The 114381-nt window shown below is 63.9% G+C and carries 101 protein-coding genes, 1 tRNA gene and 1 other RNA gene (2 of these 103 only partly in view); 56 read left to right on the top strand and 47 right to left on the bottom strand.

All coding sequences use genetic code 11. The features are described 5' to 3' along the window. Window positions 1-1567, top strand: the 3' portion of a protein-coding gene (locus tag AC06DU_RS07160) for a DHA2 family efflux MFS transporter permease subunit (protein WP_024938907.1). The gene continues 14 nt to the left of window position 1, outside the view; 1567 of the gene's 1581 nt are visible here — the last part of the coding sequence; the start codon falls outside the window, past its left edge; it ends in the stop codon at window positions 1565-1567. A 478-nt stretch (window positions 1568-2045) separates the two neighbouring features. Here the strand turns inward: AC06DU_RS07160 and AC06DU_RS07165 are convergent, their stop codons facing one another. The 4 genes from AC06DU_RS07165 to AC06DU_RS07180 all read right to left on the bottom strand — a co-directional run bounded on the left by AC06DU_RS07165 (window position 2046) and on the right by AC06DU_RS07180 (window position 7480). Then, a complete protein-coding gene (locus AC06DU_RS07165) occupies window positions 2046-2951 on the bottom strand; it encodes a DUF2884 family protein (RefSeq protein ID WP_478203901.1) in 906 nt (301 codons plus the stop codon). A 170-nt stretch (window positions 2952-3121) separates the two neighbouring features. Beyond that, window positions 3122-3208: transfer RNA gene (locus tag AC06DU_RS07170), tRNA-Leu, on the bottom strand. A gap of 142 nt (window positions 3209-3350) precedes the next feature. Further along, window positions 3351-5588 carry a beta-glucosidase gene (locus AC06DU_RS07175; RefSeq protein ID WP_478203902.1) on the bottom strand — a complete coding sequence of 746 codons (2238 nt, stop codon included), beginning with the start codon at window positions 5586-5588 and terminating at the stop codon, window positions 3351-3353. A gap of 122 nt (window positions 5589-5710) precedes the next feature. After that, window positions 5711-7480, bottom strand: a complete 1770-nt coding sequence (locus AC06DU_RS07180) for a M14 family metallopeptidase (RefSeq protein WP_478203904.1) — start codon at window positions 7478-7480, stop codon at window positions 5711-5713. A gap of 294 nt (window positions 7481-7774) precedes the next feature. On the opposite strand from AC06DU_RS07180, the gene AC06DU_RS07185 reads away from it, so the two are divergent. Together AC06DU_RS07185 and AC06DU_RS07190 are read left to right on the top strand one after the other, a co-directional pair. Next, window positions 7775-9340, top strand: coding sequence for a POT-type proton-dependent oligopeptide transporter (locus AC06DU_RS07185; protein ID WP_065050423.1), 1566 nt, complete (start codon window positions 7775-7777; stop codon window positions 9338-9340). Window positions 9341-9347: 7 nt separating this feature from the next. Further along, window positions 9348-9956 (top strand): rhomboid family intramembrane serine protease, encoded by a 609-nt coding sequence (locus AC06DU_RS07190; RefSeq protein WP_016902690.1) that lies wholly within the window; start codon window positions 9348-9350, stop codon window positions 9954-9956. A gap of 140 nt (window positions 9957-10096) precedes the next feature. Here the strand turns inward: AC06DU_RS07190 and AC06DU_RS07195 are convergent, their stop codons facing one another. After that, on the bottom strand, window positions 10097-10297 hold the full coding sequence (locus AC06DU_RS07195) for a hypothetical protein (RefSeq protein ID WP_104538085.1): 201 nt from the start codon (window positions 10295-10297) through the stop codon (window positions 10097-10099). A gap of 216 nt (window positions 10298-10513) precedes the next feature. Between AC06DU_RS07195 and AC06DU_RS07200 the strand changes: the two genes are divergently transcribed. The 3 genes from AC06DU_RS07200 (at window position 10514) to AC06DU_RS07210 (ending at window position 12259) form a co-directional block, all read left to right on the top strand. After that, window positions 10514-10798 (top strand): GNAT family N-acetyltransferase, encoded by a 285-nt coding sequence (locus tag AC06DU_RS07200; RefSeq protein ID WP_478203906.1) that lies wholly within the window; start codon window positions 10514-10516, stop codon window positions 10796-10798. A 48-nt stretch (window positions 10799-10846) separates the two neighbouring features. Then, window positions 10847-11692: a DUF3298 and DUF4163 domain-containing protein gene (locus AC06DU_RS07205; protein WP_478203907.1), complete on the top strand. Its 846-nt coding sequence runs from the start codon at window positions 10847-10849 to the stop codon at window positions 11690-11692. A 66-nt stretch (window positions 11693-11758) separates the two neighbouring features. Continuing rightward, on the top strand, window positions 11759-12259 hold the full coding sequence (locus AC06DU_RS07210; RefSeq protein WP_024938916.1) for a MarR family winged helix-turn-helix transcriptional regulator: 501 nt from the start codon (window positions 11759-11761) through the stop codon (window positions 12257-12259). A 97-nt stretch (window positions 12260-12356) separates the two neighbouring features. Here AC06DU_RS07210 and AC06DU_RS07215 read toward each other — a convergent pair whose 3' ends face one another. Further along, window positions 12357-14555, bottom strand: a complete 2199-nt coding sequence (locus tag AC06DU_RS07215) for a M3 family metallopeptidase (RefSeq protein ID WP_024938917.1) — start codon at window positions 14553-14555, stop codon at window positions 12357-12359. Window positions 14556-14985: 430 nt separating this feature from the next. On the opposite strand from AC06DU_RS07215, the gene AC06DU_RS07220 reads away from it, so the two are divergent. Then, a complete protein-coding gene (locus tag AC06DU_RS07220; RefSeq protein ID WP_024938918.1) occupies window positions 14986-15474 on the top strand; it encodes a glutathione peroxidase in 489 nt (162 codons plus the stop codon). Window positions 15475-15605: 131 nt separating this feature from the next. On the opposite strand, the gene AC06DU_RS07225 is transcribed toward AC06DU_RS07220, so the two are convergent. Both AC06DU_RS07225 and AC06DU_RS07230 read right to left on the bottom strand, forming a co-directional pair. Further along, window positions 15606-16385 carry a ferredoxin--NADP reductase gene (locus AC06DU_RS07225; protein ID WP_024938919.1) on the bottom strand — a complete coding sequence of 260 codons (780 nt, stop codon included), beginning with the start codon at window positions 16383-16385 and terminating at the stop codon, window positions 15606-15608. A 217-nt stretch (window positions 16386-16602) separates the two neighbouring features. Then, window positions 16603-18483: an ABC transporter ATP-binding protein gene (locus AC06DU_RS07230; protein ID WP_478203908.1), complete on the bottom strand. Its 1881-nt coding sequence runs from the start codon at window positions 18481-18483 to the stop codon at window positions 16603-16605. A gap of 251 nt (window positions 18484-18734) precedes the next feature. On the opposite strand from AC06DU_RS07230, the gene AC06DU_RS07235 reads away from it, so the two are divergent. The 3 genes from AC06DU_RS07235 to AC06DU_RS07245 all read left to right on the top strand — a co-directional run bounded on the left by AC06DU_RS07235 (window position 18735) and on the right by AC06DU_RS07245 (window position 21975). Continuing rightward, complete coding sequence (locus AC06DU_RS07235) at window positions 18735-20252, top strand: fumarate hydratase (RefSeq protein WP_039528185.1); 1518 nt, start codon at window positions 18735-18737, stop codon at window positions 20250-20252. 261 nt (window positions 20253-20513) lie between these two features. Further along, window positions 20514-21149, top strand: a complete 636-nt coding sequence (locus AC06DU_RS07240; protein ID WP_024938922.1) for a glutathione S-transferase family protein — start codon at window positions 20514-20516, stop codon at window positions 21147-21149. A gap of 187 nt (window positions 21150-21336) precedes the next feature. Then, window positions 21337-21975, top strand: coding sequence for a carbonic anhydrase (locus AC06DU_RS07245; protein ID WP_180969661.1), 639 nt, complete (start codon window positions 21337-21339; stop codon window positions 21973-21975). Between the two features lie 328 nt (window positions 21976-22303). Here the strand turns inward: AC06DU_RS07245 and AC06DU_RS07250 are convergent, their stop codons facing one another. Next, window positions 22304-23437: a phospholipase A gene (locus AC06DU_RS07250; protein WP_016902704.1), complete on the bottom strand. Its 1134-nt coding sequence runs from the start codon at window positions 23435-23437 to the stop codon at window positions 22304-22306. Between the two features lie 206 nt (window positions 23438-23643). Next, window positions 23644-24129, bottom strand: coding sequence for a DUF456 domain-containing protein (locus AC06DU_RS07255; protein ID WP_065032456.1), 486 nt, complete (start codon window positions 24127-24129; stop codon window positions 23644-23646). A 227-nt stretch (window positions 24130-24356) separates the two neighbouring features. On the opposite strand from AC06DU_RS07255, the gene AC06DU_RS07260 reads away from it, so the two are divergent. Then, on the top strand, window positions 24357-24572 hold the full coding sequence (locus tag AC06DU_RS07260; protein WP_003483561.1) for a cold-shock protein: 216 nt from the start codon (window positions 24357-24359) through the stop codon (window positions 24570-24572). 221 nt (window positions 24573-24793) lie between these two features. Here the strand turns inward: AC06DU_RS07260 and AC06DU_RS07265 are convergent, their stop codons facing one another. After that, the gene (locus AC06DU_RS07265; protein ID WP_016902706.1) at window positions 24794-25276 is read right to left on the bottom strand and encodes a glycine zipper 2TM domain-containing protein; all 483 of its coding nucleotides are present in this window, start codon (window positions 25274-25276) and stop codon (window positions 24794-24796) included. Window positions 25277-25443: 167 nt separating this feature from the next. Beyond that, window positions 25444-25872 carry a hypothetical protein gene (locus tag AC06DU_RS07270; protein ID WP_478203910.1) on the bottom strand — a complete coding sequence of 143 codons (429 nt, stop codon included), beginning with the start codon at window positions 25870-25872 and terminating at the stop codon, window positions 25444-25446. 73 nt (window positions 25873-25945) lie between these two features. Between AC06DU_RS07270 and AC06DU_RS07275 the strand changes: the two genes are divergently transcribed. Continuing rightward, window positions 25946-26776 (top strand): tRNA threonylcarbamoyladenosine dehydratase, encoded by an 831-nt coding sequence (locus tag AC06DU_RS07275; RefSeq protein ID WP_478203911.1) that lies wholly within the window; start codon window positions 25946-25948, stop codon window positions 26774-26776. A 38-nt stretch (window positions 26777-26814) separates the two neighbouring features. Here the strand turns inward: AC06DU_RS07275 and AC06DU_RS07280 are convergent, their stop codons facing one another. Both AC06DU_RS07280 and AC06DU_RS07285 read right to left on the bottom strand, forming a co-directional pair. After that, window positions 26815-27582, bottom strand: coding sequence for a TatD family hydrolase (locus AC06DU_RS07280; protein WP_478203913.1), 768 nt, complete (start codon window positions 27580-27582; stop codon window positions 26815-26817). After that, entirely contained in the window at window positions 27582-27797 is a 216-nt protein-coding gene (locus AC06DU_RS07285; protein WP_478203914.1) for a DUF6116 family protein, read from the bottom strand. The genes AC06DU_RS07280 and AC06DU_RS07285 overlap by 1 nt, the downstream gene beginning before the upstream one ends. Before the next feature lie 145 nt (window positions 27798-27942). On the opposite strand from AC06DU_RS07285, the gene AC06DU_RS07290 reads away from it, so the two are divergent. The 9 genes from AC06DU_RS07290 (at window position 27943) to AC06DU_RS07330 (ending at window position 40262) form a co-directional block, all read left to right on the top strand. Further along, window positions 27943-28734: a glycine zipper 2TM domain-containing protein gene (locus AC06DU_RS07290; protein WP_006451921.1), complete on the top strand. Its 792-nt coding sequence runs from the start codon at window positions 27943-27945 to the stop codon at window positions 28732-28734. 159 nt (window positions 28735-28893) lie between these two features. Next, window positions 28894-30069 carry an acyl-CoA dehydrogenase family protein gene (locus AC06DU_RS07295; RefSeq protein WP_016902712.1) on the top strand — a complete coding sequence of 392 codons (1176 nt, stop codon included), beginning with the start codon at window positions 28894-28896 and terminating at the stop codon, window positions 30067-30069. Between the two features lie 58 nt (window positions 30070-30127). Beyond that, a complete protein-coding gene (locus tag AC06DU_RS07300; RefSeq protein ID WP_478204378.1) occupies window positions 30128-32698 on the top strand; it encodes a DUF3857 domain-containing protein in 2571 nt (856 codons plus the stop codon). 124 nt (window positions 32699-32822) lie between these two features. After that, window positions 32823-33467: a glutathione S-transferase family protein gene (locus tag AC06DU_RS07305; protein ID WP_054591584.1), complete on the top strand. Its 645-nt coding sequence runs from the start codon at window positions 32823-32825 to the stop codon at window positions 33465-33467. Between the two features lie 31 nt (window positions 33468-33498). After that, entirely contained in the window at window positions 33499-35439 is a 1941-nt protein-coding gene (gene asnB, locus AC06DU_RS07310) for an asparagine synthase (glutamine-hydrolyzing) (protein ID WP_478203915.1), read from the top strand. A 76-nt stretch (window positions 35440-35515) separates the two neighbouring features. After that, complete coding sequence (locus tag AC06DU_RS07315; protein WP_054591582.1) at window positions 35516-36070, top strand: NADPH-dependent FMN reductase; 555 nt, start codon at window positions 35516-35518, stop codon at window positions 36068-36070. Window positions 36071-36292: 222 nt separating this feature from the next. Further along, on the top strand, window positions 36293-37723 hold the full coding sequence (locus AC06DU_RS07320; protein WP_047130779.1) for a replicative DNA helicase: 1431 nt from the start codon (window positions 36293-36295) through the stop codon (window positions 37721-37723). A gap of 102 nt (window positions 37724-37825) precedes the next feature. Then, window positions 37826-39244: a cryptochrome/photolyase family protein gene (locus AC06DU_RS07325; protein WP_102252168.1), complete on the top strand. Its 1419-nt coding sequence runs from the start codon at window positions 37826-37828 to the stop codon at window positions 39242-39244. Between the two features lie 292 nt (window positions 39245-39536). Beyond that, complete coding sequence (locus AC06DU_RS07330; protein ID WP_016902719.1) at window positions 39537-40262, top strand: YiaD family glycine zipper/OmpA-like lipoprotein; 726 nt, start codon at window positions 39537-39539, stop codon at window positions 40260-40262. 887 nt (window positions 40263-41149) lie between these two features. Here AC06DU_RS07330 and AC06DU_RS07335 read toward each other — a convergent pair. Then, window positions 41150-42184: an XC_2801 family transcriptional regulator gene (locus AC06DU_RS07335; protein WP_054592674.1), complete on the bottom strand. Its 1035-nt coding sequence runs from the start codon at window positions 42182-42184 to the stop codon at window positions 41150-41152. Window positions 42185-42313: 129 nt separating this feature from the next. Here AC06DU_RS07335 and AC06DU_RS07340 point away from each other — a divergent pair, with 129 nt between their 5' ends. From AC06DU_RS07340 to AC06DU_RS07365, 6 genes are all read left to right on the top strand, one after another. Beyond that, a complete protein-coding gene (locus tag AC06DU_RS07340; protein WP_081008617.1) occupies window positions 42314-42541 on the top strand; it encodes a hypothetical protein in 228 nt (75 codons plus the stop codon). Then, window positions 42538-43311, top strand: a complete 774-nt coding sequence (locus AC06DU_RS07345; RefSeq protein WP_046342206.1) for an SDR family NAD(P)-dependent oxidoreductase — start codon at window positions 42538-42540, stop codon at window positions 43309-43311. Before AC06DU_RS07340 ends, AC06DU_RS07345 begins: the two co-directional genes overlap by 4 nt. Next, on the top strand, window positions 43308-44498 hold the full coding sequence (locus tag AC06DU_RS07350) for an efflux RND transporter periplasmic adaptor subunit (RefSeq protein ID WP_039514498.1): 1191 nt from the start codon (window positions 43308-43310) through the stop codon (window positions 44496-44498). Before AC06DU_RS07345 ends, AC06DU_RS07350 begins: the two co-directional genes overlap by 4 nt. Window positions 44499-44603: 105 nt before the next feature. Continuing rightward, the gene (locus AC06DU_RS07355; protein WP_478203917.1) at window positions 44604-47774 is read left to right on the top strand and encodes an efflux RND transporter permease subunit; all 3171 of its coding nucleotides are present in this window, start codon (window positions 44604-44606) and stop codon (window positions 47772-47774) included. A gap of 43 nt (window positions 47775-47817) precedes the next feature. Continuing rightward, a complete protein-coding gene (locus tag AC06DU_RS07360; protein ID WP_478203919.1) occupies window positions 47818-48549 on the top strand; it encodes an SDR family oxidoreductase in 732 nt (243 codons plus the stop codon). After that, window positions 48543-49967 carry an efflux transporter outer membrane subunit gene (locus AC06DU_RS07365; protein WP_046342208.1) on the top strand — a complete coding sequence of 475 codons (1425 nt, stop codon included), beginning with the start codon at window positions 48543-48545 and terminating at the stop codon, window positions 49965-49967. The genes AC06DU_RS07360 and AC06DU_RS07365 overlap by 7 nt, the downstream gene beginning before the upstream one ends. 136 nt (window positions 49968-50103) lie before the next feature. Here AC06DU_RS07365 and AC06DU_RS07370 read toward each other — a convergent pair whose 3' ends face one another. Beyond that, a complete protein-coding gene (locus tag AC06DU_RS07370) occupies window positions 50104-51078 on the bottom strand; it encodes a GGDEF domain-containing protein (RefSeq protein WP_065032447.1) in 975 nt (324 codons plus the stop codon). Between the two features lie 94 nt (window positions 51079-51172). Between AC06DU_RS07370 and AC06DU_RS07375 the strand changes: the two genes are divergently transcribed. Then, window positions 51173-51478, top strand: a complete 306-nt coding sequence (locus AC06DU_RS07375) for a hypothetical protein (protein WP_478203921.1) — start codon at window positions 51173-51175, stop codon at window positions 51476-51478. 97 nt (window positions 51479-51575) lie between these two features. Here the strand turns inward: AC06DU_RS07375 and AC06DU_RS07380 are convergent, their stop codons facing one another. Continuing rightward, the gene (locus AC06DU_RS07380) at window positions 51576-53273 is read right to left on the bottom strand and encodes a sensor domain-containing diguanylate cyclase (RefSeq protein WP_046342211.1); all 1698 of its coding nucleotides are present in this window, start codon (window positions 53271-53273) and stop codon (window positions 51576-51578) included. Between the two features lie 155 nt (window positions 53274-53428). Here AC06DU_RS07380 and AC06DU_RS07385 point away from each other — a divergent pair, with 155 nt between their 5' ends. The 3 genes from AC06DU_RS07385 (at window position 53429) to AC06DU_RS07395 (ending at window position 56058) form a co-directional block, all read left to right on the top strand. Beyond that, a complete protein-coding gene (locus AC06DU_RS07385) occupies window positions 53429-53677 on the top strand; it encodes a hypothetical protein (RefSeq protein WP_065032450.1) in 249 nt (82 codons plus the stop codon). 107 nt (window positions 53678-53784) lie between these two features. Beyond that, window positions 53785-53955, top strand: a complete 171-nt coding sequence (locus AC06DU_RS07390; protein ID WP_167762803.1) for a hypothetical protein — start codon at window positions 53785-53787, stop codon at window positions 53953-53955. Between the two features lie 651 nt (window positions 53956-54606). Further along, the gene (locus tag AC06DU_RS07395) at window positions 54607-56058 is read left to right on the top strand and encodes a DUF6538 domain-containing protein (protein WP_478203923.1); all 1452 of its coding nucleotides are present in this window, start codon (window positions 54607-54609) and stop codon (window positions 56056-56058) included. A 290-nt stretch (window positions 56059-56348) separates the two neighbouring features. Here AC06DU_RS07395 and AC06DU_RS07400 read toward each other — a convergent pair whose 3' ends face one another. Continuing rightward, window positions 56349-57299 carry a hypothetical protein gene (locus AC06DU_RS07400; RefSeq protein ID WP_277569728.1) on the bottom strand — a complete coding sequence of 317 codons (951 nt, stop codon included), beginning with the start codon at window positions 57297-57299 and terminating at the stop codon, window positions 56349-56351. 136 nt (window positions 57300-57435) lie between these two features. After that, entirely contained in the window at window positions 57436-57780 is a 345-nt protein-coding gene (locus AC06DU_RS07405; RefSeq protein ID WP_478203924.1) for a hypothetical protein, read from the bottom strand. Window positions 57781-58529: 749 nt separating this feature from the next. Between AC06DU_RS07405 and AC06DU_RS07410 the strand changes: the two genes are divergently transcribed. Continuing rightward, window positions 58530-58925: an H-NS histone family protein gene (locus tag AC06DU_RS07410; protein WP_478203925.1), complete on the top strand. Its 396-nt coding sequence runs from the start codon at window positions 58530-58532 to the stop codon at window positions 58923-58925. Window positions 58926-59001: 76 nt separating this feature from the next. Here the strand turns inward: AC06DU_RS07410 and AC06DU_RS07415 are convergent, their stop codons facing one another. Then, window positions 59002-59739 carry a DNA/RNA non-specific endonuclease gene (locus AC06DU_RS07415; protein ID WP_478203927.1) on the bottom strand — a complete coding sequence of 246 codons (738 nt, stop codon included), beginning with the start codon at window positions 59737-59739 and terminating at the stop codon, window positions 59002-59004. 99 nt (window positions 59740-59838) lie between these two features. Here AC06DU_RS07415 and AC06DU_RS07420 point away from each other — a divergent pair, with 99 nt between their 5' ends. Next, on the top strand, window positions 59839-60120 hold the full coding sequence (locus AC06DU_RS07420; protein WP_478203928.1) for a putative toxin: 282 nt from the start codon (window positions 59839-59841) through the stop codon (window positions 60118-60120). Window positions 60121-60166: 46 nt separating this feature from the next. Then, window positions 60167-60769 (top strand): hypothetical protein, encoded by a 603-nt coding sequence (locus tag AC06DU_RS07425; RefSeq protein ID WP_478203930.1) that lies wholly within the window; start codon window positions 60167-60169, stop codon window positions 60767-60769. A gap of 603 nt (window positions 60770-61372) precedes the next feature. On the opposite strand, the gene AC06DU_RS07430 is transcribed toward AC06DU_RS07425, so the two are convergent. Beyond that, the gene (locus tag AC06DU_RS07430) at window positions 61373-62341 is read right to left on the bottom strand and encodes a GAF domain-containing protein (protein WP_416204010.1); all 969 of its coding nucleotides are present in this window, start codon (window positions 62339-62341) and stop codon (window positions 61373-61375) included. A gap of 516 nt (window positions 62342-62857) precedes the next feature. After that, complete coding sequence (locus tag AC06DU_RS07435; RefSeq protein WP_029820106.1) at window positions 62858-63310, bottom strand: winged helix-turn-helix transcriptional regulator; 453 nt, start codon at window positions 63308-63310, stop codon at window positions 62858-62860. A gap of 215 nt (window positions 63311-63525) precedes the next feature. Between AC06DU_RS07435 and AC06DU_RS07440 the strand changes: the two genes are divergently transcribed. The 10 genes from AC06DU_RS07440 (at window position 63526) to AC06DU_RS07485 (ending at window position 72941) form a co-directional block, all read left to right on the top strand. Continuing rightward, a complete protein-coding gene (locus AC06DU_RS07440; RefSeq protein ID WP_234934346.1) occupies window positions 63526-64659 on the top strand; it encodes an MFS transporter in 1134 nt (377 codons plus the stop codon). 150 nt (window positions 64660-64809) lie between these two features. Then, on the top strand, window positions 64810-65928 hold the full coding sequence (locus AC06DU_RS07445) for a sensor histidine kinase (protein ID WP_029820104.1): 1119 nt from the start codon (window positions 64810-64812) through the stop codon (window positions 65926-65928). Then, the gene (locus AC06DU_RS07450; protein WP_029820103.1) at window positions 65925-66629 is read left to right on the top strand and encodes a LytR/AlgR family response regulator transcription factor; all 705 of its coding nucleotides are present in this window, start codon (window positions 65925-65927) and stop codon (window positions 66627-66629) included. The genes AC06DU_RS07445 and AC06DU_RS07450 overlap by 4 nt, the downstream gene beginning before the upstream one ends. 105 nt (window positions 66630-66734) lie before the next feature. Next, window positions 66735-68060 carry an acyl-CoA thioesterase/bile acid-CoA:amino acid N-acyltransferase family protein gene (locus AC06DU_RS07455; protein ID WP_478203931.1) on the top strand — a complete coding sequence of 442 codons (1326 nt, stop codon included), beginning with the start codon at window positions 66735-66737 and terminating at the stop codon, window positions 68058-68060. Between the two features lie 595 nt (window positions 68061-68655). Continuing rightward, window positions 68656-68880, top strand: a complete 225-nt coding sequence (locus AC06DU_RS07460) for a hypothetical protein (RefSeq protein WP_055026815.1) — start codon at window positions 68656-68658, stop codon at window positions 68878-68880. A gap of 400 nt (window positions 68881-69280) precedes the next feature. Further along, window positions 69281-69760 carry a JAB domain-containing protein gene (locus AC06DU_RS07465; protein ID WP_055026816.1) on the top strand — a complete coding sequence of 160 codons (480 nt, stop codon included), beginning with the start codon at window positions 69281-69283 and terminating at the stop codon, window positions 69758-69760. Between the two features lie 236 nt (window positions 69761-69996). After that, window positions 69997-70635 carry a DUF6988 family protein gene (locus tag AC06DU_RS07470; protein ID WP_055026824.1) on the top strand — a complete coding sequence of 213 codons (639 nt, stop codon included), beginning with the start codon at window positions 69997-69999 and terminating at the stop codon, window positions 70633-70635. A 102-nt stretch (window positions 70636-70737) separates the two neighbouring features. Beyond that, on the top strand, window positions 70738-71388 hold the full coding sequence (locus tag AC06DU_RS07475; RefSeq protein ID WP_478203933.1) for a hypothetical protein: 651 nt from the start codon (window positions 70738-70740) through the stop codon (window positions 71386-71388). Between the two features lie 159 nt (window positions 71389-71547). Then, a complete protein-coding gene (locus AC06DU_RS07480) occupies window positions 71548-71781 on the top strand; it encodes a hypothetical protein (protein ID WP_029996120.1) in 234 nt (77 codons plus the stop codon). 92 nt (window positions 71782-71873) lie between these two features. After that, window positions 71874-72941: an ankyrin repeat domain-containing protein gene (locus tag AC06DU_RS07485; protein ID WP_478203934.1), complete on the top strand. Its 1068-nt coding sequence runs from the start codon at window positions 71874-71876 to the stop codon at window positions 72939-72941. A 96-nt stretch (window positions 72942-73037) separates the two neighbouring features. On the opposite strand, the gene AC06DU_RS07490 is transcribed toward AC06DU_RS07485, so the two are convergent. From AC06DU_RS07490 to AC06DU_RS07500, 3 genes are read right to left on the bottom strand one after another with little or no spacing between them, the layout of a single operon-like run. After that, window positions 73038-73484 carry a ubiquitination-like system serine protease family protein gene (locus AC06DU_RS07490; RefSeq protein ID WP_416204024.1) on the bottom strand — a complete coding sequence of 149 codons (447 nt, stop codon included), beginning with the start codon at window positions 73482-73484 and terminating at the stop codon, window positions 73038-73040. Further along, the gene (locus AC06DU_RS07495) at window positions 73481-74683 is read right to left on the bottom strand and encodes a ThiF family adenylyltransferase (RefSeq protein WP_055026819.1); all 1203 of its coding nucleotides are present in this window, start codon (window positions 74681-74683) and stop codon (window positions 73481-73483) included. Before AC06DU_RS07495 ends, AC06DU_RS07490 begins: the two co-directional genes overlap by 4 nt. Further along, a complete protein-coding gene (locus AC06DU_RS07500; RefSeq protein ID WP_055026820.1) occupies window positions 74658-75404 on the bottom strand; it encodes a multiubiquitin domain-containing protein in 747 nt (248 codons plus the stop codon). The genes AC06DU_RS07495 and AC06DU_RS07500 overlap by 26 nt, the downstream gene beginning before the upstream one ends. A gap of 192 nt (window positions 75405-75596) precedes the next feature. Between AC06DU_RS07500 and AC06DU_RS07505 the strand changes: the two genes are divergently transcribed. Together AC06DU_RS07505 and AC06DU_RS07510 are read left to right on the top strand one after the other, a co-directional pair. Beyond that, on the top strand, window positions 75597-75899 hold the full coding sequence (locus AC06DU_RS07505) for a helix-turn-helix domain-containing protein (protein ID WP_478203936.1): 303 nt from the start codon (window positions 75597-75599) through the stop codon (window positions 75897-75899). Beyond that, window positions 75896-76810 carry an ImmA/IrrE family metallo-endopeptidase gene (locus AC06DU_RS07510; RefSeq protein ID WP_478203937.1) on the top strand — a complete coding sequence of 305 codons (915 nt, stop codon included), beginning with the start codon at window positions 75896-75898 and terminating at the stop codon, window positions 76808-76810. Before AC06DU_RS07505 ends, AC06DU_RS07510 begins: the two co-directional genes overlap by 4 nt. A gap of 289 nt (window positions 76811-77099) precedes the next feature. Here the strand turns inward: AC06DU_RS07510 and AC06DU_RS07515 are convergent, their stop codons facing one another. The 4 genes from AC06DU_RS07515 to ssrA all read right to left on the bottom strand — a co-directional run bounded on the left by AC06DU_RS07515 (window position 77100) and on the right by ssrA (window position 80531). Next, window positions 77100-77447 carry a cold-shock protein gene (locus tag AC06DU_RS07515; protein WP_478203939.1) on the bottom strand — a complete coding sequence of 116 codons (348 nt, stop codon included), beginning with the start codon at window positions 77445-77447 and terminating at the stop codon, window positions 77100-77102. After that, a complete protein-coding gene (locus AC06DU_RS07520; RefSeq protein ID WP_478203940.1) occupies window positions 77444-78370 on the bottom strand; it encodes a bacteriophage abortive infection AbiH family protein in 927 nt (308 codons plus the stop codon). Before AC06DU_RS07520 ends, AC06DU_RS07515 begins: the two co-directional genes overlap by 4 nt. 130 nt (window positions 78371-78500) lie before the next feature. Next, window positions 78501-80027 carry a tyrosine-type recombinase/integrase gene (locus AC06DU_RS07525; protein WP_478203942.1) on the bottom strand — a complete coding sequence of 509 codons (1527 nt, stop codon included), beginning with the start codon at window positions 80025-80027 and terminating at the stop codon, window positions 78501-78503. 107 nt (window positions 80028-80134) lie between these two features. After that, window positions 80135-80531: a transfer-messenger RNA gene (ssrA, locus tag AC06DU_RS07530) on the bottom strand. A gap of 133 nt (window positions 80532-80664) precedes the next feature. Here ssrA and AC06DU_RS07535 point away from each other — a divergent pair. Next, window positions 80665-83121 (top strand): S8 family peptidase, encoded by a 2457-nt coding sequence (locus AC06DU_RS07535; RefSeq protein ID WP_478203944.1) that lies wholly within the window; start codon window positions 80665-80667, stop codon window positions 83119-83121. 139 nt (window positions 83122-83260) lie between these two features. Here AC06DU_RS07535 and smpB read toward each other — a convergent pair whose 3' ends face one another. Continuing rightward, complete coding sequence (smpB, locus tag AC06DU_RS07540; RefSeq protein ID WP_006449452.1) at window positions 83261-83764, bottom strand: SsrA-binding protein SmpB; 504 nt, start codon at window positions 83762-83764, stop codon at window positions 83261-83263. Window positions 83765-83824: 60 nt separating this feature from the next. Here smpB and AC06DU_RS07545 point away from each other — a divergent pair, with 60 nt between their 5' ends. Both AC06DU_RS07545 and AC06DU_RS07550 read left to right on the top strand, forming a co-directional pair. Next, window positions 83825-84256 carry a type II toxin-antitoxin system RatA family toxin gene (locus AC06DU_RS07545; RefSeq protein WP_016901567.1) on the top strand — a complete coding sequence of 144 codons (432 nt, stop codon included), beginning with the start codon at window positions 83825-83827 and terminating at the stop codon, window positions 84254-84256. Window positions 84257-84258: 2 nt separating this feature from the next. Further along, on the top strand, window positions 84259-84534 hold the full coding sequence (locus AC06DU_RS07550) for an RnfH family protein (protein WP_016901566.1): 276 nt from the start codon (window positions 84259-84261) through the stop codon (window positions 84532-84534). Window positions 84535-84810: 276 nt separating this feature from the next. Here AC06DU_RS07550 and AC06DU_RS07555 read toward each other — a convergent pair whose 3' ends face one another. Continuing rightward, window positions 84811-85206 carry an outer membrane protein assembly factor BamE gene (locus AC06DU_RS07555; protein WP_039528130.1) on the bottom strand — a complete coding sequence of 132 codons (396 nt, stop codon included), beginning with the start codon at window positions 85204-85206 and terminating at the stop codon, window positions 84811-84813. 104 nt (window positions 85207-85310) lie between these two features. Between AC06DU_RS07555 and fur the strand changes: the two genes are divergently transcribed. Continuing rightward, the gene (gene fur, locus AC06DU_RS07560) at window positions 85311-85721 is read left to right on the top strand and encodes a ferric iron uptake transcriptional regulator (RefSeq protein ID WP_016901564.1); all 411 of its coding nucleotides are present in this window, start codon (window positions 85311-85313) and stop codon (window positions 85719-85721) included. 112 nt (window positions 85722-85833) lie between these two features. Here fur and recN read toward each other — a convergent pair whose 3' ends face one another. Beyond that, complete coding sequence (gene recN, locus AC06DU_RS07565) at window positions 85834-87498, bottom strand: DNA repair protein RecN (RefSeq protein WP_478203946.1); 1665 nt, start codon at window positions 87496-87498, stop codon at window positions 85834-85836. Between the two features lie 116 nt (window positions 87499-87614). Between recN and hrcA the strand changes: the two genes are divergently transcribed. The 6 genes from hrcA to AC06DU_RS07595 all read left to right on the top strand — a co-directional run bounded on the left by hrcA (window position 87615) and on the right by AC06DU_RS07595 (window position 94993). Beyond that, window positions 87615-88667 (top strand): heat-inducible transcriptional repressor HrcA, encoded by a 1053-nt coding sequence (gene hrcA / locus AC06DU_RS07570; protein WP_024939315.1) that lies wholly within the window; start codon window positions 87615-87617, stop codon window positions 88665-88667. Between the two features lie 99 nt (window positions 88668-88766). Then, entirely contained in the window at window positions 88767-89285 is a 519-nt protein-coding gene (grpE, locus tag AC06DU_RS07575) for a nucleotide exchange factor GrpE (protein ID WP_010366360.1), read from the top strand. 142 nt (window positions 89286-89427) lie between these two features. Beyond that, the gene (dnaK, locus tag AC06DU_RS07580) at window positions 89428-91356 is read left to right on the top strand and encodes a molecular chaperone DnaK (protein WP_478203948.1); all 1929 of its coding nucleotides are present in this window, start codon (window positions 89428-89430) and stop codon (window positions 91354-91356) included. A gap of 142 nt (window positions 91357-91498) precedes the next feature. After that, the gene (dnaJ, locus tag AC06DU_RS07585) at window positions 91499-92626 is read left to right on the top strand and encodes a molecular chaperone DnaJ (RefSeq protein WP_024939317.1); all 1128 of its coding nucleotides are present in this window, start codon (window positions 91499-91501) and stop codon (window positions 92624-92626) included. A gap of 334 nt (window positions 92627-92960) precedes the next feature. After that, a complete protein-coding gene (gene pdxY, locus AC06DU_RS07590) occupies window positions 92961-93869 on the top strand; it encodes a pyridoxal kinase (RefSeq protein ID WP_102580990.1) in 909 nt (302 codons plus the stop codon). Further along, window positions 93866-94993, top strand: a complete 1128-nt coding sequence (locus AC06DU_RS07595; RefSeq protein ID WP_478203950.1) for a prephenate dehydrogenase — start codon at window positions 93866-93868, stop codon at window positions 94991-94993. Before pdxY ends, AC06DU_RS07595 begins: the two co-directional genes overlap by 4 nt. Window positions 94994-95264: 271 nt before the next feature. Here AC06DU_RS07595 and AC06DU_RS07600 read toward each other — a convergent pair whose 3' ends face one another. The 15 genes from AC06DU_RS07600 to purB form a co-directional block, all read right to left on the bottom strand. Further along, on the bottom strand, window positions 95265-95477 hold the full coding sequence (locus AC06DU_RS07600) for a hypothetical protein (RefSeq protein ID WP_024939320.1): 213 nt from the start codon (window positions 95475-95477) through the stop codon (window positions 95265-95267). A gap of 152 nt (window positions 95478-95629) precedes the next feature. Then, window positions 95630-97033: a TolC family protein gene (locus AC06DU_RS07605; protein ID WP_478203951.1), complete on the bottom strand. Its 1404-nt coding sequence runs from the start codon at window positions 97031-97033 to the stop codon at window positions 95630-95632. Then, complete coding sequence (locus AC06DU_RS07610) at window positions 97030-98115, bottom strand: HlyD family secretion protein (protein ID WP_024939322.1); 1086 nt, start codon at window positions 98113-98115, stop codon at window positions 97030-97032. The genes AC06DU_RS07605 and AC06DU_RS07610 overlap by 4 nt, the downstream gene beginning before the upstream one ends. After that, the gene (locus tag AC06DU_RS07615; protein WP_478203953.1) at window positions 98099-99787 is read right to left on the bottom strand and encodes an ATP-binding cassette domain-containing protein; all 1689 of its coding nucleotides are present in this window, start codon (window positions 99785-99787) and stop codon (window positions 98099-98101) included. The genes AC06DU_RS07610 and AC06DU_RS07615 overlap by 17 nt, the downstream gene beginning before the upstream one ends. 88 nt (window positions 99788-99875) lie before the next feature. Beyond that, complete coding sequence (locus AC06DU_RS07620) at window positions 99876-100775, bottom strand: hydrogen peroxide-inducible genes activator (protein WP_024939324.1); 900 nt, start codon at window positions 100773-100775, stop codon at window positions 99876-99878. A 101-nt stretch (window positions 100776-100876) separates the two neighbouring features. Continuing rightward, entirely contained in the window at window positions 100877-102646 is a 1770-nt protein-coding gene (locus tag AC06DU_RS07625) for an ABC transporter transmembrane domain-containing protein (RefSeq protein WP_054591685.1), read from the bottom strand. Then, window positions 102643-103245 carry an IMPACT family protein gene (locus tag AC06DU_RS07630; protein WP_039528102.1) on the bottom strand — a complete coding sequence of 201 codons (603 nt, stop codon included), beginning with the start codon at window positions 103243-103245 and terminating at the stop codon, window positions 102643-102645. The genes AC06DU_RS07625 and AC06DU_RS07630 overlap by 4 nt, the downstream gene beginning before the upstream one ends. 385 nt (window positions 103246-103630) lie before the next feature. Then, the gene (locus AC06DU_RS07635) at window positions 103631-104224 is read right to left on the bottom strand and encodes an LOG family protein (protein ID WP_478203955.1); all 594 of its coding nucleotides are present in this window, start codon (window positions 104222-104224) and stop codon (window positions 103631-103633) included. 154 nt (window positions 104225-104378) lie between these two features. Beyond that, window positions 104379-105815 (bottom strand): dihydrolipoyl dehydrogenase, encoded by a 1437-nt coding sequence (gene lpdA, locus AC06DU_RS07640; RefSeq protein WP_478203957.1) that lies wholly within the window; start codon window positions 105813-105815, stop codon window positions 104379-104381. 150 nt (window positions 105816-105965) lie between these two features. Continuing rightward, the gene (gene sucB / locus AC06DU_RS07645) at window positions 105966-107180 is read right to left on the bottom strand and encodes a dihydrolipoyllysine-residue succinyltransferase (protein ID WP_065048889.1); all 1215 of its coding nucleotides are present in this window, start codon (window positions 107178-107180) and stop codon (window positions 105966-105968) included. Between the two features lie 42 nt (window positions 107181-107222). Next, entirely contained in the window at window positions 107223-110051 is a 2829-nt protein-coding gene (locus tag AC06DU_RS07650) for a 2-oxoglutarate dehydrogenase E1 component (protein ID WP_065032436.1), read from the bottom strand. A gap of 180 nt (window positions 110052-110231) precedes the next feature. After that, the gene (locus AC06DU_RS07655; protein ID WP_478203959.1) at window positions 110232-111161 is read right to left on the bottom strand and encodes a GNAT family N-acetyltransferase; all 930 of its coding nucleotides are present in this window, start codon (window positions 111159-111161) and stop codon (window positions 110232-110234) included. Continuing rightward, window positions 111158-112645, bottom strand: coding sequence for a ribosomal protein uL16 3-hydroxylase (locus tag AC06DU_RS07660; RefSeq protein WP_478204379.1), 1488 nt, complete (start codon window positions 112643-112645; stop codon window positions 111158-111160). The genes AC06DU_RS07655 and AC06DU_RS07660 overlap by 4 nt, the downstream gene beginning before the upstream one ends. A 192-nt stretch (window positions 112646-112837) precedes the next feature. Continuing rightward, a complete protein-coding gene (locus tag AC06DU_RS07665) occupies window positions 112838-113332 on the bottom strand; it encodes a DUF3060 domain-containing protein (protein WP_478203961.1) in 495 nt (164 codons plus the stop codon). A gap of 58 nt (window positions 113333-113390) precedes the next feature. Next, window positions 113391-114381: the 3' portion of an adenylosuccinate lyase gene (purB, locus tag AC06DU_RS07670; protein WP_167708725.1), read on the bottom strand. The gene runs 377 nt beyond the window's last position; the window shows 991 of its 1368 coding nt (coding positions 378-1368); its start codon lies beyond the right edge, outside the window; its stop codon occupies window positions 113391-113393.

Consider the following 114381-nt stretch of genomic DNA (forward strand, 5'->3'; position numbering starts at 1 on the left):
TCCCACCGCGCCAGGCGGTCCCTCGGCACCTGCACCCGCCGCCGGCTTTCGCCCGGCGAGCGTGGCGCTGTGCACCGTGGGCCTGGCGATGGCCTCGTTCATGCAGGTGCTGGACACCACCATCGCCAACGTCTCGTTGCCGACCATCGCCGGCAATCTCGGCGCCAGCTCGCAGCAGGCCACCTGGGTCATCACCTCGTTCGCGGTCAGCACCGCGATCGCCCTGCCGCTGACCGGCTGGCTGAGCCGCCGCTTCGGCGAGACCAAGTTGTTCGTGTGGTCGACGCTGGCCTTTACCGTGGCCTCGTTGCTGTGCGGCCTGGCCCAGAGCATGGGCATGCTGGTGGTGTCGCGCGCGCTGCAGGGGTTTGTTGCCGGGCCGATGTACCCGATCACCCAGAGCCTGCTGGTGTCGATCTACCCGCGCGAAAAACGCGGGCAGGCGCTCGCCTTGCTGGCGATGATCACCGTGGTGGCGCCGATCGCCGGGCCGATCCTGGGTGGCTGGATCACCGACAACTACAGCTGGGAATGGATCTTCCTGATCAATGTGCCGTTGGGCATCATCGCCAGCAGTATCGTCGGTTCGCAGTTGCGCCATCGCCCCGAGCAGCTGGAAAAGCCGCGCATGGACTACATCGGCTTGATCCTGCTGGTGGTCGGCGTCGGTGCGCTGCAGCTGGTGCTGGACCTGGGCAACGACGAGGACTGGTTCTCTTCCGACAAGATCGTGGTGCTGGCTTGCGTCGCTGCCGTAGCGCTGGTGGTGTTCGTGATCTGGGAACTCACCGACAAGGATCCCATCGTCGATCTCAAGCTGTTCCGGCATCGCAACTTCCGCGCCGGCACGCTGGCGATGGTGGTGGCCTATGCGGCGTTTTTCAGCGTGAGCCTGCTGATTCCGCAATGGCTGCAACGCGACATGGGCTACACCGCGATCTGGGCCGGCCTTGCCACCGCGCCGATCGGCATCCTGCCGGTGCTGATGACGCCATTCGTGGGCAAGTACGCGCTGCGTTTCGACCTGCGCATGCTCGCCACCGTCGCTTTTATCTTCCTGTCGTTCACCAGCTTCCTGCGCTCCAACTTCAACCTGCAGGTGGACTTCAGCCATGTGGCCACTGTCCAATTGGTGATGGGCGTGGGTGTGGCCTTGTTCTTCATGCCGGTGCTGCAGATTCTGCTCTCGGACCTGGACGGTCGCGAGATCGCCGCAGGTTCCGGCCTGGCCACCTTCCTGCGCACCCTGGGCGGCAGCTTCGCCGCATCGCTGACCACCTATCTGTGGGCACGCCGCACCCAGGTGCACCACGCGCACATCACCGAACACATCTCGGTCTACACCCCGGGCATGCAGGAGCAGGTCACCGCGATGGGGCAGGGCGACCTGCAACGCGGCGCGGCCTCGCTCAACAACATGATCAATCACCAGGCCTCGCAGATGGGCTTCAACGACATCTTCTACCTGCTCGGCTGGACGTTCCTGGCGATCATCTTCTTCCTGTGGCTGGCCAAACCGCCGTTCGGTGCGGGTGCCGGTGGTGCAGCGGCGGCGGGTGGGCATTAGGCGCGGGTGACAAGGTGCTTGGCCGCTCTAACGTCGGCTAAGACCACGACTTCATGCCGGTCTAGTGCAGAGCGGGTGATCTGCGACTTGGCTGCAGGGCCCTTGCCCGCCCACCCTCGCAGGACACGCCGCAAGTACGTTCTTGTAGGCGCTTACGCGGCATCCATGCCGCGTAAGGTCCCGCGACGGTGGGCGGGCAAGAGCCAGTCGAGATGGTCGGTGTGCGTAGCGCTTTGCAAAGCAACCAGCAAACCGTTTGGAGCGGTGAGGGCGCTGCAGCCTTGACCGACGCAGATGCGGCGATTCGTGTGTTCGCGCTCAATGTGTTGCTGTTTCCGGCGTCCCGCAATGCGCTGGACAGCCTTGCCGAGGCGTATGAGGCAAGAGGAGATCTCGCCCGTTCGAGCGCCATCCGGCAGGGCATCAAGGACATGCCCGCCCGCCCGGGAAACAATGATTCGACCGAGGGCGTGAGGCTTCAGCTGTTTGTTGCTGGTTGCAGCCCGACTGCGCGGTTCGGTGGTGCGTCGCCGTTGTCGGGCTTCGGTTCGGCCTGTTCGGTGTCATGGCGCGGCGTGTCGTCCTGCAGGGGTGCGAGCAGTTGCAGCCGCTTGCCCTGGTAGCGGAACTCGAGCGCGTCCTCTAACTGACGCAGTGCCTGCACCTGGGTGCACAGCGCGTTGGCGTTGGCCTCGATGGTGGACGCCTGGGCATCCAGCCTTGCATCCAGTTGGCCCTCCATCTGTTGTGCGCGTTTGTCGATTCCGTCCGAACACCCGATGACGATCTGCCAGAGCATGTGGCGCGCGATGCTGCCCTTGAATTGTTCGGCTTCGTGTTCGACGTAATTTGCGAAGTTGCCGTCGAAGGCCTTCTGCTCCCAACGCCCCTTGCCCAGGGTGCCGTCGACATACACGCGTGCGCGTTTACGCAGCCGTTCGATCTTGCGGGCGTTGAGCGCACTGCCTGTCATGACCTCGATGACACCGCCGAGTGCGTCGTAACTGAGGTCGATCACCTGATGTGCAATGCCGGCAACCTGCGGCATCAGTGCGCGGGTGCGCTGTTCCATCTCTCCAAGGCGCCGTGCATCGGCTGTGCTGGTCTGCTGCAGCTTGTGGTCGATGCTCAGTTCGCCGCCGTGGAAGAAAATTTCGCGTGGCCAATCGCTTTTGCGGTAAAGCCAGATGCCGCCGCTGTCGGCGAGCACGTTGAACGACGTGCCGAGACCGCATTGCTGCGAAGACACCTGCGCGCGATGGCGCGTGGCATCCCGTTTGTCGGTCTGCTGTGCCGGTGCATGCAGACTGGCAACGGCCGGCAGCAGGGCAAGCCAGAGGAGGATGCGCATGGGGCGTGCTGCCGTCGTGGAGGCGTTGCGCATGGTCGCTACAGCGGCAACAGCTGGTCGCGTGTCGAAAGTCATTAGCGCCGCACCCTTGCGACGCTGCCGATCTGCAGACATCACCGATGCCGCACACCATCGTGTAATCGCATCGCCCAGACGCAAAAAACCCCGCCTGAGCGGGGTTTTTTACGATCTACCGTGAGTCGTGGTGCCCAGGAGAGGACTCGAACCTCCACGAAGTTGCCCCCGCTAGCACCTGAAGCTAGTGCGTCTACCAATTCCGCCACCTGGGCGACTCAGGAGGCGAATTGTGCAAGTTGCGCGCGACGCTGTCAACGCATCCGGCACAAATTTTTCGTGGTGGCCGATGTCTGCTGGCGAAAGGAGAAGACGGCGTGGCGGACATGCGCACTGCATGCCCGCCACCACACCGGATTACGGCAGCTGCGCCGCCTGCAAGCTGACCTCTGCACTCTGCACCGGTTCGCTTGCCGAACGTGCCAGCTGCACGCGATAGGTGCCGGCGGCAATCGTCCAGTGACGCGCCTTGGCATCGAAGTCGGCCAGCGTCTTGGGTTCGGCGATCACCTGCACGGTGCGCTTTTCGCCCGGCTTGAGCGTGAGCTTCTGCCAGCCGATCAGGCGCAGCGGGGTGGCGTGGCCGTCGGGCAGGGTGACGTAGAGCTGCGGCACGGCGGCGCCTTCGCGCTGGCCGATGTTTTCCACCTCGAAGTTCGCCGTGAGCTGGCTGCCGTTGGCTTCCACGCGCAGCCCGCCCATGCGGAACTGCGTGTACGACAGGCCATGGCCGAATGGATAGCGCGGGGTCAGCTTGCGCGCCGCAAACCACTTGTAGCCGACGTTGGCGCCTTCGATGGCGTAGTCGATGCTGTCTTCGCCCGGCTTGGCCGGCTTGAAGCCCAGGCCCGGGATCGAGGGACGCGGCAGCTGCGATTCGTCCACCGGCCAGGTCACCGGCAGATGGCCGGAAGGGTTCACCGCGCCGGTCAGCAGGTTGGCGATCGCCTCGCCGCCGCCGATGCCGGGATACCACGCCTGCAATACCGCCGGCACGCGCTCGGCCCAGGGCATGCGCACCGGGCCGTTGGTTTCCAGCACCACGGTGGTCTTGGGGTTGGCCTTGGCCACCGCCTCGATCAAGGCATCCTGGTTGTCGGGCAATTGCATGTCCGGCAGGTCCACCGATTCGGCCGACCATTGGGTGGCGAACACGATCGCCACATCGGCGGCCTTGGCCGCGCGTGCCGCGGCAGCGCGGTCCTTGCCGTCGACATAATCGATCTGCACGTTCGGCAAAGCGGCGCGCAGTGCCTGCAGCGGCGAGGACGGATGGATGATCACCGGGCCGGGCCAGGTGGTCGGGTTGAGGCCGGGTACGGCGTTGCCACCGTTGATGGTGTAGTCCACACGCGAGGAACCGCCGCCGGACATCACGCCCTTGTCGGCATACCCACCGATCACCGCGATGCGGCGCACGTCCCTGGATAGCGGCAAGGTGGCCTGCTCGTTACGCAGCAGCACGCTGCCTTCCTCGGCAACATGCTGCGCGGACAGCTGCCCGGCCTTGCCGTCGATCGGCTGGCGCTGGGTGGGATGATCGAACGCGCCATGCGCGAACAGGCTGCGCAGCACGCGCTTGACCATGTCGTCAAAGCGCGCGCGCGGCACCACGCCGGCCGACACCGCCATGCGCAACGGCGCGTCGAAGAACACCGCCGCGTCGAACACTTCGCCAGCCGATTGCTGATCGAGTCCGGCCAGGGCCGCCTTGGAGCCGCTGTGCACGCCGCCCCAGTCGGACATCACGTAGCCTGGGTATTTCCATTCCTGCTTGAGCACCTGGTTGAGCAGGTAATCGTGCTCGCAGCCGTAGATGCCGTTGATCTTGTTGTAGGAGCACATCACCGAGGCCGGGTCGCCGATCTTCAACGCGATCTCGAACGCCAGCAGGTCCGATTCGTGCATCGCCTGCTCGCCGATCTCGGCGCTGTGGAAATTGCGGCGCGTCTCCATGTCGTTGAGCGCGTAGTGCTTCATCGTCGACAGCACGTGCTCGCTCTGCACGCCGCGGATCGACTCGCCGACCATGGTGCCGGCCAGCAGCGGGTCTTCGCCGGCATATTCGAAATTGCGTCCGTTGCGCGGGTCGCGCTGCAGGTTGACGCTGCCGGCCAGCAGCACATTGAAGCCCTGCTGCCAGGATTCACGGCCCATGGTCTTGCCGCCGGCATAGGCCAGCTGTGGATTCCAGCTCGACGCGGTCGAGGGGCCGGACGGCATCGCGGTGGCGAAGTCGCCCTTGCGGATGCCGCCGGGATTGGTCACGCCCACGCCGGCATCGGCCAGTTGCTGCGCCGGGATGCCCAGCCGTGGGACGCCGGGGACATAGCCGGCCGAGCCCAGCGCGCCCTCGGGCTTGGGAATCTTGTCGGTGCCCAGGCCGAAGTAGCTGCGCAGCATCTGGAATTTTTCGTCCTCGCTCATCTGCGCGAGCAGACGGTCGGCGCGCTGGTCCGCGGTCAGCGCGGTGTCCATCCACGGCTGCGCTGCGGCGGCGGTCTGTGCGCCGAGCGGGGCGGCAAACGCGGTGCTGACGCCAAGGGCGATGGCCAACGCAAGACGGCGTGGACTGGAGGGTGTAAACGGTTTCATATCGAGATGTGGCACGGGTGGTCCTTGTGGTGCGGTTGCAATCAGGGAGGGCACCGCGGTGCCCGGGTTCGAAAGGCGCGCGTGCGCGCCGAATCAGGTGTTTGCCGGAAGCGGGCGCCGGCTCAGAACTGCGTCTGTGCCGTGCGTAGCACCGGATACAGGCGGTAGCGCTCGTCCCAGGAGGAGTGCAGGCGCGCGAAGAATTCCAGGCGTGCCTTCGGGTCGGCCGCGAAGGCCGCATCGCCGGCCAGACGCTGTTCGAATTGCGCCTTCACTGCCGGGTCGCGCTCGAGCATGTCGCGCGCGACCTCTTCGGCGACGTAGTCCTCCATGTATTCCTTGCGCTCGAATGCGGTGTTGAACAGGCCCCACTGCAGCAGCGAATCCGGCGCCTGCGGTTCCAGCATCGCCATCACCAGGCGCGACCTGGCCTGGGCGATCGGCACGAACAAGGAGCCGGCCGGCACGGTGCGGGTTTCATCGCGCCATTGCCCGGTGATCTCCAGGTTCTGGTGGCCTTCGTTGGAACGCGCGGCAAACGTTGCCTTGTCGGCACGGAAGCTCTGCACCGGATGGGCGGCGGTGGTGGCGATGGTGTCGAAGGCGATGCCGTGCAGGCGCAGTTTCTCCGCCACCAGCGCCGCTTGCGCGGCAGGCACCAGGTAGCCGCCGCGTGGCGCATCGACCACCACGTCCGGCTTGATCTGATCGCGTAACGGCACCTTCCAGAGTTGTGGCCTGGTCTCGTCGTAGCGCGTCATCAACGCGCCGGAAATCGGCGAGGGCGTCCGCGTGTAGGCGTAACCACGGAAGGCAACGGTGCGTGCGGCCGGGCCGGCAGCGAAGCTCAACGGCTCCATCTCGCCGGCCAGCCTGGTGGCGCGCTGATCGGCCGCCAGCGCATCGGCGCGCCAGCGGGCGCCGTTGCGCGCGGCCTGCTGCAGCACCGACACGATGGCGTTGCGGGTGACGCGTACGCGCACCGGGTAGGTCTTCCACGAGTGCGTTTCCACCAGCATGCCGAAGCGGTTGCGCAGCAGGAAATAGCCATGCGAAAACCGCGGTGGCGACACGTCGTCGGCAAAGCCCGAGGTCGGGTCGTCCTCGTGCACGAACGAGGGGTAATACGGCAGCGGCAGCGAGCCCTGTCTGGACAGGTCGGCAATCACCGCATCGCGCCAGCGCGTGCCGTCGCGTTGCAGCGTGGCATCGCCGGCGTGCACGGGCTCCACCTGCACCGATACGTCGTGCTCGAACTTGGCACCATCGGTGACGTGCAGGTCCACGTACATCAGCGGATCCCACTGCTGCACCAGCCGCAGCATCGCCTGCATTTCCGGCGCGTCGGCCTTGAGGTAGTCGCGATTGAGATTGAGGTTCTGCGCGGTGGTGCGCCAGCCCATCTGCTCGGGGCCACGTTGATTGGGCCGGTTCCAGGCGCCGAAGCGCTCGTGGCCGTCGACGTTGAACACCGGCACGAACACCCAGACCAGTTTGTCGAGCACACCTTTGCCAGTTTTGCCGTCCAGCAATTCGCGCAGGGCCAGAAAGCCTGCGTCCTTGCCATCGATCTCGCCGGCATGGATGCCGCCTTGCACCAGCACCACCGGCAACTTGCGCTGCGCAGCGCTATCGGCATCCAGTGCGCCGCTGGTGGAGACGATCAGCGCCTTCATCGGCCGGCCTTCCGGGGTGGTACCGAACTCGATGCAGCGCACCGCCTGTGGGTAGCGCTGCGCAAAGGCATCGCAGAGCGCGATGACTTCATCGTAGCGTCCGGTTTGCGCAAACCCGCTGCGCTCGGCCTGGGTGGTCAGCGGTTCGGCGGCCAGTGCGGCAGGGGCGGTGGTCAGCAGCAACAGGCTCAGGGCCAGGCGGGTGAAGCGGGGCATCCAGCGGTCCAGTGTTCCAGGAAAACGTTTGCAATGTAGCCGAGCCGGCGCAGCAGGCCAATCTGCACTGCGTCATGACTTGCGTGTGATCGGCATGGTTGCGGCGTACCGACAGGTTTTTTTTCGGCATGCCTGGGCCGGACGACGTGTCAGGTGCACCGCAACGGCGGCAACGAGCGCGGCGGCGTCGATGCATGCAGCGGTGCATCCAAGGCCTTATCCCATAGTCGCGATGGCGGCCAACCGGCGGCCGCCGGTACGATAGCGCGTGTTTTCTGCTCGACCGGACTGCCCTTGACCACTTCCACCTTGCCAGGCCCCACTGCCGGTGCGCGGCTGCCGCGCCAGATACCCTTCATCATCGGCAACGAAGCCTGCGAGCGTTTCAGCTTCTACGGGATGCGCAACATCCTGGTGCAGTTCCTGATCACCTCGCTGCTGTTGCAGGAGGTCAGCGGACCCGGCCGCGAGGCCGAGGCCAAGCACATCCTGCACAGCTTCATGATCGGGGTGTTTTTCTTCCCGCTGCTCGGCGGTTGGCTGGCCGATCGCTTCTTCGGCAAATACAACACCATCCTATGGTTCAGCCTGGTGTATTGCGCCGGGCATGCCTGCCTGGCGCTGTTCGAAGGCAGCCGCAACGGATTCTTCCTCGGGCTGGGCCTGATTGCGCTGGGTGCGGGCGGCATCAAGCCGCTGGTGGCCTCGTTCATGGGCGACCAGTTCGACCAGTCCAACAAGCACCTGGCCAAGGTGGTGTTCGACGGCTTCTACTGGATCATCAACTTCGGCTCGTTGTTCGCCTCGTTGTTGATCCCGCTGGCGCTGAAGAATCTGGGCCCGGCGTGGGCATTCGGCATTCCCGGCATCCTGATGTTCGTGGCCACGCTGGTGTTCTGGCTGGGCCGCAGGCGCTATGTGCGGGTGCCGTTGCCGCCGAAGGACCCGCACGGCTTCGGTGCGGTGGTGCGCACCGCATTGCTGACACAGGCGCCGGGGCAGGGCCGCCCGGGCCTGATGCTGGCAGTGGTCTCGGTGCTGCTGGCGCTGGCGTGCTTCGCGCTGGTCGACCAGCTCGGCATCGTCATCTGCCTGTGCATGGCGTTGGTGCTGTTGCTGGCCGGCATCGGCGGCGGCACCTGGTGGCAGCTGGAGCGTGCGCGCGGCATCCATCCCGATACCGCGGTCGAAGGCGTGCGCGCGCTGCTGCGGGTGCTGGTGATCTTTGCGCTGGTGACGCCGTTCTTTTCGCTGTTCGACCAGAAGGCCTCGACCTGGGTCCTGCAGGGGCGCGAGATGACGATGCCGGCCTGGTTCACTGCCTCGCAGATGCAGGCGCTCAATCCGCTGCTGGTGATGCTGCTGATCCCGTTCAACAATCTGGTGTTGTATCCGCTGCTGCGGCGCGGCGGCTGGGAGCCGACCGCGCTGCGCCGCATGACCTGCGGCATCGCCTTCGGCGGCCTGGCCTGGATCGCGGTCGGCGCCATCCAGATCAGCATGGACGGCGGCGAGCCGATGCATATCGCCTGGCAGATCCTGCCCTATGCGCTGCTGACCTTCGGCGAGGTGCTGGTGTCGGCCACCGGGATCGAGTTCGCCTACAGCCAGGCACCACCGTCGATGAAGGGCGTGGTGATGAGCTTCTGGTATCTGACCACCACGGTGGGCAATCTATGGGTGCTGCTGTCGAACGTGGCGGTGCGCAACGCCACGGTGACCTCCCACATCGCCGATACTGGGCTCAGCGAAGCGGCATTTCTGATGTTCTTCTTCGCGGCCTTCGCGTTCCTGGCGGCACTGGCCTTCGGCCTGTACGCGCGCGGGTATCGCATGGTCGACAATTACCGTTCTGCCTGAGGTCCGCATGATTACCCTGATCCTGATCGCCATCACCGGCATCGTCTCGTGGATGGCGTTCAACAACCGCAAGCTGGCCGACCGCCTGGTCCTGTGGCCGCCGGCGCTGGACAAGCACAAGCAGTACGACCGCCTGGTCACCTACGGCTTCATCCATGCCGACCTGGGCCACCTGGTCTTCAACATGATCACGCTGTTCTTCTTCGGCCGGGTGATCGAAAACGTGATGACCCAGCTGACCGGCAGCGTGCTGACCTATCCGCTGTTCTATCTGGCGGCGCTGGTGGTCTCGATCCTGCCCAGCTATCTGAAGAACCAGAAGAACCCGAACTATCTCAGCCTGGGCGCCTCCGGCGCAGTGTCGGCGGTGTTGTTCGCCTTCATCCTGCTGCAGCCATGGACCATCATCCTGGTGCTGTTCATTCCGGCGCCGGCGATCATCTACGCGGTGTTCTATGTCGGCTACAGCCTGTGGATGGACCGCCGCGGCGGCGATCGCATCAACCACAGCGCGCACCTGGCCGGTGCCGCGTTCGGCGTGATGTTCATGCTGATCATGGAGCCGCGCGTGCTGCAGGTATTCCTGGAGCAGCTGTCCAATCCGCGTTTCGGCTGATCGGTTGGCAAACCGACCGCTGGCCGCCGGTGACACGCGCGGTTAGGTCGACGGTGTCGGGATGAGCGGGTCGCCTTGGGCGACCGGACCAGGACCCTCGCGAGTGCGCGCGTGGTCCTGGGCAGTGATGCGATGCCGGCTCAGGCCGCGTCGCGTTTCTGGTCGCCAGCGACGCTGCCGGTGGGCACCGACCCGTAGGCCTGCTGCAGGCGTTGGTACACCGTGTCGTTGAGCTGCGCGAAGTCGGGGTTGTGGGTGTCGCCTTTGATGGCGAACTGGAACAGGCCTTCCAGCAGCGAGCTATCGCTGTCTGCGCTGTGTCCTGCCGAATCGTTGTGCATGCGGTGACTCCTCGTAGGTAAGGCGAAGGCGTCGGCGGGTCGCACCGGCCCGGGTGCAACGGGCGCCTTCGGCTCAGCTATCGGCGCGGCGCGAGCGAACTTAAGTGCCGGTTCGGCAGGCTGCGCGGGCGGTCACAGCATCGATTCATTTTCACGCAGGCGCGGCGCCGCGCTGGTCACACTGCTGACCATCGTCACTGCCTCGTGCAGACCACCATGGAGGCAGCGACAGTGCAGGCAGACCACGATTCCACGCAGCAGCTCTTCAGCGTAGACACCGATGGACAACGTGCCGAGCTGGCATACCGTCTGGAAGGCGAGCGCATGACCATCACGCATACGCATGTGCCCGACGCGATCAGTGGACGCGGCATTGCCGCAGTGCTGGTCGAGGCTGCCTTGGCCCATGCGCGCCAGCAGGGCTACAAGGTCGTGCCTGCCTGCAGTTATGCCGAGGCGTACATCCGGCGGCACCAACAGTTTCAGGATCTGCTGGCCTGATCGCCGGCAGCGTGTCTTTGCAGATGTATCGATGGGGAGCAGGTGGGAATGGGGCGGTTGTCAGGAGTGAACGCAGTCCGGGGCTTGCTGATGCTGGCCGTGTTGGCAGGATGTACGCAGCGCGAGCCGACAACGGCCGAATCGGCACAGCCGGCAGCTGACGCAGCCGCTGCCGCGGCACCGCCGGCCGAGCCCGTGCTGGTGCAAAGCGGCCCGCTGGAGGATGTGATCGAGCAAGCACCCGCCTATATGGTGGGTATCAGCTATCCGCGTGGGCTGGACGCGTTTCCCGAGCTGAGCGGACTGATCCGCAGTTATGCGCAGGCAGCACGCGCCGAACTCATGGAGGCGGTGTCCGGGCTCGGCAACGACAAGCCGGCCGCACCCTACGAGTTGTCGCTGGCGTTCGAGACCGTATTGCAGACCCCGGACCTGATCGTCGTGTCCGCTGACGGCAGCCGCTATACCGGTGGTGCGCATGGCGAGCCGTTGGTGGCGCGCTTCGTCTGGCTGGTCAAGGAGCGCCGGCAATTGACCGCGCAGGCCTTGATTCCGGACCCGGCAGGCTGGGAAAAGATCGGGCGCGAGGTGGCCGTGCAATTGCACAACGCCGCCACCCAGCGCGTGGAAGCCGATCGCGTGCCGGTCGCAGAACAGGCCGAGCAGGTGGCCTCGGCCGATCGCATGATTGCCGAAGGCACTGCCGCGCAGGTCGACAACTTTGCCCAGTTCGTGCCGGTGCTCAATCCGGCCGGTCAGATCACCGCGCTTCGGTTCGTGTTTCCGCCGTATCAGGTGGGGCCGTATTCGGATGGCACGCAAACGGCCGAGGTCGCTGCCTCAACATTGTTGGCGTCGGTCGCGCCGGAATATGTACATCTCTTCGCACGCTGAGGTGTCACCCCGCAGATGATGTGATTGAATGGCTTGGCCATTCAGTAATGTAATCAAACGGGTGATATGAGTAGTTTCGATCCAACCGCAAGTCGCGTGGACCACACCTGTGTGCGCTATCCGGCGTTTCCGCGTGAACCGGCCGTTCTGGTGCGGCTGATCAAGCACCTCTACAAGCGACTGCATACGCAGGGGTGCGCGCGGTTGAAGCCATACGGCATCAGCCCGCCGGAATACGAGATTCTGATGATGCTCTACGGCACGCCGGAGCAGGCGATCACGCCTACCGAGGTGGCCGAGGCCGCCAGCGAAAAGCCGGCCAACATCACCCGGCTCACCGACCAGTTGTGCGAGAAGGGCTTGATCGCGCGTGGCAGCAGCCCGGACGATCGGCGCAAGATCATGCTGACCCTGCAGCCGGCAGGCCTGGCGTTGATCAACAGCCTGCTTCCCGACGCCTGCACGCTGCTCAATGCGGAGACCTCCAGCATCAGCGATGCCGAGCAGGTGCGGCTGGAAAAGCTGTTGAGGAAATTGCTCGACGGCGTGGATTCGGTCGAGCTCTGAGCACGGCGTCTGCGGCTCGCGCAGCCCGCTTCATCGCGACCATCAAAAACGCCGCCCGGATCGCTCCGGGCGGCGTCTTGGTTTCAACGCAGTGCGATTACGGCTTGGACTGCGGCGCTTCCGGCGTGGCGCCATCGCCACCTTGCGCACTCAGGCCGCGCTTCTCGAGCAGGGGCTCGATCTGCGGCGCATGGCCGGCAAAGTTCTGGAACAGTTCCATCGCATCGACGCTGCCGCCGCGCGAGAGCAGGGTCTGACGGAAGCGATCGCCGTTGGCGCGGCTCAGCCCGCCGTGCTGCTTGAACCACTGCTGGGTGTTGGCGTCGAGCACTTCCGACCAGATGTAGGCGTAATAGCCGGCCGCGTAACCGCCCATGATGTGGCTGAAATACGGGGTCTTGTAGCGCGGCGGCACCGGCGCGTAGGCGATGCCGTCCTGCTGCAGGGCCTTGGCTTCGAATGCCATCACGCCTGCTGCGTCGGGCACCTGGCTGGCGCTGATCTGGTGCCAGTTCTGATCGAGCATGGCCGCACCCAGATACTCGGTGGTGGCAAAGCCCTGGTTGAACTTGGAGGCGGCAATCACCTTGTCCAGCAGCGCCTGCGGCATCGGCGTGCCGTTCTGGTAATGCTTGGCGTAGTTCTTCAGGATCGACGGCTCGTCGGCCCACATCTCGTTGACCTGCGAGGGGAACTCGACGAAGTCGCGCGGCACGCTGGTGCCGGAGAAATACGGGTATTTGACGTCCGAGAACATGCCGTGCAGCGCATGGCCGAACTCATGGAACATGGTGGTCACCTCGTCCCAGGTCAGCAGCGTCGGCTGGCCGGCCGGCGGCTTGGGGATGTTGAGGTGATTGGCGACCACCGGCTTGAAACCGGTCAGCGCCGACTGCGACACGTAGGAGTTCATCCAGGCACCGCCGCGCTTGGATTCGCGTGCATACATGTCGGCGATGAAGATCGCCAGCTGCTTGCCGTCGGCGTCGAACACGTCATAGACGGTGATGTCGTCGCGGTAGGTCGGCAGGTCGGTGCGCTGCTTGAAGGTCAGGCCGTATTCCTGATTGGCCGCATAGAACACGCCGTTTTCCAGCACGTTCTTCAGCTCGAAGTACGGCTTGAGCTGGGATTCGTCGAAGTTGTACTTGGCCTGACGCACCTTCTCGCTGTAGTAGGCCCAATCCCATGCTTCGAGCTTGAAGGTCGGCTTGCGCGCGGCCTTCTGTTCCTTGTCGATCATCGCCTGCAGATCGGCCGCCTCGCGCTTGGCATTGGCCACCGCCGCCGGCGCCAGCTTGCCCAGCATCGCGTTGACCGCCTCCGGTGTCTTGGCGGTCTGGTTTTCCAGCGAATAGGCAGCGTAGGTCGGGAAGCCGAGCAGCTTGGCCTTGTCGGCACGCAGCTTCATGATGCGCGCCACCAGTGCGGTGTTGTCGTACTGGCCACCGTGGCTGCCACGCGACACCGAGGCGTCGTAGATCTTCTTGCGTAGTTCGCGATTCTTCAGCTGCGTCAGCGGCGGCTGGCCGGTGGTGTTGAGCAGCGCGATCACATACTTGCCGTCGAGCTTGCGCGCCTTGGCGGCTTCGGCGGCAGCGGCAATCTGCTCTTCGGACAGGCCATCGAGCTGCTTGACGTCATCGACGACAACGGCGGCGGCATTCACTTCCGCCAGCACGTTCTGGCTGAAGGTGGTGCCCAGGTTGGCCAGCTCGGCATTCATCGCCTTGAGCGTGGTCTTGTCGGCATCGGAGAGCTTGGCGCCGTCGCGTACGAAATCGCTGTAGTACTTCTCGACCAGGCGCACGCCCTGGGCGTCCAGGCCCAGCTTGCTGCGCTGGTCGTACAAGGTCTGGATACGCGCGAACAGCTTGCCATTGAGCGAGATCGCATCGCGGTGCGCGGCGAACTTCGCCGAATAGTCGGCCTGCAGTTTCTTGCGCGCGTCGTTGGTGTCGGCACCGACCAGGTTGAAGAACACCGTGGTGGCGCGATCCAGCGTGGCGCCGCTTTTTTCCAGCGCGAGCAGGGTGTTGTCGAAGCTCGGCTTGGCCTTCTGGTTGGCGATCTTTTCCACTTCCTTCAACTGCTCGGTCATGCCGGCGTCGAAGGCGGGTGCGAAATCGCTGTCCTTGATCTTGTCGAACTGCGGGTAGTGCAGCGGCAGCGTGCTGTCGGCAAAGAAGGGGTTGGCTTGGGTGGCGGCCTGCGTGGTGGCGGGTGCGGCGATGCTGTAGGACGGCATGGCAAGTCCCAGGGAGGCGGCCAGGGCAAAGGCGAGACGGGTGGTCAAGAGGATGGCTCCAAAGTGCGAACCGCCGAGGCTACCCCAGCCGGGCCGGACAGGCGTGTGACAAAAGGCATGGCTGCACGGTCATTACGATGCCATCAGGCGGGCACGAGCGGCGCTGGTCTTGTGGGCACACGACCGATGACACCATGCGCATGCCGCCGCCGGGCGGGCGCTGCCTGTCTACGGTGCGGCGTGTCCCACCCGGCTGCATTCCGGCTGCTCGGCGGGCAGCGATGTCTCGATCGGTCCGCCTGACGGATGCTGGCCGGTAGCGCGCCGTGGCAACGGCCGGGACCAGCAGGAAGGGTCAGCTGGCTGCGGCGACGCATCCGTTGAAAACCGCCTCTCCCGGCTGACGCGCTCGGCGACCGCGATGCGACGCTGCCGGCTGCTGGGTTACGCTGCCCACCTCGCATACTTCAGGGCAGCCATGAGCGATATCTCCACGTTCGCATTCACCGACCTGGAAGGCCGGCCCCGCTCGATGCGCGATTACGCCGGCAAAGTGGTGCTGGTGGTCAATGTCGCTTCCAAATGCGGCTTTACCCCGCAATACGCAGGCCTGCAGGCGCTGTGGCAGCGCTATCGCGAGCGTGGTCTGGTGGTGATCGGGTTTCCCTGCGACCAGTTCGGTCATCAGGAGCCGGGCGATGCCGCGCAGATCCGCCAGTTCTGCTCGCTCGATTACGCGGTGGATTTTCCGCTGGCCGAGAAGGTCGAAGTCAATGGCAGCGGCGCGCATCCGCTGTGGCAATGGCTCAAGCGCGAACAGCGCGGCGTGCTGGGATCGGAGGCGATCAAGTGGAATTTCACCAAGTTCCTGATCGGCCGCGATGGCACGGTGCTGGAGCGTTACGCCCCGACCACCAAACCGGACGCGCTGGCTGCGGACATCGAGCGCGCGTTAGTTGAATCGTAGGAGCGCACCTGGGCGCGACGAGGCATTTCCGGGAACGCTTCATCGTGCCCGGGTGCGCTCCTACGACAGTGCATGCCGGCGTCGCGGTCTGCGTAAACGCCGCATCGCGCTGACGCCTCACGCGCGTCGCATCACTTCTCGACGAAGGCGCGCTCGAACACGTAATGCCCCGGCGTGCCGATGCGTGGCGAGGTCTGGAAGCCACGCGCATCCAGCAAGCTGCGCAGGTCGGCCAGCATCTGCGGGCTGCCGCAGATCATGAAGCGGTCGTTGGCCGGATCCAGCGGCGGCAGCCCGAGCGTCTGCTGCATGCGGCCATCGGCCATCAGCTCGGTCAGGCGGCCCTGGTTGGCGAACGCCTCACGCGTCACCGCCGGGTAGTACAGCAACTTCTCGCGCAGGATGTCGCCGAGGAATTCGTGCTGCGGCAGCTCGCGCTCGAAGTAGTCGCGATAGGCCAGATCCTGCACGAAGCGCACGCCCTGGGTCAGGATCACCTTGTCGAAACGCTCGTAGGTCTCCGGGTCCTTGATCACCGACAGCCACGGCGCCAGACCGGTACCGGTGCCCAGCAGGTACAGGTTGCGGCCCGGGTGCAGGTCGCTGATCAGCAGCGTGCCGGTGGGTTTCTTGCCGACCAGTACCTTGTCGCCCGGCTGGATGTGCTGCAGCCGCGAGGTCAGCGGGCCGTCCGGCACCTTGATGCTGAAGAACTCCAGGTGTTCTTCCCAGTTGGCGCTGGCGATCGAGTACGCACGCAGCAGCGGCCGCGTCTCGGTCTCCAGACCGATCATCACGAACTGCCCGTTCTCGAAGCGGAAACCGGCGTCGCGGGTGGTGGTGAAGCTGAAGTAGGCATCGGTCCAGTGACGGACCTCAAGCACCGTTTCGGCGCCGAAAGCGGAAGACATACCGGTAAGTGTCGTGGGAAGAGTACCCGGCAATTCTACCTCAAGCCGGCCAAATGAGAGAGGCTCTCATTTGGCCGGGAATGGGGAATCGGGAATGGGGAATCGGTTCAGCTGCATAAGGATCCCGGAGGCCTACGGGGCAAGACGCTCAGCGCCGATCAGCCGCCGGGAACGCCGCCTTTAACGATTCCCGAATCCCCATTCCCGAATCCCCGCTTCACCGATACCCCGCCGCCTGCAACTCGAACAGCTCCGCATAGCGCCCGCCCTGGGCCATCAGTTCGGCATGGGTGCCGTTGGCCTCGATGCGGCCCGCGGCCAGCACCAGGATGCGGTCGGCCATGCGCACGCTGGAGAAGCGGTGCGAGATCAGCACCGCGGTGCGGTTGTCCGACAGCTCCTTGAAGCGCTGGAACACCTCGAACTCGCTGCGCGCATCCAGGGCGGCGGTGGGTTCGTCCAGGATCATCAGCTGCGCATCGCGCATGTAGGCGCGGGCGATGGCGATCTTCTGCCATTGCCCGCCGGACAGGTCCACGCTGTTCTTGAAACGGCGCCCGACCAACTGGTCGTAGCCATCGGGCAGGCTGTCGATCAGCTCGCCGGCCATCGCACGCTGCGCGGCGGCGCGGATGCGCGGCGCATCGTCCATCGCATCGACCTGGCCGACGCCGATGTTCTCGCCCACGCTCAGGTGATAGCGCACGAAGTCCTGAAAGATCACGCCCAGGTTGGCGCGCACATCGTCCAGGTCGTAGTCGCGCAGATCGCGGCCATCGAGCAGGATGCGGCCCTCGTCCGGGTCGTACAGCCGCGCCAGCAGCTTGACCAGGGTGGTCTTGCCGGCGCCGTTTTCGCCGACCAGCGCCAGCACTTCGCCGGCACGCAGCTCGAAATCCAGATGCCGCACCGTCCACTGTTCGGCATCCGGGTAGCGGAAGCCCACGTCCTCGAACACGAAGCCCTGGCGGATCGGTCGCGGCACCGGCAGCGCGTTCGGGCGCGAGCGGATCTCCGGCACGATGTTGAAGAACGAATACAGATCGTCCAGATACAAGGCCTGGCCGGCGACCTGCGAGAACCCGATCAGCAGGCCTTCCAGCAACTGGCGCAGGCGCAGGAAACTGCCGGCCAGGAAGGTCAGATCGCCGATGCTGAAATCGCCGCGCACGGTGCGCCAGGCGATGTAGCCATAGGCCATGTAGTAGCCCAGGGTGCCAAGCGCGGCCAGCAATGCGCCCCACAGCGCACGCTTGCGCGCCAGTGCCCGATTGGCCTGGAAGAACTTGTCGGCCAGCCGGCGATAGCGCGCGATCAGGAAGCGGTGCAGGTTGAGGATCTTGACTTCCTTGGCGGTCTCGACGCTCGCACCGACCTGGCGCAGGTAGTCGAGCTGGCGCCGCTCCGGTGTCCACTGGAAGTTGAGCGAATAGCCCAGCGCATTGAAATGCGCCTCGCCGATGAAGGCCGGGATCAGCGCGATCGCCAGCAGCAGGATCAACCACGGCGCGTACACCACCAGGCCCACCGCCAGGCTGACCACGGTGATGGCGTCCTGCACCTGGCCGAACAGCTGGCTCATCAGGTTCATGCGGTTCATGGTCTGGCGCCGCGCGCGATCCAGCTTGTCCTGCCGGTCGGGGTCTTCGAAGTCCTCCAGATCCAGCTGCGCGGCGTGCTCCATCAGGCGCACGCTGGCGGCGTTGTTGAACAGCTCCGACAACAAGGCATCGGCGTAGCCGACCAGCCGGCCGAGCAGGTCCGAGCCGATCGCCAGGGCCAGTTCCAGCGCCAGCAATTCCAGCAGCCGGTTCAGCCGGCCGCTGCCCAGCGCCTGCGTCAGCGAGTCGAAGGCCGGCGGTTGACCGACCAGGTGGATCGCCTCGTCGATGATCAGTTTGCCGATATACAACGAGGCCACCGGCATCAACGCGCGCAGCACGCGCAAGCCGATGCTGCTGGCGCTCAGCCAGCGGCTGGTCTGCCAGATCTGGCGCAGGAAGGGCGGCAGGTTGCGCAGCGCATCCAGGCGCTCGCGCAGGGTGGGGCCGGTACGGGGAGCGGCAGGCGCAGGGGCGCCGGAACGGGAGTCTGACATCGGCTTAGTGTGCAGCGCCACGCGTCGGCGCGGGGTGTTGGAGGTGCGCCGCGCCCACGGCGGACTGCGTGCGCTGCCGACTGCACGCGTGCAAGGCAATGCGGTCGATGGCCTGCAGCGTGCCCATACTGCGGGGCAGCTACGCGCGCGATCGCAGGCCCGATCAATCGCCTCGATTGACGCGACGCCCGGACACGCCGGGAGTTTCGACTAAAATGGCCGGATTGCCCCCGCCAGCCGTAGAGCCAGCCGTGACCTCGATCAAGCAGGAAGACCTCATCCAGTCCGTCGCCGACGCGTTGCAGTACATCAGCTACTACCACCCGGTCGACTACATCAGGAACCTGTCCGCTGCCTACGAGCGCGAAGAGTCGCCGGCGGCCAAGGACGCCATCGCGCAGATCCTGATCAACTCGCGCATGTGCGCCGAAGGCCATCGCCCGATCTGCCAGGACACCGGCATCGTCACCGTGTTCCTGGAGATCGGCATGCAGGTGCGCTGGGACGACGCCACGATGGGCGTGGAAGACATGGTCAACGAAGGCGTGCGCCGCGCCTACAACCACCCCGACAACAAGCTGCGCGCCAGCGTGCTGGCCGATCCGGCCGGCAAGCGCACCAACACCCGCGACAACACGCCGGCGGTGGTCAACACCAAGATCGTGCCTGGCCACCATGTCGAAGTGATCGTCGCGGCCAAGGGCGGCGGTTCGGAGGCCAAGAGCAAGTTCGCCATGCTCAACCCGTCCGACTCCATCGTCGACTGGGTGCTCAAGACCGTGCCGACCATGGGCGCCGGCTGGTGCCCGCCGGGCATGCTCGGCATCGGCATCGGCGGCACTGCCGAAAAGGCCATGCTGCTGGCCAAGGAAGCGCTGATGGAGCCGATCGACATCGTCGACCTGCAGGCGCGCGGCGCCTCCAATCGCGCCGAAGAGCTGCGGCTGGAACTCTACGAAAAGGTCAACGCGCTCGGCATCGGCGCGCAGGGCCTGGGCGGCCTGACCACGGTGCTGGACATCAAGGTCAAGGATTACCCGACCCACGCCGCCAACCTGCCGGTGGCGCTGATTCCCAACTGCGCGGCCACCCGCCATGCGCACTTCACCCTGGATGGCAGCGGCCCGGTGATGCTGGACCCGCCGTCGCTGGAAGACTGGCCCAAGCTCACCTACAACCCGACCAATGCGCGCCGGGTCAACCTGGACACCATCACCCGTGAGGAAGTGGCCAGCTTCAAGCCGGGCGAGGTGGTGCTGCTCAACGGCAAGCTGCTGACCGGCCGCGACGCAGCGCACAAGCGCATGATCGACATGCTCAACAAGGGCGAAACCTTGCCGGTCGACTTCACCAACCGCTTCATCTACTACGTCGGCCCGGTCGACCCGGTGCGCGATGAAGTGGTCGGCCCGGCCGGCCCGACCACCGCCACGCGCATGGACAAGTTCACCCGCCAGATGCTGGAGCAGACCGGCCTGCTGGGCATGGTCGGCAAGTCCGAGCGCGGCGATGCGGCGATCGAGGCGATCCGCGACAACAAGGCCGTGTATCTGATGGCGGTCGGCGGCTCGGCGTACCTGGTGTCCAAGGCGATCAAGGCCGCACGCGTGCTGGCATTCGAAGACCTGGGCATGGAAGCGATCTACGAATTCGAGGTCAAGGACATGCCGGTCACCGTGGCGGTGGATTCCACCGGCGAATCGGTGCACAAGACCGGCCCGCGGCAATGGCAATCGCGCATCGGCAAGATTCCGGTGGTGGTGGAATAAGGGCGCCAGCCAGCGCGCCCGCAGTGCGGGCTGTTGCATCGCGCAGTGCAACCAGAGTGCCAGGCAATGCCGCGCCGACCGGGCCGGCGAGCGCAGGTGCAGCGCCGCGGTGGCGCCGCGCTGAAACCGCTGCGACGATGTACGGAATCCGTCGCAGCGGGCCAACTGCCCCCGCGCGGGTCTTCGATGGCATCCACCAGGGCGAGGACAATCGCTGTGAACCACGCAAGCTCGCCTGCACCAACCGACTCAGGAATCCGTATGAGCGCCACGCTGTACCACACCCCCAGCACCGCAGCCCTGGTCGTGCATTGGCTGCTGATCGAACTCGACGTACCGCACGTACTGCATCCGCTGGATTTCGAACGTGCCGAACAGAAATCGCCGCAGTATCTGGCGCTCAATCCGGCCGGCGTGGTGCCGACGCTGGTGCTCGACGGACACGTGCTGACCGAGGCGGCCGCGATCGTGCTGCATCTGGCCGACCTGCATCCGCAGGCAGGGCTGGCACCGCCGCTCGGCACTCCCGAGCGTGCGGCGTACTACCAGTGGATGTTCTTCTGCGCCAACACCTTGCAGCCGGCGTACCGGGCCTGGTTCTATCCGGACGAGCCGGCCGGTGCCGCGCACGCCGAAGCCGCGCAATCCCAGGCGCGCGCCAGACTGGAGGCGGCCTGGGCCCGGGTCGATACGCACCTGCAGGCCAACGGCCCGTATCTGCTCGGGCAGACCCTGTCGGCGGCCGATTTCATGCTGACCATGATGATGCGTTGGTCGCGCAACATGCCCCGTCCCAGCGATAGCTGGCCGGCCTTGCAGGCGCATGCGCAGCGAATGAAAGCCCGCCCGGCATTTCAGGAAACCTATCGCCGCGAGGGGCTGACGGACTGGACCTGAACCCGGGGGGGACGGGCTGCGAAATCGTGTCGACATAAGCTCCAGCCACGCCGTGGTGCGGCGCCTGCCGCGGTGTACGATCGCGCCACAACCAGAGAGCAGGGGCTCGTCCATGTCGCATTCCGCATCCCGTCGAAAACTGCTGCAATGTGCCTGTTGTGCGCCGATCGCGGCCGCCGCCGCGTCACTGCCGTTCGCCGCAGGCGCGGCGCCGTCGAAGAAGACCGATCTCAATGCCGAGCAGGCATTGCAGGTGCTGCGTGACGGCAACGCCGCCTTCGTGGAAAACCGCCCCAAGAAGGTCATTTCCGACAGCAAGCGCCGTCTGGAACTGGCGCTGGGGCAGACCCCGTTTGTGATTCTGGTGTCGTGCTCGGATTCGCGCGTGCCGCCGGAGCTGCTGTTCGGGCGCGGCCTGGGCGAGATGTTCATCGTCCGCAATGCCGGCAATACCGTCGACACCACGGCATTGGGCTCGATCGAATACGCGGTCAGCCAGCTTGGCGTGCCGCTGGTGGTGGTGATGGGCCACGAGAGCTGTGGCGCGGTCGCCGCGGCGGTGTCGGTGGTGGAAAAGAACGCATTCTTCCCGGGCGCGATCGGCGCGATGATCGAGCCGATCGTCCCGGCCGTGCTGACCGCCAAGAGCAAGGGCGGCGACGACCTGCTGGCGGCCTCGGTCAAGGCCAACGTCAAGCGCACCGTCGACCGCCTGCGTGGCGCGTCCGAACCGGCGCTGCTCGAACCGCTGCGCGCGGGCAATGTCCGTGTCGTCGGTGCGTACTACACCTTGAAAGACGGCAAGGTCGACTTCTTCGACGTCTGATCGCTGCCAAAGCCGTTTCATGAAGACAGCGCAGGATGATCTCCTGCGCTGTCTTTTTTTATATGAGCGGAGGGTGCGGAGCAGCCTAGCTGTCAGCGCTGCAGAACTTGGCGCGGCTATCAAACTGCTGCGCTTACCGCCAGGCAGGCGTGGGCCGTGTCCGGAACCTGCATGCCATGCATGCGCTGCAATTCCTGCGCGCCGAGCTGACGACTGCCTGCCACGTCTACCGCTCCAGGCCTGCAATCCCGGACGCAAAAAAGCCGGCATGCGCGCATGCCGGCTTTTCAATGGTCTCGACGTTGCTCAACGCAGCGGTGCGATGTGCTTAGAACCACTCCAGCAACGACACGCCCAGGCCGATGTAGGTGGCCTTGTGGTTGTAGTCGATCAGGCTTTCGCCGTAGCCGTCGAACACCTGCACGTGGCCGCGCAGCAGGTTGGTGATCGGGAAGCCGTAATCCAGCTGCACCGAGCCATGCGAGCGGTCGCCGCCGCGCAGCGAATGCCGCGCAATCAACGCCACTTCATGCCCGTCCTTGTTGTAGACCAGGGTGGCGTCGCCACGGCCCATGTAATCCTCGATATCGGGATTATTGTCGTCGGCGCGGTCTTCCTTGATGCGGAACCACGGGCGCAGCGTCAGTGCCCAGTTCTCGCGATCCAGCCCGATGTTGAGGATGACCCGGTTCCAGGAGCGCGACAGCGGATCTTCGCGGCCGTTGGACATGTGGTTGATGCTGATGCCGCTCATGCGGCCCTTCCAGCCGAACAGGCTGTAGTTGTTGCGGAACACCAGCATCGCTTCCGGCTCGTAATTGGTTTCGCGGAACGGGCGCGAGGCATCGGTGTTGTAGGCCTGCCAGCGCGAGCTCTGGGTGTAGCCCATCCAGATGTCGCCGTTGTCGCCGAACAGATCCTCGACCACCTTGGTCTTGAAGCTGAGCTGGAACTTCAGTTCGGTGCTGTCCAGTTGCTGCGGGGTGGACACCGAGTTGGCCGGGTTCGGCGACTGCGGGGTACGGTTGGAGTCGCTGGTCCAGAATGCCGGCAGCAGATACACCGGCTTGTAGCCGCGCAACTGGAAGGTGCCCAGCTTGGAGTCCTTGGCCAGCTCCCAACGGCGGTCCAGCAACGAACCGCGGCCAGCGTTGGCGACCGCCTCTGCCTTGGGCTGATCCTGGCCGTCGGCACGGAAGAAGTCGCCGACGCGGCTGATGGCGCGTTCGTCCTGCGGTTTGGACTCTTTCTGCTTGGCGATCTGCGCGGCGGCATCGGCCTCGGCGGTCAGCTGCGGGGTATAGCCCAGCGCCTGGTCGTAGCAGGCAAGCCGTGCCGCATCCGAGGTGACGGAGGTGCAGGCCTGCGGCGAGGCGGGGGTGGGGGCGATTTCCTGTGCGTGCGCCAATGGCGCGGCCGCCAGGGCAATCAGCATCAAGGGACGGGTGCGGTGCTTGGACATGGGCAGTCTGGCCGAATAAAGGCGCCAGGCAGGCGCGTCAGATGCGAAGCTTAACGGTCGCGCCTGCATACGCGGTGTGTACACGGTGGCATAACATCCGGGCGACGCCTGCAATCGGCTGCTGTCTGCGACCGTGTGGGCGGCTGGGCCGTCATCGTCCAGGCGATCAACCGACACAATCAGCCTCGGTGAGCGCTGGAAATCCGCTAGAAAAACCAGGCGATGGCGAACACGCCCAGCATGCACAGGCCCAGTGCCAGCTTGGTCGCGGTGCCGAACACGATGCCCAGCCAGGTGCCGAAGCCGACCTTGGTGGCCTGGTCGGATTTGCGGGTCTGCCAGTACTCGCCGAGCCACGCGCCGGCGAACGGCCCGACGAACAAGCCGATCGGCATGAAGAAGATGCCGACGACCGAGCCGATCACCGAGCCCCACAGTGCCGCCTTGCTGGCACCGACCCGCTGGGCGCCATACACGGTGGCAAGGAAGTCGATCGCAAACGACAACGCCGTCATCAAGCCCAGGATCACCAGCGCCGCCCAACCGACATGGGCAAAGCCATCGGCCCAGGCGGCCACCAGCAGTCCCGCGAACACCAGTGGCAGGCCTGGCAGCGCCGGCAGGACGACCCCGGCAAGGCCGATCAGGACCAGCACGCCAGCCAGGATGTAGTAGACGACGGTGATGTCCATGATGTTTAAAAATGTCCTGTTTCAGGCTTGACAAAATTGCGCAAGAGGTGCTTGAAAATTCGTTTGGTGCGGGTTAAGTTGCCAGCGCTGCTGTTTGCAACGGTCACCGTGAATCGTGGCCTGATGCGGTAGATCGTTCGATCCGCTACATCCTTGTACCTCGCTTCCTCCTTGCAATCACAGCCACCACCGTCAGTCCATCACAGTGTCGTAGGGAGTCAGTCGAGATGTCCAATATCGAACGCGAGAATGGTGTCGTGAAGTGGTTCAACGATGCCAAGGGTTTTGGCTTCATCAGTCGCGAAAACGGCGAGGACGTCTTCGTCCACTTCCGTGCGATCCAGATCCAGGGCTTCAAGAGCCTCAAGGAAGGCCAGAAGGTCAGCTTCACCGTCGTGCAAGGCCAGAAAGGCCTGCAGGCCGATGCGGTGCAGGTGGTCTGAGCGCGGCGCAACACCGCGGCCATCGTGCAGACAGCAGAAAGGCCCGTCGCCGGGCCTTTCTGTCATTCGCCAACACTGGCGCATCGAACGTAGCGAGCAGTGGTCAGGCGGGCACGAAGAAATCGAAGTACACGTGGATGCATGTCGATTCCGGGCGCCGGCTGCGCGGATCTAGCGGTGAGCGCAGTGGTCTTCCTTGCCGCTACTGGTAAGCGCGCCGATCAGCGCAGCACGACCTTGCCGTTGACCACGCGCACATAGGCATTTTCGCGCACGCCAGCCAGGTCGCGCTGGTTCACCACGATCACGCGGCCGTCGTCCATGCGCACCTGCACATCGAAGCTGTCGCTGGTGACGTTGTTCTGGATCGCATTGCCCGCCAGCGCGCCGGCGGCGGCACCGGCCACGGCCGAGACGTTCTTGTTGCCCTTGCTGCCACCGGTCTCCTTGGAGATCTGGCGACCGGCCACCGCGCCGACGATGCCGCCGAGCACCGCACCGGTGCCGGTGGGAGCGCTGCGGGTCGGGCCGACTTCATCGATGCGGGTCACGATGCCGCAATCCACGCAGCGTGCCTGCGGCTGCGAATAGCCCTGGTCGTAGCCGCGGTCGCCGCGGTAGCTGCCGTACTGGGGCTGGGAGGTGGCGCAGCCAACCAGCGTCGCGGTTGCAGCCAGGCCAATGACGAGCAGTCGGGTCTTCATGAGGTCTCTCCGGGGTGGTTCGAAAAAGCGGTCAGGGCCGCGGCGACGTCATCCTGGGTTGGTCAGGGTGAACGGTCTGCCAACTGGATCACTCCAGGCTTAACGAAACCCGAGCGTCCTGTTCACCACCGCCGCCGTGCGCATCGATGCGGCGGTGCGATGGCGGGTCAGCGGAAGTCGCGATGACAGGCCTCGCAGGCGTGATTGATCTGTGGCCTGAGTGCGGCAAGCGCGGCGCAATCCGCTGGCGGCGTGCGCTGTGCCTGGTCCAGGACGGTGCGCAGGGCGCTGGCATGCTCGCCGAAGCGGCGGTCCTCGCCGATGTCCGGAAAGGCCGGCTCCAGTTCGCCGGCAAGCAGGCGCAACGATTGCAGTCGCGCTCGCTGGCGTGTGGAATTGCAGCCACCATCGGTATCGGCTTGCAGGGCGCGTACTTGGTAAGCCATCACCTGCATCAGGCTGTCCGGCACCGGGTTGCGTCTGGCCTGCAGCACGCGCGCCACCATCACCGTGCACACCAGCCCGATCAGGATGCCCAGCACCAGCAGGAAGGCATAGCGGGACGCGCGCGATTGTTCGGTGGGCGGGGCGGGCATGGACGGACCTCCGTGGACGCGGGCTTCAATAGGTCGATGGGCGCGCGCTGAGCGGCGCGCGTAAAATAGGCCGATGAAAGCACAATGGCGTGAACGCTTTGCCGGTATCGACCGGCTGTACGGAGTCGGCACGGTCGAGCGGCTGGCCGCCTGCCGCGTGGCGGTGGTGGGGATGGGCGGCGTGGGCTCGTGGGTGGTCGAGGCACTGGCGCGTACCGGCGTTGGCCACATCCGCCTGATCGATGCCGACGACCTGTGCGTGTCCAATACCAACCGGCAATTGCCGGCGCTGGCCGGGCAGTACGGACGCAACAAGGCGCGCGCGATGGCCGAGCGCTGCGTGGCGATCAACCCGGAAATCGACGCCGACCCGGTGGAGTCGTTTCTCACCGCCGGAAATATCGAACAGCTGCTCGGCGACGCGTTCGACCTGGTGATCGATGCCTGCGACAGCTTCCGGGTGAAGGTGGAAACCATCGCCTGGTGCCGTCGACGCAAGCTGCCGCTTCTCACCGTGGGCGCCGCTGGCGGGCGCACCGATCCCACCCTGGTGCGGGTACGCGATGTCTCGCGCACCGAACACGACGCGATGCTGGCGCTGATCCGCAAGAAGCTGCGCAGCGAGTTCAACTTCCCCAAGAATCCGCAGCGCTATTTCGGCGTGCCGGCGGTGTACTCGCTGGAGAACGTCAAATACCCGCAGGCCGATGGCAGCGTCTGCGGCATTCGCCCGCAACTGGATGCCGATGCCACGCTCAAGCTGGATTGCGGGGCAGGGCTGGGCGCAGCCACGCATATCACCGGCACCTTTGCGTTTGTCGCGGTGGGCAAGGCGCTGGAGATGTTGCTCAAGCCGAAGGTGGATGCTGCCAGGCCTGTTGCCGAGGCTGCCTCGGCGGGGTGAGTGCGCGTTGCCGTGTCATGCGGCAACGGGCAGTGCGCTCAGCCCGGCAACCCGAACAACCGCCGTGCGTTGGCGGTGGTCTGCGCGGCGATGTGCTCGGCCGCCTCGCCGCGTAGCTGTGCGATGCAGCCCAGCACCGTGCGCAGGTAGGCCGGCTCGTTGCGTTGGCCGCGGATGCTGGCGTCGGGCTGATCTGGCGCATCGGTTTCCAGCAGCAGCCAGTCCAGCGGCATCGTTGCGGCCAGGCCGCGCAGGCGATTGGCACGCGGGTAGGTCACCGGGCCGCCCAGGCCGATCATGAAATCCAGCTTCCACAATTGCTGCGCCTGTTCGGGGCTGCCGGCAAAGCTGTGCACCACACCACGCAGACCGCCCACGGCCTTGATGCGGGCGATGACCTCTTCGGTGGCGCGCCGCGCATGCACGATCAGCGGCAGCTCGAAGCGCTTGGCCAGCTGCAGTTGCCCGTCGAAATAATCGCGCTGCATCTGCGCGTCCAGCCCGTCCAGATAGAAGTCCAGCCCGCACTCGCCGATGGCGCAGGGCCGCTCGCGCTCGATCCACTCGGCCAGCAGCTCCAGATGCTCGGGGCGGTGCTGATCGAGAAAGATCGGGTGCAGCCCGTAGGCGGGGTGCAACCCGGGGGCCAGGGTGCAGACGGAGCGCAGTGCCGGCCAGCTGGCGGCGGTGATCGCCGGGATCACCTGCTGTACGACACCGGCTGCCCGCGCGCGTGCGATCACCGCGGCGCGGTCGTGGTCGAACTCGCCGGCATCCAGATGGCAGTGGCTATCGACCAACTGCATCAATCGCGGCGCACCGGCGCGGGCAGCGGTGCCTTGCGGGTCTTCCAGTTGGCCAGCAACAGCGTGGTCAGGCCGAACAGCAGCTCGTCCAGGAACGGGATCGGGTCCGGGAGCATCAGGTCGACCAGAAACAGCGCCGCCGCCAGCTTGAACAAGGTGGGGTAGCGCAGGGTGCTGGCCCACTCCAGGGCGCGCGAGGTGACGGGATTGCGCATGCGGATGCTCCGGCTGTTAGAAGTGCATGAAATAACCGCTAGCTGAACTTAACTGCGGCGTTCATGAGCGAGGGCGTTTTTGTTCAGGGTTCGCGTGCTGGAATCACGCCGTCAACAACGCGGCGTGTCCGCACGGAGCTGGATCATGAAGAGCAATACGACAACTATACTGGTCGCTGCTGGTGCGTTGCTGGTTGGAGGCGTGGCCACGGCCGCCTTCATGAACAATCGCCCGTCGTCCGGCGATTTCGTCGCCAACGGCGAGCCGGCACCGCGTGGTCTGGAATATGCCGACGTGGTCAAGGTCGCCCCGATCACCGAGCGCGAGCCGCAGTATGCGCAGGTCGTCAACAGCGCGGCCATCCGCGAAACCACCACCAGCTCCTCCCCGCGCGAAGTCTGCCGCGACGTGGTGGTGCAGGAACGTCTGCCCGAGCGCGACGGCAATGTCGGCGGCACCGTCGCCGGTGCGGTGATCGGCGGTCTGCTCGGCAACCAGGTCGGCGGCGGCAACGGTCGCAAGCTGGCCACGGTGGCCGGTGCGGTCGGTGGCGGCATGGTCGGTAATCGCGTGGACCGCAACCATGTCGGCGGCCGCGTGGTGGATCGCACCGAGCGCCAGTGCCATACCGAAAATGCCAATTCGCAGTCCTCGCGCGTGGTCGGCTACGACGTGACCTACCGCAATGCCGACGGCACTACCGGCACCATGCGCATGGACAGCAAGCCGGGCGAACGTATCTCGCTGGGCGATGCGGACAACGTGGTGGCCTACGACGTGACCTACCGCTACGACGGTTTCGAGAAGACTGTGCGCATGAACGACAAGCCGGCCAGCGATCGCCTGCCGGTGGTCGACGGTCAGCTGGTGACCCAGACCGCTTCGACCGCCGGTGACAGGGGCGTTCGTGTGGATGCGGGCAGCACGCGTCAGTAAACCGCTGGCAGCGATCCGCCCAGGATCGCTGGTTGGCAGGAAAGGAGCCGGCATTGCCGGCTCTTTTCGTTTTCAGGCGCTGGTGACGACGTCCGTGCGCTGAGCAGGTCGCCGCCATGTTCGGCCGGCAACTGGCTGATAATCGCCACTTCTCCTGGAGTGGAAGCCGACATGCCGGTGCGCCCCGATGATCTGTTCGATGTGCGTGCGCTGCTGACCGACGAAGAGCGGGCAGTGCAGGATGCGGTGGCGCGCTTCACCGATACGCGGGTGCTGCCGGCGATCGGCGATGCCTTCGACGCAGGGCGCTTTCCGCGCGAATGGGTACCGGAGCTGGCGGAGCTCGGCCTGCTGGGCGCCAGCCTGCCGGTCCGCGATGGCGGCGCGGGCCTGGGCGCGGTGGCGTACGGATTGATCTGCCAGGAACTGGAGCGCGGCGACAGCGGCCTGCGCAGCTTCGTCAGCGTGCAGTCCTCGCTGTGCATGTACCCGATCCATGCCTACGGCAGCGACGAGCAGCGCCAGCGCTGGTTGCCGGAGATGGCAGCCGGCCGTCTGATCGGCTGTTTCGGGCTGAGCGAAGCGCAGGGCGGCTCGGATCCGGCCGCGATGACCACGCGCGCGGTGCGGCAGGGCGACGGCTGGCGCTTGAACGGGGCCAAGATGTGGATCACCAACGGCAGCATTGCCGGCCTGGCGATCATCTGGGCGCACACCGATGACGGCGTGTGCGGCTTTCTGGTGGAGACCGGCAGCGCCGGCTTCAGTGCGCAGGACATCGCGCACAAGATGAGCCTGCGCGCATCGGTGACCTCGGGCTTGTTCCTGGACAACGTCTACGTGCCGGAGCAGATGCGCCTGCCGAACGCGGCCGGTCTGAAGGCGCCGCTGGGGTGCCTCAATCAGGCGCGCTACGGCATCGCCTGGGGCGCGATCGGCGCGGCGGTGGCCTGTCTGCGCGAGGCATTGGCCTACAGCGGGCAGCGCATCCTGTTCGGCCGGCCGCTGGCGGCCACGCAGAGCGCGCAGATCAAGCTGGCCGACATGGCGCGGCGGATTTCCACCGCGCAGCTGCTGGCGCTGCAGCTCGGGCGGCTGAAGCAGGCCGGCCAGCTGCGGCCGGAACAGATCTCGCTGGCAAAGTGGAATAATTGCCGCATGGCCCTGGATGTGGCGCGCGAGTGCCGCGATCTGCTGGGCGCGGCCGGCATCACCACCGAACATGTGGCGATCCGGCATGCGCTGAACCTGGAATCGGTGATCACCTACGAGGGGACCGAGACCGTGCATCAGTTGGTGGTCGGGCGTGCGCTGACGGGACTCAATGCGTTTTGACGAGGAGTGGGTGTTGATCGACAGGGATGGGAGGCGACGCCTGCGTGGCGTGTTCTGGATGCGCTGCGTGCTGGCTGTGGTGGCGAGCGTGATCACACCGGCACAGGCCAGCGAGGCGCCGCGCATGGCGCCGCCACCGGACTGGGTCATCGCCGATGCGGTGCCCGACAAGGTGCCCGGTGCCAGCGGGCTGCGCTATGAGCTGGTATCCGACCAGGTCGATCTGACCGGCGCGGCGCCGCAGGCGTATCGCCGCCTCAGTTACACCGTGCAGCGTGCGAAAAGTCTGGACGAGGCAGGGCAGATCTCCATCGATTACCAGCCGCAGTACCAGCAGCTGGCGCTCAACAGCCTGGAGGTCTGGCGTGACGGCAAGCGCATCGACATGCGCAAGCAGGCGCACTACGCCCGGTTGCGCCGCGAAAGCGGACTGGAAGACGGGCTGATCGATGGCGCGCTGACGCTGTCGATCACCTTGCCGGACCTGCGCGTGGGCGATCGGGTCGATTACGGGGTGACCATCACCGGCAGCAATCCGGTGTTCGGCAAGGGCTATTACGACGTGTTCGATGCGCGCTACGGCGTAGCGCTGGGCGAGCGCCGGGTGCGGGTGCGGCATCCGGCCGGCATGGGATTGCAGTGGCGGGTGACGGCGCCAGGCTTCAGCCGCAACGTCAGCCGCACCGGCGATGTGGCGACACTGGACATCGCCGCACGCGACCTGCCCGCCGTGCAGGAAGAAAAGGACACCCCGGAGGATGTCGATCCGTATGGCCGGATCGAAGTCTCCACTGCCGGCAACTGGGCGGCGGTGGCGGCATGGGCCGCGCAGTTGTATCCGCACGCGTTCAAGGACGCGCGCGTTGCCGACGGGATGGTGCAGAACCTGCAGCTGCGCCGCGACGACCCGCAGGGTGCACTGCTGCGTGCAGTGGCCTTCGTGCAGGGCGAGATCCGCTACGTCGGCCTGGACATGGGCGAGAACTCCCACGCGCCGCATACACCGGAAGTGACGCTGCGCAATCGCTACGGCGACTGCAAGGACAAGGCGACGCTGTTGATCGCGCTGCTGCAGCTGGCGGGCATCCGCGCCGAGCCGGTGCTGGTCAGCAGCGACAAGGGCCACGGGCTGGATCTGCGCTTGCCCAGTCCCTACGCGTTCGACCACGTGGTGGTGCGCGCGCACCTGCCGCAGGGCGAGGTATGGGTGGATGCCACGCGCGACCGCGAAGAGGGCCCGCTGGCGCAACGCCGGCCGTTGCCGTTCGTGCGTGGCCTGCCGGTCGTGGCCGGGCAGCGCGATCTGGTGGCGGTGCCATCGCCGATGCCGACGCTGCCGCAGGTCGAGGTGGACGAGGAGGTCGTGATCTCGCTGCGCAAGCCGCAGCGCGTGGCGACCTTCACCGTGGACACCACGTATCGCCAGGGACGCGGCGAGCGCGTGGCGACCAGCTTCGACGACAACGGTGCGCAGGCGGTCGGCGAGCACTACCTGGAATTCATGCAGCAGTACTACACCGCGCTGACCCAGGTCGGCGTGCCGACCATCGACGCGGCCGATGTGTTGAACGTGCGCACGCACGAGGCCTACCGCCTGGAGTGGCCGACCGACGAGGGCGACGAGCTGGGCTTTCCGCTGTTCCAGCTCGGCGAATGGATGGACGCCCTGCCCACGGCGGCGCGGAAGAGCCCGCTGGCGCTGGGCGGCCCGCGGCTGGCGCGGCAGACGGTGCGGGTGCGGGTCGACCCGGCGGTGCGGGTGGAAGCCGATACGCAGGTGGTCGCCAACCCGTGGTTCCGGTTCTCGCGCACGGTCTCCACGCACGAAGGACGCATCGTCATCGTCGGCGAGTGGCAGCGGCTGTCCGACCGCATTCCCGCCGGCGGCGTGAAGCGCGCAGCCGCCGACATGGAGCGTGCCCGCGACCTGCTGTACTTCAATCACGACCTCAAGCCGCAGCCGCGCAGACAGCCGCTGGAGATGCACGTCTTCGTCTATCCGCTGGCCGCGCTGCTGGCGCTGATCGTGCTGGTGCTGGCATGCCTGGCCTGGTGGCGCGGCGGTGGCTTGGGCGGGATGCTGTTCGATCCGCACACCGTTGCGCAGCGCCTGCACACGCAGGCCGGCGCGCGCTGGAGCGCGTGGTGCGTGTTCGGCCTGATCCTGGTGCTCTCGAGCTGGATGTGGGTGTCTCCGCAGCCCTTGTGGGTGCACGCCATCGCCGTGGCGATCATGCTGGCCATTGCGCTGGTGGGCTGCGTGCTGTTGCAGTGGATGCTGCGCTGGATGGGCGGCACTGCAGAGTTTGCGGTGTTGCTGCCGGCGCTGCTGGGCAGTGCCTTGCCATGGCTGGTCTGCCTGCTGGCGGCACTGGCCGCGGTTGGCGGCGATATCGTCCTGTTCGGAACCGGTGTGCACGATCCGGCCGGGCTGGCGCAGGTGACCATGGCGGTGCTGATGCTGCTGCTGGGCGGGCTGTGGTGGTCGATCGCTGCGGTCCAGGCGGTTGCCGGTGCGACCGGCTGCGCACGGGCGCGGGCCTTCGGTGCGCTGGCATTGACGTTGTCGGTGCTGGGCATGCTGGTCGCCGTGCTGGGTGTGCTGGTGGCGCTGGTGGTGATGCGCTGAGCCGCGCTGCCGGCAGCGCACGCAACCGCGGCCACGCCTTGCAGCAGAATCGGTGCAGGGCTTTGCAAAGGCCCCCGGGGCTGTGACACTGCCAGCCCCTCGTTGCTGCCGCGGAGCCAGCTTGATGTCGACCGTGCGTCCCCCGTTGACCGTCCATGGCATGTCCAGTTCCGGCAACTGCTACAAGGTGCGCCTGCTGCTGGAGCAACTGGGCAGCCGCTATCACTGGGTCGAGGTCGACAGCGTCGCCGGCGAAACCCGCACGCCCGCGTATCTGGCCAAGAATCCCAACGGCAAGGTGCCGATGGTGGAGCGCGACGACGGCCGCGTGCTGACCGAATCCAACGCGATCCTGTTCTGGCTGGCCGAAGGCACTCCGTATCTGCCCACCGACGCGTGGCAGCGCGCGCAGGCCTTGAGCTGGATGTTCTTCGAGCAATACAGCCATGAGCCGTACGTCGCGGTGGCGCGGTTCATCAGCCTGTGGACGCCGCGCGATGCCGCGCGCCGCGCCGAACTGCCGCAGCTGCGCGCCCGCGGCGAGCAGGCGCTGGCCGTGATGGAGCAGCATCTGCAGCAGCACCGCTGGTTTACCGGCAGCGACTACGGCATCGCCGATATCGCGCTGTTTGCCTACACCCATTGCGCCGAGGACGGCGGCTTCGATCTGGAGCGCTGGCCGGCGATCGGTGCCTGGCTGCAGCGCGTGCAGGCAGTACCCGGTTTTATCGCAATGCCGGCGCCTGCGCCCGGCGCGGTGACGGCATGAGCGGCATGCGCTGCCGGCAGGAGCACTGACGATGTGCGGATTGGCTGGACTGCTGCTGGCCTCGCCACGCATGCATGGCGAACAACTCGATGCGCTGGTGCGGCCGATGGGCGCGGCCTTGCGTCATCGCGGCCCCGACGATGCCGGCACCTGGTGCGATGCGCAGGCCGGCGTGGCGCTGGCGCATCAACGCTTGAGCATCCTGGATCTGTCTCCGCTGGGCCATCAGCCGATGCGCTCGGCCGATGGCCGTTATGTGCTGGCCTACAACGGCGAGATCTACAACTTCGCGCAACTGCGCGCGGCGCTGTCCGCACTCGGGCACCGCTTCCGTGGTCATTCCGATACCGAAGTGCTGCTGGCGGCGGTGGTGGAGTGGGGGCTGGACGACACCCTGGCCCGCTGCAACGGCATGTTCGCGCTGGCGTTGTGGGACGAGCGCGACAACTGCCTGTATCTGGCCCGCGACCGCGTCGGCAAGAAGCCGCTGTACTACGGCTGGGCCGGCGACACCCTGGTGTTCGGCTCCGAACTCAAGGCGCTGTGGCAGCATCCGGACTTCGATAATGGGGTCGATCGCAATGCGCTGACCTTGCTGCTGCGGCTGGGCTACATCCCGGCGCCGGCCTGCATCCACGAGCGCACCTTCAAGTTGATGCCCGGGCGGGTGCTGCGGCTGGATGCGCAGATGGTGGCGGCCGGCGCGGCGGCGCATCGGCCGGACCAGGCGCAGCAGCCGTTCTGGAACGCGCGCGAGGCGATGCAGCGCGCGCTGGCGGCGCCGTTCACCGGCAGCGATGCACAGGCCGAGGAACAGCTCGACGCAGTGCTGCGCGATGCGGTGGCGCTGCGCATGGTGGCCGACGTGCCGGTGGGCGTGTTCCTGTCCGGCGGCACCGATTCGTCGATCGTCACCGCGATGATGCAGGCGCAGAGCACCCAGCCGGTGCATACCTTCAGCATCGGCTTCGAAGGTTCGCATCACGACGAAGCGCCGCTGGCGCGCGAAGTGGCCACGCATCTGCACACCGACCACACCGAGCTGTATGTCAGCGGCGCCGACGCGCTGGCGGTGGTGCCGACCCTGCCGGACATGTTCGACGAGCCCTTCGCCGATGCCTCGCAGGTGCCGACCGCGCTGGTCGCACGGCTGGCGCGTGGCGGGGTGACGGTGGCGTTGTCCGGCGATGGCGGCGACGAGTTGTTCTTCGGCTACGGCCGTTACCAGCGTGCGCTGCGCAACTGGCGCATGCATGGGCTGGTGCCGGGGCCGCTGCGGCGCTTGATGGCGCTGGCGGCGCGCCGCAACGGCGAGTCTTCGCGCACCGGCGGCCTGGCCGCGCTGGTGGCCGAGGCCGGCGCACGCGGCATCGGCGACATCTACCGCAACCGCATCTCGCGCTGGCGCGATCCGGCCGCGGTGGTGCTGGGTGCGACCGAGCCCGACAGTTTCTACAGCCTGGCCGACCCGCTGCACGGTTCCGGCACGCCGGCCGACGCGATGATGCTGGCCGACTTTGCCGCCTATCTGCCCGACGATCTGCTGTGCAAGGTGGACCGCACCACCATGGCGGTGGGGCTGGAAGCGCGCGCGCCGCTGCTGGACTGGCGGGTGGCCGAGTTCGCCTGGTCGCTGCCGCTGTCGCTGAAGTACCGCGACGGGGTCAGCAAGTACCTGCTCAAGCGCGTGCTGTGCCGCTATCTGCCCGACCCGATGGTCTACCGCGGCAAGCGCGGCTTCGGCGCGCCGGTCAGTGCCTGGCTGCGTGGCGACCTGCACGGCTGGGCCGACGATCTGCTGGCGCACGCCACGCTCGAGCGCGACGGCGTGTTCGCCGCCGACACCGTGGCCGGGCTGTGGAGGGACTTCAACGGCGGCGAGCGCAAATGGCATACGCACCTGTGGACGGTGCTGATGTTCCAGGCCTGGCAGGTGCATTGGCGCGCCCAACGCGCCGCGATCGGCCGCTGAGGCAGGCGCGCTTCACCGGGTCTGAGCGCCAGGCTCACTAGAGTCGGGCGCTGATTCCCCCAATGGAGCGTTCCCCATGAGCAAGATCACCATCGCCGTGCTGGTCGGCAGCCTGCGTGCCGCGTCCTACAACCGCCAACTGGCGCATGCGCTGGAGCATCTGGCCGGCGACAAGGCCGTGTTCGAGTATGTGGAGATCGGCGACATCCCGCTGTACAACCAGGACCACGATGGCGATTACCCGGCAGAGGGCACGCGGCTGAAGCAACAGATCCGGTCGGCTGACGCGGTGCTGTTCGTCACCCCGGAGTACAACCGCTCGATTCCCGGCGTGCTCAAGAACGCCCTCGATACCGGCTCGCGCCCCTACGGCGACAGCGCGTTTGCGGGCAAGCCGGCCGCCGTGGTCGGCATCTCGGTCGGGGCGATCGGCACCGCCACCGCGCAGCAGCACCTGCGTAATGTGCTGTCGTATCTGGACATGCGGGTGCTTGGCCAGCCGGAAGTCTTCCTGCAGTACAAGGACGGCCTGTTCGGCGCCGACGACCAGGTCGCCAACGCCGACAGCCGCAAGTTCCTGCAGGGCTTCGTCGACGCCTTCCTGGGCCTGGTCGAACAGTCCAAGCGTTGAGTTGACCACAGCGGCGTTGGGCCTGGAGACAGCCGCCAACCGGCACCGGTGACGCGGTGCAAACCCCGGCTCAGCAAGCGTCTCGGCGGTTGCGACAGCCGCCGCGTAGAACGGTGATGCACCGGCTGTCCACCAGTTATCCACAGAGTTGTGCATGGTCGTCGGCGCCGCCGATGACTATGCTTCCTGCCCTCGTCTCCCTCGCGTCAGGTCTGTTTGTCCATGTCCGCTCGTCCTGGTTTCCGTTCCAAGCGCAATCGCGATCGCGACGACGACGATTACGATCGTCCCGAGCCGCGGCTTGACCAGTTGCGGGTACCGCCGCATTCGGTCGAGGCCGAGCAGGCCGTGCTCGGCGGGTTGATGCTGGCGCCGGATGCGTTCGACCGGGTCAATGACCAGCTGACCGAAAACGACTTTTACCGCCGCGATCACCGGCTGATCTACCGTGCGATTCGCGAACTGAACGAGAAGGACCGCCCCTTCGATGCGGTGACCCTGGGCGAGTGGTTCGAATCGCAGGGCAAGCTGGAGCAGGTCGGCGATGGCGCCTACCTGATCGAGCTGGCCAGCACCACGCCTTCGGCAGCCAATATCGCCGCATATGCGGAGATCGTGCGTGACAAGGCGGTGTTGCGGCAGCTGATCGAAGTGGGCACCACCATTGTCAACGACGGCTTCCAGCCGGAGGGGCGCGACAGCGTGGAGTTGCTGTCGTCGGCGGAAAAGGCGGTGTTCAAGATCGCCGAGGCCGGCGCGCGCGGGCGTACCGACTTCGTGGCGATGCCGGGCGCGCTGAAGGACGCCTTTGAGGAATTGCGCAGCCGTTTCGAAAACGGCGGCAACATCACCGGCCTGCCGACCGGCTACAACGATTTCGATGCGATGACTTCCGGCCTGCAGCCGACCGACCTGATCATCCTGGCCGCGCGTCCGGCAATGGGCAAGACCACGTTCGCGCTGAATATCGCCGAATATGCCGCGATCAAATCCAAGAAGGGCGTGGCGGTATTCTCGATGGAAATGTCGGCATCGCAGCTGGCGATGCGCCTGATCTCGTCCAATGGCCGCATCAATGCGCAACGCCTGCGTACCGGCGCGCTGGAAGACGAGGACTGGGCGCGCGTGACCGGCGCGATCAAGATGCTGAAGGAAACCAAGATCTTCATCGACGACACGCCGGGCGTGTCGCCGGAAGTGCTGCGCTCCAAGTGCCGCCGACTCAAGCGCGAGCATGACCTGGGCCTGATCGTCATCGACTACCTGCAGCTGATGTCGGTGCCGGGCAACAGCGAAAACCGCGCGACCGAAATCTCGGAAATCTCGCGTTCGCTCAAGGGCCTGGCCAAGGAGCTCAACGTGCCGGTGATTGCGTTGTCGCAGCTCAACCGCTCGCTGGAAACGCGGACCGACAAGCGCCCGGTGATGGCCGACTTGCGCGAATCCGGCGCGATCGAGCAGGACGCGGACATGATCGTGTTCATCTATCGCGACGACTATTACAACAAGGAAAATTCGCCGGACAAGGGCCTGGCCGAGATCATCATCGGCAAGCACCGCGGTGGACCGACCGGGTCGTGCAAGCTCAAGTTCTTCGGCGAATACACCCGATTCGACAATCTGGCCCACGATTCGGTGGGCAGTTTCGAATAAACCTCCTGCGTGATGCCGGGCGACAATCCGTCGCTGCGGCATCGCGCCATCCTTGCATCTGCTGGCTTATGCTGCGCGCCTCATCGCCGCTGCCGAGCTTGTATGTCCTACGCCATCGTCTGGTTCCGTCGCGATCTGCGCCTGCAGGACAACCCGGCCTTGCAGGCTGCGCTGGATGCGGGGCATCAGCCGATTCCGCTGTATATCGATGCGCCGCACGAAGAGGGCGAGTGGACGCCGGGCGCCGCCTCGCGGAGCTGGCGGCATCGCTCGCTCGCGGCGCTGGATGCGGCCCTGCGCGCGCTCGGCAGTGGTTTGGTGCTGCGCGCCGGTGACAGCGCGCAGGTGCTGGATGAGGTGATCGCGCAGACCAAGGCGGTGGCGGTGTACTGGAACCGCAAGTACGAGCCGGCCACGCAGCCGCGCGATGCGCAGATCAAGCGCAGCCTGCGCGAGCGCGGGATCGAAGTGCAGAGCTGCAACTCCGCACTGATGGTCGAACCGTGGCAGTTGACGACGCAGCAGGGCGGCCCCTACAAGGTGTTCACCCCGTTCTGGCGCAATGCGCTCACCCAACTGCAATTGCCGGCTGCGGTGCCGGCACCGCGCAGCCTGCCGCCGCTGCCTGCGCAATTGAAGAGCGCTGCGCTGGACACGCTGGGGCTGCTGCCGGCGCTGGACTGGGATGGAGGCTTCTGGGAGCACTGGCAGCCCGGCGAGGCCGGCGCGCACGAGATGCTGGAAATCTTCATCGACGGCGCGCTGTCCGGGTATCGCGAAAACCGCGACCGGCCCGACCGGGTCGGTACCTCGCAGTTATCACCGCATCTGCACTTCGGCGAGATTGCGCCGTGGCGGATCGCCAGCACGCTGGAAGCCAATCGCAACGCACGCAATGGTGCCGAGATCGACGGCTATATCCGCCAACTGGGCTGGCGCGATTTTGCGTATCACCTGCTGCACCATTTTCCCGACACCACCAACCAGAATCTCAACCCGCGTTTCGAAGGCTTTGACTGGGCCAAGGTAGACCCGGTCGCATTGCAGGCCTGGCAGCGGGGCCGCACCGGCATTCCGATCGTCGATGCCGGCATGCGCCAGCTCTGGCACACCGGCTGGATGCACAACCGCGTGCGCATGATCGTGGCGAGCCTGTTGTGCAAGCATCTGCGCGTGCACTGGATCGAAGGCGCGCGCTGGTTCTGGGACACGCTGGTGGATGCGGACCTGGCCAACAACACCCTGGGTTGGCAATGGGTGGCCGGTACCGGCCCCGATGCGGCGCCGTATTTCCGCGTGTTCAATCCGGTCACACAGGCGGAAAAGTTCGATCCGCAGGCTGCCTACATCACGCGCTGGGTACCTGAGCTCGGCAAGCTTGCGGTCAAGGAACGCTTCGCGCCGTGGCTGCATCCGTTGTCGCTGGCGCGGCTGGCACCGGAGTATCCGCGTACGCCGATCATTGGCCTGGCCGAAGGCCGCGATGCGGCGCTGGCGGCGTATGCGAAGACGCGCGGCTAAACGCGCGCGGCAGGGTGAGCGACCTCCTGATTGCGTGGTCAGCTGATGCTCGCTTCTGCATGTTTTCTTCTGCAAGGCTGAAACGTTGCATGCGTGTGCGGCGACGCTTGTTTCGCACATCATCGAATGCGTGACGCGGATACATGGTGCTGTCCACGCAGAAAACGTTTTCCTGAATGCAGCACTAGCCGCGCGCGATCGGAGGTCGGTTTCATCATGCGCCAGTCGCGTTGGCCTGTTTATCCTCGCCGACACGATTGAGTGCCGGATGGTCCGGCCACAGGAGAACACCATGTCCCCAGCAGCCACCAAGAGCCTTGCCGTTGCCCTGGCCAGCGCCATTGCGTTGTCCGCCTGCGCCACCGGCGGCTCGTATGTGCAGCGCGACCAGTACGGCGAGCAGACCCAACAGCAGAACCGTACCGGCCGCAATGCGCTGATCGGCACCGCGATCGGCGTGGCCGCTGGTCTGCTGACCGGCGACAGCGCCACCGAGCGTCGTCAGCATGCGATGGTCGGTGCCGGCATCGGCGCGCTCAGTGGCGCGGCGGTTGGCCAGTACCAGGATCGCCAGGAGCGCGCACTGCGTGAGCGCACTGCCAACACCGGGATCGAAGTGCAGCGCCAGGGCGACAACATCACCCTGAACCTGCCCGACGGCATCACCTTCGACTTCGGCAAGTCTGCATTGAAGCCGCAGTTCTACAGCGCGCTCAATGGCGTGGCGTCCACACTGCGCGAGTACAACCAGACCATGGTGGAAGTAGTCGGTCACACCGACAGCGTCGGCAGCGACGCAGTAAACCAGCGCCTGTCCGAAGAACGCGCCGGCGCGGTCGCGCAATATCTGACCGCGCAAGGCGTGCAGCGTGAGCGCATGGAAACCATGGGCGCCGGCAAGCGTTACCCGATCGCCGACAACAGCACCGATGCCGGCCGCGCACAGAACCGCCGCGTCGAAATCCGCCTGATCCCGCTGCGCTCGGAGGGTGCCGGGAACAACACGGGCATGCGTTGAGTCTGCCGCACTGAATCGTGGCGAGTCGATTGACGAGCCGCGATGAGTAAGCAAGACAGGCCGCGAAAGCGGCCTGTTTTTTTGCGCTGCGAATTTTTTGATCAGGCGCATCAGGTGCAAAGCTGCCGATCTGAGGGTTTTCTGCAGGGTCCTTGCCCGCCCACCATCGCGGGACACGCCGCAAGTACGTCCGTGTAGGCTCTTACGCGGCATCCATGCCGCGTAAGGTCCCGCGACGGTGGGCGGGCAAGGACCATCGAAGATGGTCGGTGTGCATGTTTGCAAGCAGAGCATGCCGTACGTTGCTTGGAGCACTAAGTGTTCGATCAACCTCTCACCATTTTCCCGTCGCAAGCCGAGCAACAAACGTGCTTTCAACACGCAAGCTACAAACGTCGCATCTGCTATCGCAAGCCGAGTAACAATCCTTAAAAAAGCAGCCGACCAACTCTCTGGTGCGGTGTCCTTGCCGGTTGCGGGACCCTCGGCGGCATGGATGCCGCCGAGGAGCCTCCATGGACGGATTCACGGCGTGTCCCGCAAGCGGTGAGGGCACCGCGCACTCGACCGACTGATCTTTTGACTTGCAGCTAGACGTTATCGCTAGGCATTGACCAACGCAGCTTCGGATCTCCAGACCACGCTAAAGCGCGCGCGCGGTTGCTTCAAGATTGCATCGGTCGACAGCGGTCATGGTGATTCGCCGCGACAAGCAGTACCGGCGTCGGATGGCCCCGACACCCCTGCAGGAATTCGGGATTCGGGATTCGAGATTTGTAGCAGCCGGGACGTTTTCGCTTGTACGGGCAACGTCTCCCCATCACCCTTCGGGCACCTTCTCCCGAGGGGGAGAAGGGTGCTCCGTTAGGCGACTATTTGATTACGGACTACGCCGTGACGTTTTCCAGGATGCGCTTGCCTTCTGCACGCAGTTCCGCGTCTGCGCCGACCTCGATCTTTGCATCGTTGTCGGCCTTTTGCGCGGCCAGACGCGCGGGGCACTGCGCCATCATGTAGTCCGCGTCGAAGTTCATCCGCGTCACCAGGAAATCCACGAAGGCGCGCACTTTCGGCGAGACCAGGCGGCCGCCGGCGAACACCGCGTTGAAGTCCACCTCCGGCCCGGTCCAACCCGCGAGCACCCGGCGCACCAGACCCGATTGCACGAAGGGCTTGGCCATCACATCGCCGGTCAACAGCAAGCCTTCGCCGCATAGCACCGCGCCATTGAGCGCAGCCGGATCGTTGGCCACCATCAACGGATTGACCGGGAAATCGCGCACATCGCTGCCGTCGCTGAGCGACCAGAAAAAGCGGTTGTTGTGCACGTTGCGGTTCTTGCGCAGCGCCAGCGTGCGATGGAACTGCAGCTCGTCCGGATGCAGCGGCTCGCCATAGCGCTCGATGTAGGACGGGCTGGCGAAGACCTGCGTGCGCAGGCTGCCGAGCTTGCGCGCCACCAGATTGGAATCGGGCAGCGCGCCGACGCGCAGTGCCAGATCGGCTTCGCCGCCGATCAGGTCAAGCTTCTCGTTGCCCAGATGCATGTCCAGCTGGATTTCCGGGTATTGCGCATGGAACTCGCCCAGCAACGGCGCGATCCAGGTGATGCCCAGCGAGTAGGGCACGGTGAAGCGCAGCCAGCCGCGCGGACCGGACTGCAATTGCCCGACGGCGCTCTCGGCTTCTTCCAGTTCGCGTGCGATGCGCTGGCAATGTTCGTGATAGACCGAGCCGGCTTCGGTCAGGCCGATGCGGCGCGTGGTCCGGTGCAGCAGGCGGGCACCCAGGCGGGTTTCCAGTTCCTGCACCTTGCGGCTGACGGTGGTCTTGGGCAGGCCGAGCGCGTTGGCGGCGGCGATGAAGCTGCCTTGTTCGACCACCTTGACGAAGATCAGGGTGTCGTTGAGATCGTGAGTCATGGGGACTGCCTTCCGGGGTCAGGAGGGATTAGACCGCTTACGGGACGATTATTCCCCTAAATCCGGACTAATCAAGTGCTGGTTTGGGGCCTAACTTATGCGGCATCCCCTCCATGCAGGAGCACGGCCATGTGGTTGTGCAATGTTTTCGGCTTGTCGTCGACATCGCGTAGCGCCATCGAAGGTGCCTTCGATCCAGTGGTTTCCACGGCGAGAAGCCCGCGTACCGGCGTTTCGCGCGCTTTTTCGGCATCGCCCCGGCGTCAGGCCGGCGGCGCGCCGACACAGCGGACTGGACTGTCGGCGCGTCTGGCGCAGCGCGGAATTGTCCCGATGTCGGGAGTGAAAGTCCCATGACCGGGATGGTCCAATCCGAGACGGCCGTCATTGGCGGCGCGGGCAATGTCGGCGCCGGTATCGTCGCCGCCTTGCTCGATGCCCGGATGCCGGTGCTGGTGATTGGACGCGACGCCGCCAAGCTCGACGCGCTGCGCGCGCAGCATGGCAATACACCGCTGCTGGAAACCTTGCAGGGCTCGGTCGCCGACGACGCTTCGGCGCAGGCGCTGGCCGGCGAACTGGCCCAGCGCCCGCGTCCGCTGGCGGCGGTGATCGCCAGCGTGGGCAGCCCGCTCAAGGCCGGCCGCCTGCTGGACCGCCCGGTCACTGCGCTGCGTCGCCGCATCGAGCGCGATGTGCTGCCGCACCTGGCGGCCGCGCGGCATCTGCTGCCGCTGCTGGCCGAGGCCGAGGGCGGTGGCCGCTACCTGTTGCTGGGCAGCCCCTGCGCGCTGCGTGCCTGGGCCGCGCACGGCGATACCTCGATTGCTGCTGCCGCCACCCGCATGCTCGCCCAGGTCCTGCACGAGGAAGCCAAGCCGCTCGGCGTCCGCGTGCACCTGCTGTCGGTCGAGCAGCCGGTGTGTACGCCGGGCCGCGCCAAGGACGCGTGTCCGGAATGGATCCGCGCCGTGGATGTCGGCCGTGCCGCAGTTTCACTGATCGCCGGGCCTGGCCAGCCCGGGCAAGCCATCGTGACCGTCAGCCGTCGCCTGCACGCCGCTCCTTCGGCCGACCGGCTCGCCGGTCTGCATTTTCCCATCCCCACCCGAGAGATTTCCCCATGACCCCGAACGCCACCCCGTTCCGTTTTCCCTTGCGTACTGTATTGACGGGCGCCGTACTCGCGGTTGTGCTGGCCGGTTGCGGCAGCAAGGCTGCCGAGACCGGCGCGCCGCCGCCGCCCAGCGTCAGCGTCGCCCCGGTGTTGCTGAAGGAGATCAGCCAGTGGGACGAATTCAGCGGCCGCATCGAGCCGGTGGAAAGCGTCGAGCTGCGTCCGCGCGTGTCCGGCTACATCGACAAGGTCAACTACGTCGAAGGCGCCGAAGTGAAGAAGGGCGATGTGCTCTTCAGCATCGACGACCGCAGCTACCGTGCCGAATTCGCGCGCGCCAACGCGGCGCTGGTGCGTGCACGCACGCAGTCCACGCTGGCCCGCAGCGAAGCGGCACGCGCCCGCAAATTGTCCGACCAGCAGGCCATTTCGACCGAGACCTGGGAGCAGCGCCGCGCTGCCGCCGATCAGGCCGATGCCGATCTGCTGGCCGCGCAGGCCGCGCTGGATACCGCCAAGCTCAACCTGGACTGGACCCGCGTGCGTGCGCCGATCGATGGCCGCGCCGGGCGTGCGATGGTCACCGCCGGCAATCTGGTCACCGCCAGCGACAGTGCTAGCGTGCTGACCACGCTGGTGTCGCTGGACAAGGTGTTCGTGTACTTCGATGCCGACGAAGGCACCTTCCTGCGTTATTCGCAGATGGCCCGCAACGGCGAGCGTCCGGATGCGCGCGGCGGCGAGTTGCCGGTGCGCATCGGCCTGGTCGGCGAACAGGGCTTCCCGCACACCGGGCGTGTGGATTTCCTGGATAACCAGGTGACCCGCAGCACCGGCACCATCCGCGTGCGCGCGGTGCTGGACAACGCGCAACGCCAGTTCACGCCGGGCCTGTATGCACACGTGCAGTTGCTGGGCAGCGGCCAGTTCAAGGCCATGCTGGTCGACGAAAAGGCCGTGCTGACCGATCAGGACCGCAAGTACGTGTACGTGGTCGACAAGGACGGCAAGGCGCAACGGCGCGACATCGAGCTGGGCCGCAATGCCGATGGCCTGCGCATCGTGCGCAAGGGACTGGCCGCCGGCGACAGAGTGGTGGTCGATGGCGTGCAGAAGATCTTCATGCCTGGCATGCCGGTCGATGCCAAGACCGTGGCCATGGCCGCCGCACCGGACAAGCGCACCGCCTCGAACTGATTCATCGCTGCATCGCGTCCGTGACCACCGGCCTTGGAACAAGGCCGGTTCGGGGCCGCTGTGCCGCGCCGCCACCCGGCGGCAACCTCTTTCAGGACCACCCCAATGGACTTTTCCCGTTTTTTCATCGACCGGCCGATCTTTGCCGCGGTGCTGTCGATCATCATCTTCGCTGCCGGCCTGATCGCCATGCCGCTGCTGCCCATCAGCGAGTACCCGGAAGTGGTACCGCCGAGCGTGCAGGTGCGTGCGGTGTATCCGGGCGCCAACCCCAAGGTCATCGCCGAGACCGTCGCCACGCCGCTTGAGGAAGCCATCAACGGCGTGGAAGACATGATGTACATGAAGTCGGTCGCCGGCTCCGATGGTGTGCTGGTGGTCACCGTGACCTTCAAGCCGGGCACCGATCCGGACCAGGCGCAGGTGCAGGTGCAGAACCGCGTCAGTCAGGCGCAGGCGCGTCTGCCCGAGGACGTACGGCGCCAGGGCGTGACCACGCAGAAGCAGTCGCCGACGCTGACCATGGTCGTGCATCTGACCTCGCCCAAGGGCAAGTACGACTCGCTGTACCTGAGCAACTACGCCACCTTGAAGGTCAAGGACGAACTGTCGCGCCTGCCGGGCGTGGGCCAGATCCAGATCTTCGGTGCCGGCGATTACGCCATGCGCATCTGGCTGGATCCTGACAAGGTCGCCGCGCGCGGGCTGACCGCCAGCGACGTTGTGGCGGCCATCCGCGAGCAGAACGTGCAGGTTTCCGCCGGCCAGCTCGGTGCCGAGCCGATGCCCAACAAGAGCGACTTCCTGCTGTCGATCAATGCGCAGGGCCGCCTGACCACCGAAGAAGAATTCGGCAACATCGTGATCCGCAGCGGCAACAGCGGCGAGATCGTGCGGCTGTCGGATGTGGCGCGTCTGGAACTGGGTGCGGGCAACTACACCCTGCGCTCGCAGCTGGACAACAAGAACGCGGTGGGCATGGGCGTGTTCCAGTCGCCGGGTGCCAACGCGATCGAATTGTCCGATGCGGTGCGCGCCAAGATGGCCGAGCTGGAAAAGCAGTTCCCGCAGGACATGGCGTGGTCGGCTGCGTACGACCCGACCGTGTTCGTGCGCGACTCGATCAGCGCGGTGGTGCACACGCTGCTGGAAGCGGTGCTGCTGGTGGTGCTGGTGGTGATCCTGTTCCTGCAGACCTGGCGCGCCTCGATCATTCCGTTGCTGGCAGTGCCGGTGTCGGTGGTCGGTACGTTCGCCGCGCTCTACCTGCTGGGTTTTTCGATCAACACGCTGAGCCTGTTCGGCCTGGTGCTGGCGATCGGCATCGTGGTCGACGATGCGATCGTGGTGGTGGAAAACGTCGAGCGCAACATCGAAGAAGGGCTGGCCCCATTGGCTGCTGCGCATCAGGCGATGCGCGAGGTGTCCGGGCCGATCATCGCCATCGCGCTGGTGCTGTGCGCGGTGTTCGTGCCGATGGCGTTCCTGTCGGGCGTGACCGGCCAGTTCTACAAGCAGTTCGCGGTGACCATCGCCATTTCCACGGTGATTTCGGCGATCAATTCGCTGACCTTGTCGCCGGCACTGGCCGCCATGTTGCTCAAGCCGCATGACGCACCGAAGGATGGCCCGTCGCGGTTGATCGATCGCTTGTTCGGCTGGTTGTTCCGTCCGTTCAATCGCTTCTTCAACAGCAGTTCGCACAAGTACCAGGGCGCGGTCTCGCGCACCCTGGGCAAGCGTGGCGCGGTGTTCGCGGTGTATGTGCTGCTGCTGGTGGTGACCGGTTTCATGTTCAAGGTGGTGCCGGGCGGCTTCATTCCGACCCAGGACAAGCTGTACCTGATTGCCGGTACCAAGTTGCCGGAAGGCGCCTCGCTGGAACGCACCAACGAAGTGATCCGTCAGATCACCCAGATCGCGCTGCAGACCGAAGGCGTGGACCACGCGATTGCGTTCCCGGGCCTGAACCCGCTGCAGTTCACCAACACGCCCAATACCGGCACGGTGTTCCTGACGCTCAAGCCGTTCAGCCAGCGCAGCCGCACTGCGGCGCAGATCAACGCGGAGATCAACGCCCGCATCAGCCAGATCCAGCAGGGCTTTGCGTTTGCGTTCATGCCGCCGCCGATCCTGGGCCTGGGGCAGGGCTCTGGCTACTCGCTGTACATCCAGGACCGCGCCGGTCTGGGCTATGGCCAGTTGCAGAGTGCGGTCAATGCGATGTCCGGTGCGATCTCGCAGACGCCGGGCATGCAGTTCCCGATCGGCACGTATCAGGCCAATGTGCCGCAGCTCGATGCCAAGGTCGATCGCGACAAGGCCAAGGCGCAGGGCGTGCCGCTGACCAACCTGTTCGACACCTTGCAGACCTATCTGGGTTCGTCCTACATCAACGACTTCAATCGCTTCGGTCGCACCTATCAGGTGATCGCCCAGGCCGACGGACAGTTCCGCGACAGCGTCGAAGACATCGCCAACCTGCGCACCCGCAACGATCGCGGGCAGATGGTGCCGATCGGCAGCATGGTCACGCTGGGCCAGACCTACGGCCCGGATCCGGTGATCCGCTACAACGGCTACCCGGCCGCCGACCTGATCGGCGAAGCGGACCCGCGCGTGCTCTCCTCCACCCAGGCGATGCAGACGCTGTCCGGCATGGCGCCCAAGGTGTTGCCCAACGGCATGAACATCGAGTGGACCGACCTGAGCTATCAGCAGTCCACCCAGGGCAACTCGGCGCTGATCGTGTTCCCGATGGCGGTGTTGCTGGCGTTCCTGGTGCTGGCTGCGTTGTACGAGAGCTGGACGCTGCCGCTGGCGGTGATCCTGATCGTGCCGATGACCTTGCTGTCGGCCTTGTTCGGCGTGTGGCTCACCGGCGGCGACAACAACGTGTTCGTGCAGGTGGGGTTGGTGGTGCTGATGGGCCTGGCGTGCAAGAACGCGATCCTGATCGTGGAGTTCGCCCGCGAACTCGAAATGCACGGCAAGGGCATCGTCGAGGCCGCGCTCGAAGCCTGCCGCCTGCGTCTGCGTCCGATCGTAATGACCTCCATCGCCTTCATCGCCGGCACCGTGCCGCTGGTGTTCGGGCATGGCGCCGGCGCCGAAGTGCGCTCGGTCACCGGCATCACCGTGTTCGCCGGCATGCTCGGTGTGACCTTGTTCGGCCTGTTCCTGACCCCGGTGTTCTACGTTGCGCTGCGCAAGTGGGTCACCCGTCGCGAACCCGCTGCACCGGCCACCGTTGCGCACGATCAAGTCAAGGCGTGAGTGCGTCGTCCCCAATCCCCATTCGCAGTACAAGGACATTGAAATGAGCAACCACAAGATCGCATTGGTCACCGGCGCCACCCGCGGCATCGGCCTGGAAACCGTTCGGCAACTGGCCCAGGCCGGCGTGCATGCGCTGCTGGCCGGGCGCAAGCGCGACGATGCCGTCGCCGCCGCACTCAAGCTGCAGGCCGAAGGCCTGCCGGTGGAGGCCATCCAGCTCGACGTCAACGACGACATCAGCATCGCTGCGGCAGTCGGCACGGTGGAGCAGCGCCATGGCCACCTGGACATCCTGATCAACAACGCCGGCATCATGATCGAGGACATGCAGCGCACGCCGTCGCAGCAGAGCCTGGAGGTGTGGAAGCGCACCTTCGACACCAACCTGTTCGCGGTCGTCAGCGTCACCAAGGCGTTCCTGCCGCTGCTGCGTCGCTCGCTGGCCGGGCGCATCGTCAATGTGTCCAGCATGCTCGGCTCGCTGACCCTGCATACCCAGCCCGGTTCGCCGATCTACGACTTCAAGATTCCCGCCTACGACGCCTCCAAGAGCGCGGTCAACAGCTGGACGGTGCACCTGGCCCATGAGCTGCGCGACACCGCCATCAAGGTCAACACCGTGCATCCGGGCTACGTCAAAACCGACATGAACGGGGGCGGCGGCGAGATCGAGGTGGAGCAGGGCGCGCACAGCAGCGTGCAGATGGCATTGCTCGACGCGCACGGCGCCACCGGCAGCTTTACGCATCTGGGAGAAGTGTTGCCATGGTAAGAACCTTTCTCAGCGTGGCACTGGCTGCGCTGGTGCTCAGCGGCTGTGCGGTGGGGCCGGATTACCGGCCCGACCCGCCGGCCGCGGTGACCTTGCAGGGCGCGCAGGATGCGGCCTTCAGCGGCGAATCGCCGGTCGGTAACTGGTGGTCGCAGTTCGACGACCCGGTGCTGGAACAACTGGTGCGCGATGCCTTGTTCGCCAACCACGATCTGCGCATCGCCGTGTCGCGCGTCAAGCAGGCACGCGCGGTGTTCGTCGAGCGTCGCCTCGACCAGGCCCCGCACATCACCGCGCAGGGCAGCTTCGATCGACGCGAACAACAGCAGGTGGTTGCCGGCAACCAGCGCTTCCTCACCGAGCAGACCACCCTGGGTCTGGATGCGGCCTGGGAGCTGGACCTGTTCGGCCGCCAGCGGCGCGCCTCGGAAGCGGCGCGTGCGGATCTGGAAGCCGAGCAGGCCGGCCTGCTCGACGTGCAGGTCACCGTCGCTGCCGAAGTGGCGCGCAACTACTTCGAGTTGCGCGGTACGCAAAAGCAGCTGGAGGTGTCCAAGCGCACGCTGACCAACCTGCACGACACCCAGCGGCTGACGCAGACGCGTTGGGACCTGGGCGCCGGCAGCGAACTGGATGTGCAGAGCAGCCTGGCGCGCCTGAAGGCGATCGAGGCGGACATTCCGTTGCTGGAAACCGCCGAGGCGCAGTACCGCCATCGCCTGGCGGTGCTGCTCGGCCAGGCGCCCAATGCCCTGGACGCCACCCTGGTGGCGCGCACCACGCCGGCGTTCGCACGTGCGTTGCCCTTGGGCGATACCGCCGGATTGCTGCGTCAGCGCCCGGACGTGCGCAGCGCCGAACGTCGCCTGGCAGCGGCCACCGCGCAGGTCGGCGTGGCCACCGCGGATCTGTTCCCGCGCATCAGCGTCAGCGGCTTTGTCGGCTTCCTGTCCGGCGACGCGGCCAGGCTGACCGAGGGCAGCGGCAAGGCCTGGTCGATCACCCCGTCGATCAGCTGGGCGGCATTCGACTTTGGCACCGTGCGTGCCCGCCTGCGTGCCAGCAAGGCGCAGGCCGACGGTGCCTTGGCGCAATACCAGCAGACCGTGTTGCTGGCGCTGGAAGACACCGAGAACGCCTTGATCGGCTACGGCCGCCAGCAGGCACGCCTGGCGATCGTGGTGGAGCAGGCCAATGCGGCGCGACGTGCCGAACAACTGGCGCAGATCCGCTACCGCGAGGGCTCGGAAGACTTCCTGACCCTGCTGGACGCGCAACGCACCCAGCTGGCCGCCGACGATGCGTTGGCGCAGGCCGAGGCCGCGGTGAATGTGGGCGTGGTCGGTGTGTACAAGGCGTTGGGCGGCTGGAAGCAGGGCGAAGCACCTGCGGCACCGGTGGCCGTGCTCAATCGGTGAGGCAGGCCTGCAGGGCGGCCGTCAGGTCGTCCTGCAGGCACCCGGCTGCGCCAACGCTTCGTCGGCCGATACGGCGGCTGGATTCCGGGCGACCGTCGGAACGCCTGCCGACCGGCCGATCACACGAGGGCTGCGCTCAGTCGGCAACCCGCACGCTGTCGCGGCCGCCGTTCTTGGCCAGATACAGCGCCGCATCGGCACGCGAAAACCAGTCCTGCCAATGCGTTTCGCCGTCATGGCGGGCCGCGCCCAGCGACACCGTGATCCGCCCACCCGGGCCACGCAGCCCGTTGCGGATCACCTTGCGCAGGCGCTCGGTGGCAGCTTCCAGTTCCTGCAGGGAGCCGGCACGCAACAGCACCACGAATTCTTCGCCGCCGAAGCGGAACACCTGGTGTGGCTCGCGCACTTCGAAGCGCAGGATCGTGGCCAGATCCGACAACGCGGCGTCGCCTGCGGCATGCCCGTAGAGATCATTGACCTCCTTGAAATGGTCCAGATCCAGAATGATCAGGCTGTTGAGCCGTTCATTCGGCTGGCGTCGGTCGATCTGATGGGTGAGCGCACGCTCGAGCATGCGCCGGTTGGGCAGGCCGGTCAGCGCATCCAGCGAGGCCAGCTCTTCCAGATGCACGCGGTCGTCCTGCATGCGCAGCGAGAACGCATACCCCACCGCCAGCGTCACCAGCGTCACCACGACCGTCGACACGCCCTGGCCGGGGCTGACGATCAGGCCCGGCAACAGCAGCAGCGCCGCCAGCAGCGGCAGGCTCAGCAGCACGGCGCGTTGCGGGCCGCACAGGAAGTAATTGGTGGCCAGCACTGGAAACAGCCAGGGCAGGGCGCCATCGCCGCCGGTCCAGCAGGCCACCAGACAGCCGCCCACATTGATCGAGGCCAGCCACACGCCGCCAGCGCCGGTGCGCTCTGCATCGCGCATCTTCCAGCCACGCCATATCGCAAGCACACCGAGCGATGCAGTGATCAGGCAGGCCAGCGCCTGACCGGTAATGGCCAGGTACACCGCATAGAGGCAAAGCAACAGCGCGGTGATCGGCCCCAGCATCTTGACGATGCCGAGACGGAAATCCCGCCGCAGGTGGAGGATCACAGGGAAGGTTCTATAGGAGTCGGCATCATTATCGGCGGAGCCTTGCGAAAGTTGAGCGTGCACGCGCCGCGGCAGCGGGTCGGAAAATGAAGCGTTGCCGGGTCGGGCTTCGCACATCCTTGACGGCCGTGCCGCAACCGTAGCGTCTTTGCCGTCGGAGTCTGCCATGCCCACACGCGAAGAACTCGACATGCGCCTGGACGCGCTGCAGGACGAACTGCCGCAGCTATCGGCCGATGAAGACGCGGATTTCGACTATCTCGATTTTCAGGCGCGTGCCCAGGCCGTGCTCAGCAGTGCCGCGGCCGAGGACGCGGCCTATGTGCGGACCCGCGTCGACAACATGCTGGCGGGTGCCGGCCTGATTCCAGCCGATGCGGATGGGCGCAGTTGCGCTTGATGCCCGCTGTGCGCGGTCAGTGCAATGCCTGCATTGCGGGCGCGCGTGGCGCGTCGGTATGCCCGCAGACGCGGGTCCAATCTGATAACGGAATGTCTCAGCCTGCGGCTGCGGTGCCCGCACTCACTACCTGATTGCGTCCGGCCTGCTTGGCGCGGTACAGCGCCTCGTCCGCGCGACGCAGCAACTGCGCCATATTGCCCGCATGTTGGGGAAAGCTGGCCGCACCGAACGAGGCGCTGACCTTCGGCAACGACACGCCATCGGCCATCACCTGCAGCGTTTCGATGCCGGCACGCAGCTTCTCGGCCATCCTGCAGGCGGTCGCCAGATCTACTTCCGGCAGGATGATCGTCAACTCCTCGCCGCCATAGCGGCAGCAGATGTCTTCGCCGCGCGTCTGCGCCAGCAGGAATTCGCCGATCGCCGCCAGCACGCGGTCGCCGCCGCTGTGGCCGTGCAGATCGTTGAACTGCTTGAAGTGGTCCACGTCCAGCATCAGCACCGACAAGGGGAGGGCCCGCCGCGTGCAGCGCGCCAGTTCGTGATTGAGCGCTTCTTCGAGATAACGGCGGTTGTACAGACCGGTCAACGGATCGCGAATGGATTGCTGGCGCAGCGTCTCGCGCAGGCGCAGGTTGTGCAACGCCAGCGATAGTTGTTCGGCTGCGGCCTCGGCCACGGTCAACGAGGCCAGATCGCGCGGATCTTCGCTGCGTAGCGCCAGCATCCCCAGTTGCGTGCCTTGAGCCGATAGCGGGATGCAGGCGGTGCTCGCATGCGCCGGAAGATTGGCGCCGATGTGTTGGCAGAGCATGCCCTGGCTGGCGTCTTCCACCACATGCGTGCGGTCGCGGCGCAAGGCCCAGCACGTGTCCGGGGCGATGCTGGCGCTGTCGTCGTCGGCCATCGTGCCCCAGGCCACCACCTGTTCGGCACGATCGCGCGAGGCGCGCAGCAAATAGACCGCGCCGGCCGCGCCCGGGATCAGCGGGGCGATCGTGCGGGCGGTGATTTCCAGCGCTTCCTCGGCATTGCGGCAGTTCTGCAGCAGGCCCGAGTAACGTGCCAGCGCCTCCAGCCCGGCCGACGTGCGTTCGAGCGTAGCGAACGATTCGATCAGGCGTTCGCTGGTCGTGCTGGCCGCGTCTTCGGCGAGCACGCGCCGTTCCAGTTCGCGCGACAGCAACCGGTAGGCCAGCAACATCACCAGCAAGCCGCTGAAAATCCCGACCACCGTGACCCACAGCACCCACTGCGCGCTGCGCGCATTGGTGTCGGTACGCTTCACCAGTTGCTGGCGCTCCAGTTCCGTCATGGTCTGCACCTGGCGGCGCAGCGACGAAGAGGTCTGGAACACGCCGCGTGCGATCGAGGCGCGCGCGCCATCCAGGCCCTGCTTGCGATAGCTGTGCAACAGGTCATTGATCTGGACCAGGCGCATGTCCACCAGGCGTCCGAGCGCCACGACGTTGCGCCGCTGCACCGGGTTGTCCTGCACCAGGGCATCCAGCCGCACGATGCGCTCTGGAAGCCGCCCGATCGCATCGGCGTACACCCCGAGAAACGCTTCATTGTCGGTCAGGACATAGCCACGCACCGACGACTCTGCCGACAGCATCCCGGCCTGGATCTCGTCGATGCTGGCGATCACTTCCTGCGTATGCGTCACCCAGCCGGCATCGGCCAGCGAGCGCTGCGTGGTGAAATAACCGCCCACCCCGATCAGGACGAAGATCACCCCGCCAAGCAACAAGGCGCCGGCGGCGTGACGTTTTGCGTTCCTGGTTAACACCGTGTTCCCCTGACATCGATTGTCTGGTTGAAGCTGATGCAAGTCGCGTGCCCATGCTCCACTTCGCTTGTCAGTCAGCTGCGGGACGGGCTTGAGGTCGCTCCGGCGCCGGCACGACGGTATCCTTGATGCTCGTCACCGAGCCGGGCAACAGAGTGGTCATTTTCCTTGGTAGCTATCGATTGACCTGTCGCGCTGCCCGGGGCGATGGCCCCAGCCGCGGCTGGGTCGCCGACTGGCAGATCGCCCAGATTGGGGCCGGCAGCGCCGGCGACCTGGCGGGCAGCGCCCTGTCGGCCACGTTTCCCGACCACCGCAGCGCCATGGCCGCCGCCCGGGTTGCCGGCATGGTGACGCTGGAAGCGATGCATGCCGAAGCGCAGCGGCAGCTCGAGTCAGCGTGAGCGGCATGCGTGCCCGGTCGCATCGACCACGCCGGCACCGCACCAGCTGGCATACGGTTTGCTTCCAGCCCTGAACAACGCTGGGGAGCGTCTTGGACGGAAGCGACATGCAAGAGCCCAACAAAAGTGCCCTGGCCCTGCTGCAGCAGGAAGCCACCGAACTGCTCGCGCTATTCGACCAACTGCGTGGCGATGCAGTGCCGGCGCATGACGCGGACAGCGTCGTCGCAACCGCATCCATCGAATGCACCGAACAGACCGCCCACGTCACTAATTGACTCAGCAGGTAAGCCTGCAGTCGGCTGCGATGCACGGGCTGTCGGGCAGCAACCGGCGCGGCATCCTGTCAGAGCTGTCTCGCTGCCGATCGTGCGTCTCCAGGACATGGTGTCGTCCATGAAAAAGGCCGGAAGCCCTCTGCATCGAGGAGTCCCGGCCTTAGTCGGTCGTCTTAGGACCGTTGTTTGGTGGAGGTGGGCGGAGCCTGTAAACGCCCTCAGACAAACCCTTGAACCTAAAGAAATTTAGGCCTGATGGATGTGCCCGCTTTGATACCTCAGATGATACCTAAAGTCCTGGGCTGAGGAAGTGGGGAATGGCGCTATCGATCAAATGCAGCAAGCCAGCCGGTTGCACCGCTTGATCGGTAGCCCCTTCTGAGATGGCTGCTCAGAAGTCCAGCTTGCTGCCGCATCTTGGCTTGCCGCACTCCGAGACCGATGCCTCAGGGCCTGGCGATAGGCCAAGTCCACGGCTGCTGACAGCGGCTCGCGCAAAGCGAAGCCGCAACCTTGACCACCAGTTGCCTCCGGCGATAGTGCTGCCCCCGCACTCGGTTTGAGAGGTTGATCGGTCCGCGCTGTCGTCGTTTTCGGAGTCCAACAGGAGTTCCAGGGGAGGCAAGGCAGTGCGCAACCGGTTCGTTGTTGATGCGTATCCCTCAGTATTTGTCGCGTTCGTTGCCCTCCGGTCGATGGTCCTTTCGGCAGCGGGTTCCCGCTGACCTCCAACCGCTGCTTGGCTTGCAGGCGATCAAGCGCACCTTGCAAACAACCGTTTTGGAAGAGGCGCAACTGCGCGCGGCCACCTTGGCATCGCACTACGAGCGGCTGTTCGCTCGATTGCGGGACGACGGGTTGGACCATCGCAGTCAGGCAGACGCTTCCGCCTTGGTGGCATCCGCCTCTGCTGCAACACCCTTCCGCAACCTGACCTTGCATCGAACCAGGACGCCAGACGGGACCGTGCATGAGCGCTGGCAAATCGACAGCACCAAAGGCGTAAGGTTGTTTCGAGAACTTCATAAAGGCTTTGCCCTGGAAGGCGAGCGACCAGTCCCACTGCCGGCGTCGCCACTGGCCGTGGCAGCGTATGCCGCCAAGCTTGGCTCGACCCTTGAGCCAATGGCACTTGGGAAGGCGCGGCATGCGTGGTTGGCGACCTTGAAGGGCCGCACCTTGCCCAAGACCTATGTCATCAAGAAGTCGGCCATCCAAGCATTGGTGGACTACCTGGGTGAGAAGACGAAGATCCATACGATCACGCGGTCAGACCTGGCTCGCTGGTATCAGCAGATGCGGAAGGAGGGCGCGTCCACGCCAACGCTGACGAACAAGCAGAGCTACATGGGCGGGAAGGGAGGATTTTTCGATTGGGCCATGGTTTCGGGTCACTACCCCCAAGGCGACAACCCGGCCAAGGGTCATGTGAGCTATTCGGTAAGGGAACGGCGGGCTCGACGGAAGCTTGGGTTTAAGGCTTTTGATCGTGAGCAAATCCAGGCAATCTTCTCGCCGGTCAATTTCCCACGGCTCTCGCCGAACGCGCGATGGGCGGCGCTCATCGGGCTTTACACCGGAGCGCGCGCCTCCGAGGTGGGGCAGTTGCTGGTGGCGGATGTGTTCAAGGAGGACAACATCCCTTGCATCAGGATTTCGGACGAGGGCGAGCACCAGAAGGTCAAAACCGAGGTGAGTCTGCGCACGGTGCCGATCCATCCCGAGCTTTTGTCGCTGGGGTTCTTGGAGTGGGTAGAGAGCCGAAAGGCTGCTGGTCACAAGCGCTTGTTCCCGCACGCCAAAGCAGATGCCATGAACGGGCAGGGGAACTGGATCACGAAGGCGTTTAGCCGCTATCTGGGCGAGATCGGCAAGGACTGGCCTAAGGCCAAGCGCGGTTTCCACTCCTTGCGGAAGACCTTCATCCAAGAGTTGCAAGGACTGGGTGTATCGTCAGAGCTGCGTGCGCAGATCATGGGGCACGAATTGGATGATGAGCATCATTCAACCTACAGTAGGGTCTTCACAACGCGAGAGAAGTTGGTCGGATTGAGTCAACACTGTCCTGGACTGGAAAAATTTAATTTCCGTCTTCAATTGTAGAGTGCTGCTTGACAAGAATTTCTCCTGGCTTATTTTTAGTAAAAAGGGGGGTGTATGCACGTCAATCATCAGCGACTAAATGAGTTGTCAGAGCAGGCTTGGACTATTTCCTACCTAAGAGCACTATCAGAAGCGCGTCCTGAGGAGGCCGAAAAAATGGCACAAGAAGCAGTCACTCGACTGAGAAATAAAGTCTTATATGGAGATATTAATCAAGAAGAGCGCTATGCAGAGTTATGCGCTCGCATGGCTGCTGCAGATCGATGCAACAGAGCTTCGATAGAGTCAAGCTAGTTTGGAGTAAAACCCTTGTGAACATGTTTATGATTTAGCTCATTTTTTTTGGATTCAGCAGTTTCGAGTATTGTTAGATCCAATTGAGACTGCTCCATACTCGCTTTGCCTTCTAGTGAGTTAGACCATTCAGGATCAGGATCTTTGGGCTCGAAAATCGAACGTAGGTCGTTGGTGGAAGTAATGTGGGCAAAGAATTTCCCGTTGCGATCCATTATAACTACATTTATTGTCTCTTGTTGCTTTTCGTCCCCGCAGAGGTAGCCGATATATTCACTAAACTCTTTGAGAGGAAGTCCGAGCTCACTCCACGTGTGCGGCGTCTCAAAGCGACTGATAAGTTTCGTTTTCTGGTCTCCAACTTCGTCGAGTTTAGACTCAGTATCGTATACATATCTGATTGAGTCTGGCGGGTCTGTCGTTAGTGACGGAAATGAATGGCCGAGGCCATAGGCCCGCTTAAAATCTGATCGAATAAGCTTCCAACAGTTAGAGTTGAATCTATGCATTACACCTAGAAAATACGGGGTTAAATAAAGTGCCCCAGGAACCGGGCGCCCCGTTTCAAAGTTTTTAGGGCGGCGTTTGAAGTCTGGAGCCCAAAACGCAAAGTGATGGCACTGTAGCGACTGATGAAATCGCAGGGCATCATCAACTGACATCTGCTCTTGATTACGGACTACGAAAGATGTCCCGAGCGTCTCCAGGCGTGAGAGGGCGTGCTTTACTTGGGGGCGAGTCCATTCATCATTGATATTCGAACGCTTCGCTTTTACTTCAAAAATGAAAAGCCGATCATTGATGTCAGTTAAGTTATCTCCGACTTTTTTTTCAGCGTTTCCGGACAATCCGACGGCCGGTTTGGGTTCGGCTCCAACCAACTTGGCACGACGCCATTGCCAGTCGCGTAGTGCCAACACAACAGACATCTCTGAGAGATCGGCCATATGACTATTCCTTTCGTTATTGGCGCGTGGTAGCGTTTTGATGAGACCGATTGGTGCTTGGTGAATTTTGAGGTGAAAATAAAACACTTAGGCAATTCGTTTGTGCGACTCGGTTGCCGAAGGCGATTGGTCTACGCTAGTTGCCTCTATCATTAAAAATAAAACCAATATGCTTCGGGGATATGATATCTGCTGTAAATCGCAATGAGGTCGATTGTCGAGCGATATCAAAAAGGAGCAAGTAGTGTCCAGCCATCTCTCCGATGGTTGCAAGGCCATAGCGGCGTAGAATATCTGGAACGTGGCTCTCATGAATAGAAATGCGGAAATCGCTATCAGCAGGTCCGAAGTTCGAGTAATAGCAGCTGCCGCGTGCCCAGAAGCGAAGAGGACGCACAATGCCCCAGAACCCATGCCATCGCTGTGTATGGCGCTCCACGTTTGCATCTTCGAAGCGCACGAAAGCGTCATGGACAGCCATCTCTGTGCGATTGGGATCCGGCATGCGAAGCATTAGAGAGCTGGTCTTGAAGCTTGGCCAATGCACAAGCTGTTCAAGGAGCTTTTGAGGGCCTCGCAACACAGAGTTCGTTGATCGCGTTCGGTCCCCGCCGCCGCGAGATCGGCTTTCGCTCTCCGTGGGTTCACCAGTTGCGGCGTTATCGGTCGAGCCTTCATCTTGATCTGTCAGAATCCGAACGATCAGCGTGGTGTTTCGTTGCTCCCACTGAGCCACAGTCCGATCGGTATCATCGTCTTCCCATGGATCACCATAGCTTCGGGTGATGTCGCACTCGTCTCCGTGCGGTAGGGCATAGAAGTGAGCGACCTTGCCGCGTCGCCCTGGGCTGGGTCTGGACGCCGACCTGAAATGAGCAGTTGCCTCGCAATACGGACAACGCAGATGCGGCTTCAATGCTCGGCGAGCATACGGATCCAGGTCCGCCACTTCCTGGGCCGTGTAGTCCTGGTCGCTTCGACGATCCCTTGCTTTATTCATAGACACCCCCTGTCTTGATCTACATGCTTTCAAGGGTTGTGGCAGTAGTCAAGCTGTTCAAGTTGAGGAGGCCCGACCGGCCTCATGCCCTCCCGATATCCAAAAAATACAGAGGTCGCTGCGGAGCAATACGATAGAATAGTAGAGCTTGTCGATAGATCACCGTGCAGCTTTACTGCAATCGATTTCTCACGAATAATTTGCCAATTAACCGATTGGAATAGTCCTGAATGACAACCGCGTCTTTGAGTGCCCTTGCCGCTGCTAAAGAAAAATTGGCAGAAGAAATTCGGAAGTTGGAAGAGCAGGAAGCTCAGCTACGCCAGCAGCAATCATCCGAAGCCTACTCGGAGATCGTCAAGCTTCTCGACCAATACACCGAGCATTTCAGTGCAAAGCAGAAGTCCGAGATTGCGGCCCTAATCGGCGCTGATGTGGCCAAGCCGAAAAAAGCTGCTTCCACAAGGAAGGAAGTAGCGCCCAAGTATTGGTTGCCACACAACCAAGAAACGTGGTCAGGGCGTGGGCGTCCGCCTAAGGCTTTCACCATTTGGCAGGGCAGTGCGTCTTACAAGGAGTGGAAAGCCAAGCACCCGGATGAGAAGTTCCCGGCTTTCCCTGGCTGAGGCTTGCGAATGCGAGGCAACGAGTGCCCGAAGAGACTTCGGGCACTAATTTCTTAAGTTTGCGGATTGCCGTCTATTAGCTCAGATCACAACCACTCGGCTGCGGCCAAGTGGTTGCCGGCAGCATCGCTTTGACATTGGCTGGCGCCGTGATGCCAATCGTGCTGGCGCCGAAGGTATCTTCAAGCTCATTGATGCTGACGATGTAGCTGTCCAGCGATCCGAGCGTGGCACTGTTCGGAATCAGCCAGCTGATGGCCCGCGAGCCGCCACTTGGGTTGGCCGTGATGATGGTCTTCCAGAAGAAGTCTGGTGTCCGGATGCCATGACTGGTGAGGAAGTAGTCGTTAGTCGTGTCGCTATAAATGACGCCTCCATAGACTTGGACGCTTGCAATATCGCGATAACACTCAGCCACTTCTTCGGCACGGACCCAGATGCCTTGATTGAAGCTAGCCACCTGAGGAACGATGTTAGACATCAAGTTCGCGCGGCGGATGTAGGTGGTGTTGTAGTCCATGTGGTTGGAGGTCACCAAATGCCCCCGGTCATAGCCCGAACGCACGCTGGCATAGGAAGCACTGGATGTTTGGCCTGCGCATCCGCCGGGCAGTTCAGTATCCAAATTGAAGCTTGAAGAGCGCGCAGCTGAGCCGGTGTCGGCTTGCAAGACATATTCGTAGCACAGCGCGGTGCGGTTCGTGCAGTCGTAGCTCAAGGTGTAGCCGCCCTTGTTGAGCGTGACCACCTGGGCTTGGGCACCCGCACTGAACGTGGTGAGCAGCAAGGCTGTGAGGAAGAATCGGAATCGCATAGCAGCACATCTACTTGTGTCTCTTCGGGGGGGGGGCGCACGAACCCACCAAACACCGGACAAGGCCGTTGCCCGTCGAAGGACGCGCGAATTGACGGAATGAAGCAGACAGCTCAGGGCAGCCAAATTGGGCAAGTGGGTGAGTTGGCTGTCAGGTCAGTTGTTGACATTGGTGAAAAAGCAGAAGTTCTCGTAAATTGGCGTATCACAATTCCTGATGGGATAATAAAGGGTGCCGTAAGTGAAGTTAAAAATGTAAAGTCGCAGGATTTCACCAAGCAGTTGGGCGACCATGCTCAATTTGCTCAAAAAGCATTGGCAGAGAATTTAATTTATACATTAGATCCGACACGAAGCTTGGCAAGCCATTGCAAGAGGTAGCAGCGAACGGTAAGGTGAACATCTGTGTTATTGGACAGGTCTGCCCGTGAAAGAAAGCATGCCAGCCTCTGAATTTTTGGCGAAGTTAGCCAATGACAAGAGCTATCAGGAGCAGCAGCTCAAGAAAAGAGAGGAGCTTGCGATGCGCCAAGCTGAGATCGCAAAGCAAGAGGCGCCATTGGTGGCGGAGTTAAAGTTTGCTGGTTTCCAGGTTGACTCCGTTTGGGATCTCGTAGGCGCGAAATATAGTTACGAGGAAGCCATTCCTGTTTTATTGAGTGCGCTCAAGGGGGATTATCCGTCAAAGATAAAAGAGGGGGTTTTGCGAGGGCTGGCAGTTCGGCATGCACGAAAATACTGGGCTGATCTTATTAAGATTTTCGAGCAGCAGCCGTCCGGTGGCCCTGATGAGCTTAAATTTGTCAGCGCTTGCGCGCTCGCAGAGGCTGCGGACGATACAGTGATCGTTGACGTTATCGAAATTCTGAAAAAAAGAGAATATGGGATTGACCGAGCTCCGCTATTGGAGGTGCTCGAAAGGTCCAAGGATCCAAGGGCTGCAATGCTTTTGCATGAATTGAGAGACGATCTTATCCTCGGAAAGGAGATAAAAAAGTTCAGGAGATTGAAGCGCAAGACGAGCAAGTGACTCAGGGCGACTTACGTTCGCGATGCTATCTTGTCTGCTTCAAGAGGGTGGCAGATACCGCTCTTAACCAGCGTTATGTCTTGGTGACTCTCTACAACTCTTCATGCAATGAGGGGGCTACGAAGACTTGGCCGAGCAATGGAGGATAGGTCTGCCTGCTGCTAGGGCGCGCTAACCGAGCCCGTGCTCGACACAAGGCACGTAGCCATCCAGCGCTTGGCATAGTCATACGCTGCGCTCTGATCAGCAAAGGTGGCATTTCTGAGTTGGCATCGGTGCAATGTGATGCCGCCGGGCCTGGAAATCAGGAGCTCCGGCACGAACTTTCCGTCGCACGGAATGCTGTGGGCCGTGAGCAGGTAATCGCCCACGTGCCGAATTGCGGTGACGCCCAATAGACATCCTCCTTGATGAGCGGCACCTACGTTCGTCCAACATCAGTGTCAGACGATCGGCTGTCGATGCTCGCCGAGTGACACACCATCATTATAGGAAAAGCCTCAAGCCGCTATCGGCAATAGGCGAACATGCCTGTAAGTATTTTCCTTACCCGCAGCTGTTGGTTCCGCTGACAGCGCCCTGCGTGCCCTCGTCCTTTGAGGCTTAGCCTGGTCCTGCCGGGGCAGTCGCTGGGATCATGTGCTCATCGCTTCCTGCAATACTGGCGCCTGGCAGGGAGCCTGCCTTGATGAGCTGATCGATGTTGTTGAGCTGCTGCATTTCCTTGAACCAGCTGGCTCCCCATTGGGCGCTGAGTCCCTCTGTACTCAACGACGACTGGATGCGCCGGGCGATCGATACCAACCCGGCCTCGCTGGTGCCCGGCAGAAACAGGGCGAACTCTCCGCGCGCCAGGTGTGCCAGGCTGTCCTGGGGACGGGTGGCTTGCTTCAGCAGAGCAATGGCCACCGCAACATCTTGCTCTGACTCGGCGCCATTGCCCGAGTTGCTGGTGCCTACGTCAAAAAGCAATACGCCGCCTGACTCGTTGCGATGGCGATGATCCGCCGCTGCTTGCAGGAGATCACGGAACGTGCCGAGATCGTAAAGGCCGGTCAACGTTTCCGCGGTTTGCAGGAAATGCGTATCAGCTGGGTGCAGTTGGACTTGGGCCAGGTGCTGGGCCCACGATCCGGCCAGCACCCGTCCAAATGTTTCCACCAGCGGCAAGAGGTGATCCAGCTTGTCCTCGATGACCCGATTGTCCAGTCCGCACAGCATTCCTTCAACTTGGCCAGGGATTCGAATGGGGACGCCCAGATAGCTCGCGATACCCAGACGGGTCGCTACGGCGGACTGGGCCAGGTGTTCGACTTTCTGCAAGTCGGGGGCGAACTGGGGACCTCCCATAACGATCATGCTGCGGCACACCGACTCGGACCAACTCAAGAACTGGTCGACCTTCAGTCCGAAGGAGGCGTCCGTGCAGCCACGGATGATCCAGTGATCATTTTTGACCTCGGCAAGCACCCAGGTTTTCAACGGCGTCAGCTCGGCAAGACGCTCAAGCAGCTCGCTCGCAGTGTCTTCCATTCCGGAGAAGGGGACCTGGGTTCTAAGTTCGGTCGACATGTCATGGGAGACTTTTGGGTTCAACCTATATCGGCAGAGCACACGTGAGCTGCAGGCAGAATGTCGTCCACTTCCTGAATTCTGAACGGAACTCTCGGATCGGCCTTGCTGAAATGCTCTACAGGAGATGCGCCCGCGCCGCTAGCGAGCTCGCCCATTGATGGGCAAGGGTGTGGCGTTCACCAGCGTCAACATGGCTCGCTCCTAGCCTGACTTGGTAGCGGGGTGCAGAGTGACTGCTCGCTCTCTTCGTCGTGTCTCGCTCCGCTGCGCATCCCGTCAGGAGCTCGGCATTGAGCATGTTGCCCACAGCAGTCTTCCGCTCAGCTTTGGCATAACATGCAGCCGGTGCATATCAGCGCTACGGCGGTGTGCTAATGCCGTTACAGCAAGAGCCCTTCATCAATTTTATGGGCGGGGACGGACCCTCGGAACAGGCTCGGAGTCGATGCTCAGCAGGACGGACGCCTAACATGGAACGTTGAGCCTTTGGAGCCGAGCTGGGGAGATTGGCGACTACGGATTAAGCACCTTCCGAACCTGTGTAGACGTCGGCAGCAGCATAGTGCCGTCCTTTGCCTTAAGCGTCATGCGTGGGACTTTCTTGCCGGTGCGCTTGTCGATTAGCACCGAATAACGTTCGTCCTGCTCAAAAAGGTGGTCTTCGCCCCATTGCCGCAATGCCACGACGACGGGGAACAGGCTGTCTCCCCGCGCCGTTAGCACGTATTCCTGATAAGCCGTGCCGTCAGATGCATCCTGCATTACAAGGATGCCAGCATCGACCAGCTTGCGCAGCCGATCGGAGAGGATATTGCGAGCCATGCCCAAGCTCCGCTGGAAATCCCCGAAGCGGCGAACACCGTCGAAGGCATCACGCACGATCAGTAACGCCCATCGATCCCCAATGAGATCGACCGATCGCACAACCGGGCAATGTTCGTCATCAAAGTTTTTGCGGGGTGGCATACCGTCTCCGGCGCAGGCCAGTAGGATGGAAATTGGTTGCAGTTTAAAACTGCATTGCCTACCATTCAATAAGTTGCGATTTGCAACTGGATTGGGCTGGAAGAGTGGAGACTTCATCTGTATCGACGCTATCGGTAGGCGCTCCTTCAAGGGTTCCGCCTGTGAGCGTGCCCCGGCACCTCGTCTGGCTGTTTGCTGTGGCAAGTGGACTGAGCGTGGCAAATGTCTACTACGCTCAACCGCTGCTTGACACGCTGTCCCGAGACTTTGGCATCAGCTATGCGGCCGTGGGTGGAGTCGTTACAGCGACACAAGCCGGTTGTGCGCTGGCATTGCTGCTGCTGGTGCCGCTGGGCGACTTGATGAACCGTCGTCGCCTGATGTCAATGCAGCTCCTGGCTCTGGTGGTCGCACTTGCCGTCGTGGCCATGGCGCGATCCGCGCCTGCACTGCTGGCAGGCATGCTTGCCGTAGGCTTATTGGGCACAGCAATGACGCAGGGACTGATTGCCTATGCTGCAAGTGCTGCTGCGCCCCATGAACGCGGCCGCGTGGTCGGCGCAGCGCAAGGCGGCGTGTTCATTGGTCTGTTGCTGGCGCGGGTGTTTGCCGGTGGTGTTAGCGATTTGGCTGGCTGGCGCGGTGTGTATTTTTGCGCCGCCTTCCTGATGGTTGCGATTGCACTTCCGTTATGGCGTTGGCTGCCAGCGTTACCGCCGACGTCCCAAACGATGAGTTACCCGCGTCTGATTGCTTCGATGCTGACGCTGCTGCGCCAGGAAAGGACTTTGCAAGTGCGGGGCATGTTAGCGCTGTTGATGTTCGCCACATTCAACATCTTCTGGAGTGCATTGGTGTTGCCTTTGAGCGCGCCGCCTTATCGCTTCTCCCATACCGCCATCGGTGCATTCGGTCTGGTCGGTGCGGCAGGGGCCATTGTCGCTGCACGCGCGGGAAATTGGGCGGATCTGGGGCATGCTCAGCGCACCAGTGCAGCTGCGCTTACGGTGCTGCTCCTGGCTTGGTGGCCTCTGTCGTTGATGGATTGGTCACTGTGGACGTTGGTCATTGGTATTGTGCTGCTTGATATGGGCGGGCAGGCGTTGCATGTCACGAACCAAAGCTTGATCTTCCGCACCAAGCCTGAGGCGCATAGCCGCTTGGTCGGCCTTTACATGCTGTTCTATGCGGTCGGCAGCGGACTGGGTGCAATCGGCGCGACCGTCATCTATGCACGGACAGGTTGGCAGGGTGTGTGCTTACTGGGCGCAGCAGTCAGCCTAGTGGCACTGCTGTTCTGGTGGGCAACAAGGAGAAGCGGCGGCAGCGCTACGGGCGTCGAGTCCTAACCGCTTCGCAAGGTGCGAGACCTATTCTGGCTGGTTGTTCAGATATTCCTTGAATGTATCTCCGCACCAAGTCCCATCGGGACGCGTGTTGGACTTATGGCTTGCTCTTGCATTCTTTCTAGTGGAGTAGAAAATGGGCCGGATGATTCGATGTCCGCAGCTCCTTTGATCAAGTCCAACAACCCCAGCACGTCTTTAGACTGGATGAAAGGCAATCGGTCCGTCTTGAGAGTTCGGTGGCATTGGGTTGGGCTGTCTTGGCTCATGCTCGCGCTTGCCTACACGCCTGCTGTCGTCTTGACGCCCAACTCAGCGGGCACGCGGGAAGCCTCGAATTTCCTACATACCTTCCTGTTTCTCGTCGGCAGCTATACGCCATGGGCATTGACCACCCCTATGCTGCTGGGTCTCTCAGGAAGGTGGATCATTGGAACAGGCCAGTCTGCTTACCACCTGATTTGGATTGCATTGTTCGGCCTTCTAGCGATTCCGCTTCTAACAGGGATGGGCTGGGGATTGGGCCATGGTGTCTTGAATGTGTTCGGACTTGCTGGGCAAGGGCAGTTGGATATGCGCAGCAGTCAGCGCGCTTTGGCGGCCACTGCTCTATTTGCCATACCGCTCTACTTGGCTGTCATGGGGGTAGGGCAGCTGTTGGCCCATACGGCCCTGAAAAGTGAGCGAGAGCGGCTGCTGACGCGTTTGAACGAAGAAGCTTTGAGATCACGGCTACACCAACATTTTATCTTCAACGCGCTCAATGCCATCGGTGAGCTTGGATATCGTGATGCTCCCAAAGCTGATCAGGCTTTAGGTCATGTCGCAAACTTGCTTCGAGCGTTGCTGGAAAGCGCTCCTGCGGTGGCTTTAAGGGAGGAGATTGGGGCGTGCGCGGAGTTCATCGAGTTGCATCAGGTGCTGTCCGGCAACATCACATTCGTTGTGGCGATTGAGGGCTGTGCTTGGGGTGCGTCCGTCCCTTCGATGGTATTACAGCCGCTTTTAGAGAATGCCATCCAACATGGCGCGGATATTGACGGGTCAGTTGAGATCAAAATTGGTGCCAACACTCAAGGCGGGGATCTTGTCGTCAGCGTGGTGAACTCGGTCAATGGGCGATCAGCTAGTGGTCTGGGTATTGGCTTGGACCACCTTAGGAAGAGATTAGTATTGGCGCATGGGGCTGAGGCAACGTTGACGACTCGGCGTGAGGAGAATCGGTTTATTGCTTCAATCCGTCTCCCGCTGATGGAGCACGATCAACCATGATTCGCACGTTGATTGTTGACGACATTTCTCTTGCGCGAGAGCGACTCATTCGGTTGCTGGCAAGCGAGCCGGATGTCACGATCGTGGGGGAGGCGTCGACGTTGGAAACTGCGCTTGAGCGCGCAAAGTTTGGGGATGTCGATCTCGTTCTTCTCGATATCGGTCTGCCGGATGGCAGTGGTTTGGATCTCGTGCAGCATCTTGAGGAGCTGGTGCCGCACATCGTCTTCATCACCGCTTACGGCGCACATGCCGTTCGCGCCTTCGAGACGGGTGTGTTGGATTACCTACTAAAGCCGGTGGATCCACACCGGCTGGAGTTGGCCATGCGACGTGTCCGGGCGCGCCTTGATGGAAAGGTCGAGCGCACCGTGCGTTTAGCGGTTCAATCGGGCGATCGGACGGTCTATCTGTTGCCGGCAGACATCGACTATGTTGACGTGGCTGGCCATTACGTTTGCATCCATGTGGGAAAGGACACGTATTTGCGCCGAGATAGCATGGCAAGTCTTGCGGAGGCATTGGAGCCAAGCGGCTTTCTCCGTATCCACCGATCTTCAGTGGTGAATGTAAGACGCATCGCAGCACTTCGTTCCGTGCGAAATCACGACGCTCTATTGGAGCTCATCGACGGCACGATCCTTCGGGTCAGTCGACAGTTCCGAACACAACTCGAAGCCAGTTTGCCTCGATTGCCGTAGATGTCTGCACGATTAGCGCCACGTAGAGCACGGCTCACGCCAAAGTCCGGGTCAGGCAGACGTCCTGCCCACAAGCTTTGAGGTCTCCCTCAGAGTGCTACTTAGATGCGCCGATTCGCCCTCCTTTTGCTTTTTTTTGGGGTTTGCGCCAACAGCTACGCTGCGACGCTGAACATCATGTCTGTAGACAGCCGAGCTGACGTGCCACTGGGCGTGTCTATTTCAGGCATGCGGCCCACGGAGGTCGTTGAGCTCAGGCTGGCCATGCAAGACTCCAAGGGCACCAGCTGGCGCTCCAACGCGGTGTATCGAGCGGACTTGGAGGGTAGGGTTGACCCCTCGACGACAGCCGCCGAGGCAGGCAGCTATACGGGGATTGACCAGACGGGACTGTTCTGGTCGATGAAGCCGGACGGTCCAGGAAGAGCTTCGCCTTTCCCAACCAAAAGGAAAGATGGAGACCTGCGATTCGCGCCTGCCGAGTTCACGCTCGAAATGGTTATTGACGGAAAGGTCGCGAAAACCGCCAAACTCCGCCGCTGGATCGACGGCGAAGGTATCTCGGCGTTCACTGTGAGGCCCCCTGGCTTGGTCGCCAACATCTATGCACCTAGGGGTGCGCTGACAGACGGTCGCCGTCATCCCGTGGTTATTACCCTCGGTGGCTCCGAAGGTGGCATTGAGAGCGCAGACATGTATGCCGCCTGGCTAGCCTCTCATGGGTTTTTGGCCATGTCAGTGGCCTATTACCGCATGCCTGGCTTGCCTAAGGACCTTGTGCGGGTTCCGATTGATCCTGTGTCGGTGGCTGTGGATTGGCTGCAAGAGCAAAGCTACGTCGACGCGTCTGAAATAGGTGTGTTGGGAGGCTCCTGGGGCGGCACCATTGCTATGGCCGCCGCGTCGCATGACCAACGGCTACACGCCGTGGTCTCGATAGTGGGAAGTCCCGCACCATTCCGAGGCATACGGCGCGATATCGCACCGGCTGACTTCCGTGCGGTGGATGAGCCAGGTCTGACCTGGAAAGGTAAAGACCTCCCCTTTTTGCCGTATTTGGAAGATTCGCGATGGCTTGATGAGGCAGACGCTACGGCGCAGTCAGCGTTGAAAGCTGCCATGTTGCCGATCGAGAAGATCAACGGCCCGCTCATGCTCCTAGCAGCGGGGGACGACCGGCTTGGCCTCTCTGGCGAAATGGCGGCGGTGGCGAATCGCTATTTGAAGAAGCATCATCGTGATGAGCCGGACGAGATCGTCTATTTCAGTGATGCCGGGCACCTGATCTCCCCGTTATGGCAGCCAACTACCTATCGACATGACCTAGGTCCTCACCTGCAGGTGGGCGGCACTCCCACCGGGTATGCGCGCGCGGATCGCGAGGGTGGTGCGGCTGTCATCCGGTTCCTACGATCGGCACTGAAAAAGTGACCGTGACTCGCTCGGTTGTCGAAGTGAAAGAATTGGCAGTTCACCCTCCGCGTGCCGAGCGCTGAGCTCTCCGGCTCTGCGGCTGAGCGAATTTGGAGACACACTTGATCCCCAATGTTTCGAGCATTGCAGGAGCAACCCCGACCATCGGCGGCCAGCACTCGTATTGCGATGCGGGGGCTGTCGCCCTCAAAGAGCGGACCGCGCCTACCTGTGCTAAGTCGCCTATGCGGCCGGGGCGCCGTCGCTTGCTCGGTCGGCTGAGACCCTGGGGCGAATACTGGGAAGGGGGGTAAAGGCCGCGCTTGCGGCGCAACCTGACGTTGCCGGACGCGGGACCGGTGGTCGCTCCCCCCGCGCGACGCTTGAGCAGCGTCTTGCCGGCACCCCCGCAAGAAGTTCGATTGTTCGCTGCGCCCAAGTAGGTTGGAAGCATAGACGCCCGACGTGCTACCTCCGATTAGAGCTGGACGTCCATAGGTGCGAAGCATCTAGTCAGACCCGCGCGCAGTCAGCGCACGATCGTGGGGCTTCTTCCGTATCAGGGTGAGGGCGCGTCTCAAGCAGTGCGACAGCGCTGCGGATACTCCTGCCCATGGACCGAGCCGAGCTACGCCTTCACCTCGAACGCCTGGATGCAGCAGTTCCCACCCTGCGGGCCTCAAGTCCTGATCGCCGCCACTTTTGGCGAGCTTTTACAGTCATGGCTGCCGCCATTGAGAGCAAGGCAGCGACGAGCGAAGACGCGCAGTTCGTCGGCCGTCGGGCCGAGGAAATCTTGTCCTGGCACGGACTGGAAAACATGGACGAGCACGTCTGAGTCCATTGGTGCCGACCAGCCCATCCCGATGCCTGCGTGCTGCTCATGCGCGATGCGTGCGTAAGACAAGCAAGCACAGGTCCGCAGTAGCCCATCACTGGCTGCAAAGCCCAGCTGTCGCCTGCTGACAACATCCGTCGCCCCATCAATACGCACGCCGTTTGTCCCGTAAACCTGTGTTGGCATGCATGGTGTTTTCTCCACGAGCGCTGGGCCTCTGAAAGGGACCTTAGCTTCGCTGTCCCGACCGCAAGGGCAGGCCTCCTTCTCGTCGCTGGCGCTGTGTTGCGGCCCTTCGCTGTGTGCCGCTTGCGCGATGCTCGCTCTCGGGTGCGGTAGGGCCGGACGCTTCGCCTGTCGGTTCCCACGAGGCGCACAACGCGCTGGTGGAGAAAGACCGATGAAGCGCACCCAAGACCTGAAGGCTCAATACCAACTCCAGATGGACGAAGAGGGCATATTGCTCGCAGCAGCCACCATCCTGGAACAACGCCTTCAACGCCAAGGCCGCATCCACAGCCCCGGGCAAGCTGGCGACTACCTCATTGCCCGCTGCGCTCACCTGCCGCACGAAGTCTTCGGTGTCGTCTTTCTGGACATCAAGCACCAGATCCTGGCAACCGAACATCTCTTCTTCGGCACCATCGACGGCTGCGATATTCATCCCCGAGTAGTCGCCAAGCGCGCCTTGGATTTGAACGCTGCTGCCGTCATCCTCTTCCACAACCACCCTTCGGGCAATCCGGAGCCAAGCGAAGCTGACCGCAAGGTCACCGAGCGCCTGCAGCAGGCTCTGGGCCTCCTCGACATCCGGGTGCTGGACCACCTGGTGATCGGCGGGCGTCAGCACACCAGCCTTGCAGCAAGAGAGTGGGCGTAGCCCTCCCTCTCTCTCATCGGCTGTTGGCATAGGGCCACCAGTGCGCCTGATCTTGCAAAAGATATGGCGCTACGCTTGAGTTCGGTCATCACGCTCTTTCGCCGCTGACGCCATTACGGCAAGATCCAAGGGAAAGAGAGACAGCTGAAAAAATTTTACGGCATCGACAAACATCGAAGGAGGGGATTGTTGATGAGCCAAGATGCGATCCAACTGATCCAATGCTTGGGGGAAGCATGATGTCTGAGCGGGTTCAGAAGCTCTTTGAAGGTTCTGATGAGCTATTGGAAGCGTTGGCGCCCATTACAGCGGCTCCGCCGTTTGATCAAAGTGATCGACTGCAAGTTTGTCGCGCGCTATGCCTGCTTTCGATTGAGCACGCTGTTGCGAGTCGCTGCCTACTCGTAGTCGGTTCTGAGCCGTCCACCTTGGTCGTTCATCGAGCGCAGTTCGAAGCGCTGGTGCGCGCCGTGTGGGTCCTTTACTGCGCAAGCGATACCGAGGTGGCTTGCTTACAAGAAGAGCTGACACCGACAAGTGAATCACTAGCGGCTCGTTTGCCAATGCTATCCAAGATGCTGATCGCTCTTGAAGCGGTGACGCAGGCAGCCGAGCCACTGCGGGTTTTTTTGGAGTTCAAGAAATACTCTTGGGCGGCACTCAACTCGTTTGTCCACGCGGGTGCACACGCGCTTCATCGGTTGCGAACGGGCTTCCCGCTTGAACTCGTTGAAGTTGTGGTCAAACAAAGCAACGCGTTGGTCGTGATGGCTCACATGCAACTCGCAATCACCGCAGGTAGCCAAGAGGCGGTGCGCTGGGTTGCCAAGACTTCGGACGGATTTCCCGCTGTGCTTCCTCCACGAATACGTTAGGATTTTCAGGCAAGCGCCATCGCCCACAGGCTGTCAGGCTGATGAGTGGCAAGCTTGCGGTGCAAGTTGCTTGCAGTGAGACTTGAACGAAGGACGTTTTGGATGACCAATATCAGCAAGGCGGAAAGCTTCGAAGACGGATTTTTGCGGGCTGCGCTTGAAGTCATCGCAAAGCGCGATGAGCGCGAGGCCATCATCACCAGCCAGGATTTCGATGGCCTGAGGCAACGACTTGATCGCTCAGCGAGCACGACGCGATTCACGCAAGCCATGGCGGAGTTCTACCTCGGCATCCCGAGACGCCAATTCGACCAGTTCAAGCGTGAGCACGGCAACCCGTTTCTGATCAGCAAAAGCACGCGAAGATCCATTACCAAGGTGGAGCTTTTGACATGGTATGCCCAAGTCACCAAAGCCCGAGAGCAGATTCAAGAGCCGATTTTGGGCAACTTCGGTCGAACGGGGAAGGGCATCCCCTTCATTGTGATCCGCGCGTCGGCCGGCAAGATCAAGAGCGTGATCTCACATGCGGGCATCACGGGGCTCGACATGAGTGTGATCGAAGAGGCTTTCCAGCAAGGCGCAACGATCTTGGCCCTGACCATCGATCAAGCCTTGGCGCTTCCTTGGCAGTCAAATGCTGAGAAAAAGCATTGGCGAAATGCCTACCGCTCTCATCTGATGACGGTCCATGCATCCAAGATGGCGTGGCTGGATCGCCAGGAGTTAGACGAAGACACCAAGCCCGTTTAGCGCCTACATATTGGCTGCCTGGTGCATCTAGTCGCCAGTATTGTGGGCGACTAATGAATGGTTGTTCAGCGATCGCGGCGATTTCGTCCTGTAGCGATGCGGCTGCCATGCATAGATTGCATTCCGAAGCTTGGCACGTCGCCAAGCACGGAGAGCAACATGAAATACACCATCGAGATCAACGGCACCGTCCAAGTCGTCCACTGGGCAACGATTGAAGCAAATTCGCCCCAAGAAGCACTTTCCAAGTGCGATATCGATGCAGTGGCCGAGAGTGACTTCGAGTTCGAACAATGGATCAGTGACCTTGTGATCGAACGTATCGAAGATGAAACCGGCACGCTTATTGCGTGTGACTACGAGGACCATGTTCCTGACATCGACGATTTGTGATTTCAGTTTCTGCCGATCTAATCAAAGGGTGCCATCACGCTTTGATCTTGACGAAAGGCGTGATGGCCTTAGCTTGAATAGAAGGAGACGAAATGGAACAGGCAATTAGAAATAGTATTAGACAGGCAGTGAAGCGGGGAAGCGAGGCATATGTGCAGTCGCTTTGCCGGGCTCAGGATGATGCTGATGCTGCGGCACGCTGCGCCGTTGAGGTAGCGATCAAGAGCGGCAAAGAAGGCTTGGTTGATCAACTGGTGCCACTGTTGTCGAAGTCGTTTGCGGTCTATCCGCTTGATGTCGCCGCCAAGGCGGGTTCAGCGCGGGCAGTTGAGCAGCTCATGGAGTTTTGCGACGCAGAGGATGACGAGGCATTGGTGCTTGCTGCCAGGCACGGGCACACGGAGTGCGTCAAACGACTGCTCAAAGAGTGCAGCCCTCTGCAACACGACTCACTGGCGCTGTATGAGGCGGCGCGCCATGGTCATGCTGATGTGGTCTTTCAGCTAGTCGTTTTTTCAGATGCTAAAGCCCAGGACAGTCGAGCGCTGGTCGCCGCTTGTCGGGAAGGCCACTTGGAAGCGGTCAAGCATTTGTTGCCTTTCTCATCGAAGATCCAATGTGCGCTGCATGGCTTTGCGGCGGCGGCCGAGAACAATCATGCCGAGGTTGTTGAGTTCTTGATCGAAGCTGGTCTTCCAGATCCGGAAGACACGTTTTCGTTGGGTCTCAATGTTGCTGTTGCCAAAGGCCATGAACAGCTGGTGCGGACGATACTTTGGGCGATCGTCAGAACAGGCCATGCGCCGCGCGACTTTGGCGAGAAAGCACTGTTCGCTGCAGCAACGAAGGGCGATGCAGGAATGGTCAAGTCGATCTTGGAGTTCGCCCACAAGACCGCCTATCCAGAGGCCGGCTTGTTTGCTGCACTCCAAAATGACCATGATGAAGTGGCGGATGTTCTGGTTCGCCGAGTGAACCTAGATCACGTGCGCGAATTGATCTCGGACGAAGAGATCGAAGTCAAGCTTGATGAAGCGATTGCCAGACTTGATGCTACGAAGCAGCACAGAGAGCTTCAATCCAACGAGCGCCAGAGAGTTGCGCAGAGCAATACGTCAAATTCACTAAAGAAGCGTCCATCTCGCAACGCTCGCTTGTAGGCTCGCAGCCCCAGTGGGCGTGGGCGGATCATGTAAACCACTGAGGAAGCTCACCGCATGCATTGTGCGCAGAGGCACGCTCATAGACTGGTGCGCTTAGTCAAGCCAGCGTTTCCACCAAGGTCGTGGAGCTTCTACCTTGGCTTGCAAGGAGGGGTGTGTTTTTGTCGGTTGAGGCGAAGGCTGGACTGGGCCGTTCCCGCCATTCTCATAGAACGCAGCCCGTTGACGTTTATCCTTGGCTCGGACAGCTTCCACTTCCTGCTGCGACATCTCATATGACCATCGCACTCGGCCATTTTCGAGCCAGTAGTGGGACTTGCACGGAAAAGCGTGATTGCCGATGGAAGGGGAGAGGCTCACAGAGCGGCCATCAAAGATGAGCTTCCAATGGATGGGTGCCAATGGGGTCACAACTTTTCGACCACAGCCGCAAGCGCAAAGGTGCACGGCTACCGCGTGTTCGATCGAGACATAGAGAACCCCCTCATCCGGCTCCTTGGGAATGACATCCACAAATCTGTGCGGAAATACAGGGTTCATAGCGGTTCCGGCTTGTTGCCGATCTGGTTAAGGGCGGTGTTGTAGGTGCCTTCCATTTCCAAACGATCGTCGGCAAACATGCCAATCAAGCGCTTCCAGCGCAGCACCGCCATTGCGGCATTGAGCGCGTTCAACTCGATAATTTGAACATTAGACCGGTAGAGGTCGTCCTCGCGATCAACCAGAGGCATCAAGCTGGCCGCATCGTCGCGATTGCCCGGGCTGCTGACAGTGGTTCGGATCGTCCCCCATAGCTTCTGCTCATCCTTTAAAACGTGCATGCCCATCCCGCAATCGATAACGACAGTGTTTGTATTTTTAAGATGGTCAAGGATCAATGCCCGCGCTTGCCCGCTATCGATACACAAAAAGACGTAATCGAACTTAGACAACTCGTGCACGTTTGCTTCGTGGATCATTTCGGCGTGAGGCACCACTCCGCGCCGCAGGTTGCCGTAGTGCTCGGCATACCACTCCACCTTACGTAAATGCCGGCCCAATGCTTCTGCTGGAACTGCGCCTGGGGCACGAAAAGCATTGTGTTGGTGCAGTTTATCACCGTCGAAAAGGTGAATTTCCGGGACATAAGTAGGCGCGAGCAGGTCTAGAACATAGCCACCCGTTCCGCCAAGGCCGACGATGGCCACGCGAAGCTGCGAAGCGCGCTCATTGATGGCTAAGATCCCTGCCCGAGTTGAGGCGGTGTCGGCATAGACGAACGGAGTAGTATCGTCGACCCAGGTGGCGACCTTCCGCGTCCGAGCATCCACTGACGGATCAATCATTTTCGCTTGACCCGAGATCACATCCACGTACGTCTTTACTTTGACGTAGTAGTCCTCATAGGCGATCCAGTTACGGTCCCTATCCTTGCGCTTGTGAGAAAAGTGATGCTGCGCTAATACATCGTTACCAAGGTGGAAGTCGCCAGAATTGTATTGGACGGGCGCGAAGATGCGCCCGTCCGCAAAGCAAGGGTGATCACCGATGAAGTGCATCTGATGGGAACCAGGCATCCCAACCATATCCGGGCTATCCATCGAGAGCTCGGAGACCAGTGTGCCGTAGGCGATCTGCGAGTGCGCATTGACATAAGGCACGGCGTGGACGAGCAAGAGACCAGGTCGGAACTCAAGCTCGTAGCCTTCCTGGACGAGTTTGGACAGGGCTGGATTACGACTTGTCAGATGGTGTGACATAGAATTTCATCCCCTCCTTGATCCGAACGAATTGGCCAGCTGACAGGGTGCCCTCGGGATTCTGGTGCGGCCCCCCCGTGTAGTCGATGGTGTAAACGATCTCTTCGGCAGGGTTCGCATCCTGGAAGCCCAGTTTGACGACGTCCCAATACGCCAGACGGGGGCGGGATACGGTTTCAGTGGATCCGTTGACGAAGATATTGAAGGCCACCTCCCGCAGGTAGAAGCGCTCAACGCCTGGCAAGGTCAGGTCGACAAGATCTTCGTCCAAGATGAGCAGATCGGCTTGGCTGCTCATGTCTTGCCAAACGACAAGATCAGGCTCGTTGCGTCCCGCCAGTGCGCGCAGCGTGGCTCCGGAGATGTGTCCTGCACCCCAATCCAGGGTTCGGTCATCTACCAGTAGACGGAAGGACCGGTCGTTCTTGAACACCAAGAAGCGGGCAGCGCGGTTCGAGCGGATGTCGGTGGTCTCTTCGGGGTTGATTTCCTCAATGAGCCCACTTGCGAGCATCTGGTAGACCAAGTGTTCAACCCGGTCCCGAATGCCCGCAGCGGCCAGGATCTGGCTGCCGGTCAGGATCGGGTCCGTCACGACGATGGAACGGAATTGGAGCGCATCGTCACCAACTTGGATGCGCCAAGGCCCCTCGTTGCTTACCGCACGCCCAGCCATCACTACGCGTTCAACGTCTTCTTCAGCGGCTTGTTCAGTGGTCATGTTACGTCTCCCGGGAGCAGGGGGCCCCGTTGAGCACATGATGTGGAACGCATGCGTAGTTTGTCAAGCATCAAAAGCGCGCTTGATCCATCAAGCGAGTGCAGCTACAATCGCTCGCCCCCGCACGATTAGGAGGACCAAGTGGCCCTAACTCTTGGCCAATACTTAGGTTCGATCCGACTTGATCGGAAAATGTCACTGCGACAGGTCGAGGAAGCAACCAACAAAGAAGTATCCAACGCCTACATAAGCCAGTTGGAAAATGGTCGCATCACCACCCCAAGTCCCAATGTTCTACACACGTTAGCGGAAGCCTACGGCGTTGATTACATCACTTTGATGCAGCTGGCGGGTTATTTGCCTGCTGTCAGTGAACGCCCTGATCAGGCACGTCACGGACGAGCGGCGACCTTTGCCGAGCATAATTTAAGCAAGGACGAGGAAGTCGAGCTTCTCGACTACCTACAATTTCTCAGGACGAAAAAACGAACATGAAGCCCGATGATAGTTCGCTTGATCCAGCTGACCTCGTTGTTGTCGAAGGTCGTGCAAGGCGGTTCCTCGATCGGGCGGATGCATGGGGCGTTTTTCCAACGCCAGTCGATACCCTGATGGAAGCGGCAAAGCTCCAAGTCGCCCCTAAAAGTGCTTTCGACCCGGCAGCTCTCCTCGCTTACATTAAGCAGAAGACGCAAAAAGCTGCTGACACCTTGAAGCGGGCACTAGGCAAGGTGCTTGGTCTTTATGACTCCACGGAGGGCGTTGTTCATATCGACTACGGAGTCGGGCCGACGAAGCAGACGTTCTTGAAGCTCCATGAGGCCGGGCACCATGAGATGCCCACGCACAAGACCGTCTTCAAGTTTTTCCAGGATTGTGAGCAAACGCTTGCGCCTGAAATTGCAGATCGCTTTGAGCGTGAAGCCAACAACTTCGCTCGCTTCGTGCTTTTTCAAGGCGATGCATTTCGCAATGCTGCTGCCGATATGAGGATGGGCATCCGCGCGCCGATCACTCTCGCCAAGCGCTTTGGTTCATCCAACTATGCTGCTGCACGCGAGTTCGCGCGCACTCACCATGCGCCGTGCGTCGTGTATGTCCTCAACCCACTGGAATTCATTGACTCGGGTGGCTTTAGGGCAGAAGTGCGAAGGATCGAGCCCTCTTCCAGTTTTCTACATAGGTTTGGTCGACCTTCCGATCTTGTTATTGACCATGAGCATGCGCTTGCTAGCTTGATCCCTATCGAAAAGCGCATGACGGCGCCACGTGACTTCGTCTACGCTGATCGAAATGGAGTCAAGCATCGATGCATCGGCGAAGGGTTTGATACTAAGCACAATATCTTTTTGCTGATTTACCCCGAGGCCGAATTGCCAACGAGCCTGTTGTTCTTGCCGACGTAAGAGGGGCTAATGAGCGCTGGAAGAAGCCGTAAGAAAATACCTGGGCAGGCAAACAAGAAATGCGCCAAAAGGCTATAGAGCAGGCGCTTATGGGTATAATGTGCAGATTGCCAGTGACTGCCAACCAGGCACGCCCGCTTACGTATCTCCAGTGAATACTTCGTCTTACTCATGGCTCCATCCTCTCAAGAGTTGGAGCCTCCCTAGACCCCGAAGCAGTTAAATTATGCTGGCTGGACTCAGCGTGAGCTCAGGCCAATGGCCCGCTACGTTCTTACAAGGTCGCCATTTAAGTCTTGATTTTCAAAACAGGATGGGCACGTGGAGCAGCGTCACCATCAACGCGATGCCGGGTAAAACACACATTGTCGCCCACAAGCAAACGCTCCGGCCCATAGACACTGTTTGCATGAAAGAAAACATCGCCCTGATCAGAAGTGATGAAGCCAAATTTCTTATGATCAAATATATGTCGAACTTTCCCATGCTCACGATGAGCTAAGCTGTAATACAGGTCTCCACACGATTTGACAAGTTGATCAGCTGTGGGGCGCTCGTTAGGGTCCAGCTTTAGGCATGAAATCGCCAGTTCAATTGTTTGGCTTACTAGTGGTGCAAATTGTGGATTCCGAGTCACGTGGGGCGCGGGGCGCAAAGCTCCGCCCAGCTGTGAGTCTGGATCTGAGTTGCAGGAACCCCTAGGCCAATCAGTCTCTTCAACATGCCTGGCATTTCCTTGGGATCATGGATTGCCAAGTGGAAGTTTGCTTGGCGCACCGATGTGTTCAGAAGCATCTTCTTGTAGTAGGGCGCATCGACATCTTCCAGTGAGTGGCCCAGCACATAGACCTCTTGAACCGACAAGAGTCTATCGAAAAAGGTGGGGTGCGCTTGAATGATCTGGTCAGACGGCTTGAAGGTGTTGTCGAAATAGTTGTCCAAGATGTCATTCACTTCGACCAGGCGCGTGTCCAGTTCGGCCAAATCAGGTCGATCGTTGAGGGATCTTGGCTTCCTGGCGTGCCCAAGGATTAGGTGTTGGTCAACTTGATCTGCGCAACCGTGGATGTAGGTAATCTGCTCAAGCGGAACGCCGTAAGCCTGGATCAGCGTAGTTGTGTAATTGAACGAAAAGAAGATGGCAGTTGGATCCAGCACTTGGAGTGCCTGGTCGAGAGGAATTTGAGCTGGGATTTTCAACTGTCTGATCCACAGGCCAAACAATCGTCGAAGTTCCGCGCTCAGACGCTCTGCCAAGCGGCCGACCTCATACTGAAAGTCGTGGTGACCTGAGTCGCTCCAATCGTCATCAGCGTAAGACGCCATGAAGTGACCCAAGTCCTCGATGACTTCGTCTGGGCTCAGCTTGCCCAGCGCTGCCTCCATGTCCGACCACTTGCCGTTCGTGCCGTCGCCGTCTGCCGGCAGATAGCGCTCAACGGCATCAAACACCGCGCGATCTTGGGCTTGAACAAAGGCGCAAAAATGCTTGTAGCCAGAGCGGATGCCGTGATGCAAATCAAAGCCGTTGCCGATGACAAAGAGCTTGGTTGGCTGCATGGGTTGCCTCGGGTTGGAAGGTAGGTGAGGGCGCTTACATCTGTGTTACCCGTGCCTTATTAGAGCAATGTTGTGGGAGGCCTGGCTTGGAGAATAGAGACGCTAAAGCGTTCCAGGCGCCCTTGAATTCTCAATTCCTCCAACCGGTGGTCCGCGACTTGGTCGTTCTGTTCTTTGCCGCCTGCTCGCGCCGTCGCTCCATGTGGCGAACCTGCTTGAACGACCGATCAAATTGCCCAGGTGTGTAAGCAGGCAGGGGAAGTGGAGGACCAAACTGCTCAATGGCCGAAAAGCGAGCGGGAACAGAAGGTGGGTCAACGTAATGCTTCAAGCCCGGTGGAAGCGTCAACTCGTGGCCGGTGATTTGTTGGGAAATCGGAAGCGAGATGCCGTGCTCATTGACCAACGAATTGGACAAGGTGTGTCGGAAGCAATGAAAACTTTTGAGCCGTTGGGTTAACCCTCGCTTGATCGCATAGGCCCGAAACTGATCCCCGAGCGCGTCGCCGTAGCCGTTTTCGGCGTTGTAGGGCAAGTGCGGGAACAGTCGGTCAAAGCCTGCGCGCTTGACCTCATCCACGTAGATCAAAAATCCGGCATCGATCAGGGATGTGGGTAGAGGCACAAAGCGGGAGGAGTGGGGGTTCTTCAAGCGTTGATCCGGCTTGGCTCCCCGGAAATGCACGCCCCAGAAATCGCCCACCTTGCCGATGTCGTCAACATAGAGCTGAGCGACCTCGTTGACTCGAGCACCGGTCGCAAATCCCAACAGCGTGCCAAACCATCGGTGCGGATACTTCTTCGCCCAAGACGTGAATGCATTCAGCTCAAACAGTGCTTCGAGCTCAGCCTGGCTAAACGGATCACGACTCGGCTCATCAGTGAGCGACTTGGCGCGATTGAGGATGGCTTTGTGAGGCGCCTTGCTAATCAGGTCTTCGTTCGCCAAGGCGTTGAAGAAGGACGCAATACGATCCCGATGTTTTTCCTTGGTGCGCATGCTCAGCAGTTCATGACCACCTTGCCGCGCCTTGCTCAGGATTTCGACAGGGGTGAGACCGGCGAACACCGCCTTCTTGGTGGCGTTGCTGGGGTAGTGCTCAAGCGCATCCAGGAACTTTCGGATGTCATCGGTCTTGTAGTCTTCGACCGGCTTGTCGCCGACAAGGGCCACAAACAGCCCCAGGCTGTGTTCGGTATCAAGCACGTTTTTCGCGCTTCGCCCCACGCGCCGCATCTCGCTGATGTGGATGGCCGCGCGCTCTGACAGCAGCGGTCCGGCGCTTTTCACAGAAGCCAGTTGCTGAAGAGGGAGGTGTTTCAGTGCGTCCAGCAGCCGCGCATGATCGTCCGCTCCGTTGGCAGAAAGCTCCACGCCACCGACCTTGATGGTGTAGGGGCGGGCTTCGTTCCCTTGCAACGCGGCCAGAGCCTGGCTCAGCAAATCGTCCCGCATGCCCGCTCCCTGCCGCATCTGATCGAATGCTTCCGAGAGTGCCACAGCAGTTCGTGCTACGGCCAGACGGGCAGCATCACCCAGGGACAAGCGAACGGGACGGACAAGGTAGCGCGAGCCAACGAGAGATTGGAGGTCGGTCGGGACGAAGAAGCGCACATAGAGCCCAGCAGGGCGGCGCAGAAAATAAGGCTTCGGCACGGGGTTTGATACCTCGTTTGATACCTAACGCAGGCTCAAACTGAACATCAAACCCCGGGCCTAACCTTCGCAGAATCAAGCACTTACTGCTCTTTTCCGCGATCAGATGGTGGAGGTGGGCGGAATCGAACCGCCGTCCGGAAGCACTCCATCCCCAGCACTACATGCTTAGCCCTCCGTTGGATCTCATTCCCAGGCAGCACGGTTGGCAAAGCGCACCTGGAAACCAGCCTGCTTTATCTAACCGGTAGCTGACAGGCAGCCACTACCGATGGTTCCGTGATAATGACCCTACACCTACGAGCACGGGCACAAGTAGGTTCGGGGGTTCGCCTTAGGCGGCTGTAGAACTACAACTAAAGCCAATTAAGCGGCGATAGCGAAGTCCGAACCGTAGTTGTCATCGTTGGCAACTAAAAGTTTGCTGCTGGATTAACGAGGAAAGCTGCCCCCTCGGCATGCGCCAAGCGACTTCGCGACCCCCGTCGAAACCAGTGCACCCCCGGGGAAAGCATCAAAACGCTGACCTGGTCAGTGTAGGGATCGGAGCGCCCTGTCACAAGTGGTGAGACGTGCAGCGCTTACAGTGGCTTCAGTCCTATCGGACGGAAAAGTCTGGTAATCAAGGAGCGAAGCGATGGCGACAGGCAAGCCCCCAGGTCCGCGGCAGGCACGCAGTACGCCCCGCAAACGCGCACCGGGCGTCGACGCCCCCAGGCCTCGACGCGCAGTCAAGGCTGCGCAGCAGCAGGCGCAGGACACCGTACTGACGCGCGTGCAGGGCAAGGCGCGCACCGTGATCTACATCCATGGCATCGGCAACAAACCGCCGGCCGAGGTGCTGCGCTGTCAGTGGGACAAGGCCTTGTTCGGGCGGCCGATGGGCGAGCGCACGCGCCTGGCGTACTGGGTCAATCGCGAGCGCTATCCCGTTGCCGAACCCGGTAACTGCGATGCGCGCGATGTCGGCCCGGCGCTCAATCAGAGCGTGCAGCGCGCCCTGAGCACGCTTGGGCTGGTGCCAGGCGAGCAGGATCTGCATCTGCTCGCCGATGCGTTGGCGCAGAGCGAGCAAGAGCGTGTCGATCTGCACCGCTTGCTGGACGAACTGGATGCCGCGCCCGCGATGCCGGCGGCGGGCCAGGTGCAGGCCAAAGGTCCGATCGATGCGATCAACCGCGTACTGCTGCGGCTGATCTCCGCCGCGCTGCTGCAGGACGTGCACGATTTGTTCTTCGTGCCCGAGCGTGCGGCGCTGATGCGCGAGAGCCTGACGCAGCGGTTGCGTTCGGGTGGCGGGCCGTTTGTGGTGGTGGCGCACAGCCAGGGATCGATGATCGCCTTTGACGTGTTGCGTCAGCTCCAGGCGGAAGAGTGCGAGGTCAGCCTGTTCCTGACCCTGGGCTCGCCTTTGGGCTTGCCGCAGGTGCGCAGCATGTTCAAGCGCTGGACCGGCACACGCAAGCTGCCGTTTCCCGCGTGCGTACGGCGCTGGATCAACGTGGCCGACACGCGCGACCCGATCGCGCTGGATCCGGATCTCGGCGACGATATCGCCAACGCCAAGGGGCGTTTCGAAAACCTCGCGGGTGCGCGCCTGAATCCGGACTGGCAGCACAACGCGCATTCGGGCTCGGGCTATCTGTCGATTCCGCAGGTGCGCGCGGCGGTGCGCGAAGCGGTGGGCGTCGGCTTCGACCAACCGGTCTCCAATGCGGTGCTGATCAAGGATCTCAGCGAGCAGCTGGAAGCACATGGCGCCGAGTATCGGCACGAAGTGCTGATCGAGCTGGATCGCCGGTTGCTGGGCGACGACCCGGCCGCCACGCGTGCGCTGCTGTTGGCGCAGTTGCGCCAGACCGCTGCAGCGACCACCGGCTTGAGCGGCGATGCGCTGGACGAGGCGATCGAGCTGGAAGATGGCTTGCAGCGGTTTGTGTCGGCGCGGCTGACGCGGTTCGAGATCGAATCGCTGCAGGACCGCTACCGCGCGCTTGGATTCCGGCGCGTGTGGCGCGATGCCGGCAAGCGCGCGTTGATCAACGTGTCCGGCAACGTCCTGCATGCCGATGCGGCGCGCACCGCGTATCGCGCGCGCGGGCAACAGATCGGCTGGGCGGTGCTGGACACCGGTATCGCAGCCAGTCACCCGCATTTCTTCGTAAAGGGGGAGCGCGACACGGTGGTCGCGCAATGGGATTGCACGCGGCGGGGTGCAGCCAGGCGATTGACGCGCGCCGACGGCGATGCCTTCGCTCGGCTGGATCGGCACGGGCACGGCACGCATATCGCCGGGATCATCGCCGGCCATAGCCGCGCGGTGATTCCCGACGCGCAGGGCAACCCGGGCAAACCGCTGGAGTTTGCCGGCATGGCGCCGGACACCCAGCTGTACGGGTTCAAGGTGCTGGACGATGCCGGCAACGGCCGTGATTCGTGGATGATCAAGGCGGTGCAGCAGGTCGCAGCGATCAACGAGCGCGCCGGCGAGCTGGTCATCCACGGCGTCAATCTGAGCCTGGGCGGTTACTTCGATCCGGAGAGCTACGGCTGCGGTTTTACGCCGCTGTGCAACGAGTTGCGGCGGCTATGGCGGCAAGGCGTGCTGGTGGTAGTGGCCGCCGGCAACGAAGGCCTGGCCTGGTTGATGCGCAACGATGGTGATGCGTATCCGGCCAACATGGATCTGTCGATCAGCGACCCGGGCAATCTGGAAGACGCCATCGTGGTCGGCTCGGTGCACAAGAGCAGCCCGCACAATTACGGCGTGTCGTATTTTTCGTCGCGCGGGCCGACCGCCGATGGACGCGGCAAGCCGGATGTCGTGGCGCCGGGCGAAAAGATCCTGTCGGCCTATTACGATTTCGACCCGAAAGATCCGGCCAGCCTGATGGTGGAGATGAGCGGCACCAGCATGGCCGCACCGCACGTCTCCGGCGTGCTGGCTGGTTTCCTCTCCGCCCGCCGCGAGTTCATCGGCTTCCCGGATCGGGTCAAGCAGCTGATGCTGGACACCAGCACCGACCTGCAGCGCGATCGCTATGTGCAGGGCAGGGGAGTGCCGAATTTGATGCGGATGCTTGGGAGTACGTGAGGAATCGGGAGTGGGGAATCGGGAATCGTATAGGCAGGATGCTTCTTGCGGATCCCGAAATACCCTCGTCGTGAACTAACTTGAGATCAACGCAGCGAGCCTACCCAGCTCTTGCGATTCCCCACTCCCGATTCCCGATTCACGCATCCCGGTTATGCCGCCGCATCACGCGCTGCTTGTCGCGTTGCCAGTCACGGTCCTTGGCGGCGTCGCGCTTGTCGTGGTTCTGCTTGCCCTTGGCCAGCGCGATTTCCAGCTTGACCTTGTTGTTGCTCCAGTACAGCGCTGTCGGCACCAGGGTGTAGCCGTCGCGTTCGACGCTGCTCAGCACCTTGTCGATTTCCCGGCGGTGCAGCAGCAGCTTGCGATCGCGGCGTTCCACCGGCACGGTGTGGCTGGAGGCCTGGATCAGCGGGGTGATCTGCGCGCCGATCAGGAAGATCTCGCCGGAGCGCACATAGGCGTAGCCGTCGATGATGTTGGCGCGGCCGGCGCGGATCGCCTTGACCTCCCAGCCCTGCAGGGCCAGGCCGGCTTCGTAGCGCTCTTCCAGGTGGTATTCATGGCGCGCACGCTTGTTCAGCGCGATGGTTTTCGTGGCCGTCGCGCCGTTTGCTTTATCCTTGGCTGGTTTCTTGCTCATGCCGCCATTGTCGCCGATTCGGCGTCATCAAACGATCTTCTGTCTTTCACAAGTTAGCGAATGCCTACCATCCGTCGCAGCGCCCTGGTCGAACACAGCGCCACCCGCATGTTCGATCTGGTCAATGATGTTGCCGCCTATCCGCGCCGTTTCGGCTGGTGTGATGCTGCGCAGGTGCTTGAACAGGACCAGGCGCATATCGTGGCGCGGCTGGATCTGGGGTTGGGGTCGTTCCGCACCTGGTTCACCACCGAAAACGTGCTCGAACGTCCGCAGCGCATCGTCATGCATCTGCGCGACGGGCCATTCAAGCGCCTGGAAGGCCTGTGGGAGTTTCAGTCGCTGGGAGAGAACGCCTGCAAGGTCAGCCTGACCCTGGAGGTGGAAACCAGCTCGCGGCTGTTGGGTCCCGCGCTGGCGCTGGGCTTTCAAGGCCTGGCCGACCGCATGGTCAACGATTTCGTGCGGGTCGCCGATCGCGGCGACGTCTGAGCATGCGGGTCGACGTCGTGCTGGCCTGGCCGGACCGCTGCAGTTCGGTATCGCTGGAACTGGCCGAGGGCGCCACCGTCGCCGAGGCGATTGCCGCCTCCGGTCTGGCACCGGATCGACCACCTGCCGCCCAGGCGATCCATGGGCTGATTGCACGCGCGGATCAGGTGCTGCGTGACGGCGACCGGGTCGAATTGCTCAGGCCGCTGCTGCTGGACCCGAAGGAGGCACGGCGTCGCCGTGCCGGACCGAGCAAAAAGGCCGGTCCCAACGGATAGCTGTTGGCCGGCACTGCGATGCATGTGCGCCGTGCACAACAGCGAGCTCTTCTGTTGAATGACCTGGACAAGCGAGCGCAGCTTGTGGCTTGGGCAGGCGCATGTCGCCGCAAGACGGCTGACGGTGAGCCGCAGATGTCGATATCTGGATCAGCGCTGCAGTTCCTGACCCAACACGTCTCTGCGACCAGGCAAATAAAAAACGCATCCGTTCAAACGGATGCGTTTTCTGGTGCGGCGACACTCAGGCGATCGCGCAGTGCGCGACCGAGCGCATCAACGGCCGCGCTGCTTTTTCTTGTCGCGGGCCAGATTGCGACCGAACTGCTTGGGTGCCGACTTGGCCAGCTGCTCGTCCTGCGACGGGAAATAATCGCCTTCCCAGCGAACGACCTGCTCGTTCTCGAAGAACACGGTGAAGTTCTTGATCTCGGTGCGCGCCAGACGGTCCACGCGCTGGGTGGAGGTGTAGTCCCAGCGCTGCGAATGGAATGGATCGGGGATCGAGGGGGTACCCAGCAACGCGCTGACCTGCTGCTTGCTCTGGCCTACCTGCAGTTGCTCCACGGCATTCTGTTTGATCAGATTGCCCTGGTAGATCGGCTGCTTGTAGATGATGCCGCAGCCAGCGGTGGAGAGAGCAACGGCGGCGACCAGCAGGAGATTACGCATCGGGGATTAAGTGCTGAGGAAATCACGCCGATGATACACTCCTGCCGGTCGCCGCGACCCGTTTGATGGCAGCTGGCGCTAAATCGCCAATGAACGGAGAACATATGGAAACCCACGACCTGCGCAAAGTCGGGCTCAAGGTGACCCATCCGCGGATGCGGATCCTGGAGTTGCTCGAGCAGAAGAGCAACCAGCACCACCTCAGCGCAGAAGACATCTATCGGCAGCTGCTCGACCATGGCGACGAAATCGGTCTGGCCACGGTGTACCGGGTGCTGACCCAGTTTGAGGCCGCCGGCCTGGTGCTGAAGCACAATTTCGAAGGCGGCCAGGCGGTCTATGAGCTGGATCGTGGCGGCCATCACGACCATATGGTCGACGTGGATACCGGCCACGTGATCGAGTTCGAGAGCGAAGAGATCGAGGCCTTGCAGCGGCAGATCGCCGCCCAGCATGGCTACGAGCTGGAAGAGCACTCGCTGGTGCTGTACGTGCGCAAGAAGCGTCCGCGCTGACGGCAAGCTGGTGGTAGTGCGGCAACGACAAGGCGGCTTCGGCCGCCTTGTGCGTTTGCCGCCATCGGCTGCCTAGGCAACCCCGGTGGCGGCCGAGACAGCGCCCGGCGGCTCAGGCGCTTTGCAGCAGCTTGCGTGCCGCCGCGCGGGCTTCCTTGCTGACTTCCACCCCGCCCAGCATGCGCGCCAGCTCTTCCTGGCGCGCCTGCGGGCCGAGCAGTTCGACCGCGCTCTGGGTCATGCCGTCCACCGGCGCCTTGCTGACCCGATAGTGCGCGTGGCCCTTGGCGGCCACCTGCGGCAAGTGGGTCACGCACAGCACCTGGCGCTCTTCGCCCAGGGCGCGCAGCTTTTGCCCGACGATGTCGGCCACTGCGCCGCCGATGCCGGAATCCACTTCGTCGAAGACCATGGTCGGCACGCTGTCCAGCCCGAGCGCGGCGACCTCGATCGCCAGCGAAATCCGTGACAGCTCGCCGCCGGAGGCGACCTTGCGCAACGCGCGCGGCGGCTGCCCGGCGTTGGCGGCGACCAGGAATTCCACCCGCTCGGCGCCGTTGGGGTCAGGGCGCAGGGTGTCCTGCGGCAGCAGCTGGATCAGGAACTGCCCGCCGCCCATGCCCAGCTCGCCGATCAGCGTGGTGGTGGCGGCCGACAAGGCCTCGGCAGCGGTGGTGCGGCTGGCGCTGAGGCTGCTGGCCGCGCTGCGCCAGACGCCGATCGCCGCCTCGATATGCTTGTCCAGCTGCTGCAGGCGCTCGTCGGCGCCGCGCAGGCTCTCCACTTCCAGGCTCATGCGGTCGCGCTGGGCGGCCAGTTCGTCCGGGGTGACGCGGTGCTTGCGGGCCAGATCGTGCAGGCGACCGAGCCGGCGCTCCATCGCCTCGAACTGGGCCGGGTCGGCCTCCAGGTCGTCGCGCACGCGGTCGAGCAGGGCCAGCGCCTCCTCGATCTGGATGACCGCGCTGTCCAGCAGTGCATCGACCTCGCCCAGGCGCGGCTCGTGCTCGGCCACGCGCGCGAGGTCATGGCGGCTGTCCTGCAGCAGGCCCAGTGCGGAGGCGCCGTCGTCGCCGTTGAGCTGCAGGGCCACGCTGTCGCACGCGCCGATCAATGCGGTGGCGTGCGCCTGGCGGCGATGATTGACGTCCAGCGCGGCGATCGCGGCCGGATCCAGGTCCTCGCGTTCCAGTTCGCTGAGCTGGTGTTCCAGAAAGCCGATGCGGTCGGAGACATCGCCCTGCGCGGACAGCGCATCGCGTTCGTCCAGCAGGGCCTGCCAGCGCTGGCTGGCCTGGCGCACCTGCTCGCGCTGCGCGGCGTTGCGGGCGTAGGCGTCGAGCAGGGCGAGCTGGCTGTGGCGGGCCATCAAGGCCTGGTGTTCGTGCTGGCCGTGAATCTCCACCAGCCGCGAGGCCAGCTCCGCCAGTTGCGAAGAGGTCACCGGGCGGCCGTTGATCCAGGCACGCGAGCCGCCATCGGCACGGATGATCCGGCGCAGCTGGCATTGCGCGTCGTCGTCGAGTTCGTTGTCCGACAGCCAGGTCAGGCCCGGGTGCTGGGCCGGCAGCTGGAATTCGGCCGACAGTTCGGCGCGGTCGGCACCGTGGCGGACCACGCCGCTGTCGGCGCGCAGCCCGGACAGGAAGCCTAGCGCGTCCACCATCAGCGACTTGCCGGCGCCGGTTTCGCCGGAAACCACGGTCATGCCTGGCCCGAATTCCAGTTCGGTGGCGCGGACGACGGCGAAATCCTTGATGGAGAGGTGTCTGAGCATGGGATCGAGTGTGAACGCTTTGGGGAAGCTTAGGGTGGGAGCGGCGGGCAGGGAATAAGACGCTTGCCAACCGCAGGGCCAGACATTATCTATGCCCAGTCTCACCGGATGATCCCATGCGCGCGTCACAGTCCCCAACGCTCGATCCCCGCGCACGCCAACTGCTGCGGACGCTGATTGCCCGCTACATCCGCGATGGCGAGCCGGTGGGCTCCAAGACGCTGGCCCAGCACGCCGGGCTGGACGTCAGCCCGGCCACCATCCGCAACATCCTGGCCGACCTGGAGGATGTGGGGCTGCTCAGCTCTCCGCATACCTCGGCCGGGCGGGTGCCCACCGCGCACGGTTACCGGGTGTTCGTCGACAGCCTGGTGCAGATGCAGCCGCCCGGCGAGGAAGAAGTGCGCCGTCTGCGCGCGGAGCTTGCCAGCGGCAACGGCACCCAGTCGCTGCTGGGCAGCGCCTCGCAGATGCTGTCGGCGATGAGCCATTTCGTCGGCGTGGTCAGCGCACCGCGGCGCGAGCAGTTCGCGTTCCGGCATATCGACTTCGTGGCGCTGGACGCGCGCCGGGTGCTGGCGATCCTGGTGTTTGCCGACAACGAGGTGCAGAACCGGGTGATCGAGCCGCGCCGGGCCTACGAGCCGGCCGAGCTGGAGCGGGTGGCCAATTACCTCAATGCGCAATTTGCCGGGCGCGCGCTGTCGGACATCCGCGCCTCGCTGCTGCGCGAGCTGCGCATGGCCAAGAACGAGATGGAGCAGCTGCTGGCGCACAGCGTGGATCTGGCCAGCGAGGCGCTGGTGCCGGCCGACGCCGACGACATGGTGATGGCCGGGCAGACCCGCCTGATGGGCGTGCAGGACCTGTCGGACCTGGACCGGCTGCGCGAGCTGTTCGAGGCCTTCGCCAGCAAGCGCGAGATCCTGCAACTGCTCGAACGCACCATCCAGGCGCCGGGCGTGCGCATCTTCATCGGCGAAGAGACCGGCATGCTGTCGCTGGACGATGTCTCGCTGGTCACCGCGCCGTATGCCGCCAATGGCCAGGTGCTGGGCGTGCTGGGCGTGATCGGGCCCAAACGCATGGCCTACGACCGGGTGATTCCGCTGGTGCAGACCGCCGCCCAGGTGCTGGGCGCTGCCATGGAACCGCCCGGCACGCGATAAGCGGCAGCGATCGATACGATCGTTTTGCTTGAAACGCGCGCGCGCGCCCACATACGGGGTGACGTTGGGGCGGGCGTTCCGCTTGCCCGGGAACTGCACATGAACCAAGACCACCCCGAATTCGACTCCGAAGACCTGTCCCAGAACCCACCCGAGACCGATCCGCTCAAGGCCGAGATCGAGTCGCTGCGCAGCGAGATCGCGCTGGTCAAGGCCGATGCCCTGCGCGAGCGGGCCGATCTGGAAAACCAGCGCAAGCGCATCGCCCGCGACGTCGAGAACGCGCGCAAGTTCGCCAACGAGAAGTTGCTGGGCGAGCTGCTGCCGGTGTTCGACAGCCTGGACGCCGGCCTGACCGCGGCCGGCACCGAACCCAGCCCGCTGCGCGATGGCCTGGACATGACCTACAAGCAGTTGCTCAAGGTCGCGGCTGACAACGGCCTGACCCTGCTCGACCCGGTCGGCCAGCCGTTCAACCCGGACCAGCACCAGGCGATCAGCCAGGGCGAGGCCGAGGGCATCGCCCCGGGCCACGTGGTGCAGGTGTTCCAGAAAGGCTATCTGCTCAACGAGCGTCTGCTGCGCCCGGCCCTGGTGGTCGTGGCCAAGCACGACTGAACCGCAGCGCCCGGCTGAACTGCCGGGCGCATGCGCGAAACGCAGATTCGTGCAGGTGGCTTGAACACCTGCGCACCACCCCCACATCTCAGCCAGACCCGGCGTCGCCGGACACAGCTACAGAATCATCAGGAGCGTATCCATGGGCAAGATCATTGGTATTGACCTCGGCACCACGAACTCGTGCGTGTCGATCATGGACGGCGGCAAGGCCCGCGTCATCGAAAATTCCGAGGGCGACCGCACCACGCCTTCGATCGTCGCCTACACCAAGGACGGCGAAGTGCTGGTCGGCGCCTCGGCCAAGCGCCAGGCGGTGACCAACCCGAAGAACACCTTCTACGCGGTGAAGCGCCTGATCGGCCGCAAGTTCACCGACGCCGAAGTGCAGAAGGACATTTCGCACGTGCCGTACGGCATCCTCGCCCACGACAACGGCGATGCCTGGGTGCAGACCAGCGATGGCAAGCGCATGGCGCCGCAGGAAATCTCTGCGCGCGTGCTGGAAAAGATGAAGAAGACCGCCGAGGACTTCCTGGGCGAGAAGGTCACCGAGGCCGTGATCACGGTGCCGGCGTACTTCAACGACAGCCAGCGTCAGGCCACCAAGGACGCCGGCCGCATCGCCGGTCTGGACGTCAAGCGCATCATCAACGAGCCGACCGCAGCCGCCCTGGCCTATGGCCTGGACAAGAAGGGCGGCGACCGCAAGATCGCCGTGTACGACCTGGGCGGCGGTACCTTCGACGTGTCGATCATCGAAATTGCTGAAGTCGATGGCGAGAAGCAGTTCGAAGTGCTGGCCACCAACGGTGACACCTTCCTGGGCGGCGAAGACTTCGACAACCGTGTCATCGAGTACCTGGTCGACGAATTCAACAAGGATCAGGGCATCGATCTGCGCAAGGATCCGTTGGCACTGCAGCGCCTGAAGGACGCCGCAGAGCGCGCCAAGATCGAGCTGTCGACCAGCCAGCAGACCGAAGTGAACCTGCCGTACGTCACCGCCGATGCCTCGGGCCCGAAGCACCTCAACATCAAGCTGACCCGTGCCAAGCTCGAAGCGCTGGTGGAAGACCTGGTCAAGAAGTCGATCGAGCCGTGCCGCACCGCGTTGAACGATGCCGGCCTGCGCGCCAGCGACATCAACGAAGTGATCCTGGTCGGCGGTCAGACCCGCATGCCGAAGGTGCAGCAGGCGGTTGCCGATTTCTTCGGCAAGGAACCGCGCAAGGACGTCAACCCGGACGAAGCCGTGGCCGTGGGCGCTGCGATCCAGGGCGGCGTGCTGGCCGGCGACGTCAAGGACGTGCTGCTGCTGGACGTGACCCCGCTGTCGCTGGGTATCGAAACCATGGGCGGCGTGTTCACCAAGATCATCGAAAAGAACACCACCATCCCGACCAAGGCCTCGCAGACCTTCTCCACCGCCGAGGACAACCAGTCGGCCGTGACCGTGCACGTGCTGCAGGGTGAGCGCGAGCAGGCCCGCTTCAACAAGTCGCTGGCCAAGTTCGACCTGTCCGGCATCGAGCCGGCGCCGCGCGGCATGCCGCAGGTGGAAGTGTCCTTCGACATCGACGCCAACGGCATCCTGCACGTGTCGGCCAAGGACAAGAAGACCAACAAGGAACAGAAGGTCGAGATCAAGGCCGGTTCGGGTCTGTCGGACGAAGAGATCCAGCGCATGGTCGCCGACGCGGAAGCCAACCGCGAGGAAGACAAGAAGTTCCAGGAACTGGTGCAGGCCCGTAACCAGGCCGATGGCCTGATCCACGCCACCCGCACCGCGATCACCGAGCATGGCAGCAAGGTCGGTGGCGATGTGATCGGCAAGGTGGAAGCGGCGCTGTCGGATCTGGAAACCGCCATGAAGAGCGACGACAAGGCGCAGATCGAGGCCCGCAGCAAGACCCTGGAAGAAGCCGGCCAGTCGCTGTACGCCGCCGCCGCCGCGGCAGAGCAGGGCGGCAACGCCGATGCGGCCAGCGGCAACGCGCAGGCCTCCAAGGCCGCCGACGACGTGGTGGACGCCGAGTTCACCGAGGTCAAGGACGACAAGAAGGCGTGAGTGGGGAATAGGGAATCGAGAATGGGAGGAGCGGTGCTGCGGCATCGCTCCTTCCCGTTGTCTGACCCTTCCACTTCGATTGCGATTTACTGAGGATGTGCGCTTTGAACGATTCCCGTCTCCCGATTCCCGATTCACTGTCATGAGCAAACGCGATTACTACGAAGTGCTGGGCGTTGCCCGTGGCGCCAGCGACGAGGAGCTGAAGAAGGCGTATCGGCGCTGTGCGATGAAGCACCACCCGGACCGCAATCCAGGCGACGCTGCTGCCGAGGCGATGTTCAAGGAGTGCAAGGAAGCCTATGAAGTGTTGTCGGATGGCAACAAGCGCCGTGCCTACGATGCGCATGGCCACGCTGCGTTCGAGCACGGCATGGGCGGTGGTGGTGGGCCCGGTGGCCCGGACATGGGAGATATCTTTGGCGATATCTTCGGCAATATTTTCGGCGGTGGCGCCGCCGGTCCGCGCGCTGCGCGACGTGGCGCCGACGTCGGTTACGTGTTGGAACTGGATCTGGAAGAAGCCGTCGCCGGCATCGAGCGCCGCATCGAGATCCCGACCCTGATCGAGTGCGAGCCCTGCCACGGCAGCGGTTCGGAAGACGGCAAGGTGGAAGTGTGCGGGACCTGCCACGGACGCGGCCAGGTACGCATCCAGCGCGGCATCTTCGCCATGCAGCAGAGCTGCCCGCATTGCGACGGGCGCGGCACGCTGATCCAGAATCCGTGCAAGACCTGCCACGGCGCCGGTCGCGTGGAAGAAGACAAGGTGCTGTCGATCAAGGTGCCTGCCGGCGTGGATACCGGCGACCGCATCCGCCTGGCAGGCGAGGGCGAGGCCGGTCCGGCCGGCACGCCGCCGGGCGATCTGTATGTGGAGGTGCGCGTGCGCGAGCATGCGATCTTCCAGCGCGACGGCGACGACCTGCATTGCGAAGTGCCGATCCGCATCTCGCAGGCGGCGCTCGGCGACACCGTGCGTGTGGCGACCCTGGGCGGCGAGGCGGAAATCCGCATTCCGGCCGAAACCCAGACCGGCAAGCTGTTCCGGTTGCGCGGCAAGGGTGTGCGCTCGGTGCGTAGCCGTACCGAAGGCGACCTGTATTGCCGCGTGGTGGTCGAAACGCCGGTGAATCTGACCGCCGACCAGCGCGCGTTGCTGCAGCAGTTCGAGGCCACGTTCACCGGTGAGGATGCCCGCAAGCATTCGCCCAAGTCGGCCACGTTCATCGATGGCGTCAAGGGCTTCTGGGATCGGATGACGTCCTGAGGCCGGGAGTCGGGAATCGGGATTGGGGAATCGTAAGGGCGGTGTGGCCCGGCCTGCCGGGGTAGTGCGCCAGTGTGGCGATTCTGGATTCGTGGGAGCGGATGCCCGCTTCCGAATGCCCGGAGAGTTGCACGGCTGAGCGAAGTTCTCCCTACGAATGCCGGCCCCAGGGGCCGGCATTTGCGTTTTTGCGGCGGGAGCCCGCAGAGGTAAGAGCAATAGCGACTGCTGCCGGCGCACAGACCGGCCTGGTGGCGGCGCGTGCAGCGGCGAGCGGACGGTGGGCGCATCGATCGACGCCGGGCGCGCGGTGGCGCTGGCGTAAAATGCGGCGATGAACAATGCCCCCGACAGTCACCTCGTCCACGGTCGCCGCCAGCGCCCGGATGGTCCTTCGCCGATCGATGTAATCTCGGTGCAATCGCAACTGGTCTACGGCCATGCCGGCAACAGCGCGGCGGTGCCGCCGTTGCGTGCGCTGGGCCTGCGGGTGGCGGAAGTGCCCACCACGCTGCTGAGCAACGCGCCGTTCTACGCCACCTTGCGCGGCCGCATCCTGCCGGCCGACTGGTTGGCTGACCTGTTGCTGGGTGCCACCGAGCGCGGCCTGCCGCAGCGTGCGCGCATGCTGGTCTCCGGCTACTTCGGCAGCCTGGCCAATGGCGAAGCATTCGCCGACTGGCTCGAGCAGACCTTGCCGCAGGCGCCGCAGCTGCGGTATTGCCTGGACCCGGTGATCGGTGACACGCACACCGGCCCGTATGTCGAGCCTGGACTGGAGCGCGTCTTCGCCGAGCGGCTGTTGCCGCATGCCTGGCTGGTGACACCGAATGCGTTCGAGCTCGGGCGCCTGACCGGTTTGCCGAGTCTGCAGCAGGACGATGCCATCGTCGCCGCGCGCGCATTGCTGGCGCGCGGCCCGCAATGGGTGCTTGCGCACAGCGTGGCCGGTGCGACCGGCGAACTGGTGACGTTGGCGGTCAGCAACGCGGCAGTGTATCGATGGGCCACGCCGCATCTGCCGGTGGATGTGGCCGGCACCGGCGATGTGCTGATGGCCTTGCTGATCGGTTTGCTGCTGCGCGAGGTGCCGTTCGAGCAGGCGGTGGGGCACGCGCTCAGCGGCGTGCACAGCGCGCTGGAAGCGACCCTGGCTGCAGGCTTCGAAGAGTTCGATGTGCTGGCCGCCGCGCCGGCCGCACTCGCGGCCGCACCGCGCTTTGCCGTCGAGCGGTTGGCATGATGGCGCAGCCGGTGGTCGGCATCGTCGGCATCGCCGGCGCTTACGGATGCTGGCTGGCGCAGTTCCTGCGCACGCGCATGCGGCTGGAGGTGATCGGCTTCGATCCGGCAGCTGACGGCGACATCGACGAAGCCACATTGGCGCAGCGAGCGGACGTGCTGATTTTCTCTGCACCGATCCGCCACACCGCCGGCTTGATCGAGCGCTATGTGGATCTTGCCGGCCCGCGCGCCGCGTCGCAGTTGTGGATGGATGTCACCTCGATCAAGCAGGCACCGGTGGCTGCGATGCTGGCCTCGCCGGCCGAGGTCGTCGGCCTGCATCCGATGACCGCACCGCCCAAATCGCCCACCTTGAAAGGTCGGGTGATGGTGGTCTGCCAGGCACGCCTGCAGCACTGGTCCACGTGGGTACAGGCGCTGTGTACCGCGTTGCAGGCCGAGTGCGTGTACGCCACGCCCGAGCACCACGACCGCGTGATGGCGCTGGTGCAGGCAATGGTGCACGCCACCCATCTGGCGCAGGCCGGCACCTTGCGCGACTACGCGCCACTGCTCGGCGAGCTGCGCGCGCTGATGCCGTATCGCTCGGCCTCGTTCGAGCTGGATACCGCAGTGATCGCACGCATCCTCTCGCTCAATCCGGCGATCTACGAAGACATCCAGTTCGGCAACCCCTATGTCGGCGAGATGCTCGATCGTTTGTTGCTGCAACTGCAGGAGCTGCGCGCCCTGGTCGCGCAAGGCGACGATGCGGCGCGCGCGCAGTTTCGCGCCCGGTTCCTGGACGACAACGCGCAGGCGCTGCAGGGCGAATCGCTCGCGGCCGGCAACTACACCTATGAGCGCGTGGGCTACCTGCTGGCCGACCTCACCGAGCCGCTGACCTTGAGCGTGTATCTGCCGCAAGACCAGCCCGGCTCGTTGCGTGCCTTGCTGCATGTGTTCGAGCAGCATGGGGTGAACCTGTCGTCGATCCATTCCTCGCGCACGCCGGTGGGCGAGCTGCATTTCCGCATCGGGTTCGAGCCGGGTAGCGATCGCGCGGCGCTGGCGCAGGCGGCCAGCGAAATCGACCGCAGCGGCATCGGACGGGTGCTGGAGCGTTCCGACCGCAACGGGTAGCAACAGTGCAGGGCGGCCGTGGGCTTGCCCACTGTCGATGGCCGCAGCAGGGTGCAGATGTCAGGCGCCGATCATGTGCTGGCCGCATGACACTGCATGCGATGGCCCCAAGCGCGAGGGTGATTGTCGCTGGGCGCAATGCCAAATAACGCGCACCGGTTTCATCCACATAGGGTGTGGATGAAACCTGCACAAGCATGTGGATAACTGTGCGCAGCCTTTGCGCTGCAACGGCTACGGACGGGTTGGTCAAAAAATGACCAGTGCTATTTCAGGGCGTCGACAGGCGCAGCTCGCCACCATCGGTGATGAAGCGCTGGCCCTGCCGTTGCAGGCGGCGGCCATCGGGCAGTTCGTAGCGTGGCGCCGTATGCGCTTGCATGCGGCCTTGCTGCCCGTTGCGGGATTCGAGCTCGTCGCGGAATTCGATGATGACGTAGGACTCGCCATCTGCACCGATTGCGGGAAATTGCCGGAAAGACATACGCACCTCCGAAGGATTTCAGGGTCGCAGTGCGAGCCGCCAGGGACCGCACGCCCGGCGCCGGGCCGGTGCAGGCGAGCATGCGCAGGCAGGTGTTACCCGGGCGTCATTGCGCACTGCGGCACCGTTTGGCGAGCCGGCCAGAAGCCTGCTCAACGGCTCAGCTGCAACGCGTCCCGGTCGGCCGTTGCCGCTGCCAGCTCGGCACGCGCCGAGGCAATGCGCGCCTGCGCATCGATCAGGCGCACGCGGGCATCGTTGGCGGTTTCTTCGCGCTGATTGACCAGGAAGAAATCGCCCGACCCCAGTTCGAAGCGTCGGCGCTCGGCCACGGCCAGGCGGTCGGCCAGGCTGCGTTCTTCGTCGGCGATCTTGGCCAGCCGCTCGGCAGCGGTGAGCGAAATGACGATCGACTCGACCTCCACCGTGATCTGGTCGCGCAGGTAGCGGCTGCGCTGATCCAGCGCCTCGATCTCGGCGCGTGCTTCGGCGACCTTGCCCTTGGCGGTGCGGTTTTCCAGCGGCACGCTGAAGCGGAAGCCGATGATCGCATCGGTCGGCGAGCGGTTCGGGCCACCCACACCCGGCGCCCCCAGGTCCTTGCTGACCTCGAAGCTGACATCCAGGCGTGGTTTGAGATCGTTCTGCGCCAGCATCAGCCGCGCGGTGGCCTGGTCGATCCGGGTCAGCACCGCACGGTAATCGGGGCGCTCCACCGGCGCGGTGATCCTGCTGGCACCGGCCAGACCTTCCAGCGCCGATGTATCGGCCGGCAGGCGCTCGGTGGAGACGATCAACGGCATGCCGGCATCGTCGCGCAGGTACAGCGACAAGGCATTGGCGGCGTTGGCGAAGTCCTGCTCCGAGCGCACCACCAGGGCACGCCGGCGGACCAGGTTTTGGTCGTTCTCGGTCAGCAGGATGGTGGGCCGCGCGCCCAGCGTCACCTGCCGGGAGATCGCATTGCGGCGCTGCTCGGCCAGCTGCAGCAGCTCGTTGTACGCGCGCAGCTTCAGGCCGGCCGCGACCCAGCTCTGGTAGGCATCCACCGCACGGCGTTGCACGCCGATGGCGACCATTTGCGCTTCGTACTGGGCGACATCGATATCGCCACCGGCAACGCTGCGGCGGGTGCGGCGTTCGTCGACCACGCGGTCGCGCAGCAACGCATACAGCGCGCCGACTTTCACTTCGCCGCCGCGGTCGGTGTAGGACTTGTCTTCGTACACCGGGAACGCGCCGCGCGAGGAGCGGTAACCGCCGTAGTAGTAGCCGCCGTTGTCATCGAAGGGACGCTTGACGGTGCTTTCGATCGTGCTGCCGTCGTAGTAGCCGGCCTCGCGCGAACGGCCGTCGAGATCGAACACGGTATCAAACGCACCATCGGCCGAGATGCCCTTGCCTTCGGCCTGGCGGACCTTGGCCAGCGCTTCGACGATCTGCGGGGAAGAGCGTGCAGAGGAGCGCAGCACTTCGTCCAGCGTCAGCGGGGTGGTCTGGGCGGCGCCCACGCCCGGTGCGAGCGCGATCAGCAGGACGACAAGACGGCGGATCATTTCTTGCCGGTCTCGTCGTCTTCGGCCTTGGGCGCCGCCTTGGCCTTGCCCTCATCCTGCGTCGTCGTCGCTGCCGGACGGCGGCCAAACTCCAGCGGGAAATTGTTGAGCTGGCGCCACAGTTCGTAGCCCACCTTCACCGTTTCGCCCTGCACCCAGCCGCGCACCTTGCCGCCCTGGCGGGCGAATTCCTGCGCCGGCCAGGCCGGCTTGCCCGGCTGCGGTTCGACCAGGATGCGGAACAGGCCGTCGGGCGCGGCATTGGGGTCGATGGCGCGCACGCGGCCATCGAACATGCCGTGCGCCACCGACGGCCAGCCGCTGAACTGGATCGCCGGCCAGCCTTCGAACTCCAGCCGCACCGGGCGGCCGGGGCGGATCAGCGGCACGTCGCGGCCGTCGATATATAGCTCGACCGCGCGCTCCACCCGCTCCGGCGCGATCACCGCCAGCACCGTGCCGGGCGAGACCATCGCACTACCGCTGGCGGCGTTGAGCTGCTGCACGCGGCCATCGCGCGGTGCGCGCACCAACTGCGCCGACTGGCGGTTCAACTGGATGTCGATGCGGGTCAGCTTGGCGCGCGATTCGGCCAGCTTGGCATCGGCCTCGGCGACCTTGATCTGGGTCAGCTCGAAGTCGCGGCGGCCGGCCAGCCCCTCGGCAAGCAATTGCCTGCTGCGTGCCACATCGATGCTGGCAACCGCGCGCGATTGCTGGATCGCGGTGATTTCCGCCTGCACCTGGGCCCGCTCGCTGGCCAGGCGGGCGAGCAGATCCGGGTCCAGGTCGCCGACACGCGCGATCGGATCGCCGCGCGAGACATGCTGGCCGTCGTGCACATACCAGCGCTCGACCCGGCCGGGCACGAAGGCGGTGACCTGCTGCTGGCGGTCGCCCGGATCCAGCGCCACCACCTGGCCCTTGCCGCTGGCGGTCTGCACCCACGGCGCCAGCGCCAGGATCGCGCTGGCAATGACAATGCCGATCAGCAGCATCCAGGCCAGCGCCTTGGCAATGCTCGGTGGGCGCATCGCCGCCAGGGTGGGGAAGTGCGCGTTGCGATCAGTCGCGTGCTGCATCGTTTGCCTCCTGCGTGGAGGCGACCAGTTCGGCGCGGGTGGCAAAGCGCTGCTGTCGCTCGGGCTGCAGGTGGAACCAGCCATCCAGGGTGATGTCTTCCGGCCGCCCGGTGCACAGCAGCACCGTGGTGCCGGCCGCCTTCAGGCGTCGCAGCACGCCGGCCAGGCGGTCGGCGGGAATCAGGTCGTACAGCTGCGACAGCATCAGCACGCGCGGGCGCACCAGCAGCGCATTGGCCAGCTTCAAGGCCATCACTTCACCGATCCACAGCGGGTAGCCGGAGGCGGCCAGCCGCGTGTCCAGGCCCTGCGCCAGCGCGGCGATACGGGTGCGCAAGCCCACCGCATCGATCGCCTCCAGCATCGCTTCGGAGTTCACATCGGCCGACGCCAGCGCCAGATATTCGCGGATGGTGACTTCGACAATGGTTGGTCGGTCGAGCACCGTCACTTCCGAGCGCAGCAGATACATGTCGAAGGTGGCCAGGTCCGCACCGCCCACCATGACCAGCCCGCGATCGGGGACCACGTGGCGCTTGAGGATCATCGCCAGCAGCCGCTCCGCGCCGCCATCGGCGATCGTCACCAACTGCTCGCCGGCAGCCAGCGAAAAATCGAAACGCGCGCCGTCGATCACCACCCCGTCCAGGCGCACCGCGCTGTTGCCGGGCGTCTTGCCGGGTGCCACGACCGCGCGTTCCTGCGGGATGGCGAACAGCAGCGACAGTTCCTCGGAGCTGGCCACCAGGTCGTAGAACGCGTCCAGGTACGCACCGAGTTGCGAGATGCCGTAAAAGACCGCGCTGAGGATCAGCTCGGCTGCCACCAGCTGGCCGATCGACAGCTCGCCCCGCAGGATCAGGTTGCCGCCCAGCGCCAGCAGCGCCGCGCTGGCGATCGCGTAGACCAGCAGGAACGCCACCGTCTGGGTGAAGCTGTAACGGAAGTGGCGCCGATGCCGGTCGACATAGGCGGCGGTGACGGACTCGGAGCGGTCCATCGCAAAGTTGAGGTGGCGGCTGGATTTATAGAAACCGTTGGAGCCGCCGACACTTTCCAGCCAGCGCGCAGCCTCGTGCTTGGCATGGCTCAGGTCGACCGCGGTGCGGATCGACCCGCGCGACCAGATCATCCAGATGCCGAAGATGACCAGCAGCAGCAGGGCGTTGAAGCCCAGGAAGAACGGGTGGTAGAAGCTGGTCAGTATCAGCCCGACCGCCGACTGCAGCACGATGGTGAAGGCGCCGATGGCCAGGCTCGGCACCGCTTTCTGCACCACCACCAGATCGAAGTAGCGGTTGAACATGTCGCCGCGGTTCTGGTCGGCGAAGAACGGATTCTGCGCATGCACCGCGCGCACGGTGATTTCCGACACCACGCGTGCGAACAGCCGGCGCTCGAACAGCGCCATGATCCACACCCGCATCGCGCTCAGGCCGGCCACCAGCAGCAATAGGCCCAGCAGCAGGCTCGACAGGGTCCACAGCGGCGCCGCCAGCGCGGTATTGGCCACGCTGTTGATCAGCAACTGCACCGAGATCGGCGTGGCCAGCGACAGCAGGCTGATCGCGACGCCGTACACCATGGCCAGGCGCACATAGGGCATGTCCGGCCCGACGATTTCCGCCAGCCAGGCTCCCGCTTCCCGCCATCCGATCTGCTTGCCCGCCATTCGATTTCCGTTGATGAGTTCAATGAAGCATTGACGAGTTGCAGCTGGCGAACAAGGCCGCAGCACTTATTCGAGGCATAGGATTTTCCTATGCGGCCACCGCACGCAGAAGATCGGCGATCAGGCCGAAGGCCGGTGCGCGTCCTGCGCCCTGCCGCCACAACAGCCCGATCTCCCTATAGTAGCGTCCGCCTTTGATCGGCCGGACCACGACATCGTCGCCCTCGCGGATTTCCTGGCGCACATACAGGTCTGGCAGCAGTGCAAGACCCATGCCCATCCCGGCCATCTGGCGGATCGCATCCAGGCTGGTGCCTTCGTAATCGCGCAGCACATTGGCGCCGACGTCCATGGCGATCGCCGCCACCTGTTCGGCCAGGCGGTACTCGGGCATCAAGGTGAGCAGGTTGGCGCCGCGCAGATCGGCCGGCGTGATGCAGGTCTTGGCCCGCAAGGGATGATCGGCGGCCATGGTCACGTGCAGCGGTTCGCGGAACAGCCGCTCGCTGTGCAGGCCGCGCCCGGCCACCGGCAATTGCGCCAGGATCAGGTCGTGCACGCCGCTGGCCAGGCCGCTGGCGAGCGCGGTCGGCAGGCCTTCGCGCACGTGCACGCGCAGTGCCGGATGTTCGCGGTGCAGGCGCGCGACCAGGCTCGGCATCAGGTAGGCGCCCAGCGTTGGCGACACGCCCAGCCGGATGGTGCCGATCAAGGTGTCGGCCGAGGTGGCGCGGACCTCTTCCAGATCGGCGACGTCCAGCAGGATGCTGCGCGCGCGCTCGAGCAGGTCGCGCCCCAACGGGGTCAGGATGGCCGGCACGCCGCGTTCGAACAGCGCGGCGCCGACGATGGTTTCCAGCGCACGGATCTGCTGCGACAGCGAGGGTTGCGACACGCCCATCTGCTCGGCGGCGCGGGTGAAGCTGCCGGTGTCGGCGAGCGCGACGAAATAACTGAGTTGGCGAATGGTGGTTCGGGGGCGGGGCATGCGTGACGTCGTCAGGTGGGGGCGCGTGGGGGCGCAGGATCGGCCCGGGCCGCTGCCGCAGACACGCTGGCATGACAGCACACGCCGGTGTCACCCAGGCGTCATTGATCGATGAACTGCAGCCGCGCCAGCTCCGCGTACAGGCCGCCTTCGGCGATCAACTGCGCGTGCGTGCCCTGCGCGACGATGCGGCCGGCATCCATCACCACGATGCGGTCGGCCTTGAGCACGGTGGCCAGGCGATGGGCGATGACCAGCGTGGTGCGGCCTTCCATCAGCCGGTCCAGCGCCTGCTGCACGGCGCGTTCGCTCTGCGCATCCAGCGCGCTGGTGGCCTCGTCCAGCAGCAGGATCGGCGCGTCCTTGAGCAAGGCGCGCGCGATCGCCACCCGTTGCTGCTGGCCGCCGGACAGGCGCGTGCCGCGTTCGCCGAGTTCGCTGGCGTAGCCCTGCGGCAGGGCGCGGATGAAACTGTCGGCCTCGGCGGCCGCGGCGGCGGCTTGCACCTCTGCATCGCTGGCGTCCAGGCGCCCATAGCGGATGTTGTCGGCGGCGCTGGCGGCAAACAGCGTGGGTTGCTGCGGCACCAGGGCGATGCGTTCGCGCAGCAGTACCGGGTCGGTATCGCGCAGGTCCACCTCGTCGATACGCAGCCTGCCGCTGACCGGGTCGTGGAAGCGCAGCAACATCGCCAGCACCGTGCTCTTGCCGGCGCCGGAGGGCCCGACCAGCGCCACGGTTTCGCCCGGATGGACATGCAGGTCGAAGCCATCCAGCGCCGGCGCATCGGGGCGCTGCGGATAATGGAACACCACCTGATCGAAATGGATCGCGCCGCGCAGCGGCTGTGGCAAGGGTTGCGGCGTGGCCGGCGCGACGATCGCCGGCCGCTCGTCGAGCAGTTCGCCGACCCGGCCCATGCCGCCGGCCGCGCGCTGCAACTCGTTCCAGACCTCGGCCAAGGCACCGACCGAGCCGCCGCCGATCAGCGCGTACAACACGAACTGTCCCAGCGTGCCGGGGGTCATGCGTCCGGCGATGACATCGTGCGCGCCCAGCCACAGCACACCGACGATGGCGCCGAAGATCAGCATGATCGCCACCGCCGTCACGGTGGCCTGGGTGCGGATGCGCAGCCGTGCGGTATCGATCGCGGCGAACAGGGCCTGGCTGAACCGCTGGCTCTCGTAGCGCTCGCGCGCATGCGCCTGCACGGTGCGCACCGCGCCCAGCGTTTCGGCCGCCAGCGTGTTGGCATCGGCGACGCGGTCCTGGCTGGCGCGCGAGATCTTCTGCAGGCGGCGTGCGCCCAGCACGATCGGCAGCACCGCCAGCGGAATGCCGATCAGGGTGAAGCCGGCCAGCCGCGGGCTGGTCACGAACAACATCACCATGCTGCCGATCACCGTCACCGAGCTGCGCAACGCCACCGACATGGTGGTACCGATCACCCCGCGCAGCAGCTCGCTGTCGGCCGACAGGCGCGACACCAGCTCGCCGCTGCGGCTGCGATCGTGGAAGCCGGCGTCCAGCCCGATCAGATGCGCATACAGGCGGCCGCGCAAATCGGCCACCACTTTTTCGCCCAGCAACGCGACGAAATAAAACCGCGCGGCCGTTGCCACCGCCAGCACCACCGCCACCGCGAACAGCAGCGCGAAGGCGTGGTTGATCTGCGAGCCGCCGGAGAAACCATGGTCGATCATTTGCTTGACCGCCGCCGGCAGGCTCAACGTGGCGGCCGAGGAAATGGCCAGTGCGATCAGCCAGGCGGCGAACAGGCCACGCTGGCGCTGCACGAACGGCCACAAGGTGCGCAGGCTGCCAAGCTTCCGCAACGGGTTGGGCCTGGCGGCGGCTGGCTGGTTCATGCGGCTTCCGGTGATGAGAGATGGACACGGTTGCGAGTGGCGTCGCACAGGCGCGTTTTCAAGCCGGCCAGTTGATCGGCCGGCAGTTGCACGCGCAGTGCCGCGCCCTGCGCGTCGAAGCGCTCGTCCAGCTTGTCGGCGTGGAAGGCGCTCAAGGCAGCATGCACCAGGCCCAGGTCGTCGAACCGGCATTGCAGGTCGAGCAGCGACAACGCAACCAATGGCTGTCGCGCCGCCAGTCGCAGGCATTCGGCCGCGGCGCCGCCGTAGGCACGCACCAGCCCACCGGCACCGAGCTTGATGCCGCCATACCAGCGTGTGACCACCACCACCACGCGGTCGTAGCCCTGGCCATCGATGGCCGCGAGAATTGGCCGCCCGGCGGTGCCGCTGGGCTCGCCATCGTCGCTGGAACGGTAGTCCTGCCCGTATCGGTAGGCCCAGCAGTTGTGGGTGGCATCGGCAACGGACACGCGCTGCACGATCTCCAGCGCCTGCGCGGGAGAGTCCAGTGCCGCAGCGTTGGCCAGAAAGCGACTGTGCTTGATGTCCAGGCTGTGGTGCGCGTCAGCGGCGAGGGTATCGAGCATCGTCGCCATTCTATGCGAGCCGCTCGTGCCGGACGCTGCAGCCATCGTGACTGCCGTTGCAAGCTTGCAGATCGGCAGGAGGTTCGTTGCGGCGTTGCGACGACGAGATGCGCAATGGGTGCGCGCAGGCCCTGGGGCCGTTACACGCAGGCCGTGTGGCTGCTCCGTCGACTTGGCGAACAACGTGACGCAGGGTTCGGGTCGTGGCAGGTGCCGCCGGGTGCGGCATCGCGCCGGAGCGATGGCCGCAATAAGTGGGACATGGCCCGGTGCGTGGCTACTTCCACGCAGCTGACGTATGACTACAGCGCCGCTGCGCGCTTGCTGTTGCGCATGCCCGACCATGACGCCGGGCATGGCCCGCGATAGGGCAGGGAGCGGGCGTCGCCCCGCATCACACCAGCGTGGAGCGGCGCTTCTCGTCGATCCACTTGGAGGCCTGCGCCGGCGTGTAGTGCTGCATCCACTCCAGCATCTGTTCGATATCGGCGCCGTACCACAGGTCGCTGCGCTGGTCCGGATGCAGGAAGCGCTCTTCCACCATGCGATCGATCATGCCGATCAGCGGTGCGTAAAACCCTTCGATATCCAGGAACGCGCAGGGTTTGTTGCCGATGCCGAGCTGGCGCCAGGTGAGCATCTCGAAGATCTCTTCCATGGTGCCGAAGCCGCCGGGCAGGGCGACGAAGGCATCGGACAGCTCGAACATGCGCATCTTGCGCTCATGCATGGAGCCAACGATTTCCAGCGTGGTCAGCCCGCGGTGCGCCACTTCCCAATCGGCCAGCTGCTGCGGAATCACCCCGGTCACCTCGCCACCAGCCGCCAGCACCGCATTGGCCACGGTGCCCATCAGCCCGACATTGCCGCCGCCATACACCAGCCGCAGGCCCCGCTCGGCGATGCGCTGGCCCAGCGCAGTGGCACGCTCGGCGTAGGCGGGTTCGTTGCCGGCATTGGAACCGCAGTAGACGCAGATGCTTTTCATGGGATTGGGAATCGGGAGTTGGGAATAGGGAATGGGTCAAAGCAAACACAGCAGCCAGAACGCATGACGCCGGACCTAGGTCCGGCGTCAGCATGAAGAGAGAGGTGAAGGGAACGCTCTTACGATTCCCGATTCCCCACTCCCGATTCCCGGCTTAGTTGGCCTTATGAATCGCGCGCTTGCTCACTGCCATCGCGGCATCGTGGATCGCTTCGGACAGCGTCGGGTGGGCGTGGCAGATGCGCGCCAGGTCGTCGGCCGAGCCGTTGAATTCCATCGTCAGCACGCCTTCGTGGACCAGCTCGGACACGCCCACACCGACCAGGTGCATACCCAGCACGCGGTCGGTTTCGGCATCGGCGATGACCTTGACGAAGCCGGCCGGCTCGCCCATGGCCACGGCACGGCCGATCGCCGCGAACGGGAAGCTGCCGGCCTTGTAGGCGACGCCTTCGGCCTTCAACTGCTGCTCGGTCTTGCCGACCCAGGCAATCTCCGGCTCGGTGTAGATGACCCACGGAATGGTGTCGAAGTTGACGTGGCCGGGCAGGCCGGCGATCAGCTCGGCGACCGCGATGCCTTCCTCGAAGCCCTTGTGCGCCAGCATCGGGCCGCGCACGCAGTCGCCGATGGCCCACACGCCGTCGACGCCGGTATGGCAATGGCCATCGACCTCGATCTGGCCGCGGTCGGTCACCTTGACGCCGGTGCCGTCAGCCAGCAGGTTCTTGGTGGCGGCCTTGCGGCCCACGGCCACCAGCAGCTTGTCCACGGTCAGGGTCTGCTCGCCGGCGCTGTCGGTGTAGCTGAGCACCACCTGCTTGGCATTGCCGCTGCCGGTGATCTCGGTCTTGCTGACCTTGGCGCCCAGCTTGATGTCCAGGCCCTGCTTCTTGAATTCCTTCAGCGCGGTCTTGGCCACTTCGGCATCGGCCAGCGCCAGGAAATCCGGCAGCGCTTCGAGGATGGTGACCTCGGCGCCCAGGCGCTTCCACACGCTGCCCAGTTCCAGGCCGATCACGCCGGCGCCGATCACGGCCAGGCGCTTGGGCACGGCGGTGAAGTCCAGGCCGCCGACGTTGTCGACGATGGTGTCGCCGTCGAACTTGGCGAACGGCAGCTCGATCGATTCCGAGCCGGCCGCAAGGATCACGTTGGTGCCCTTGAGTTCGATCTCGCCGCCTTCGTGCTGTGCGACCTTGACGATGTTGCCCGGCAGCAGCTGGCCGAAGCCGTAATACGGGGTGATCTTGTTCGCCTTGAACAGCATCGCGATGCCGCCGGTGAACTGCTTCACGATCTTGTCCTTGCGGCCGATCATGGTGGGCACGTCCATCTTGGCGTCGTTGAAGCTGATGCCGTGGTCGCCGAACAGGTGGCCCATGTTCCAGAACTGGCGCGAGGAATCCAGCAGCGCCTTGGACGGAATGCAGCCCACGCGCAGGCAGGTACCGCCCAGCGCCGGCTTGCCATCCTTACCGATAGCCGCGTCGATGCAGGCGACCTTCATGCCCAGCTGGGCCGCGCGAATCGCAGCGTGATAACCGGCCGGACCGGCACCGATGACGACGACGTCGAATTGTTCGCTCATTTCATTTGCTCACGGGAATGGGGAATAGGGAATGGAGAATCGCAAGAGCGCATGCGTGCGCCTGCCGCGTCCCATCCAGGTCCAGGCGGGAATGGAGCGGTCGATGGGCGCTTGTCCCATTCCCGAATCTCCATTCCCGATTCCCGGCTCTTACAGACCGAACAACATCCGGCCCGGGTTTTCCAGCTGATTCTTGATGTCGACCAGGAACTGCACCGAGTCCTTGCCGTCGATGATGCGGTGGTCGTAGGACAGCGCCAGATACATCATCGGGGCGATCACGACCTGGCCGTTCTCGGCGATCGGGCGTTCCTTGATCGCGTGCATGCCCAGGATGGCGCTCTGCGGCGGGTTGATGATCGGGGTCGACAGCAGCGAGCCGAAGGTGCCGCCGTTGGTGATGGTGAAGGTGCCACCCTGCAGATCGTCCAGGCCCAGCTTGCCGGCGCGCGCCTTGGCGGCGTAGTCGGCAATGCCCTGTTCGACGTCAGCAAACGACTGGCGCTCGACGTTACGCAGCACCGGCGTGACCAGGCCCTTGTCGGTGGACACGGCGATGGAGATGTCGCTGTAGCCGTGATAGATGATGTCGTCGCCGTCGATTGAGGCGTTGACCAGCGGGAAGCGCTGCAGCGCGTTGGCGGCGGCCTTGACGAAGAAGCTCATGAAACCGAGCTTGATGCCGTGCGCCTTCTGGAACTCGTCCTGCAGTTCCTTGCGTGCGGCCGAGACCTTGGCCAGGTTGACCTCGTTGAAGGTGGTCAGCATCGCGGTGGAGTTCTTGGACTCCATCAGGCGCTTGGCGATGGTCTTGCGCACGCGGGTCATCGGCACGCGCTCTTCCGGACGGGCGCCGGACGCCTTGCCCACGCCGCCGGCCTTGGCGAAGTTGACGATGTCTTCCTTGGTCACCGCGCCACGACGGCCGGTGCCTTCGACCTGGGCCGGATCCACACCCTGGGTGATCGCGGAAAAACGCGCACCCGGCGGCAGCGCATCGGCAGCGGACTTGGATGCAGCCGCAGGCGCAGCGGCAGCAGCCGGGGCCGGCGCGGCGGCCGGGGCAGCAGCGGCCGGAGCCGGTGCCTCGGCCTTCTTCTCGTCGGCCGGTGCGGCCGCAGCCACGGCGCCTTCTTCGATGATCGCCAGGATCTGGTTGCTGGTGACGGTGCTGCCGGCTTCGAACTTGATTTCCTTCAGCACGCCGTCGACCGGCGAAGGAACTTCCAACACGACCTTGTCGGTTTCCAGGTCGACCAGATTCTCGTCGCGCTTGACCGCTTCACCGGCCTTCTTGTGCCAGCTGGCGATGGTGGCGTCGGAAACGGATTCGGGCAGTACCGGAACTTTGACTTCGGTGGCCATTCGGGGAGCGTCCTAGGGTTTTCGTTCTTTGGGGAAGGTGAGTTATTCAGCGACTTGGTCGTTGAACGGATTGAGGAGCGCATCGGCGACCAGCTTCTGCTGTTCGACGATGTGGTCGGCCATGTGGCCGGCGGCAGGCGAGGGCGAACGGGCACGGCCGGCGTAATGCAGGCTCTGGCCGCTGGCCAGGCAGAAGTTCAGATGGTGGCGGATCTGGTACCACGCACCCTGGTTCTGCGGTTCTTCCTGGCACCACACCACGTCGGTGGCGTTGGCATAGGCCTTGAGCTCGGCGGCCAGCTGCGCACGCGGGAACGGATACAGCTGCTCCACGCGCAGGATGGCGACATCGTCCTGGCCACGCTTGGTCTGGTCTTCGAGCAGGTCGTAATAGACCTTGCCCGAGCACAGCACCACGCGCTTGACCTTGCCTGCATCGGCCTTGGCGTCGGGAATCAGATGCTGGAACTCGCCCTCGGCCAGTTCTTCCAGGCTCGATACCGCCAGCTTGTGGCGCAGCAACGACTTGGGCGTCATCACCACCAGCGGCTTGCGGGTGGTCATGCGCATCTGGCGGCGGATCATGTGGAAGCACTGCGCCGGGGTGGTCGGCACGCAGACCAGCATGTTCTCCAGCGCGCACAGCTGCAGGAAGCGCTCCAGACGCGCGGAGCTGTGCTCCGGGCCCTGGCCTTCGTAGCCGTGCGGCAGGAACAGCGACAGGCCCGCGATGCGGCCCCACTTGGCTTCGCCAGCGGCGATGAACTGGTCGATCACCACCTGCGCGCCGTTGGCGAAGTCGCCGAACTGCGCTTCCCAGATGCACAGCGCATTCGGGTCGGTGGTGGAGTAGCCGTATTCGAAGCCCATCACCGCTTCTTCGCTGAGCAGCGAGTCGATGATGGTGGCGTCTTCGGGGTTCTGCACCAGCTGGCGCAGCGGCAGGTGGTAGCTGTCGGTCTTCTGGTCATGCAGGATCGCGTGACGGTGGAAGAACGTGCCGCGACCGGCGTCCTGGCCGACCAGGCGCAGCTTGTGGCCTTCGGCCAGCAAGGTGGCATAGGCCAGGTTTTCCGCAAAGCCCCAGTCGCCGGCCTGCTCACCGGCCGCCATCTTGACGCGGTCGTCGTAGATCTTGCCGACGCGCGCGTGCAGCTCGACGCCTTCCGGAATCGTGGTGATCAGCTTGGCCAGACGGTCCAGCTGCTCGCGCTTGACGCGGGTGTCGACCGGATCGGCAGCGGTGCCGACCAGATACTTGGACCAATCGATGGCGAATTCGTCCGGCTTGCGCGTCGCCAGTTCGGTGGTGTATTCGCCCGAATCGAGCTTGTTGCGGTAACCGTCGACCAGCGCCTTGGCCTCGTCGGCGCTCAGCACGCCGTCGCTTTCCAGCTTGGCGGCGTACAGCTCGCGGGTGGTCTTGTGCTTGCGGATGGTCTGGTACATCACCGGCTGGGTCGCTGCCGGTTCGTCGGCCTCGTTATGGCCCCAACGGCGGTAGCAAACCAGGTCGATGACCACGTCCTTCTTGAACTGCTGGCGGAATTCGTAGGCCAGCTTGGACACGAACATCACCGCGTCCGGGTCGTCGCCGTTCACGTGGAAGACCGGCGCGCCGATCATCTTGGCCACGTCGGTGCAGTAAAGCGTGGAACGGGCGTCGTCGCGGGCGCTGGTGGTGAAGCCGATCTGGTTGTTGACCACGATGTGCACGGTGCCGCCGACGGCGAAACCGCGCGCCTGCGACATCTGGAACAGTTCCATCACCACGCCCTGGCCGGCGAATGCGGCATCGCCGTGGATCAGGATCGGCAGCACGCTCTTGCGCTCGGCATCGCCGAAGCGCTCCTGACGCGAACGCACGCTGCCGACCACGACCGGGTCGACGATTTCCAGGTGCGAGGGGTTGAAGGCCAGCGCCAGATGCACCTGCTTGTCGCCACCGACCGCGATGTCGGCCGAGAAGCCCATGTGGTACTTGACGTCGCCGGTGTGGGCGCGGTCGTCGTGGGCGTGCTCGAACTTGCCTTCGAACTCGTCGAACAGCTTGCGCGGGTTCTTGCCCAGCGTATTGACCAGCACGTTGAGGCGGCCGCGGTGGGCCATGCCGATCACGATGTCCTTGACCTGATCGTTGCCGGACTGGCGAATGATCTCGTCCATCATCGGGATCAGCGCGTCGCCGCCTTCCAGCGAGAAGCGCTTCTGGCCGACGTACTTGGTATGCAGGTAGCGCTCCAGGCCTTCGGCGGCGGTGAGCCGCTCCAGCGTGCGCTTGCGGCTGGCCGCGTCGCCGGCGATCTTGCCGCCGGCATCTTCCAGGCGCTTGTAGATCCACTGGCGCTGGTCGAATTCCTGGATGTGCATGAACTCTGCGCCGATGGTGCTGGCGTAGGTCGCCTTCAGGCGGGCCAGCAGGTCCTTCAGCTTCATGCGCGGCTGGCCGCCGACGCCGCCGGTGCTGAACTCGCTGTCCAGATCCGCCTGCGACAGGCTGTGGAACGGCAGGTCCAGGTCGGGCGGGTTGACCGGCGGGGTCAGGCCGAGCGGATCGAGCTGCGCACCGAGGTGGCCACGCGCACGGTAGGCGGTGATCAGGCGGCCGACGTTGCGCTCGCGCTCGTCACTGGCCGCGGCGCCGGTGCCGGCGTTGGCAGCCTGCTTGGAGGCGGTGAGGATGTGGGCAATGGCCGCCGAGTGCGGCACATCACCGGCATCGCGACCCTTGAAGCCATCGAAATAGCTCTTCCACTTCGGGTCAACACTGTCCGGGGCGACGAGGTACTGCTCGTACAGATCCTCGATATAGGCGGCGTTGCCGCCGGCGAGCTGCGATGACTGTGCGAACTGCTTTAGGAGATTATCCACGATGGTAAGTCGGGTCTGCTGTGGGGATGATTGTGCGGAAGCGGCGGGGCGAGATGCCCTGTCGGTCGGTCTCAAATCTCGAAAAATTATACCCCCTTGCGCTAGTGAGGGGGCGTCTGCCAGCTGACCGGACGGGTAGGTGCAACCGCCTGGCGCCTACGTGCGAAGGGCGCTGCGGTCTCAGATGCCGAGTGCGCGTGGTTCGTTCCAAAGCGCGCTGCGCTCCCATATCTGCGCGAATTCGCGCTCCAGCTGGCGGCTGCGCGCCGCGCCCGACAGCCAGGTTTCGCCATCGTCGAAGCGATTGCCTGTTGGACGAAAGTAGTAGGCGTCATCACCCACCACATAGGCCGACGCGTAGCTGGCATCGACCGGATCGCTGACCGCACGGAAGCGGAACACGCTGGGCAGGCGCTGGGCCAGCCGCAGCATCGCGCTGCTGTTGGCGCCCGCGACGGCGGTGTCCTGCACCAGCACCTGCACGCGCTTGTCGTGGCGGGCGGTGGCGAAGCGGCGCAGCGCATCGAGCACTGCGGGGTTGTCGAACAGCGGCGGATCCAGTGCCCGCGTATAGATCAGCACCTGGCGGCGTGCGGAGCACAGCAGGCCGGTGGTGGCAGCCAGGGCCGCGCGCAGGTCGTCCACCGCCATCGGGCCGTCGAGACGGCGGTGCAGGGGCCTGCCCGGGCGATCGCCCGCCGTTGCCGCACTAGCGGGGTGCCGGTCGGAAGAGGTGTCCGGCAGGAAGCCCAGGCGTGCGAACACGGCCTCGGCGTCTGTGTTCACACGGGTTTGCAGGCCGGGCCAGCCGCGTTGTTGCGCGCTGGCCACGGCGGCTGCGAGCAACCGGTCGGCCAGGCCGCGGCGGCGCCAGCCCGGCAGCACGCCGAGCCGGTCGATGCGCCGATCCGCCGTCAGCCGCACCGAGCCGACTAACTGGCCGTCCTCGTTGCGCAGCGCCAGGTGCAGGCTGAGCGGGTCCAGGGCGCCCCAGTCGGCAGCGCTGTCCTCTGTGCTGCCGGTGCCGCAGGCCAGGCGCAGCGCACGCAGGGCTGCGGCGTCGGACGCCGCCTCCAGCGAAACGATCTGCGGCCCGGCCTGGGAACTCATGCGCGCTGGTCGGACCCGTCGTCGTCAGCGTCCGATGCCGCGTCGTCGTCGGCCAGCCCGCTGTCGTCGTCCTGGTCGGCATCCTCGCCTTGTTCGGCCTCCTCAACCCGGGCAGGGCCGTCCGCGGCGTCGGCGACCTGCTCGACGTCGGCCTCGGCGTCGATCTCGTCGTCCGCGTCCGGCGTGTCGGCCTCGGCGTCGGCATCGTCGTGGTCGCCCGACAGGCTCAGGACGTGGCCCTGGTCGTCGTCGATGTCCTCGATGTCGTCCTCCGCGTCCTCGTGGGCGCGCTGGTAATGGCCCTGCGCCAGCAGCTCCAGCACCACCTCGCGGCCACGGTTGGACAGCTGCGCATACAGCGTGCCGTCGATCTCTTCGGCTGCGGCCAGCCGTGCGGCATCCTTGGCCGACAGCGCGAATTCCAGGCCGCTGCAGAACAGGGTGGCGCCACGCTTGGCACGCCGCCAGGCCAGCCGCGACCAGGGGTGACGGTGCAGCAACACGCCTTCTTCCAGCGCCTGCTCGACCGCCTCGCGGGGAATCGGTTCGGGTGCCGGCACCACGTCGCCGGAGGCGCGGTAGGTGGTCATGAAGCGGCCGAACCAGTCGCCCAGGCGATCCGGGTCGTTCATGCGCAGCGCGTTGAGCGCTTCGACCACGCGGTTCATCGCGGTGACGTCGATCTCGTACGGATCGGCCGGCACCTTGAGGTCTTCGTCGTGATAGCGCACGGCCTCGTCGGCATCGGCGATCAAGGTGTCCAGATAGTCGCCGATCAGCTCGGCCGAGGACGGCGCGCGGGTGCCGATGGAGAAGGTCAGGCAGGCGTCTTCGGCCACGCCGTGGTGCGGTACCAGCGGCGGCAGGTACAGCATGTCGCCCGGGCCCAGCACCCAGTCGTGGGTGGGCTTGAAGTCGCGCAGCAGCTTGAGCTCGACATCGTCGCGGAACGCCAGTGGCGCGGCCTTGCGGCCCTGCTGCGCGCGTGCGTCGATCTGCCAGCGGCGGTGGCCCTGGCCCTGCAGCAGGAACACGTCGTAATGGTCGACGTGTGCGCCGACCGAGCCGCCGGTGGCGGCGAAGCTGATCATGATGTCGTCGATGCGCCAGCGCGGCAGGAAGCGGAACTGTTCCAGCAGTGCGCGTACGTCGGCGTCCCACTTGTCCACGTCCTGCACCAGCAGGGTCCAGTCATGGTCGGGCAGGCCGGGGAAGTCGGTTTCCTGGAACGGGCCGGTGCGCACGTTCCAGTCGTCGGTGGCGCGGTCGTGGCTGATCAGGCGTGCCAGCACGCCGTCTTCGCAGGCCAGGCCGGCCAGGTCTTCAGGCTGCAGCGGGGACTGGAACTCCGCAAACGCGTTGCGGATCAGCAGCGGGTGCTTGTGCCAGTAGTTGCGCAGGAAGCGCTCGACCGGCATGCCCAGCGGCTGGTCGCGGGTGGCATGGATCTCGAAGGGCAGTGGCGCGCCTTTCCTGGCGGCGATCTTTTTTGCGGGGGTCTTTTTCATGGTGTCACGGGTCCGACTGGAGGGCCGGCGCGGTGCGGCCGGCGAGGTGGCTTATTGTCGCCCAGCCCGCCATGCGCTGCCTTGCATGCGGGTGTCGCGGTGAGGTTGCGGTGCGCGTCCGGGCCATGCAGGGCCGGGGATGCACCTGGGTGTCTCGGTGTCAGCAGATCAGCGGGTGGAGATCTGGTTGTTGCTGCCGTAGTCGTTGACCATCGCAGTGCCGGATTGCTGAGTGATGCGGTTGCCGCGGCCGTGCAGCGTGGCGGAGGCGATCGCCTGCGCCTGTACCTGGTTGTCGTCGCCCGGCACCAGCAGCGTGCCGATGCGGCCGGCCTTGAGCGTGGAGGTGCGGCTGAACAGTTCGATGGTGCTGGCATCGCCGGCGAGGGTGACCTGGGCATCGTTGCCGACCATGCGCACTGCCTCGGCGCGCTCGATCTGCACGATCGCATGCTGGCCCAGCACTGCGATCGTGCCGCAGTCACCCTTGAGGACCAGATTGGCGTTCTGGCCGGTCAGATCGACGTTATGGCCGTCGCAGCTGACCGTGCCGCTGGCGGCGGAGTCGGGCTGCGAGTCGGGAGTGGCCTGCTTCCCGCAGGCCAGCAATCCGCAGGCCACCGACGCAAGCAGGGAGACAGACAGCAGCGCGCGCAATGCCATGGCAATACTCCTGACAGCTGGATACAAGGGCGTGATACCGGTGGATGGATACCGCTGCTTAGATCGCGCGCGCCAGCTGTTCGGCCAGCCCGGTGTAGGCACCCGGTGTCAGCGCCCGCAGCCGCTGCTTGTCCTGCTCCGGCAACTGCAGGCTCTCGACAAAGGCCTGCATGGACGCGGCAGTGATGCCCTGGCCGCGGGTCAGCGCCTTGAGCTGCTCGTAGGGGTTGGGCAGGCCGTGGCGACGCATCACCGTCTGCACGGCTTCGGCCAGTACTTCCCAGGCCGCATCCAGATCGGCATCCAGGCGTTCGGGATTGACGGTCAGCTTGCCCAGGCCCTTGGCCAGCGAATCCAGCGCGACCTGGGTATGGCCGAACGCGGTGCCGAGCGCGCGCAGCACGGTGGAGTCGGTGAGGTCGCGCTGCCAGCGGCTGATCGGCAGCTTGGCGGAAAAGTGTTCGAACAGCGCATTGGCGATGCCGAAGTTGCCTTCGGCATTTTCGAAGTCGATCGGGTTGACCTTGTGCGGCATGGTCGAGGAGCCGACTTCGCCTTCCTTGAGCTTCTGCTTGAAGTAGCCCAGCGAGATGTAGCCCCAGATGTCGCGCGACAGGTCGATCAGGATGGTGTTGACGCGGCGGCTGGCGTCGCCGATTTCGGCCACGTTGTCGTGCGGCTCGATCTGGGTGGTGTAGGGGTTGAACACCAGGCCCAGGCTTTCGACGAAGCGCTGCGCGAACGCGGCCCAGTCCAGCTCCGGGTACGACACCAGGTGCGCGTTGTAGTTGCCGACCGCGCCGTTGATCTTGCCGGTGAGTTCGACCGCGGCGATCTGCTTGCGCTGCCGCTCCAGGCGCGCGACCACATTGGCGATTTCCTTGCCCAGCGTGGTGGGCGAGGCGGTCTGGCCATGCGTGCGCGACAGCATCGGCTGGCCGGCCTGGGCATGGGCGAGGGTGCGCAGGCTGGCGGTGATGCCGTCCAGCGTGGGCAGCAGCACCTCGCGGCGCGCCTGTTCCAGCATCAGGCCATAGCTGAGGTTGTTG

The organism is Xanthomonas sp. NCPPB 3200 (assembly GCF_056393585.1).

Bases quoted from the DNA above. Each gene is read 5' to 3' on its own strand.
- AC06DU_RS07165 (WP_478203901.1), bottom strand. From the start codon at position 2,951: ATGCGCAACGCCTCCACGACGGCAGCACGCCCCATGCGCATCCTCCTC.
- AC06DU_RS07175 (WP_478203902.1), bottom strand. From the start codon at position 5,588: ATGAAACCGTTTACACCCTCCAGTCCACGCCGTCTTGCGTTGGCCATC.
- AC06DU_RS07180 (WP_478203904.1), bottom strand. From the start codon at position 7,480: ATGCCCCGCTTCACCCGCCTGGCCCTGAGCCTGTTGCTGCTGACCACC.
- AC06DU_RS07190 (WP_016902690.1), top strand. From the start codon at position 9,348: ATGATTACCCTGATCCTGATCGCCATCACCGGCATCGTCTCGTGGATG.
- AC06DU_RS07195 (WP_104538085.1), bottom strand. From the start codon at position 10,297: ATGCACAACGATTCGGCAGGACACAGCGCAGACAGCGATAGCTCGCTG.
- AC06DU_RS07200 (WP_478203906.1), top strand. From the start codon at position 10,514: ATGGAGGCAGCGACAGTGCAGGCAGACCACGATTCCACGCAGCAGCTC.
- AC06DU_RS07205 (WP_478203907.1), top strand. From the start codon at position 10,847: ATGGGGCGGTTGTCAGGAGTGAACGCAGTCCGGGGCTTGCTGATGCTG.
- AC06DU_RS07210 (WP_024938916.1), top strand. From the start codon at position 11,759: ATGAGTAGTTTCGATCCAACCGCAAGTCGCGTGGACCACACCTGTGTG.
- AC06DU_RS07220 (WP_024938918.1), top strand. From the start codon at position 14,986: ATGAGCGATATCTCCACGTTCGCATTCACCGACCTGGAAGGCCGGCCC.
- AC06DU_RS07225 (WP_024938919.1), bottom strand. From the start codon at position 16,385: ATGTCTTCCGCTTTCGGCGCCGAAACGGTGCTTGAGGTCCGTCACTGG.
- AC06DU_RS07230 (WP_478203908.1), bottom strand. From the start codon at position 18,483: ATGTCAGACTCCCGTTCCGGCGCCCCTGCGCCTGCCGCTCCCCGTACC.
- AC06DU_RS07240 (WP_024938922.1), top strand. From the start codon at position 20,514: ATGAGCGCCACGCTGTACCACACCCCCAGCACCGCAGCCCTGGTCGTG.
- AC06DU_RS07250 (WP_016902704.1), bottom strand. From the start codon at position 23,437: ATGTCCAAGCACCGCACCCGTCCCTTGATGCTGATTGCCCTGGCGGCC.
- AC06DU_RS07255 (WP_065032456.1), bottom strand. From the start codon at position 24,129: ATGGACATCACCGTCGTCTACTACATCCTGGCTGGCGTGCTGGTCCTG.
- AC06DU_RS07260 (WP_003483561.1), top strand. From the start codon at position 24,357: ATGTCCAATATCGAACGCGAGAATGGTGTCGTGAAGTGGTTCAACGAT.
- AC06DU_RS07265 (WP_016902706.1), bottom strand. From the start codon at position 25,276: ATGAAGACCCGACTGCTCGTCATTGGCCTGGCTGCAACCGCGACGCTG.
- AC06DU_RS07270 (WP_478203910.1), bottom strand. From the start codon at position 25,872: ATGCCCGCCCCGCCCACCGAACAATCGCGCGCGTCCCGCTATGCCTTC.
- AC06DU_RS07275 (WP_478203911.1), top strand. From the start codon at position 25,946: ATGAAAGCACAATGGCGTGAACGCTTTGCCGGTATCGACCGGCTGTAC.
- AC06DU_RS07280 (WP_478203913.1), bottom strand. From the start codon at position 27,582: ATGCAGTTGGTCGATAGCCACTGCCATCTGGATGCCGGCGAGTTCGAC.
- AC06DU_RS07285 (WP_478203914.1), bottom strand. From the start codon at position 27,797: ATGCGCAATCCCGTCACCTCGCGCGCCCTGGAGTGGGCCAGCACCCTG.
- AC06DU_RS07290 (WP_006451921.1), top strand. From the start codon at position 27,943: ATGAAGAGCAATACGACAACTATACTGGTCGCTGCTGGTGCGTTGCTG.
- AC06DU_RS07300 (WP_478204378.1), top strand. From the start codon at position 30,128: ATGCGCTGCGTGCTGGCTGTGGTGGCGAGCGTGATCACACCGGCACAG.
- AC06DU_RS07305 (WP_054591584.1), top strand. From the start codon at position 32,823: ATGTCGACCGTGCGTCCCCCGTTGACCGTCCATGGCATGTCCAGTTCC.
- asnB (WP_478203915.1), top strand. From the start codon at position 33,499: ATGTGCGGATTGGCTGGACTGCTGCTGGCCTCGCCACGCATGCATGGC.
- AC06DU_RS07315 (WP_054591582.1), top strand. From the start codon at position 35,516: ATGAGCAAGATCACCATCGCCGTGCTGGTCGGCAGCCTGCGTGCCGCG.
- AC06DU_RS07320 (WP_047130779.1), top strand. From the start codon at position 36,293: ATGTCCGCTCGTCCTGGTTTCCGTTCCAAGCGCAATCGCGATCGCGAC.
- AC06DU_RS07325 (WP_102252168.1), top strand. From the start codon at position 37,826: ATGTCCTACGCCATCGTCTGGTTCCGTCGCGATCTGCGCCTGCAGGAC.
- AC06DU_RS07330 (WP_016902719.1), top strand. From the start codon at position 39,537: ATGTCCCCAGCAGCCACCAAGAGCCTTGCCGTTGCCCTGGCCAGCGCC.
- AC06DU_RS07335 (WP_054592674.1), bottom strand. From the start codon at position 42,184: ATGACTCACGATCTCAACGACACCCTGATCTTCGTCAAGGTGGTCGAA.
- AC06DU_RS07340 (WP_081008617.1), top strand. From the start codon at position 42,314: ATGTGGTTGTGCAATGTTTTCGGCTTGTCGTCGACATCGCGTAGCGCC.
- AC06DU_RS07345 (WP_046342206.1), top strand. From the start codon at position 42,538: ATGACCGGGATGGTCCAATCCGAGACGGCCGTCATTGGCGGCGCGGGC.
- AC06DU_RS07350 (WP_039514498.1), top strand. From the start codon at position 43,308: ATGACCCCGAACGCCACCCCGTTCCGTTTTCCCTTGCGTACTGTATTG.
- AC06DU_RS07355 (WP_478203917.1), top strand. From the start codon at position 44,604: ATGGACTTTTCCCGTTTTTTCATCGACCGGCCGATCTTTGCCGCGGTG.
- AC06DU_RS07360 (WP_478203919.1), top strand. From the start codon at position 47,818: ATGAGCAACCACAAGATCGCATTGGTCACCGGCGCCACCCGCGGCATC.
- AC06DU_RS07365 (WP_046342208.1), top strand. From the start codon at position 48,543: ATGGTAAGAACCTTTCTCAGCGTGGCACTGGCTGCGCTGGTGCTCAGC.
- AC06DU_RS07390 (WP_167762803.1), top strand. From the start codon at position 53,785: ATGCAAGAGCCCAACAAAAGTGCCCTGGCCCTGCTGCAGCAGGAAGCC.
- AC06DU_RS07395 (WP_478203923.1), top strand. From the start codon at position 54,607: ATGCGTATCCCTCAGTATTTGTCGCGTTCGTTGCCCTCCGGTCGATGG.
- AC06DU_RS07400 (WP_277569728.1), bottom strand. From the start codon at position 57,299: ATGGCCGATCTCTCAGAGATGTCTGTTGTGTTGGCACTACGCGACTGG.
- AC06DU_RS07405 (WP_478203924.1), bottom strand. From the start codon at position 57,780: ATGGCTGTCCATGACGCTTTCGTGCGCTTCGAAGATGCAAACGTGGAG.
- AC06DU_RS07410 (WP_478203925.1), top strand. From the start codon at position 58,530: ATGACAACCGCGTCTTTGAGTGCCCTTGCCGCTGCTAAAGAAAAATTG.
- AC06DU_RS07415 (WP_478203927.1), bottom strand. From the start codon at position 59,739: ATGCGATTCCGATTCTTCCTCACAGCCTTGCTGCTCACCACGTTCAGT.
- AC06DU_RS07420 (WP_478203928.1), top strand. From the start codon at position 59,839: ATGAAGCAGACAGCTCAGGGCAGCCAAATTGGGCAAGTGGGTGAGTTG.
- AC06DU_RS07430 (WP_416204010.1), bottom strand. From the start codon at position 62,341: ATGTCGACCGAACTTAGAACCCAGGTCCCCTTCTCCGGAATGGAAGAC.
- AC06DU_RS07435 (WP_029820106.1), bottom strand. From the start codon at position 63,310: ATGCCACCCCGCAAAAACTTTGATGACGAACATTGCCCGGTTGTGCGA.
- AC06DU_RS07445 (WP_029820104.1), top strand. From the start codon at position 64,810: ATGTCCGCAGCTCCTTTGATCAAGTCCAACAACCCCAGCACGTCTTTA.
- AC06DU_RS07450 (WP_029820103.1), top strand. From the start codon at position 65,925: ATGATTCGCACGTTGATTGTTGACGACATTTCTCTTGCGCGAGAGCGA.
- AC06DU_RS07455 (WP_478203931.1), top strand. From the start codon at position 66,735: ATGCGCCGATTCGCCCTCCTTTTGCTTTTTTTTGGGGTTTGCGCCAAC.
- AC06DU_RS07460 (WP_055026815.1), top strand. From the start codon at position 68,656: ATGGACCGAGCCGAGCTACGCCTTCACCTCGAACGCCTGGATGCAGCA.
- AC06DU_RS07465 (WP_055026816.1), top strand. From the start codon at position 69,281: ATGAAGCGCACCCAAGACCTGAAGGCTCAATACCAACTCCAGATGGAC.
- AC06DU_RS07470 (WP_055026824.1), top strand. From the start codon at position 69,997: ATGATGTCTGAGCGGGTTCAGAAGCTCTTTGAAGGTTCTGATGAGCTA.
- AC06DU_RS07475 (WP_478203933.1), top strand. From the start codon at position 70,738: ATGACCAATATCAGCAAGGCGGAAAGCTTCGAAGACGGATTTTTGCGG.
- AC06DU_RS07480 (WP_029996120.1), top strand. From the start codon at position 71,548: ATGAAATACACCATCGAGATCAACGGCACCGTCCAAGTCGTCCACTGG.
- AC06DU_RS07485 (WP_478203934.1), top strand. From the start codon at position 71,874: ATGGAACAGGCAATTAGAAATAGTATTAGACAGGCAGTGAAGCGGGGA.
- AC06DU_RS07490 (WP_416204024.1), bottom strand. From the start codon at position 73,484: ATGAACCCTGTATTTCCGCACAGATTTGTGGATGTCATTCCCAAGGAG.
- AC06DU_RS07495 (WP_055026819.1), bottom strand. From the start codon at position 74,683: ATGTCACACCATCTGACAAGTCGTAATCCAGCCCTGTCCAAACTCGTC.
- AC06DU_RS07500 (WP_055026820.1), bottom strand. From the start codon at position 75,404: ATGACCACTGAACAAGCCGCTGAAGAAGACGTTGAACGCGTAGTGATG.
- AC06DU_RS07505 (WP_478203936.1), top strand. From the start codon at position 75,597: ATGTCACTGCGACAGGTCGAGGAAGCAACCAACAAAGAAGTATCCAAC.
- AC06DU_RS07510 (WP_478203937.1), top strand. From the start codon at position 75,896: ATGAAGCCCGATGATAGTTCGCTTGATCCAGCTGACCTCGTTGTTGTC.
- AC06DU_RS07520 (WP_478203940.1), bottom strand. From the start codon at position 78,370: ATGCAGCCAACCAAGCTCTTTGTCATCGGCAACGGCTTTGATTTGCAT.
- AC06DU_RS07535 (WP_478203944.1), top strand. From the start codon at position 80,665: ATGGCGACAGGCAAGCCCCCAGGTCCGCGGCAGGCACGCAGTACGCCC.
- smpB (WP_006449452.1), bottom strand. From the start codon at position 83,764: ATGAGCAAGAAACCAGCCAAGGATAAAGCAAACGGCGCGACGGCCACG.
- AC06DU_RS07545 (WP_016901567.1), top strand. From the start codon at position 83,825: ATGCCTACCATCCGTCGCAGCGCCCTGGTCGAACACAGCGCCACCCGC.
- AC06DU_RS07550 (WP_016901566.1), top strand. From the start codon at position 84,259: ATGCGGGTCGACGTCGTGCTGGCCTGGCCGGACCGCTGCAGTTCGGTA.
- AC06DU_RS07555 (WP_039528130.1), bottom strand. From the start codon at position 85,206: ATGCGTAATCTCCTGCTGGTCGCCGCCGTTGCTCTCTCCACCGCTGGC.
- fur (WP_016901564.1), top strand. From the start codon at position 85,311: ATGGAAACCCACGACCTGCGCAAAGTCGGGCTCAAGGTGACCCATCCG.
- recN (WP_478203946.1), bottom strand. From the start codon at position 87,498: ATGCTCAGACACCTCTCCATCAAGGATTTCGCCGTCGTCCGCGCCACC.
- hrcA (WP_024939315.1), top strand. From the start codon at position 87,615: ATGCGCGCGTCACAGTCCCCAACGCTCGATCCCCGCGCACGCCAACTG.
- grpE (WP_010366360.1), top strand. From the start codon at position 88,767: ATGAACCAAGACCACCCCGAATTCGACTCCGAAGACCTGTCCCAGAAC.
- dnaK (WP_478203948.1), top strand. From the start codon at position 89,428: ATGGGCAAGATCATTGGTATTGACCTCGGCACCACGAACTCGTGCGTG.
- dnaJ (WP_024939317.1), top strand. From the start codon at position 91,499: ATGAGCAAACGCGATTACTACGAAGTGCTGGGCGTTGCCCGTGGCGCC.
- pdxY (WP_102580990.1), top strand. From the start codon at position 92,961: ATGAACAATGCCCCCGACAGTCACCTCGTCCACGGTCGCCGCCAGCGC.
- AC06DU_RS07595 (WP_478203950.1), top strand. From the start codon at position 93,866: ATGATGGCGCAGCCGGTGGTCGGCATCGTCGGCATCGCCGGCGCTTAC.
- AC06DU_RS07600 (WP_024939320.1), bottom strand. From the start codon at position 95,477: ATGTCTTTCCGGCAATTTCCCGCAATCGGTGCAGATGGCGAGTCCTAC.
- AC06DU_RS07605 (WP_478203951.1), bottom strand. From the start codon at position 97,033: ATGATCCGCCGTCTTGTCGTCCTGCTGATCGCGCTCGCACCGGGCGTG.
- AC06DU_RS07610 (WP_024939322.1), bottom strand. From the start codon at position 98,115: ATGCAGCACGCGACTGATCGCAACGCGCACTTCCCCACCCTGGCGGCG.
- AC06DU_RS07615 (WP_478203953.1), bottom strand. From the start codon at position 99,787: ATGGCGGGCAAGCAGATCGGATGGCGGGAAGCGGGAGCCTGGCTGGCG.
- AC06DU_RS07620 (WP_024939324.1), bottom strand. From the start codon at position 100,775: ATGCCCCGCCCCCGAACCACCATTCGCCAACTCAGTTATTTCGTCGCG.
- AC06DU_RS07625 (WP_054591685.1), bottom strand. From the start codon at position 102,646: ATGAACCAGCCAGCCGCCGCCAGGCCCAACCCGTTGCGGAAGCTTGGC.
- AC06DU_RS07630 (WP_039528102.1), bottom strand. From the start codon at position 103,245: ATGGCGACGATGCTCGATACCCTCGCCGCTGACGCGCACCACAGCCTG.
- AC06DU_RS07635 (WP_478203955.1), bottom strand. From the start codon at position 104,224: ATGAAAAGCATCTGCGTCTACTGCGGTTCCAATGCCGGCAACGAACCC.
- lpdA (WP_478203957.1), bottom strand. From the start codon at position 105,815: ATGAGCGAACAATTCGACGTCGTCGTCATCGGTGCCGGTCCGGCCGGT.
- sucB (WP_065048889.1), bottom strand. From the start codon at position 107,180: ATGGCCACCGAAGTCAAAGTTCCGGTACTGCCCGAATCCGTTTCCGAC.
- AC06DU_RS07655 (WP_478203959.1), bottom strand. From the start codon at position 111,161: ATGAGTTCCCAGGCCGGGCCGCAGATCGTTTCGCTGGAGGCGGCGTCC.
- AC06DU_RS07665 (WP_478203961.1), bottom strand. From the start codon at position 113,332: ATGGCATTGCGCGCGCTGCTGTCTGTCTCCCTGCTTGCGTCGGTGGCC.